Genomic DNA, 115,343 nt, shown 5'->3' with positions numbered 1-115,343 from the left:
ACCTGAAGAATGGAGACGGAGGCCGGACCTATATGCAGGCTTGCGTTCAATAATAGCGAATGTATTAACGAGTTTTAGGAACCCGAGCGAAGGAGCCCGTAAATGCGGGCTCTTTGTGCTATTAGGAAGAAATCTGGAAGAATAGTAACGGCATTGACACTTTTTTTGCATGAATGTTGTGCCATAATAGAAGTTATGGACAACAGGGTGAAGATTTTTACGCAGGGTGGTGTTACCGACATGAAGAAGAAGATCCCCGGTTACATCGGTTTATGTTTGCTTATATTAGCTATTCTGGCCGGATGTACGGAGACACAACCTTCTGAACAGCCAATGGTCAAGGAGGCCGATACCTCCAATACCATTACCGTGGCTGTCGATGGAAGTACTTTTTTGCCTGATGCAACGAAGTCCATCAAGAGGGATTTTAGTGAAGGATTGACGCTCAAGAAGGCCCTACTGAACAGCGGACTGGTCGATTTTACAGCCGACGGCAAACGGATTCAATCCGTAGGGGAAGTTTCACTCGATTCCTCGCTTATTTGGGCAGTCAAACTAAACGGCAAGGATATTGATCCGGAAAATTGGGACAAGGAGCTTCATGCCAAAGATGAAGTGATCATATACGTAAAAGCCGCCGACAGTACAGGAGAAGGTGTTGCCTATCAGACAACCCTGCTCAAGATCAGCGGCGGCAATATTATGCCAAATCTCAATCGTCAATATGCGGGCGTATATATCCAGGAATGCACGGTTCGTGATGTACTCAAGTCCAGCGGTATTGTAAGAATGTCGGAAAATAACAAATACGTCGTTTCAGTTGAAAATGTTGTTCCACGAATGAATCAGCGCTGGGTAATCATGGTGAACGACAAGGAACTGATGGAGAACGGTTTGGATATGAAGTTAAATCCTCGTGATGCGGTTAAGCTACAGTTAACGGCATCTTAAACATACTAAAAGCCCGATCTTCTTGGCAGAGGACGGGCTTTTTTCATACCATTGCTGTTCCCGGCAGGAGTCGGAACTGCCGGATTCATGGCTTAGATGCGGCAGATTTCATTGGGACACAGTTCACAATGGCAGATACCTTGAAGCATCTTGAGGTCTTTGATGACAATCATGCCGTTGTCATATTCAATGGCATCCTTTTTGCGCAGATCGCTTAACATGCGATTTACACTTTCCCGGGTCGCACCAATCATATTGGACAGGTCGGTGTGGGTGATTTTTTTGTGAATGATTACATGCTCGCCGTGGGGCTCGCCATAGGAATTCGACAAACGAATCAGGGTGGAGCATAGCGCACCTGGTTTGCCGTATAACATCAGGTCCCGGAATTTGGTCTGGGTTAAGCGGTGGTGAATGCCCATCCATTTCATAAAGTCAATGGCGAAATCGCAATGCTGGCAGATCAGCATCTCCAGATCTTTGTGCTCCAGAACACCAATTTCACTGTCTTCAAGCACTTCTGCCGAGAACGTATGCTTGGAGCCGAAGAATGGGTCGGCCTGACCAATCATATCACCGGACTGATACATGTACATGATGAGCTCCTTGCCTTCATCCGTTGATTTGGTGATCTGGGCACGGCCCCTTTTCATATAATAAAGTTTGTCGGACACATCTCCTTCCCAATACAGGTGGGTCCCTTCAGGATAAGTACGATCCTTCATGGTAACGAGCAGATGGTTGAAATTCACTTCCGAGAAACAGTTTGTATTGCCGCGTTTTTCCATTACACTCAGTTGTTCTCTCATAGTCTATCTCCCCTTTGTGTCCATCGGAGGGGGCTACATCATGTCATTCCCGCCCCGTGGTTCGCCGCAACCGTTGCCGTCCTGATCAGGGTCATCTCGGCCGGGGAGGACGGTACAAATTGCGGTGGTTCAATTTTTAAGTTCAGTATATACCTAATCTTACCGTTTGAGGGGCATGGGAAGGGGACAAAAATGACGAAATTCCAAACATTGTGATTAAATTCACTTTGGTTGGGGAAGGATGCATTTGACAGCCCTATATTTTAAATAGGAAGTGAAAATGAGCTGTGAAGAAACCACAAAAAACTTAAATTAAATTTGTTATACTTTGTGAAAATAATCACATAATTATGCTTTTCGACATGTTACGATGTGTACGTAAAGAAGAGAGACAAACCAAAACCAATACCAACCTTTAGGAGGATGAGGGAGATGGCTGTAAAGAACGAAGTCGCCCCAGCAAAAGAACCGACAGCAGGTCAGTATATTCAAACGTTGATTGACAAAGCGAATAAAGCACACGCAGCATTCATGTCCATGGATCAGAAACAGATTGACCGTATCGTGCAAGCCATGGCACTGGCAGGTCTGGACAAACACATGATGCTCGCCAAGATGGCAGTGGAAGAAACCGGCCGCGGTGTGTATGAAGATAAAATCACCAAAAATATATTTGCAACAGAATATGTGTACCACAGCATCAAATACGACAAAACCGTAGGCGTCATTGAAGATAACGAATACGAAAGCTTCCAGAAAATAGCGGAGCCTGTCGGCATCATCATGGGGATTACACCGGTAACCAACCCGACATCCACAACGATGTTTAAGGCATTGATTTCCATCAAAACGCGTAATCCGATTATCTTTGGCTTCCACCCGTCAGCACAGAATTGCAGCCGAGAAGCCGCCAAAATTCTGCTCGAAGCAGCCGTGAAGCATGGTGCTCCGGCCGACTGTATTCAATGGATTGATGATCCTTCCATGGATCGCACGAACGCGCTGATGAATCATAACGATGTAGCACTCATTTTGGCGACAGGTGGATCAGGCATGGTACGTGCAGCGTACAGCTGTGGAAAACCGGCACTCGGCGTGGGACCAGGGAACGTACCTTGCTTTATCGAAAAAAGTGCGGATATCAATCAGGCGGTCACGGATCTGATCTTGTCCAAATCTTTCGACAACGGCATGATCTGTGCTTCCGAGCAGGCAGTCATCATTGAAGAGCCGATCTTCGATCAGGTGAAAAAGAAAATGATTGCAAACGGCTGTTATTTCGTCAACAAGGATGAGGCTGCGAAACTGACAGCAGGGGCCATCAATGCCGAGAAATGTGCGGTTAACCCGGCCATCGTTGGTCAATCTGCGTCCACCATCGCTCAAATGTGCGGGATTGAAGTTCCGGCTGGCACCAAAATCCTTGTAGCGGAAATTGAAGGTGTTGGAACCAAGTTCCCGCTGTCTGCCGAGAAATTAAGTCCGGTACTCGCTTGTTACAAAGTAAAAACAGCTGCTGAAGGCATTGAGCGTGCAGCAGAAGTCGTTGCTTTTGGCGGCATGGGTCACTCCTCAGTTATCCACTCAAATAACGAAGAAGTCATAGGCAAATTCGCGGATCGTCTCCAAACAGGACGGATTATTGTGAACTCACCATCCACACACGGTGCCATTGGGGATATTTACAATACCAACATGCCGTCACTGACGCTGGGATGCGGTTCGTATGGACGTAACTCGACCTCTTCGAATGTAACTGCCGTGAACTTAATCAACGTGAAAAGGGTGGCTCGCCGTACCGTGAATATGCAATGGTTCAAAGTGCCAAACAAAGTGTACTTCGAAAAAGGAGCAACGCAGTATCTGGCCAAAATGCCTGATATTACTCGCGTAGCGATTGTGACGGATGCGATGATGGTCAAACTGGGCTATGTGGAAAAAGTAGAGCATTATCTGCGTCAACGTCAAATGCCGGTTGCGATCGAAGTGTTCTCGGATGTTGAGCCCGATCCATCGACAACGACGGTGGACCGTGGTACGGAAATGATGCATCGCTTCCAGCCGGACTGCATTATCGCCCTTGGTGGTGGATCGCCAATGGATGCCGCCAAAGCCATGTGGTTGTTCTACGAATATCCGGATACAGACTTTAACGATCTGAAGCAAAAATTCATGGATATCCGCAAACGGATCTACAAATATCCACGCCTTGGATCCAAAGCCAAATTCGTCGCCATTCCGACAACGTCGGGTACAGGTTCGGAAGTCACATCGTTTGCCGTAATCACAGACAAAAATCTGGGTAATACCAAATACCCGCTCGCAGACTACGAGCTTACTCCAGACGTAGCGATTGTAGATCCTGAATTTGTTTATTCACTGCCTAGAACAGCTGTAGCCGATACAGGTATGGACGTACTGACTCATGCCATCGAAGCCTACGTGTCTGTCATGGCGAATGATTATACAGATGGCCTGGCGATCAAAGCCATTCAGCTGGTATTCCAATACTTGGAGCAATCCGCGCTGCAAGGTGACAAACTGGCACGTGAGAAAATGCATAACGCATCAACGATTGCCGGTATGGCTTTTGCGAATGCATTCCTGGGGATCAACCACAGCTTGGCGCACAAATGGGGCGGTCAGTATCACACAGCACATGGACGTACCAATGCAATCCTGATGCCGCACGTCATTCGTTACAACGCGAAAAAACCGACCAAGTTTGCTTCGTTCCCGAAATATTCGCACTTTGTAGCAGATGAGCGGTATGCCGAAATCGCCCGCATTCTGGGATTGCCTGCACGTACCACGGAAGAAGGGGTGAACAGCCTCATCAATGCGATTCGCAAACTGAACAAAACACTGGGCATAGAGGAATCGTTCCAGGAAATCGGATTCGATGCAAAAGACTTTGAAGCTCACGTGGATTATCTGGCCGATCGTGCATTCGAAGACCAATGTACAACAGCTAATCCGAAACTGCCGCTGGTGACTGAACTGGCTGACGTTTACCGGAATGCGTTCTACGGACGTTTTGAATAAACAATAGTCCAAAATAGAAAACAATTAGTTTGAGGTTAAGGCAATAGGTTCAGGGTTCCCCGAAAGGGGAGCCCCAATTGCCGTCTTTGGTCGATGACGGAATCCTTTGGGGATCCGTTGAATTTAACAATTTACACGACAACGGAGGGGCGGAAATAACCTGTAAAAGCGAAGCGTTCGCGTTTATCCCCGGATTTTTCCCTTTGAAAAGGGAACGAAAAAATCTGGAGATAACAGCGATTGGAAGGTTGTTCTGCCACGCAGTGATCCGGTGTAAACTTTTACCTTCACCATGATCCAGCAACGGTGGAGTGAGGTAGTTCACTGACTTTGTGATAAAAATCACAGATGATGAAACACGGAAGACGTATACTGAAAATGTAAGAAAAACATCCATCCCGCGGTTCCGGTTCCCAAGTAGAGAGAACGTGTTCCGGCTAATATGTGAAAATGTTCACATTTAATCGCGGCTCTGGGCACAGATGTGACGATTGATGAACCCTGTCATGTGTCCGGAAATCCAAATTTTGTGGAGGGATTACTATGTCGGTGATCGAAAAAGATGTCAAACAACAAACAGGCTGGAGAAACTTTACGAAAGGCACATGGACCAAATCCGTGGATGTGAATGATTTTCTGGCACATAATTTATCTCCTTATTACGGGGATGAAGCATTTCTTGCAGGGGCAACGCAGAATACAAAAGACCTGTGGGATATCGTATCTGATCTGACCAAAAAAGAACGGGACAACGGCGGCGTACTGGATGTAGACGTAAACACCCCGGGTACGATCGTATCTCACCAACCAGGGTATCTGGATCAAACTAAAGAACAGATCGTCGGTGTGCAAACCGATGCTCCATTCAAACGCTCCATTCAGCCAACAGGCGGAATTCGCATGATGATTGATGCATGTCAAGCATACGGCTTCGAAATGCCTCAAGAAGTCATTGATATATTTACCAATATTCGCAAAACACATAATCAGGGTGTATTTGATGCTTATACATCCGAAATGCGTGCAGCACGTAAAGCGGGCATCATTACCGGTCTGCCGGATGCTTACGGCCGTGGCCGGATCATCGGTGATTATCGCCGGGTTGCACTCTATGGTGTGGATTTTCTGATTCGCGCCAAAAAAGGCGAACTGAACGCACTCGAAGTGGATGTGATTGATGAAGACGTAATCCGTCTGCGTGAAGAGTTATCCGAACAGATTCGGGCTCTGCAGGAATTGAAGCAGCTGGGCGAAATGCACGGTTTTGATATATCCCTGCCGGCTACAACAGCGAAAGAAGCATTCCAGTGGTTGTACTTTGGATATCTCGCTGCAATCAAAGAACAAAACGGCGCTGCAATGTCCCTTGGACGTGTATCTTCGTTCCTGGATATCTACATTGAACGTGATTTACAGGAAGGTAATCTGACAGAGGAACAGGCACAGGAACTGGTTGACCACTTTGTCATGAAACTGCGGATCGTCAAATTCCTGCGTACACCGGACTATAACGAGCTCTTCAGTGGCGACCCAACGTGGGTAACCGAGTCCATTGGCGGGATGTCCGTGAACGGAGAAACGCGTGTAACGAAAAACAGCTTCCGTTTCCTGCACACGCTGCACAATCTGGGGCCAGCACCGGAACCAAACTTGACCGTACTCTGGTCCACCAAACTTCCGGAGGCATTCAAAGAGTATTGCAGCAAAGTTTCGATTGAAACCAGCTCCATCCAGTATGAAAACGATGATCTGATGCGTCCGATCTACGGCGACGATTACGGTATTGCCTGCTGTGTATCGGCCATGAAGATTGGTAAACAAATGCAGTTCTTCGGCGCCCGTGCGAATCTGGCGAAAGCTCTGCTGTATGCGATCAACGGTGGTCGTGACGAGAAATCCGGAGCACAGGTCGGACCGGAGTATCCGCCAATTACAGGGGAAGTGCTGGATTACAATGAGGTCATGAAACGGTTCAAACCGATGATGGAATGGCTGGCTAAACTGTACATGAACACCCTTAACGTCATTCACTACATGCATGACAAATACAGTTACGAGCGCATTGAAATGGCTCTGCATGACCGTGATATCGTACGTACCATGGCCTGTGGTATTGCCGGCCTGTCCGTTGCAGCCGACTCCCTGAGTGCAATTAAATATGCCAAAGTTAAACCGATTCGCAACGAGCAAGGAATCGCCGTTGATTTTGAAATCGAAGGAGAATTCCCTTGTTACGGTAACAATGAAGACAGTGTCGACAGCATCGCGGTTGAACTGGTGGAAAGCTTCATGGGCATGATTCGCAAACATAAAGCGTACCGCAATGCCATTCCAACGCAATCCGTTTTGACCATTACTTCCAATGTGGTATATGGCAAAAAAACCGGTACTACACCGGATGGACGTAAAGCAGGCGAGCCGTTTGCTCCAGGAGCGAATCCTATGCACGGCCGTGACAAAAAAGGTGCACTGGCATCCTTGGGCTCTGTAGCCAAATTGCCTTACGAACATAGTCTTGACGGGATCTCCAACACGTTCTCGATTGTACCTAAAGCGCTCGGAAAAGAGTCCGATACCCGCAAATCCAATCTGGTTGCCATGATGGACGGTTATTTCGGTCAAGGTGCTCACCATCTGAACGTGAACGTGTTTGATCGTCAGCAGCTGATTGATGCCATGGAGCATCCGGAAAACTATCCGCAATTGACAGTACGTGTATCGGGCTATGCCGTCAACTTCATCAAATTGACGCGTGAACAACAGCTCGACGTCATCAACCGTACTTTCCACGGTTCGATGTAATAGGAAAGGATGGAGTTGTGGCCATATCGAAGTCGCTTTCATAGGGCTTCGTGAGGCCAGGGCTTTGGATAGAAGTGACAACATAAACGCACAGCGGATGCGGATACAGAAAGGAAGAGGCAGCATGGTAAACGGACATATTCATTCACTCGAAACTTTCGGGACGGTTGACGGCCCAGGCATCCGCTTCGTGCTTTTTATGCAGGGATGTCACCTGAAGTGCCAATATTGCCACAACCCGGATACATGGGCGCTTGATGGAGGCCGGGATATGAGCGTGGAAGAAGTTCTCGCGGAAATTGAACCATACTTGACCTACTATCGCAGCTCAGGAGGTGGACTTACCGTATCTGGAGGGGAACCGACGTTGCAGGCTCACTTTGTGGCCCAGGTTTTCAAAGAAGTAAAGCGGCGGTGGGGGCTGCATACGACCTTGGACAGCAACGGTTACAATGAACCGGATCGTATTGTTGACCTTTTGGATCATACCGATCTTGTGATGCTGGACCTGAAGCATATTGATGATGCAAAACATATCAAGCTTACCGGGAAATCAAATGAAAGAACGCTCCGTATGGCTCGCTGGTTATCGGATCATGGTCGGAAAATGTGGATCCGTCACGTCTACGTGCCCGGCATTCATAACGACGAGCAAGATCTTCTTAATCTGGGGCGTTACATCGGCACGTTAAACGGAGTCGAAAAGTTCGAAATTCTGCCTTATCACCAAATGGGGATCTACAAATGGCAGGCTCTAGGCAAGGTATATCCACTTGACGGAGTACCTTCTCCGACCGAAGAAGAAGTGGAACGGGCGTATCGCCTGATTGAACAGGGTCGGAAGGAAACAGCTGGTACAGTTTGTTCCAAATAGATGATCCAGTTCAATGGGGCCACTTAATCAACAGACTTATATATATTGATCCATCAGCCAAGCAGTCTTTGCGACCCGTGTCGCAGAGGCTGTTTTTATTGCATTTTACATGAAGATAACGATGAAGGCCTGTTCAGTGAAGGATTTTATCCCCTCATTGATGAATTGTCATCCTTACGATGGGAGCTTCGGCTTTTTATAATCAGAGTGTAAAACCAAATGCGCAATATGCTGAGGAGGGTCAACGACAATGAAAAAAAGAATGATAATGCTGCTCTCACTACTGCTTGTAACGTCCTGGACGCTGGCTGCATGTTCGGGCTCAGGGAACGAAAGTCCACAAGGGGCTGCAGGCTCAGACACAGAGACCAGTAAGGAACCGGTCGAAATGCTGCTGCGCCACACCCAGGTAGGTGCGGATAAACAGAAAAGGCTGGCCATTCTGCAGGACGTCGTCGACAAGGTGGAGGGTGAAGTACCCAATCTGACCTTTACTCTGGACGGAGTGGAATCCGATGTGAACCGCAAAGAGAAGCTTCGCGGAGAGATGGCTGCCGGCAATCCGCCGGATATATTCGAACTCTTCGGCAGTCCGGATTCCAAGGTATATGCCAAGGAAGGCATGCTGCTGGATCTGACACCGATTCTGCAAGAATTGGGTATCCAGGATCAGTTTACATCACTTGAACCGTTCACGTATGAAGGCAAAGTATATGGATTGCCGATTGGTGGCTCGGGCGAAGGTTTTTTCTACAACAAAGAATATTTCGCACAAAAGGGCTGGCAAGCGCCAACGACCATGGCTGAACTTGATAACATGCTGGCCGAGATCAAAGCGGATGGCAAAGTACCACTTGCATCGGCTTCCAAGGCAGGCTGGGTTCCGCTGATGCTAACGAACCATCTGTGGTCCCGCTATGCCGGACCGGAGATTACGGCGAAGTTTGCAACAGGTGAAGCCAAGTGGACCGATCCTGGTGTAGTTCAAGGCTTTGCGAAGCATAAGGAATGGGTCGATAAGGGCTATTTCAAAAAAGGCGAGCTTGGATTCGAATACGCAGAGTATACAACTCAATTTACGAGTGGTGAAGCTATCCTGATGTATGACGGCACATGGAAATCATCTGTATTCAAAGAAGGTCAGAGCGGGGAATCGCTCATCGGCAAGGTTGGATTTTTCAATATGCCGCCGGTAGAGAACGGAGTAGGGGACCAAACTTCCCTCATGCGTGACGTTAACAATGGGTACGGCTTCTCGGCATCGGTAGCGGACGATCCACAGAAGCTGGAGGCGGTAAAAGCTTTCATCAAAAATTTCTACAATGAAGACATGCAGGTGCGTGGACTTGTGGAGGATGGTGTACTTCCTGCCATGAAGCTGGATGAGAAGGTATTAACCGATAGCATCACCGATGAACTGATGAAAGAAATCGTTGCTGTCCTGAATGCATCCAAAACGTCATTCCCGGCATTTGATGCCCTTGTGCAGGCAGATGTAACTACCGAAATCAGCAATCTGCAGATCCAAAAACTGATTGGTGGACAGACCACGCCGGAGAAGATGGCGGAGGAGCTGCAAAAAATCCAGGAGGAAGCCAATGCTTCCGTGGAATGATTGAATGCATGAAGGCCATAGCTGCAACTGAAGTCACTGAAGGAGGCTGAACATGAATACTTCACTCCGCAGCCCGCTCATTTATGCTCTGTTTGTATTGCCTGCACTGATCCTGTTTGTCATGTTTTTTCTGTATCCGATCGGCAGCTCCCTATACTATAGTCTGACCAGCTGGAATGGCGTTTCGACAGACCCACGATTTGTGGGTTTGTCGAACTACGCCAAGGCTCTGACCGATGAACGGTTTTGGATTTCCACACGGAATAACGGGTTTTTTATCGGATTTTCCGTATTCATTCAGGTTCCGCTGATTGTGTTGTTCTCGCTCTTTATTGCCAACGTTAAGCGATTAAAGGGGTTATACAAAACGGCTGTTTTTTTACCTTCCATCATGTCAACGGCTGTAATCGGAATTTTGTGGGGATTTATTTATGAACCCAACATCGGACTGTTAAATCAGCTGCTTGATATGTTTGGCATCCAACCGGTGTACTGGCTCTCGGATAATCGCTTTGCGATGCTGTCCATCCTTGTAACAAACGCCTGGCAGTGGACAGGTTTTTACATTGTCATGGTGCTGGCGGCCATTCTTGCCATTCCCCGTGACTTGGATGAAGCTGCGGCAATTGATGGGGCTACGGCAGTACAGCGCGCAACCCGAATCACATTGCCATTGATCAGGCCCATTATTTCGGTTGTCATTATGCTGTCCATTGCCGGAGCGATGAAGGCAGCGGATATTGTACTTGTTATGACCAAAGGCGGTCCCGCCGGGTCCACTGAGGTTCTCGCCACGTATATGATCAAATACGCGATCACCAATTTTAAATACGGTTATGGCAATACAGTTGCGGTCCTGATCTTTGCTCTGACACTTGTGCTGACGGCCGTATATCAGCTGTTGGTAGCAAGGCGCAACGAAAGGGTGGAGTATTGATGGCGAAGAGCATAAGAGGCACCATTCCCCATGTGATGTTGATGCTGTATTTGATCGCAATTTTGTTTCCATTTCTGTTTGTCATATTCTCTTCATTTAAACAGGATAACAATGAGATCGCTCTCCATCCATTCGGTTTGCCAACGACTTGGGTATTCAGCAATTACGTGGAAGCCTGGGTCAACGCCAAAATCGGTACGTATTTCTGGAACAGCCTGTACATCTCAGTCCTGTCTTCGGCAGGTACCATTATACTGGGCGCCATGTTTGCCTTTGCCGTAACCCGGATGAGACACCGCAAATGGAGCCTGTTTCTGTACAGTCTCATTCTGGCAGGTATGCTCATTCCGAATAATGCGCTGATGCTGCCCATTTATTTGCTCGTTCGCAAGCTGGGCATATTGGACACACATCTGGCTTTGATTGTTCCTTATGTAGCAAATGCGATTCCATTCACGATCATTATTCTGGCTGCTTTTATGAGATCACTCCCCGGAGAAATTGAGGAAGCAGCGGTCATGGATGGCTTGAGGGCCCCAGGGATCTTTGCTAAAATAGTGATACCTCTTACGGTTCCAGCCATCGTTACGGTATTTATCGTGAATTTCCTCGGCAACTGGAACGAATTTTTGCTCGCCAACTATTTCCTATCTACAGATAAGCTGCGTACCCTGCCTGTGGGCATGGTCCAGTTTCGAGATCAGTACCAGATGAACTATGCCCAGATGTCCGCAGGAATTGTATACAGCGTTGTACCTGTTGTTGTCATATACGCCATACTGCAGGAGAAAATTATTGAAGGTGTGACCGCAGGCGGTGTCAAGGGTTGATGAACGAGGCGGTTGATGGGGAGAACGGATATGAACTTGCGCATGAAGCTGGCTATGGCATTTCTTCTGCTGATTATTGTACCGATGTGTGCACTTGGCATTGGCATGTTTCTGGTCACGTCACATACGATTGAGAAAAAATACAACCAGCAGGCCGAATACGCCCTCCAGGCCATTAGCTACAATATCGAGAATGTTTTTCAGCAGATTAACAGTGTCACCGATAACGGAATTGCCACTTCAGTATTCCAAATGGCACTTAACGCCAAAGACCCGACCAAGCAGGACCTTGGAACCGGCAATCAATTGTCGCTTAATGCCAGCCAGCGCAATTTCCGTTCTCTTCTATATAATTATCCGTTTATTAGCTATGCCTTTTTGTATGATTTGCGTTCGTCAGAGAACAATCAGATCGTCTCTATATTCACCAAAGAAAATTTTGAAGCCCTTCCTTTTCAGCAATTCAAGGTACATCCCTTATTTCAGGAAATTCAGCAGCTCAACGGTATGCCCAAATGGCTTGCTCCACATGAATATCCCGAACTTACGGGTGTTGATCCTGTTTTTACTCAGATCAGGCTGGTCAAGGAACTCAGTTACTTTCAAAATATCGGGATTCTTGTGGTTCAGATCAAAAAAGGAGAGATTGACCGGATCTTCCGGCATCTGCAGATTAGCGACTCCGCACAGAGTACATCCTTTCTATTAACCAATGAAGAAGGTTTAGTTGTCTATGATCCTTCCGGGCGATACAGCGGAGAGAAGATGGAGAACCTGGGAGTAAACGCTAGGAGTTACGGGCCCGGCTTCAGCAGTATCCGAACCGTATTTGATGGCACGGAGAGTATCCTGTCCCAGTATCATCTGAAAAACTATGGCTGGAACTTGGTCAGCGTAACTTCTTGGGAAGCGCTGTCAGCAGAGACCAATGTATTTGCTGGCTGGTCGGTGATCATTATTCTGATCTGTCTTCTTGCCGCGATGGTCTTCAATCTGTTTTTCATGAACAGTATTACGGGCAATATTGCCGTACTGGTGCGCTTCATGCGGCGAGTGGAGGATGGAGACTTCAACGCAAGGGTAGAGGGAAAAGGTTTCGATGAGATGCAGCTTCTTGCCCATGGATTTAATGAACTGCTGGACCGGATTGGCAGCCTGTTTCGCCGTGTAAGGGCAGAGCAGCAGCAGAAGGCCAAGGCTGAGCTGCGTGTGCTGCAGGCTCAGATCAAACCACACTTCCTGTTCAACACACTGGAATCGATTAACGGCCTCGCCATGCGGGGAGAAGGTCGGAAAGTCAGTGAAATGGTAACCCGTCTGGGCAATATTCTTCGCATCAGCATTCAGGACCAGGAGGAAATTCCACTGGGTGAGGAAGTAAGGCATCTGCAGAGCTACCTAGAAATTCAACAATACAGATTCAGTGATCTGTTTACGTATGAAATTAATATTCCTATTCATCTATACTCATCCTCAGTACTTAAACTGACCTTGCAGCCTCTCATCGAAAATAGCATTCAGCATGGATTCGAAGGCATTGAGTACAAGGGTATAATTCGCATCAGTGCATTTGAGGACCACAATAATCTGGTATTGCGAGTGGAGGATAACGGACTTGGCATTCCCCAGGAAATAATGGGGAGATTTGAATACATGGCAGAGGACCCGCCGGATCATATGCAGGGACAAGAAGGAGAGCAGCAGCTATCTTCTATGACTGAGCGCCGAGGGCTGGGTTTACGAAGTGTGGCGGACAGGATACGAATTCGGTACGGGGCTGGCTATGGCATATTTATATGTTCAGCTTCAGGTCACGGGACAGTCATTCAATGCATAATTCCACGATATGAGCAGGAGGATGCCCTAGATGAATCTGACCGCAATGCTTGTTGATGATGAACTGCCGATTTTGGAAAATTTGAGTTTGATCTTACCGTGGGAGGATATGGGAATTGAAATTACCGGCACGGCCAGAAGCGGGGTGGAAGCCTTGGATAAGGTGGCTGAATGTCATCCGGACATTATGCTGTGTGATATTCGCATGCCAACCATGGATGGCTTGGAGCTCATTCGTATACTGCGGGAAAGAGGGGAGTCATGCGAAATTATTTTGCTCACCGGATATCAGCAGTTTGAATATGCCCGAACCGCCATCCGTTACAATGTTCATGAATACATATGTAAACCGATTGATTATTTGAGTTTGGAAAACAAGCTGCGCGAGTTAACCGAACAGATCCACAAGAAGCGTATGGCAAGTGAGTCTGAACGTCATCGCAATGTAGAGATGGAAAACTGGATTAGACAGAAACAGGTGACCGATCTGCTGGCTGGTGAGAAGAAGATGTCAATGGGTTATCCAGCGCAAGCTCCGGAACAGCTGGCGTCTTCTGTTCGTTATATTCTGATCCTGGTGGATGTGGAGGGTTACTTCCGTTATTCCATCGGCTGGTCGAGTGACCAGCATCAGCAATGGCATGATGAGATCCTTTCCAGCCTGAGAGTCTTAACGGAAGAAATGGAAGGAAGCATGATTATATCCGTCCGCAAGGGGGAATGGGGCGTTTTACTGGAGGCTTCAGGTGGATGGGAGTTCCAGTCAGATGAAATAGCTCAGCGTATCCTGTTAAAGCTTGATGCCATGTTTGCTGCGGACTCAGCAATGAAGGTAAGGATCGTTCAGGACGCTACGCCTGTATGTCTGGATCAGCAGATCGCCGAGCGATACCGACACTGTCAGCGCATGTTAATGAATCCATCCGATAACAGAGATGATATTAGGTCTGTGACAACGTCAGTTTCATCGCGATTACAGCCCAACGAAGCAACCAAAAAAGCAGCATGGATTACCAGAGAGGAACTGGAACTGTTCACGCGCTGGATCCGTCAGGGCAACAAGCAGGAATTAGTTCATCTGCTGCATTCGCTTAAACAACGATTGAGCCAATTGGAAGTTTCGTCTGACAGCATAGGCGAAAGTAATATTCGTTTTTTGCTGGTACACATGCTGCGTGAACTGCGCGAAGTTGATGCGATTGCTGAACAGGAAGAAAAACAGTTCTGGGATGCACTTCAGATGGCTGCTTCCATGAAAGAACTGGTCGAACTTACGGAAGCGATTGCCCATGCTTGGCATAGTAAGCAAGGTGCATCCAGACCTTCGGTCTCTGAATTGGTAAAGTCTGCATGTGAGTATATGGACACACGTTTGGAACAGGATCTTGGCATTGATGAGGTTGCGGATTGGCTGGGAATCAGTTCGAGTTATTTTTGCCAGCTGTTCAAAAGCCATGTAGGGGTTACGTTTGTTGAATATATGACTCATAAACGGATGGAAAGTGCTGCATTATTGTTGAGTACAACGGAGTGGAGCATTACAGCAATCGGGGAAGCCACCGGCTACAAAGAACGGCGTTATTTCTCCAAAGTGTTCCATAAACATTTCCACATGAAGCCATCGGAATACAGGCAAAGCAAACGAACTGGCACTTGATTTGAGGAGGGAATGCGTACATGAAATCGGTACAATTGACGCTGGAACAGAAGGTAGGCCAGCTGTTTATGTGCGGCTTCCATGGACAGGAAGCGGATGCACAGATCACCCGATTAATTCAGGACTACCATGTTGGAGGCGTCATTTATTTCAGACGTAATGTGCAGAGTGTGGAACAATTGACCCGTTTGTCTGCAGAACTGCAAAGGATGGCCGCGGAAACCTGTGAGTTGCCGCTTGTGATCTCGGTGGATCAGGAGGGCGGCATGGTTGCAAGAATTGATAAGGACGGGGTTACAAGGGTGCCTGGAAACATGGCTTTAGGGGCAACAGGCAACCCGGACTACACCTATCAATGTGCACGGATTCTAGGTGCTGAGCTGAAAAAGATTGGAATTGATATGAACCTTGCGCCAGTCGTTGATGTGAATAATAACGTTCTCAATCCGGTCATTGGAGTGCGATCCTATGGGGAAAATGCCGAGAGAGTGGCAGCTCACGGTGTGGCAGCCATTACGGGTTACCAGTCCCGTGGCATAGCAGCAACAGCGAAGCATTTTCCAGGGCATGGAGATACCGCTGTGGATTCTCATCTGGGAATGGTAACTGTTCCACATGAACGGGAAAGGCTGCAGCAGGTGGAACTGCTGCCTTTTCGCCAGGCCATTGAGGCAGGTGTGGATGCGATTATGACAGCACATGTCATTTTCCCGGCAATCGAACCTGAGCCCATTCCCGCCACGTTATCACGTAAAGTGTTACATGGATTATTACGCGAAGAAATGGGATTCGAAGGAATAATCATTACGGATTGTCTGGAAATGCATGCGATCTCCAAACCATATGGGGTAGCAAAGGCAGCTGTTCTTGCTGTGGAGGCAGGGGCAGATTTAATCCTGGTCAGTCATACCCTTGAGGAACAGATTGCTGCTATAGAGGCAGTAGTTGAAGCGGTTCGTCATGGGCGAATTGACGAGCAGGTCATAGACCAAGCGTTGGAGCGTGTCATGAACTGGAAGCAAAAACGCTGTGGTCATCGACCGAGTGAACGATCAGATATGCCACATTTGTCTCCATCGGCCCCGGGTGATGCATTGTTACATGAAATCGCATGCCAGAGCATTACCGTGGTGCACAATGACGGCTTGCTCCCATTAAAATCCGAACAAGGCGTATTGGTTGTATGGCCCGAAGTTGTGCAGCGAACAGAGGTGGATGAACCGTGGTCCCATTCGGATTCGCTCGGTAGGGTACTCAGTCAATCCAGAGCTCATGTCCGAGAGCATAAAATGACGACGCAACCGTCTTATGAAGAGGCAGACCTAATTCTGCAAAATGTGCTAGAGGGAGAGCAGGTCATCGTATGCACCTATACCTCAACAGGTTACCTTCCCAAGGGTCAGCGCCACCTGGTTGAGCGGCTGAGCGAGAAACATTCATTGATTGTCATTGCGCTGCGCAATCCCTATGATCTGCTGGAAATTCCCCGGCCAGGAGCCTATGTATGTACATACGAAAATACGCCTGCTGTGGTACGTTCATTATCCCTTGCCATTACGGGAGAGCTGGATCCGAGTGGAAGCCTGCCAGTCCGATTGAGTCAATAGTAATGAATTGGCAACCTTTTTGCTATGTGGTGATTAATATCCATATAGTGGAAAGGTTTTTTCGTTGAAAACGGGGGGGGGAATCTATGAATGAGTCCTGTAATGATAACTAACTATTTTCATAGTGTTTTCGTTCTATTAAAACTTTACATTTCTTATCAAATATTTTTAGCAACTTTTCCCGGTTACAAGCGTCTAATAGTATGACTTTTTGAGGGGGATATTTATAAAATGGGAGCAGAAGGAGCCAAAGAAAAAGAATGAATCTGAAGAAGAAATTGTCCATACTTACCGCTTTAGCTGTTTTTCAAGCGTTTGCAGTCATTCCTGCGAATGCACAGGCAGCCGATCAGAGCGATTCGACACCAGTGAATACAGCCAAAGTTAAATCCGTTGAGGTTGTGAAAAAAGAACAAACCATCGCGGAATCGGAAGTGAAGAATCAATCTGGTACGCAGTCATCCGATGACGAAACAACCGAGGTAACGAACCCGGAATCAACGGAATCAACAGGAACAGATGTTGCTCCGGTTGATCCTGCAACGGAACCTGCTGAGCCTGAAGATGAAGAAGGTACAGAAGAAGAGACGCCAGCACCTACACCTGTAGAGGTTGAGCAACCTTCCACCAGTGGTCAAGCCGTAACGGGAACGAACGGTGGAGACCTGACACTGTACATGAACAGCAATAAAATGGTGCAGGATGGAAAAACGTATCTTGCCGGACAGCCGATGGCTGTCAAGAACGGTGTATCTTATGTAGCGATCCGCGCATTGGTTGACCGGGTTGGCTATGAAGTTAAATACGATAACACCACCAAGGAAACGATCATTATTAGTGGCGAAGATGAGCTGCGTTTCAAAACCAACAGCAAAATCTACACTGTTAATGGTGAAGAAAGAACGATGAAGGGCGCTGCTTATCAACAAAAGAATACGTTCATGGTGCCGCTGACTTCGATTACTCAGGCATTGAACATTACTTATAAAGTAAACCAATCCGCCAAAACGGTTGTACTGAACCTGAATACCAAGCCGGTAGCCAGCTTCACGGTACAAAAAGAAATTTTTGCCGGAGATACCGTGACTTACATGACCAATTACAGTTCCCCTAAAGGACTGGAGATCGTGGACGAGCGCTGGACTGGCCGTCAGGATTCGTTCGACCAACCAGGTACATATACGGTAACGTATGCTGTGCAGGATTCAAGTGGTCAATGGAGTGATCCGTACTCTGTAACGATTCAGGTCCAAAAACCGAATCTGCCTCCTGTAGCGATGTTTACTACAGATAAAGAAGAATACAAAATGGGTGAAAAGATCACTTACATTGATCAAAGCACCGACGATGTGAAAATCGACAAAACAGAGTGGGATAATAACGCCCTGGCATTCTTTGTCCCTGGACCAAAGACGATCACGATTACCGTTACAGACGAACAAGGTCTGAGTAACAGCTATTCCAAAATCATCAACATCACGGGTGAAACGCTGTACACCCTTTCTGATTTTAATCAGTTGTTCACACCAGTAGGTGACAAATTCACCTTTAATGGTGGAGAAGTCCCTGCCATGGAGAAAGTGCCGTACACTTACTACGATGAACAAAGCAATCTTATTCGCAGTAACAGTCCGGAAACCGTGAATACAGAAGGCATTGTCTACAAAGAGTCTTCCATTGGACAGACCCGTTTCATGATTCACCACGTGAATAACACGGGCAAAAGAGTAAAAATGTATGTTATTGCAACAAATAACAACCCATACACGGCAGTATTCGAGCAACAGAATATGGGCTTCGCGGGGCCTACTCCATATGCTACCGTAGCCGGTAAATTGTCTATTGATAAATGGTTCAAGTCGATTCAGACCGGAGCCGATCAAAAGAAAGTGTATATTGAACCTGGAGAAAGCAAACTGATTTTGACTGAACTAAATGCAATTCCGATGAAGGAAGGTCAAGTCATTTCCCTGTACTCCGACGTATTCAGTGATTACAGACTGGATTACAACATTATCATGATTGAAGAAAATAAAGATCCGATGGAAGTTTGGTCCACGCTGCCTGTATTGGATCGGGATGGTGTTCATAACCGGGGTACATACCCGAATGCAACACGTGTCATTACGTATAATCAAGAAGTAGGCTCGAAGCCTTCCCGCCTTCCGCTTGGTGATAACGCAAGTGATCCAAACCTGGTCGGAACTGACCCTATGGCATACACAGATGCTTCCAACGCGGGTAACTTCGGTGTACTCTACAAAATCACATTGACTAATGTGGCTCCACGTACTCTGATCTCGTTCAACCCACGTGGTGGTAAATACTCGGGTGTGGCACTCGTTAATGGTCAGGTTGTTCAGATTGCGACTGGAAAATCGCTGAGTGCGCCGAATGAACAAGGTGTACTCTATCGCACAGGGTCGTATGGTGAAAGTGTAACCATTCTGTTCTCTGCTGCACCAGGAAGCAATCTTCCTGTCAACCTGCTGTTTACACCGCTTCCGGCTGAGAAGTAATCACGTCCAGGCAACAAGGAACGGACGGTTTGGAGTGAAAGCTTATATCTTATATACCCGGTCACCCCAAAAGTCGCCCGAAGAAATGATCTTCTGAACCGTCAGAGAAGGACTCCATGTGAATGGGGTCCTTTTTCATGATCCTGGCGATGATCGTGCGCCAGCCTCTTCGTTGACTCTAATCGGGATTTGAGGCATTATTAGATGTAGAATAACAAGCATAAGTTACAGCATTTTGCATCATTCGATTCCACAGGTTAAGTGGATGGAAGATTTAGACGTAGAACCATTTCGATCTGGTTCTTGCTAATTTGGATTCGCTCTTTGGATTTATGCTAAATGCTCGTATGACAGGAGGTGCTTTAAGTCATGCTATCGACAGAACAGATTATTAATACCATGTCCTCACAGGGACTTCGCATTACGGATCAGCGGAAGACACTGGCCCGGTTATTTGCTGAATCCCCTGGGTATCTTGCACCCAAGGACGTCTATGAATATATGGGTAAGACTTACAGCGGACTGAGTTTTGACACGGTGTACCGGAATTTGCGTGTGATGCAGGAATTGGGTGTGCTGGAGCAGGTTATCTTCGAAGATGGTGTAAAATTCAGAGCGCATTGCAGTGAAGATCATCATCACCATCATATGATCTGTCTGAATTGCCAGAAGACCTATCCGATCGTTTTTTGTCCGATGCAGCTGGCAGATGCCCCAGAGCAGTTTCAGGTAGTAGACCATAAATTTGAAGTTTTCGGGTACTGCAAAGATTGTGCTGAACATGCTCCGGCGAAAGTGTCATCCGGACATCAGCATACTCACGGGAAACATTGAGCATGAAGTTATCCAGCAGACTGGCTCAGGCACCCATTCGGGTATACCGGAACTATATTTCTCCCTTGAAACCACCTACGTGTCGCTTTTATCCGACTTGTTCGGCTTACGCGATGGAAGCGATCGAGGTCCATGGAGCTTTCAAGGGATCACTGCTGGCCGCCAAGCGAATTGCCAAATGCCATCCGTTTCATCCAGGAGGCGTTGATTTGGTTCCGCCCAAGGCAGAGAAATCGGTCATGGTATCCGATTAGTGGTAGAGCTGCAATCTTCTCACGACATGAGTGAATGAAAAGGTACCTAGGTAGCTGCCGACTTGACAAAGAGGGCAGCATTTCAGTATATTTTTCGTATAATGATTTCCAGTGAAGGGATAAGTACAGACACACCCCCAGTGCAGAGAGCCGGATAAGCTGAGAACCGGTCTGGGAGGAGGATGGAATATGGTCCCGGAGGAACCTCTTCCGAGCGTGCAGGCGTTGAATACAGACGCTGTCGTAAGGCTGAGGCGTGATCCAGCGTTAATGGGCGGTCGAAGGACCGGCAGAGCCTGTGGTTTGCAAAAAGCACGGGGAATTTGGGTGGTAACACGTGAGATCAACTCTCGTCCCATAGGGGCGGGAGTTTTTTGTGTTCTTTTTTAAAGAACGCGCAAAGAAGCAGGACAACTGAAGGAGGAGAAGTCATTCATGACGGACCAAAAGACATTTTATCTGACAACGCCGATTTATTATCCGAGTGACAAATTGCATATTGGGCATGCGTATACAACGGTTGCCGGTGATGCCATGGCTCGTTACAAACGTCTGCGCGGTTATGCGGTGCGTTACCTGACGGGAACAGATGAGCACGGACAGAAAATTGAGCGCAAGGCGCAGGAAAAAGGACAGACGCCACAGGCATTTGTAGACGATATCGTTGTCGGCATCAAGGAACTGTGGAACAAGCTGGACATCTCCAATGACGACTTCATTCGTACAACAGAAGAGCGCCACAAAACGGTCGTACAGGATATTTTCGATCGCTTGCTCAAGCAGGGAGATATCTACAAGGGCGAATACGAAGGCTGGTACAGTATCCCGGATGAGACCTATTATACAGAAACTCAACTGGTTGATGTGGAGAAGAACGAAAAAGGCGAGATTGTTGCTGCCAAAAGTCCGGATAGTGGGCATCCGGTAGAGCTTGTCAAGGAAGAATCCTATTTCTTCCGCATGAGCAAATATGCAGACCGTTTGCTGAAATACTATGAAGAAAATCCTGGTTTCATTCAGCCGGAATCACGCAAGAATGAGATGATCAACAATTTCATTAAGCCGGGTCTGGAAGATTTGGCCGTATCGCGGACCACTTTTGAGTGGGGTGTTAAGGTTAAAGGCGATCCGAAGCACGTTGTATACGTCTGGATTGATGCGTTATCCAACTATATTACAGCTTTGGGTTATGGTTCATCCGATTCGTCGCTATATGACAAGTTCTGGCCTGCGGATGTTCATCTGGTGGGCAAGGAAATCGTTCGTTTCCATACGATCTACTGGCCGATCATGCTCATGGCGCTTGACCTTCCTTTGCCGAAAAAAGTATTTGCACATGGCTGGTTATTGATGAAAGATGGCAAAATGTCCAAATCGAAAGGAAACGTGGTTGATCCGGTGACCCTGATTGACCGTTATGGCCTCGATGCACTGCGTTATTATCTGCTGCGCGAAGTTCCATTCGGTTCCGATGGTACGTTCACTCCTGAGAGCTTTGTAGAACGCGTGAATTCGGATCTGGCCAACGACCTGGGGAACTTGCTCAATCGCACCGTGGCCATGGTGGATAAGTATTTCGAAGGCAAGGCACCAGCGTTTACTTCAGGTGTAACTGAATTTGATGCTTCGCTGGAAGAAGCCGGACTTGCAGCTGTGGACAAAGTCGAACAGGCGATGGAAAATCTGCAATTTTCCGTAGCCCTGACTGCGATCAGCCAGTTTGTTAGCCGCAGTAACAAATATATCGACGAGACACAGCCTTGGGCTTTGGCTCGCGATGAAGCGAAACGGGATGAGCTGGCTTCCGTCATGTCCCACCTGATTGAAAGTCTGCGTATTGCTTCCATCCTGCTGCAGCCGTTCCTGACCCGTGCTCCGCACAAAATCTGGGAACAGCTTGGGATTCAGGAAGGCGAATTTACGGCATGGGATACTGCGAAGCAGTGGGGTGTCATTCCAGCTGGCAACGCCTTGCAAAAGGGAGACCCAATCTTCCCGCGTCTGGATTCGGAGCAGGAGGTTGCGTATATTGCTGAAGCGATGACAGGAGGCAAAAAAGCGGAACCACAAGCTGAGGCCACTCAGGCTAATGCAGGAGTTTCTGCCCAAGCATCCGAACCGGTGACAGCACCTGAAGGCAAGGAAGAGATCGGCATAGACGATTTTGCCAAAGTGGAACTGCGTGTAGCACAGGTTATCGCCTGTGAACCGGTCAAAAAAGCGGATAAATTGCTCAAATTACAGCTGGATCTGGGTTATGAGCAGCGTCAGGTTGTATCGGGGATTGCCAAATTCTATTCCCCGGAAGAGATGGTTGGACGCAAAGTGATTTGTGTAACGAATCTCAAACCCGTGAAATTGCGTGGCGAGTTGTCCCAAGGCATGATTTTGGCGGCTTCTCATGGGGATCAATTGACACTGGCTGCGGTACCGGACAATATGCCTAATGGTGCACAAGTAAAATAAGTCAGTCTAATATCAGACATCTGATAGATTAGAAGGTGGCCCGATTGAATCGGGTCACTTTTTTATTTTCTTATGGATAAGCGTGCTAATAACGTGAGAAAACAAGCATATACTGTTATGAACTCTGCGCCATGGGGGAGAATGAATAGTGTTGAACCGCTTGACAACCGCGTTCAGGTTACCTATAATTCTTTCAGTAATATTTACGATTAAGAGATGCGGAGTGAAGCAATAGTGAAACGGTATAATGAAACCAATCAAACCAACGGTACTGGGATACAACATACAGGCAGAAGAAGCAGAATCAAGTGGTTATGGAGCAGCATGCTGATTCTCAGCTTGTTGGTATTGTCTGCGTGCGGACAAAGTAATTCGGAAAGTGCGAAGATTGTGGAAGGCAAAGTGAACGTAGTCACAAGCTTCTATCCTGTCTATGCATTTACCACTGCCATTGGTGGCGAAGATGCGAACGTTATTAATTTGCTGCCAACCGGTGTCGAACCCCATGACTGGACTCCTAAGAGCCAGGATATTGTCAACACCTCCAAAGCCCAATTGTTTCTGTACAATGGTGCTGGCCTTGAAGGATGGGTGCCTAACTTTCTCAAGTCCCTTAACAGTGATACACAAGTGAAGTCTGTTGCTGTTAGTGATGGGGTAAGTCTCCTGACCGCTGAAGGCGATGATGGACATAATCACGGCGAAGAGCATGAAGATGAGCACGCGGAAGAGGAAGCAGGCACAGAAGATGTGGCAGATCATCATGTTGACCCTCACACGTGGGTTAGTCCCAAGTCGGCATTGGTTATGGCAGAAAATATTAAAAACAGTCTCGTTGAAGTAGACCCTGATCACCAAGAGGGTTACGAGCAGCGTTACGAGGAACTTCGTACCAAACTTGAAACACTGGATCAGCACTTTACGGACGAATTGTCCAAGGTCTCCAACAAGGAAATCGTTGTATCCCATCAAGCTTTTGGATATCTCGCCCGTGATTATGGTTTAACCCAGCACGCCATTATGGGACTTTCCCCGGATGCAGAACCTACAGGTCAGGACATTGTGAATTTGTCCAAGCTCGTGAAGGAAGAGGGCATCAAATACATTTTCTTTGAAGAGCTGGTATCAGACAAGCTGGCCAAAACATTGGCAGGGGAAGCAGGCGTGGAAACAATGGTACTGAATCCGGTTGAAGGATTAACCAAGGAGCAGGCAGCAAATGGGGATGATTATTTCACCCTGATGGAGAAAAATTTGCAAAATCTGCTGATCGCATTAAAATAAGATAGACTGAAGGATTCACTCTGCAATCCTTATATATAATGAAGGGCGGCTTTGCCATGCAGCAAATCATGCCACTATGTCATGATCCAATCATAGAGATTGAGAAATTATCCTTCTCTTACGGTGACCAGCGGGTGATCGAAAATCTTGATTTTATGGTCAAGGAACGGGATTTTGTCGGAATTATCGGTTCAAACGGGGCTGGAAAAACGACATTGCTGCGCATGCTGGTTGGACTTTTGCCTCCAGCGCAGGGAGATATCAAATTGTTCGGACAGTCGATTCGCAGATTCAAGGATTGGGAACGAATCGGGTATGTCCCGCAAAAAAATGCGTTTAATCCATTGTTCCCTGCAACCGTACGTGAAGTGGTCATGTCAGGCTTGTATAACAACAAGAATATGTTCCGCCGAATGACACGCAAATCTCAGCAGCAGTGCACAGATGCGCTTGAGGTCATGCGTATTGTGGATCTGGCGAACAAACGGATTGGACAATTGTCCGGGGGGCAGCAGCAGCGTGTATTTTTGGCACGTGCGCTCATTAATCACCCGGATTTGTTGATTTTGGATGAACCAACGGTGGGGATTGATGCCGAGTCTCAAGCGAGTTTCTTTGAACTCATCACCCACATGCATGAACACCACCGGATGACATTTCTGATGGTTTCGCATGATATGGACCGGATGGAAAATTATCTTGGTTCAGAAGCGGCTGTCACCAACGGTAAAATTAACTTTCATGTTCGTCATTCACATGAGGTGGAGGATTGTGCCGAGACCAATTTGCAGCATACTACTGCCCAGGTACGATAAGGATATTGTACAACTAGATTAGACGAGGCTGAAGGAGTCGTGTGTTTTGGAGATTTTGATGAGTGATTTTTTTCAGCGGGCACTGGCAGGGGGATTGCTGATCGGGATTACAGCTCCGCTAATTGGACTGTTTCTGGTGCTGCGGCGGTTATCCATGATCGGGGACACCCTATCGCATGTGACCATTGCCGGGGTAGCTCTCGGTTTTTTAATTGAGGTTTATCCGATTGCGGTGGGTCTTATCTTTGCCGTGCTCGCATCCTTTGCGATAGAAAAGCTTCGCAAAGCATATAAAACGTATGCAGAGTTATCGATTGCGATTATTATGTCCGGTGGTGTTGCACTGGCTTCGTTGTTCTTCACACTGGGCAAAGGATATAATACCGATGTAATGAGTTACCTGTTCGGCAGTATTTACACACTCGACTCTACAGATTTGAAGCTGGTTGGTGTGGTGACGTTGATTGTCGTTGTCGTCGTAGCGCTGTTACATAAGGAGTTTTTCCTGCTCAGTTTTGAGGAAGATGCGGCGGCAGTTACGGGGCTGCCCGTACGATTGCTCAACATGCTGATTACGGTGATGACGGCTCTGGTCATAAGTACAGCGATTAAAATCGTGGGTGCACTGCTGGTGTCGGCACTCTTAACCATTCCAGTAGCGGTAAGCCTGTTAATGGCACGCAGTTTCAAATCGGCTATTATTCTGTCTGTAGTCATCGGGGAGATTGCAGTAGTGATTGGTTTGGTGGTTGCAGGGATATGGAATTTGGCTCCAGGAGCAACGATTGTTCTATTGCTTATCATGATGCTGATCCTTACGATGATTGGAAAAAAAGGGTTCCGAGCCTAAAAGTATACGCGTGCAAGTGAGCCCAGGAAGGGAGACAACCGCTTCATGCCTGATGTTAATGTGTGGCTGGCTTTTGTCGCAGGATTGGCTTCATTTATATCACCGTGCTGTCTTCCGCTCTATCCTTCATATCTGTCCTACATTACGGGAATGACAGTACAAAGGTTAAAAGACGATCGCAACCAGCGTGAAGTCCGGTTGAAGACGTTAACGCACACGCTGGCGTTTATTTTGGGCTTCTCGGCGGTATTTTATTCGCTGGGACTGGGGGCAGGATTGTTCGGGCGCTTTTTTAACGATAATCGTGATTTGATTCGTCAGCTCTCGGCTATTTTAATTATGTTGATGGGCTTGTTCCTGTTAGGGGTGTTCAAGCCACAGTTTCTGATGAAAGAACGCAAGCTGGATATGAAATGGAAACCAGCGGGGTACCTGGGTTCGTTTATTTTTGGGATAGGCTTCTCGGCTGGATGGTCACCGTGTATTGGCCCCATTCTGACTGCAATTATCGCGATGGCGGCGAGTGAACCGACAACCTGGTTGGCGTTAATTACTGGCTATACCGCTGGCTTTGCATTACCTTTTTTCATTCTTGCTTTCTTCATTGGGTCCACTCGCTGGATCTTACGATATTCCAATGTCATGATGAAAGCTGGGGGAGCACTGATGCTGTTTCTGGGTGTGCTGCTGTTTACGGATCAAATGACTAAAATCACCATATGGCTGCAGCAGATTACACCGGATTGGATGATTATCTAGCGTAGAAGTAAAAGCAGGCTACATGAAGGCCAGAGAATATTCTGACCCATGTGACCTGCTTTTTTGATCGCTACTTTTGGTGAAATCGATATGTTGTCAGTGCTTAGGTGAAATAATCAATATTGGCTAACGGAAAATGTTCGAAAATTCGCTCTGTGATGAACTCTCTAAGCGCGTCCTGCTGGTCATCCTTATACACATATTTATATTGACCCCAGCGACCCCATTTCATTTTCCTTTTCTCGATGTCCATTTCGAGTTTGGTTTTGGGGTACCGTTTCTCAATCGTAGCTTTTGCCGTTTTGGTAAAACGATGCTGAATCATTTCAAAAGTAAGATCCTTCGTCGCGTCTTCCGGTAGGGTATCGGCAAGCTTCTGCAGAAGCTCGGCGTATCCTTCCTGCCAACCGTCATACCACATGATCGGAGCGATAATAAACCCTAACGGATACCCGGCATGTGCTATTTTGCCTGCAGCTTCAATTCGTTCTTCAAACCTTGAAGTGGCAGGTTCGAAGTTCTTGATGACATAATCCGAATTGACGCTGAACCGGATGCGGGTATGACCGTTATGTTTGATGTTTAATAATGGATCCACATGATGATATTTAGTCACAAAGCGCAAACGTCCGTATTCCTCATTCGCCATAAACCGGATCAGATCACTCAAATTTTCGGTTATATGCTCGAGTCCTACCGGATCGGAAGTACAGGCTGCTTCAAATCGGGTAATCTCAGGCGCACGTTCATCAATATACCCTTTGGCTGCCTGAATGATCTCCTCAGTGTTTACATATACCCTGACATAAGGCTTGGCTCCGAGCGTGGTTTGAAGATAGCAATAATGGCAATGACCCATGCATCCTGTGGAGATCGGGATGGCGTATTCGGCTGAAGGTTTCGACTGATCGAATTTGAGTGTTTTACGTACACCAACAACCAGGGTACGCTTCGCCATGCGGTATTTTTCTTGTTCCGTTTCACCAGGAAGATTGGTAATCCGGTTATGGGAAGTTGTCATCTGATACGGAATATCTTTGGATGTGACCCATTCCATGATCCGTTTTCCCTTCTCATATTCCAGCGCACCGGGTTCAAAATAGACCAAATCGGGAATAAAGGGTTTAGTACCTTTTGCTTTGCGAACCGGGGGCTGAGCTACGCTTGTACTCACGAAATCACTCCTTTCAATACGAAACCTTGCTTAGTTTGCCTCACATGGGCTTAAGTCACGCTTGGCAATACTTGCGTTCAGAGACAGGAGCATTGATGTGTTATAACGTACATAGCGATGGATGCGTACAAGACTTGCCAATGCGTATTGATAACATGTATCATTATAAGATAGGGACCAGGCAAGAATATTGCTGGTCAGAGAGAAGAGAGGGAAGCAGATGCCAACGCCCAGTATGGAAGATTATTTGGAGCGTATATACAAATTGATTGATGAAAAGGGCTATGCTCGTGTGTCAGATATAGCTGAAGGATTGGAAGTGCATCCTTCATCGGTGACCAAGATGATCCAAAAGCTGGACAAAGACGAGTACCTGATTTACGAAAAGTACCGTGGGTTGGTGCTTACTCCAAAAGGGAAAAAGATGGGAAAACGTTTGATGGAGCGCCATCATCTGCTTGAACAATTTTTGACAACCATTGGTGTTCAGGAGGAGAATATTTACAAGGATGTGGAAGGCATTGAGCATCATCTGAGTTGGGACTCCATTACCTGCATCGAGTCTCTTGTGGAATATTTCCGTCAGGATGAAAATCGGTTGCGTGATCTTCAAAATATCCAGGAACTCATGAGTAACACCGAATCCTGAGGCAGCACAGGACTTTTGCTTTAGTCCTGTTGTGCAGCTGAAAATAAAAAAACAGAGGGTGTATCTTTGTCGTTTGTAAATGACAGAGAATCACTCTCTGTTTTTTTGTTGTCCATAATTTGGCGATTTATCGCAACTAACTTATCGTTTGGAGCGTCTATTAAACTAGCAGAATTTGCCGAGAATTTTATGATGATGGAGGATTGCACTGATGAAGTTTCGTAACGGATTGATCCTGCTGCTCATTTTCATCCTAGGCTTACAAACAGCTGGATTGAGTGCGCAGGCTGCTTCACCAAAAGAAATTGTTATTAATCTGGATGGTCAACGATTGGAATCCGATGTCTCGCCTTACATTTTGCCCAAAGTGAATGTGACGATGGTCCCGCTGCGTGTGATTAGTGAAGGGTTGGGTGCCTCCGTGCTTTGGTCACAGGCCTCGAGAACCGTAACGATCAAGAACTCCGATTCGGTCATCACCATGACCAGTGGACGCCAGCAAGCAACGGTTGATGGTGCGCTGGTTGACCTGGATGCAACGGTTGAATTGAAAAAAGGCCGTGTTATGGTACCCATTCGATTCGTCAGTGAGAACCTTGGCATTAAAGTGAATTGGGATCAGGCAGCACAGACCATTAATCTGACAACAGGGACAACCCCAACACCTGATCCGGCTACACCAGCAGAACCGGGCGGCACAGGCAGTACTCCAAGCACGGATGACATGCGTGGTGCATGGATCTCAACGGTGAATGGCGATTGGCCCTCCTCCAGTGCGAAAGGGAATGTGGAGAAGCAGAAGTTGGAGTACACCCAGCAGCTGGATACACTTCAAAGCATGGGAATCAATGCCGTATTTGTTCAGGTTCGGGCCAATGCGGATGCCATCTATCCCTCGGGTCTGGTACCATGGAATAGTGTACTAACAGGAAACCAGGGCAAAGATCCGGGGTATGATCCACTTGCCTTCATGATTGAGGAAGCTCACAAACGCGGACTGGAATTCCATGCTTGGTTTAATCCGTTCCGCGCTACCAATTCGGCAAGTACAACGGGGCTGGCAGCCAACCATGTTTCCAAACAGCACCCGGACTGGATTGTGAATGCATCCGGCAAACTTTACATTAATCCCGGAGTCCCGGAAGCCAGACAGCATATTATTGACACGATCATGGAAGTGGTCAATGAATATGACATTGATGGCGTTCATCTGGACGATTACTTCTATCCGTCCAACGTAACGTTTAACGATGACACCGCCTTTAAAGCCTATAACACATTGAATACCAAAGACCGTGCCGAGTGGAGACGGGATAACATCAATCAGTTTGTTAAACAGCTTGGAGAGAGCATTCACCAAGTGAAATCTGACGTGGAATATGGTATCAGTCCTTTTGGTGTGTGGCGCAACAAATCTGTGGATATCACAGGTTCCGATACGAAAGCAGGAGTCACCGCTTATGACAGCATGAATGCGGATGTGAGAACATGGATCAAGCAGGAATGGATTGACTATGTTGCACCGCAAGTCTACTGGAGCATGACGTTAAGTGCTGCCCGCTATGACAAAGTGGTGGACTGGTGGGCAAATGAGGTCGCTAATACGGATGTGAAGTTGTACATTGGGCATTCACCTTATAAGCTCGGTACACCTGAAGTCGGCTGGCAGACATCTCAGGAAATTATCGATCAGCTCGTATACAATGAGAAGTATGATACGATAAAAGGAGATATATTCTTTAGTTCGCAATATTTGACGAAGAATCCGCTGGGTTTGATCGCCAAACTAAAAACCTATTATGGACTTTAAAACATTTTAACGTAATATGACCAACCCTTGTTCTCATAGAGTGTCAGTAGTAATGGACTGCCTGGAGAACGGGGGTTTTTATTATGCTAATCAATGGGGTGTTTGAGGGCGGGGGCGTAAAAGGGATTTCGCTTGCGGGTGCAGTCCAGAGTGCTCAGGATTATGGCGCTCAGTTTAACCGTGTTGCTGGGACATCTTCCGGATCGATCGTGGCTGCGTTGATCGCTGCCGGTTATCGTGCGGAAGAGATGAAATCCATCATTGAGCAAACGCCATTTGCCTCTTTATTGCGCCGTTCACCCATATTTGATACACGCTGGATCGGACCAGCTGCAAGGTTGTTTTTGAAAAAGGGATTATATTCGGGCGAAGCACTTGAATCCTGGATTGGCAAAATGCTCAAACAAAAAGGAATTCGGACATTTGCAGACCTGCCACAAGGTAAGCTTCTGATTACCGCTTCAGACATCTCTAATGGGACCATCCTGGTGCTGCCTGATGATATACGTCGGTTTGGCATTGATCCTGACAAGTTCGAAGTGGCCAAGGCCGTACGGATGAGCTGCAGTATTCCGTATTTTTTCGATCCCGTGGTCATCCGAAGGTCACCCGTGATGTCCAAAGGCATGCGTTTTCCGGATCAGTTTGTGTATATAGTGGACGGAGGATTGCTTAGTAACTTCCCCTTATGGCTGTTTGACGGTGAACGTACGGCGCGCGGTGGAGACATTATTCCCGTGGTTGGCTTTAAAATGGTTGGCAAAACAGAAGGGGAGCCGAGCAGGATCAAAGGCCCGCTAAGCATGCTTCAGGCGCTGGTTGAAACGATGCTTACGGCCCATGATGAGCGGTATATAGAACAGATTAATCGTTTTCGAACAGTTAAAATACCAACCTTGGGCATTAAACCAACACAGTTTAATCTGTCCGTGCAGGAAAGTACGGCATTATATTTATCGGGTGTTGCCGCAGGGGCGGAGTTCTTCAGTCACTGGAACACAAAGCTTTATGATGAACAGCTGGAGAAACAAAAAAGAGAGCAGCGGGAGAAGCTGACACAAACACCGCCGCTAACGCCCGTATAAAAACAAAAGCACTGCTTCGTTGTTAAGAAGCAGTGCTTTTTGCAATTCCATATTCCATATCGAAACTAGTGAAACTTCGGAATATCTTCGTCGCTTTTTCCTTTATTTCCTTGAATGACATGAAAGGGATAATCTTTGCGTTTTTTGGAGGAACCGCTGCTCTTTCTTGCTCCGGTTCCGGATTGGGCTTTCACTTTGGCCATTGTACGTGCCGAAGGTTTAATCTTTGGCTTGGTTTTGCGTGCCCAACGCCGTGGCGGATATTTATATAGCAGGAATATAGCTCCAAGAACAACAACAGGAATAACTAAACCGAATAAACCCTTACTTCCCAGGGAGCTTATTATTCCAAAGGCAGCAAGAGCAATGGCTGCCCAAAAAACAATAGTCATGACCGCCTGCTTGTTCATATCAATCACCCTTTCACAGGATCGAGTGTGGCAACGGGTACTTCCGACGTAGCTGATACATTAGCAAGCTGGGCATCCAGTTCACGCATACGGTTAAACGAAGCGATGGATACTTCCACCTGTTCGTTGGTTGGCTCTTTGGTAGTGAGCAATTGCAGCCAAAGTCCGGGATATCCGAGATAACGCAGTACAGGAATGTCACGTACCGAGTTGGTCATCTTTAATAGTTCGAAGGAAATTCCCAGAACTACAGGCAGCAGCAGCAAGCGCTGTCCCATCCGTTCCCAAAGGTTGTCGTAGGTGAAAAGGGAGTACAGGAATACACCGATGATCACCGTCAGCATAATAAAGCTGCTTCCACAGCGGTAATGGAGTCGACTGTATTTCTGAACATTTTCAGGTGTAAGCTCTTCGCCGGCTTCATGAGCACTGATTACCTTATGTTCTGCTCCATGGTATTGGAACAGACGTTTGATCATCGGCGTCTGTGAAATCAGCCACAGATAGGCAAGCAGCAGAATCAGCTTGATGCCGCCTTCCAGTAAATTATGCAAAAACTGATTGTCGAATGCATTTTTGAACAAGAAATTCTCAATGACAACAGGGAGCAGCGTAAGCACAATTTTACCAAAAAGGAATGAAAGGATGGCTACGGCGGTGACACCAATAATCATGCTAAGGCTCCAGCCGGAACCTTCTTTTTCTTTTTGTTTCGCTTTCTCTTCAGGTTCGAGTTCATCATCAGCATAAGCGTCAGCAGAATAATTGAGATGTTTGCTTCCTTTGACACTTGAATCTATAATGCTGACAATCCCGCGCAGTAACGGAATCCGCCGCAATTTCATGACCCAGGTCTTGTCTTGCTTGGGAACTTCCAGATACGTAATTTCGCCGTCTTTTCTTCGAACAGCCGTAACGTTGACGTGTTTACCGCCAAACATTACGCCTTCAATGACAGCTTGCCCCCCGTAGCTGACAGGCTTGGATTGTTGAGGCAAATTATTCACCTTCCTATTCTGTTCTATACCCTCTGGTTCAAAGGTAGTTTGATATCCCTATTGTATCGAATTTTGAGACCAATTTCTAGTTTGAGGGACAATCCAGGGATGTTGTTGTTAAGTTTGTCCTGTTCTGAACATACTACCCGGTAGAGAATGAATGAAATCCGGTTTTAAAGCGACACAGCAGACTTAGAGCAAAGGAGAATATAGATGGCAGAATATACAGACAGACACGCATCTCATAAGGATACAAAACATGGGGATGTGAAGGATAATACGAATCGGGGCAGACGCTCAAAACAGCGCCAGGGGCAGCATTATTATACCAAACCGTTTCCCTTTGCAGTAGAGCTCGGATTTTTTGCGGGTTTCATCTGGGGGGGAGTGCATTGGCTAAACTACCTGCTGCACTTCAGCAGTGTGCCGTTGGGATTTTTGGCAGAGCCCTTTTACAAACATGATTATATATATACCGCTGCTGGGCACCTGACAGGCTGGCTGTTTTTTATCGTGTTTTCCATTGTGGCCGCATTGATTTATACATTTACCCTGAGAAAATGGAAAGGTCCCTTACCCGGCATTGGCTACGGGATCGTTTGGTGGCTGATCATCTTTGTTCTGGTAGGTCCTAAACTGGAGATGGTGAAACCTATAGGCAGTCTGACATGGGATTCAATCATTACGGAATTTTGTTTCTTTCTGCTGTGGGGACTGTTCATCGGCTATACCGTAGCCATGGAGTTCACGGACGAACGGAAACGCGAGCCCCAGAAAGCGGGAGCATAGCCGCAAAAAAGCTTCTCAATCCGGCAATGGCTGTGTTAAAATAGCAGATGGTTATTTGCAGAAAGGATGGAGCAGCTATGAAACGGATTGTTGTGATCAATGGCCCGAACCTGAACATGCTCGGCGTACGTGAGCCCGGCATCTATGGAACGCTTAGTCTGAAGGATATTGAGGACAAAATTCGCAGACAGGCAGAGGAGCTGGGCGTCTCCATCGCTTTTTATCAATCCAATCACGAAGGGGACATCATCGATCGTATTCACGCCGCGATGGGCGATGCGGACGGAATCATGCTGAACGCCGGAGCGCTAACCCATTACAGCTATGCTGTACGTGATGCCATCAATGCAGTGAAAGTACCCACTGTGGAAGTTCATCTATCCAACATTCATGCACGCGAAGCTTTCAGACATCATTCAGTAATTGCTGCAGAAACAATCGGGCAGATTGCCGGATTTGGCGAAGTAAGCTATGAACTGGGACTGCTGGCTCTCGTGCGTCATCTGGACAAACAAACCTGAGCCGGGGACCCGGGAATGTGAGAGAAAGAAGGGTTACCGATGGAAAACAAACGAGTAAATAAGTTGCGTGAGGCCATGCGTGAGCGCGAACTCTCAGCAATGCTGATTACGAACCCCATTAACCGTCGTTATATGACGGGCTTTACAGGCTCAGCGGGATATGTATTGATTACGGAACAGGAAGCATACTTGCTGACCGATTTCCGTTATATGACACAGGCACCGCAGCAAGCTAAAGGATTTACTGTAGTAGAGCATGGAGCGAAACCGATGGAATCGGTGCGAGAACTGCTTGCATCAGCGAGCATCAAAGAGGTTGGCTTCGAGCAGGATACGGTTACGTTTGGCACACACTCGTCTTATGCTGAAGCACTTCAGTCCATTGAACTGAAAGCAGTATCCGGAATTGTGGAACAACTTCGTATCTTCAAGGACGAGGATGAAATCGCTGTAATGCAAAGAGCCGCTGATCTGGCGGATGCTACGTTTAGCCACGTTTTACAGTTTGCCAAACCGGGCATGACTGAGCGTGAAGTGGATCTGGAAATGGAGTTTTTCATGCGCAAGCATGGGGCGACATCATCTTCCTTTGACACCATCGTAGCTTCGGGTGAACGTTCCGCGATGCCACACGGCGTTGCGAGCAGCAAGGTGATTGGACAAAATGAGTTAATTACATTTGACTTTGGTGCTTTGCTTGACGGATACTGTTCAGATCTGACACGCACCATCGCAACGGGTACACCTGTACCAGAGCTGCGTAAAATTTATGATATTGTACTGGAAGCCCAGTTACATACGCTTGAGAACCTGAAACCGGGCATGACCGGACGGGAAGCAGATGCACTGGCACGTGATATCATTGCAGGATACGGATATGGAGATCAATTCGGACACAGCACGGGCCACGGCTTGGGTATGGAAGTCCATGAAGCTCCACGTTTGTCCAAGCTCAGTGACGATGTATTAAAACCGGGCATGGTGGTAACTGTTGAACCGGGGATTTACATCGACGGACTTGGCGGCGTACGGATCGAGGATGACGTGGTTATCACGGAAACAGGCATTCATATCTTAACGAAGTCGGACAAGAAGTTTACCGTCATCGGCTAACATTCTAGCCACTAGCGATATAAGACGATTTTTATTTTATAGGTACAGGTTATTCCTGATTGTTCTGGACCATTGCAAAAGTAGTGAAGGGGCGGAATCGATTCTGAAGAAGCAAAGCGCTCGCCTTTGTCTCCTCATTTTCAACCATACCAAGGTATAATCGGCAAAATGAGGAGACAACAGCGATCGGAAGAACGATCCGAACCCGTAACGGTCACGTAGCACATGGTCATCAATTCAGAAATGAACCCGCCTATAATTTAACCCATCGTCTTATATCGCCTACTTTTCAACCATATCAGGAGGGATTTTTCGTGATTTCAGTAAACGATTTTAAAACAGGCTTGACCGTACAAGTGGATGGAGACATCTTCACAGTACTTGACTTCCAACACGTTAAACCAGGTAAAGGCGCTGCCTTCGTACGTTCCAAATTGAAAAACCTGCGTAACGGTAACACCGTTGAGCGTACATTCCGTGCAGGTGAAACGATCGGACGTGCCATCATCGAAAACCGTGGCGTATCTTACCTGTATGCAAGTGGTGCAGAGCACACATTCATGGATAACGAAACATATGACCAGTTCACGCTGACAAGTGACCAACTGGAATGGGAATTGAACTTCCTGAAAGAAAACATGAACGTAAAAATCGTTAGCTACCAGGGTGAAATCCTCGGTATCGACCTGCCAACAAGCGTAGAGTTGAAAGTTATCGAGACTGAGCCAAGTGTTAAAGGTAATACAGCTCAAGGTGCTACCAAAAACGCTAAAGTGGAAACTGGCCTGAACGTACAAGTGCCATTGTTTATCAACGAAGGCGACGTGCTGTTGATCGATACACGTGAAGGTAAATACTCTTCCCGCGCGTAACTTTCACAGGGTGTAAGTTAAATACACAATGATTTCAACCCTTTGCCAACCATTTGGCAGAGGGTTTTTTCGAAAAAAGATTAGCCTATCGCACGCTTTCGTAATATACTGGGTTAAAGTCATTTTTCGGAGAGAATAATGGCGATGGACATAATTATGCATACTGCACAAGGTAGGGAGTGGATTTGCGTTGTCATTGTACGTCATGAAGTTTGGGGGCAGCTCGGTCGGAGATACGGAACGCATGAAGCGTGTAGCCGGACGTGTTGTAGAAAAAGCTGATGAAGGACATCAGTGTGTAGTTGTGGTTTCGGCGATGGGAGACACCACAGATGATCTGATTGACCAGGCGAAACTGTTGAATAGTGAACTGCCTGCACGCGAAATGGATATGCTGTTAACCACAGGAGAACAGATCTCGATTTCGTTATTATCCATGGCCATTCAGGCATTGGGCCGTAAAGCGATTTCGTTCACCGGATGGCAAGCGGGATTCCGTACCGAACCCGTACACGGAAAAGCTCGTATTAACGATATCCATCCGGAACGTGTGAATGAAGCGCTCGCTGAAGGAAATATTGTTATTGTTGCAGGCTTCCAGGGCATGACGGAAGATGGAGAGATTACAACCCTTGGTCGTGGTGGATCTGATACAACGGCTGTAGCACTGGCAGCAGCCATTAAGGCCGATGCGTGTGAGATCTATACGGATGTAGATGGAATCTATTCTACAGACCCGAGGATTGTAAAAGTGGCGCGCAAACTCAAGGAAATTTCCTATGACGAAATGTTGGAGCTTGCAAATCTCGGAGCTGCGGTACTGCATCCGCGTGCGGTGGAGTACGCGAAGCATTCCGGTGTACCTTTAATTGTAAGATCCAGCTTTAACCATAATGAAGGAACGGTTGTGAAGGAGGAAGCAGCAATGGAACAAGGCGTCGTGGTGAGCGGAATTGCCTATGACAAAAACGTGGCTCGTATCAGTATTTTGGGAGTTCCGGATGTACCGGGAGTTCTTGCCGAGGTATTTGGTGCGCTGGCATCTGAACAGATCGATGTCGACATTATCGTGCAAAGTGGTGTTATGGACGGTAAAGCAGATTTTTCATTCTCGGTTGCACTGTCTGATCGCGAGAACGCGCTGCGTGTCCTTGAAGGCCTCCACAGCCGTTTGCCATACCGTGAAGTCACGTCTGAAGAAAATCTGGTCAAAGTATCTATCGTTGGCGCAGGCATGGTCAGCCATCCGGGCGTTGCAGCTAAAATGTTCCAGGTGATCTCCTCTGAAGGCGTGAGCATCAAAATGGTTAGCACGTCCGAAATTAAGGTATCCTGTGTCATTGATGGTGATAAACTTCATGAGGTAATTAAGGCACTGCATACAGCGTACGATCTTGACACGGCAGAACAGGCCGTTGTTGGTGGTCCGCAAGTTCGCAGATAATCTGTCTGAATAGGAAATGAACTTTAAGGTGTTCTGCATCGCCACCAGGCGGCAGAACACCTTTTTTCTACGGATCACAGCAATTTGGACAGCTTCTCCCCTTCCATGCCCCGAAGCAATTCCATACGATAACCTTCTCTCATCTCCGGTACGCAGTCCAGCAAGTTTAATTGCGAACAGTAGGTGACATCATGCATCCTGCCCATTTTTTCAAGTCGCCTTGCGCCTGTGGATACCCGGACAAGATCCGGCAGCGTGTCTTCACATTGAGCAGCCGCCTGATGAAGCACCCTGCCCAGATCGTTTAGCCTGATCGGGAAAAGGGACTGCCGATACAGCTCTTCAATAATACATCCTGCACACAGGCCATCCTCCAGTGCGAATTCATCCTGATCCCCTGCGCATAACAATAGAACGTCTCTTCGGAGCAGACAGAGAGCAGCGGCGACAGCCTGCACGTTCAGAAACGAGCCCGCCAGCACATGTTTAGCCCTGGCAGCTTTGATCAAAGCGCGCGTCCCATCGGTTGTGGTCAGTATAACGGTTTTGCCTGCAATGTCCTGCGTCATATATTCATAGGGGGAATTGCCCGCCTCGAACCCAGCGATTTTTTTGTTGAAACGCTCCCCACCACGAATTGAATCCTTTACTGTCATCTGTTTGGCTTGAGGAACGGTCTCCACAGCGATGACAGCCGCGGCATCGTATGCCAGAGCTGTAACAATGGTACTTGTTGTACGCAGCACGTCAATCACTACGGCACTTCGACCTGCGATATCGATTCGTCGAACTTCATTCACATTTCCTACCACATCGACTTGCACTCCCCACAACTCCTCTCTTCATTTGGGGATAGGTGGTTCTGTCTTCCTTCCGGAATGGATTTCACCTGTCTGCAAGCACTATATGCACAATGATATAGACGGGTGCCTAGAAGAGGCATGGGTCTATGATTTTTGACTCTCACCCCTGTTCTGAAGAAATGCTAGATTTCAGCGTCATAAATTGAATGTACAGGCATAAACTTGAGATAGGAACAAGCACCAGATACGCGGCAAATATGATTTCAAGGGTTGGAGGGGCCTATTCATGAAGGTGAACTGGAAGGATCTCTTTCCGGAACCGATTCGAACCATTCTGGGAAGGATGCCGCCCGCTTTATTGGAGCAAGTGGAGGAAGTACGTATCCGTGAAGGAAGGCCGCTCGAGATCAATGCAGGGAACTCCTATCACTTCCTTACCCCACAGGGCAGCCCGACAGCTAAGCCTGAAGAAGCCTACATACCTTTAAAAGAGGTGACACACAGGCTTCTGGATCTGATCAGCAACCATTCGCTCTATACATTGGAAGAGGAGCTGCGCAAAGGATTCATCACGATTCCGGGAGGGCACCGAATTGGATTGGCTGGCAGAACCGTACTTAGCGGCGGCCGGGTGGAGTATCTGCGTGATATTAATGGTTTCAACGTCAGGGTTGCTCGGGAGGTACATGGAGTAGCCGATCGAATCCTGCCTCATCTTCTTGATATGAAGAGCGGACAGGTGTTCCATACCTTGATACTTTCACCTCCCCAGCAAGGGAAAACGACGCTGCTTCGCGATCTGGCCAGGCAGATTAGCAGTGGAACCAAACTTACAGGTGTGAGTGAGCTGGTTCAGGGGCTCAGACCCCGTCTCAAGGTTGGCATTGTGGATGAGCGATCCGAGATCGCCGGAAGTTATAAAGGTGTACCCGGCTTTGACATAGGTCCTCGAACGGACGTTATGGACGGTTGTCCAAAGGCCGAAGGCATGATGATGATGCTTCGTTCCATGTCTCCGGATGTGCTGATTGTGGACGAGATCGGTCGCCCGGAAGATGCTGAAGCCGTAATGGAAGCTCTTCATTCCGGTGTTTCGGTTATTGCAACCGCGCACGGCCGAGACCTCGCCGAGCTGTCATCCAGACCGGCTTTGCGTACCCTGATCGCCGCGCAGATGTTCCAGCGTTATGTTCAGCTGCAACGGACGAGCCAAGGCATGAGCTTCAGACTTGCAGATGGTAAAATGCGAGGTCTTCAGCATTCGGGGGCAGGAGGTGAGGCATTTGGTTAACATGCTCGGTGCCGTAATTATCCTGCTTGCCAGTACACTCGCCGGCTTCTACCGTGCGAAGCAGTATGCGCTCAGGCCTAAGCAGCTGCGAGAATTGATTGCAGCTCTGCAGCGATTGATGACTGAAATCAACTACGGACTAACCCCGCTTCCCGATGCGATGGGGAAAATGGGCGCACAAACCAGAGAACCCGTCAAAACGCTGTTTCTCCATGCAGCCAGACAGATGGAGCCTCCGCTGGGTCATACTGCACGAGAGAGTCTACAGTCCGGAATTGAACAAGCATGGGGAAAATCAGCCATGAAAGCGGATGAGAGGGAAGTTATGCTGCAATTAAGCTACAGTCTTGGCACCAGCGACCGTCAGGATCAGACCAAACACATTTCGCTAGCCATTCAACAACTTATGCATGAGGAATCCCGTGCTCAGGCCGACCAAATGAAATACGAACGGATGAGCCGAAGTCTCGGGATGCTTGTCGGAGCGTTAATCGTCATTCTGATCTTTTGAAATTGCCGGGATAGCGAGGTGCCAAGGTCATGAATTTAGAAGTGAACGCAATTTTCCAAATTGCGGGCATCGGAATCATCATCGCGATGATTCATACGGTGCTGAAACAAATGGGAAAGGAAGATATGGCGCACTGGGTGACCGTAATCGGATTTGTCGTTGTATTGTTCATGGTTGTTCGCATGCTGGACAGCCTGCTGCAAGAGATCAAATCGATATTTCTGTTTCAATGAAAACGGTCATGAAGCCGGGATGGTGGTGACCTGTGGAAATTATCCAAGTCGTGGGTCTGGCCCTGATAGCAACAGTTCTTATTCTCATCGTTAAAGAACAGAAGCCAATGTTTGCTTTTCTGATTGCAGCTGCTACGGGCATTGTCATTTTCATGCTGCTCATTGGCAAGATTGGCGCAGTGATTGAGGTGCTGAAGCGGCTGGCCGAAAAATCAGGTATGGAAAACATCTATTTGAAAACCGTACTGAAGATCATTGGCATAGCCTATATTGCCGAATTTGGTGCACAGATTGTCAGGGATGCCGGCCAGGAGAGCATTGCTTCCAAAATCGAGCTCGCCGGCAAGGTGCTGATCCTCGTACTCGCTATTCCGATCATCAGCATTATTATTGAAACCGTCATGAAGCTGATGCCGGTCTAGGAAGGAGGCGAGCGGAAGCGAATGAACATCTTGCAAGACAAGCCGCGATGGCCCCTTACAATCGTGCTGGTGCTGTGTTTTCTGTTTGCCATTATGGGACAGGTTGCAGCAAGCTCGCCTTCAGATGAATGGATGCAGCAGCAGGCTGACCAGCTCCCCAAGGATCAGGTGGAGAAATATTGGGACCAGCTCATGCAGCAATACGGAGGTTTTTTTCCAGACGGGAAGACTCCTTCTTTCATGGATATGCTTATTCCCGGTAATGAGGGATTTAGCCTGAAATCGGTGTTTGTTGCCATCGGGACCTTCATGCTGCATGAGATTTTATATAACGGCAAACTCTTGGTCACGATTGTGATGCTGAGTGTGCTGAGCATGATTTTAGAGACCTTGCAGACGGCATTTGAGAAAAACAATATTAGTAAAATCGCCTATTCCATTTGTTACATGGTCATTATCGTCATTGCAATTAATAGCTTCAGTGTGGCCATTGGATATGCCAAGGATGCCATCGAAGGCATGGTTAACTTCATGATGGCTATGGTGCCTTTGCTTTTCACGCTGCTGGCCTCCATGGGCAATGTCATCACCGTCTCTGTCACGCATCCGCTGATCATTTTCATGATCCATCTGGTCAGCACTTTGATTCACATCGTGGTGTTTCCGCTATTGTTCTTCTCGGCTGTACTGCACCTTGTCAGTTCGATATCAGACAAGTACAAGCTGACCCAGCTCGCTGATCTGCTGCGCAACATTAGCATTGCCTTGCTTGGCATTCTGCTGACCATGTTTCTGGGCGTTATTTCCGTGCAGGGTGCATCAAGCTCCGTTGCAGATGGTGTAAGCCTCAAAGCAGCCAAGTATATTGCAGGCAATTTTGTCCCGATTGTGGGAAGAACATTCGCGGATGCAACCGACACGGTCATTACCGCTTCAATGCTGGTTAAAAATGCCATTGGACTAACAGGTGTCATCATCATCTTGTTTTTATGCGCGTTTCCGGCACTTAAAATATTGACACTTGCCCTCATTTACAACATTACCGGAGCGATTATGCAGCCGCTCGGAGATACGCCGATCGTTGGGTGCCTGCAGGCTATCGGAAAATCAATGATCTATGTATTCGCAGCTTTGGCGGCCGTAGGCTTGATGTTTTTTCTGGCCATAACGATCCTGCTTACGGCGGGGAATCTGACAATCATGATGAGGTGAGCGGGTGACACAGGAAAGGAGCTGGAAGGATGGGGTGGCTGAGCAGCTGGCTCCGGGAATTGATCATGATCGTTCTGCTGGCAACATTTGTGGATATGCTGTTGCCCAACCGCTCCATGGAGCGTTACGTCAAGCTTGTGCTGAGCCTCCTTATCCTCCTCACGCTCCTGTCTCCCATCACCAAGCTGCTGCGGAGTGATCCGGTGGGTGAACTGAAGCGGGCCATGACAGCGATGGATTTGCCATCTGATGGGAATGTCACACTGGAACAGATTCTGGCACAAGGCAGGCAGTTGCAATCGAATGAGCAGGAACAATCGCTGCAGTGGACAGCACGAGAACTGGCGAATGTGATGAAGGGGCAGATCGAGGAAACGACGGGAGAGCGTGTTCAATCCGTTGAAGTCCAGTTGGTCATGTCAAACCTTCAAACCAGCACAGAAGCTTCTTCTGCGGCGGACCTGCCTGTGATTGAAAGAGTCATGGTGGAAATGGCCTCACCTGGAAGTATCAAGCAGAATGATTCTGAACAGCAAGATGAGGCGGTAAACTCCAGTCCGATGTTCGAGTCTGAAAATGGTACTGGACCTAATGCACCCTCAACCTCCCCGAAGCCAATCGAGATTGGACAGGTACAGGTGCCTGAAGTACAGATTGAGGTGGGAAAAGAGAGGGATAACCCAAATGCAGCGAATGAAGGTTCTCCCGATCAGGATGAAGCGAAGGGAGCAGAATCCGAGCCTGTTAACGGTACTTCCGGAGGCAGTCACCAAGAAGAGCAGAGTTCATCTCGCTCGGAGCGGGCCGTTCAAATTATTACACTGCTGACCGAAAAGTGGGATATCGATGCGACCAAGGTACAGGTAATGGAACAGAAAAACGCTGAGGCACTATAAACAAGGAGGGTATCCGATGAGGCAATGGCTAAAAAAGATTGAAGCCCTGCTCGGCGGAGGAGAAGGCGGAGCCAGGCGAAGCCAGACGTTCCGCTGGCTTATCATTCTGGGCTTGATCGGGGTAGGAATTATGCTGTTCAACTCGTTCGTCAATGTTAAAAAAATTGATTCCGAGAACATCGGCCGGGAACCTCCAGATCCGGTAGCATCCATGGCATCTTTACCAAGTGATACGGCAGATCAGAATCCATTTCAGGCCATAGAATTTGCATTTGAAGACAAGATCAAAGGTGTGCTTGAAAACATCGTTGGTGTAGGGACTGTGGATGTCATGGTCACCGTGGATTCAACCGAGGAACTGGTTGTACAACGCAATGTAAAAGATTCACAGCAACTTACTGAGGAGACCGATGCCAACGGGGGTAAACGGCACATGACCCAATACACCCGGGATGGCGAGATCATTACTTATGAAAGCTCAGGGGATCAGACACCGATTGTTACGAAAAAACTCAAACCACAGATCAGGGGGGTGCTCGTTGTTGCCAAAGGCGCCGAAAACAAGGTTGTAAAAGATCTGATTACAGATGCCGTAGAAAAAGGACTGAATGTCGCAGCTTACCGAATATCGGTTGTTCCGCGTAAACAGGACTAGTCAAGATCGATCATTTGCATGGCCCGATTATCATATGAATCAAGCTAATTTTGAGGAGGAAATTCTTATGAATAACAAACGCCAAACGGTATGGCTCGTTTCCATGCTGAGTCTGATGGTCATTTTATCCGCTTACTATCTGTTCACTGAGGATTCTGGTCCGGTTAATGCACCAGTTGCCGAGAGTCAGCAGGTGGATGGCATGAAGGAGGGGGAAGTGAAAGAGACAGCCGGCATCCTTGATCCTACAGAAGGTCTGGTTGTAAACGAAGTTGTTAATGGCGGCGAAGTAACAGGTACAGATGCTTCCGAGCAGCCAGCTTCCGAGCCGACTGAAGATCCAGCGGCCACAGAAGGGCAGGAAGCTGCTGAAACGGAGCAAGCTCCTGCATCTGAGCCGGGGGCTAGCGAGCCAGAAGCAAATCAAGAAACGGATAAAGGGACAACTACAGCGCCTGACGCTGCTGGCAGCGAAACAGAGGGAATTGCAACCAAAACGGATGAAGAAGTATTGAAAGAAATGGAAGAACAAAATACAGCAGCATCCGCCAGCAGCCAGTTCCAGAACTATCAATGGCAGCGTGAAGAGAGCAACAATCGCAAGTATGAGGAGCTTATGACGATCGCTGGCGATCTGAGCAAAACGCCAGAGGAAAATGCCAAAGCGACTGAAGAGCTCCGTACACTGGAGGAAAAAGAAGCCAAAATCAACGGCATTGAAGAAACGTTGTCCCAACAGTTTGCCAACGCGATCGTACAAGAAGATGCCGACAAGTATAAAGTGGTCGTGCTTAGTGATAAACTGGATGTAAAGCAGGCGGTCTCTATCGTGGATCTGGTCATGAAAGAGCTTGCCGTAACGCAAAACAAAATCAGCGTGCAGTACGTAACGGAACAGTAATCCAATCCATGGAGAAGTGCCCCGGGAGCTTGTTAAAGTCTCGGGCTCTTTCCATTTTTAATGATTATGATATAATACATAAAGCCATATGACCGTCCTAGTGAGACTGGCATGATGCCGAAGGAGTGAATAATGGAAATGTTTAAATTGAGTGAGATCAAAGAACTGATCAAACTGGTGGATGAAAGTTCCGTTCAGGAGTTGGAAATTGAAAATGAAGGATCACGTTTGTCGATCCGCAAACCGGGTAAAACCGAGTACGTTCAGGCAGCTGCGGTTCAACCGCAAGTGATTGCTGCTCCTCAGGTACAACAACCTGCTGCAGTGGCAACAGAAGCAGCTCCGCAAGTTGATACTACAAGCCATTTACATAAAATTGTATCTCCGATGGTGGGTACTTTTTACAGAGCTTCCTCACCGGAAGCGGGTCCTTTTGTAAGCGTTGGTGATAAAGTTGTTGATAAAACAACGGTATGTATCATTGAAGCGATGAAGCTGATGAACGAGCTTGATGCTGACATCAAGGGAGAAATCGTTGAAGTGCTGGTTGAGAACGGACAGCTGGTCGAATATGGACAGCCCCTGTTCCTGGTTAAACCGGAATAACGGTAAATCGCCGGAGAGCGGCAACCGCATGAGCTTCGAAGGAGGACAATAACGAAATGAAATTTCAAAAAATACTAATTGCGAACCGTGGCGAGATTGCGGTACGTATTATTCGTGCCTGTCGTGAGCTCGGTATTTCGACAGTAGCGGTCTATTCGGAAGCGGACAAGGACTCTCTGCATGTACGTCTTGCAGACGAGGCTTATTGTATTGGACCTACACTGTCCAAGGACAGCTATCTGAATTTCACAAACCTGATGAGTGTAGCGACATTGACGGAATGTGATGCAATACACCCTGGATATGGATTCCTTGCGGAGAATGCCGATTTTGCGGAAATTTGTGATTCCTGCAATATTACCTTTATCGGTCCTTCCCCTGAAGCGATAACCAAAATGGGTGACAAGGCTGTCGCCAAGCAAACGATGAAAGATGCAGGCGTTCCGGTCATTCCGGGATCTGACGGTCTCGTCGAAAGCATGGAAGAAGCGATTATGATTGGCCGAGATATCGGCTATCCTGTTATTATCAAAGCTACCGCAGGTGGCGGAGGTAAAGGGATCCGTATTGCCGAAGATGAAGAAGCGCTGATCAAACAGATTACGGCTGCCCAGCAGGAAGCACAAAAGGCTTTTGGCAATGGCGGAGTCTATCTCGAGAAATTCCTCACCGGCATGAAACACGTGGAAATTCAGATCATTGCGGACAAGCATGGGAATGCAGTGCATCTTGGCGAGCGTGATTGTTCTGTTCAACGCCGTCGTCAGAAGCTGGTGGAAGAAGCTCCTTGTCCTGTTATTAATGAAGAAGTACGAACACTGATGGGTGAGGCCGCAGTACGGGCAGCACTCGCTGTAAACTACTCGGGAGCAGGTACACTTGAATTTTTGCTCAGTCCTACGGGTGAGTTTTATTTCATGGAAATGAATACGCGTATTCAAGTGGAACATCCGGTTACGGAAATGGTTACAGGTGTGGATCTGATTCGTGAAATGATTTCGGTTGCTGAGGGTAATCCATTGTCATTCCGTCAGGAAGACGTTGTTATCAACGGCTGGTCGATCGAATGCCGTATCAATGCCGAAGATCCGGAACGCAATTTCATGCCTTCACCAGGTAAGATTGGTTTCTATCTTGCACCAGGTGGTCCAGGTGTGCGCGTGGATAGTGCAGCGTATCCGGGCTATACGATCTCTCCATTTTACGACTCCATGATTGCAAAATTGATTGTATGGGGTGCGAACAGGGAAGAGGCTATCGCCAAGATGAAACGTGCACTCGGTGAGTTCGCCATTGAAGGCATCTCCACTACGATTCCGTTCCATCAGAAATTGCTGGAACATCCAACGTTTATTCGGGGTGATTTTGATATTAAATTCCTCGAGGAAAACGAGATTTAACAGGCATATTGGGCTTGTTTGTCATAAACTAGCCCAAATGATATAGTATGTAATAATAAGAGCGCATGTCTCCTGCAAGGGATAAGCCCGCATATTTGTGGTGAAGTTTGCAGGAGTTCCGGTAAAACCGGACCGGCAGGGTGCCTAGAGGCCATCAAGCCCGTAGGACAGCGCCCTGACGGATGGCCGCAAACTTATTACGCGAAAGGTGTGTTGAACAGTTATGAGTACACTGCCGACAGAATTTGAACGAACGGATATCGGTGAAATCCAGATCGCACCTGAAGTTATCGAAGTGATCGCTGGACTGGCTACGGTTGAGGTAAAAGGAGTAGCTGGCATGAGCGGCGGTTTCGCTGGTGGATTTGCTGAATTGCTTGGCCGCAAAAACCTCTCCAAAGGCGTAAAAGTGGAAGTGGGTCAACGTGAGGCTGCAGTGGATGTATCGGTTATTATCGAGTATGGTTATCGTCTTCCACAAGTGGCAACTGAAATTCAACAAAATGTTAAACGTTCCATTGAGAATATGACTGGATTGAATGTGAACGAGGTTAATGTGCATATTCATGACGTTCAGTTCAAGAGCACCGAGAAAGTCGAAGAGATTGACCTGAACAGTCAGCGTGTAAAATAAAAGAAGACAGATTCCCCCGGCACGGCTGCCGGGGGTTATCCCGTCTTGGACAGGTCTTCATGGTGATCTTTTCCATGGGGGCTGTTGATTTTATGCATTGTACTGGTTAAGAGCAATGTTAGTGAGCAAGGGAGGCTGTGCAGTTCGTGGCGAAAATACTGGATCGGCTTCTGTTGTTTATATACAGCATAAGCGTTGGAGCAATATCGGCAGTTGTCATTCTACTCATTAGTGGAGTACTGCCTTACGAATTGAATTACCAGCAGGAACAGAACGTCATTGTTGCGGCCGTTGTTGCAGCTGCGATTTTGTTTATCCTGAGTTTGCGCTTTTTTTACATCTCGGTACGGCGTGGACGTGCTTCGTTGCCATCTGTAGATCAGCGTACGGAATACGGTGATGTGCAGATCTCAATGGAGACGATTGAAAATCTCTGTCTGAAAGCGACTTCCCGCTTCCGGGGAGTACGTGATGTCAAGGCACGTATTCGTGTGGTTGAATCGGGATTGGAGATCATGATCCGTGCAGTGGTGGATGGCGAGACGCCCATTCCAACGCTGACATCGGATTTGCAAAAGGCGATACATGATCATGTACATGAGATTACGGGAATTCCGGTGTCTTTTGTTACCGTGTATATTGCCAATGTTACCCAGTCGCCTAACTACAAGAGTCGAGTGGAATGAGGTGAGTTTCACTGATGCTGTGGAGAGAGATTTGGGATAGTCACAGAGGCCGGATAACCGGAATTGTGGGCGGCATCTTTTTTGGATTTCTTTATTTGTTTACCGGGTTTTGGGATATGTTGTTCTTTGCACTCTTGGTGTTCATCGGTTATACGTTAGGCAGACGAAGCGATTCGAAGCTGGGCTCTTTCATTCCCTGGAGGGAATGGGGACAATGGCTTGGGGAGCGCTGGCGTCCGTTTAAGTGAGCCACCTGAACCCTGCAATATGTTTCTTCCGAAAATAGAGCTTAGTTTAATATGCCCGTTTTTTGGAGGAAACGTACTGCAGGTTTTTTTGTGAAAAGGGATAACAATAACAATACCGTGAGGGCCACTCCAACATACGTCAGAAGTGTGATGCGCGATGGTTCTTTTATTTTAAAATAAGCATGATGACGCTCCAAAGAGCGCTGCAGGAGGCAGGACATGAAAAGACGTTTGGCAAGGGAAATTGCAGTACAAAGTCTGTATCAGATGGAAATGAATGAAGTGGGTGCAGCAGAAGCGGTTAATATGCTGATTAATGAAGCTGCAGACGAAAATGAAACTGAAGTTGTTATTCACGATGCAGATGTGATGCGCAGCTATGTAACAGAAATTGTGCAAGGAGCATGGAATCACAAGGAAGCTATTGATGGATTGCTTGTGGACTATCTCAAAGGCTGGCAGATCAGCCGTCTGTCTCGTGTAGACCGCCAGATTTTGCGGCTCGCAACCTATGAAATGGTCTTCCGTGATGATGTTCCGGCCAAAGTAGCGGTCAATGAAGCGATCGAACTTTCCAAACATTTTGGAACAGATGAATCCGGGAAGTTTGTCAACGGTGTTCTTGGACGCATGATCCAGGAAGTTAGCACCATCAAGGAAAAATTGTCCTAAACTTGCGATTACTTATTAAATGTTCACATAAGGGAGAGAGAGTACAATGACAGCATCTATTATTAACGGTAAAGAAGTGTCCCAGGAGATCCGTGCAGGCATAACTGAAGAAGTAAAGCAGCTTAGCGAACAGGGGGTTGTGCCTGGTCTGGCTGTTGTGCTCGTCGGGGAAGATCCGGCATCCCAGGTATATGTGCGGAATAAGGAAAAAGCTTGCCACGATCTCGGGTTCTACTCCGAGGTACATCGTCTGGATGCAAATACATCCCAAGAGGATTTGCTTGCTCTGGTGGACAAGCTGAACAATCAAAAATCGATCAACGGTATTCTGGTTCAGCTTCCATTACCGAAGCATATTGAGGAGAAAGCCGTTATTGATGCCATTGCGGTTGAAAAAGACGTTGACGGTTTCCATCCGGTCAATGTTGGTAATCTTGTGATTGGTGATGACAGCTTGCTGCCATGTACTCCTGCTGGAGTGATTGAACTGATCAAGCGGACAGGTCTGGAAATGTCGGGCAAGCATGCTGTAGTCATCGGACGCAGCAATATTGTCGGAAAACCGGTATCCTTGCTGCTTCAACGGGAGAATGCAACAGTTACAATGTGTCATTCCCGCACGGCTAACATGAAAGAAATTACACGTCAAGCGGACATTTTGGTAGTGGCGATCGGTCGTGCAAACTTCGTGGATGCTGATTATGTAAAACCAGGTGCTGTGGTCATCGATGTTGGCATGAACCGTTTGGACAATGGCAAATTGGCTGGAGATGTGGATTTCGAGAGTGTGAAGGAAGTCTCAGGTCCAATTACTCCGGTTCCAGGCGGCGTAGGTCCGATGACAATCACCATGCTGATGCAAAATACACTGATCGCTGCCAAACGCGCTCACGGATTGGCCTAGGTTAAACCAGTGGCAGAGCGGCAGATCTACTCCATCAAAGACCTGAATCGGTATATCCGGATGAAACTGGAATCCGATCAGGTCCTGTCGGACGTCTGGCTGCGTGGAGAGATTTCCAATTTCACACATCACTCCAGCGGCCATATGTATTTTACATTGAAGGACAAGGACAGCCGAATTAAGGCGATTATGTTCGCGTCCCACAATCAGCGACTGCCCTTTGTGCCAAAAGAGGGTGCAAGGGTTGTTGCTCGTGGCAATGTCTCGGTGTATGAGCGGGACGGTCAATATCAATTCTACGCCACTCATATGCAGCCTGACGGTATTGGAAGCCTTTATCTGGCCTATGAGCAGCTGAAGAATAAGCTTGAGGAAGAGGGGCTTTTCTCTTCGTCCAGAAAACGGGCTATTCCTCGGTATCCCAGAACGATTGGTGTTGTTACCTCACCTACGGGAGCTGCAGTCCGGGATATCATGATTACATTGCAACGCCGGTTTCCTTCTGCCAAAGTGCTTCTGTATCCCGTATTGGTGCAGGGCAAGGGCGCTGCTCCTTCGATTGTAAAAGCTATTCGCAATCTGAATCTTCTTGGTGAAGCTGATGTGCTGATCGTGGGTCGAGGCGGGGGCTCACTTGAGGAGTTATGGGCTTTCAATGAAGAGATGGTCGCAAGAGCCATCGTAGGTTCAGACATTCCTGTTATTTCTGCAGTAGGACACGAAACGGATTTTACCATTGCAGATTTTGCAGCAGATCTGCGGGCTGCGACGCCTACAGCAGCTGCTGAACTGGCCGTACCCAATCGTGCCGAGTTGTTGGACCAAATTGCGCAAAGGCAGCGCCAGCTCCAGCATAGTCTTCGTCAACGTGCTGTCCATAACCGTGAGCGCCTTGCCAGATTACAACGTTCGCCGGTACTTGTTCATCCAAGGCGGACATTGATGCAGCACACCGAGCGATTGGATATGATGCATCAGCGTCTTTTGAGGACTGTGGATACACGAATGAAATGGACTGCAGAAAAACAGGAGCGTCTCCGTGCAGCCCTGCAGCGATTCAATCCACGGGAACAAGTCAATACAGCACAACGTGAAAATGCGGCAGCACGCCGTCAGCTGGAACTTGCGATGAGGTCTATAGTCAGATCAAAGCAGCAGCAATGGAAATCTACCGTACGCCATCTCGATGCACTTAGCCCGCTAAAAGTCATGTCACGCGGATATAGTCTGGTGTATGACGAACAGGAGCAGAGGCTAATTAAATCGTTGAAGGAAGTACAGCCCGGAGATTCTATCAAAATCAAATTAACAGACGGACAGCTGGACTGTCAGGTTTGGGGAATGAAGGAGGACGACAACATCCATGGCGAATGAACCGGAACTGAATTTTGAAGAGGCAATGGCGGCACTTGAGGATATCGTGGCTCAGCTGGAGCATGGAGATGTTCCGTTGGAGCAGGCGATTGATCTGTTTCAGCGAGGCATGAAACTTTCACAGCTGTGCGGACTCAAGCTGGAACAAGTGGAACGTAAAATTGAGATGATCGTAGAAGAAGATGGGGAACTTCGCAAGAAGCCGTTCGGAGCTTCCGAAGTTGAGAGCGGTGAAATCAATGAGTAGTCGTCTTTCCTTTGAACAGTATCTTCAAAATACAACGGATCAGGTAACGGAAGCATTAAAGGAAATTATTCCAGTTCACTGGGATGTACCTCAGTCCCTGCGTGACGCGATGCAGTATTCACTCATGGCCGGAGGCAAACGCCTTCGTCCTCTTCTGGTCGTTGCTGCGGCGGAAGCCCTCGGTGCGCAGCGTACAGCTGCGTTTCCGGTAGCCTGCGCCGTGGAAATGGTACACACCTATTCTCTTATCCACGATGACCTGCCTGCAATGGATAATGATGACTACCGTCGGGGAAAATTAACGAATCACAAGGTTTATGGTGAAGCAACGGCTATTCTTGCTGGAGATGCCTTGTTAACGCATGCCTTCTATAGTGTTGTGCAGGCTGGTCGCAAGAGTGGTGTGCCGGCAGAAGCATTGCTTTCCATTGTTGAAGATCTTTCCGAGCTGGCTGGGGCCCGAGGCATGGTAGGCGGACAAGTGGCCGATATGGAAGGCGAGCAGGGAATGACGGATATCGAACAACTGCAATACATTCATTTGCATAAAACGGGTGACCTGATCGTGTTTTCCTTACTGGCGGGTGCCCGCATCGGTGGTGCAACTAAGGGGCAATTAGAAGCTCTGCGTGTGTTCGGACGTGATCTTGGTCTTGCATTCCAGATTCAGGATGATATCCTCGATCTCACTGGGGATGAACAGAAAATGGGCAAGAAAACCCAAAGTGATGTGAATCAGCAAAAGGTGACTTATCCATTCTTTATTGGCATGGAAGCTTCATTGGAGCAGGTGAGACTCCTGACACAATCAGCAAAAGACGCACTTGGCAGAGCGGAGTTGAAAGATTCATCACGCTTGATGGAAATTGCTGATTATTTAATGAACAGAGATCACTAGGCATTTGTCATGAAACTCTTTTGTTGCTGATTCGTAAGATTCAGATCGGTGTAATTATATTAATGTGCTTTTTGCATTCGGTTTGTTCCTTTGACATTACGGATACATAATGATGGGTCAATCCATTTGCCTTGCTGGCGAAAATGCTCGTAAACTGGAGTATGGTGCCGCAAATTATGATTCCTGTTCTTTTATGTTATAATGATTTAATGTCATTTAATAAAATATGTAATAAAAAGCATTACCCAAACAATCAAACAATCTAGGAAAGCGGGGAGATTCTCGTGCTGCTTCCACAAATTAAACAACCAAGTGATCTAAAATCGTTGTCCCAGGATGATCTTGTTTTATTGTCCGCGGAGATTCGGCAGTTTCTGATAGAGAAATTGTCCGTGACCGGGGGGCATCTGGCACCGAATTTAGGCGTGGTTGAGCTCACGGTAGCCCTGCACTACTGCTATAACAGTCCGGCAGACAAAATGATTTTCGATGTAGGGCATCAGGCGTATGTGCATAAAATTCTTACCGGACGCATGGACCGTTTCGATACGTTGCGTCAGCACAATGGATTGTGCGGATTTGTCAAACGTAATGAAAGCGAACATGATGTATGGGAAGCTGGTCACAGCAGTACTTCATTGTCTGCAGCCATGGGAATGGCGCTTGCGCGTGATCTCAAGGGTGAAGAGAATCAGGTCATCGCCATGATTGGGGATGGGGCACTTACAGGTGGTATGGCCTTCGAGGCACTCAATCACATTGGTCATGAGCAGAAAAAGCTGATGGTCATTCTTAATGATAACGAAATGTCCATTGCTCCCAATGTTGGGGCAATGCATAAATATTTAAGCAAAATCCGTTCCGATCGTCATTATCTAAAAGCCAAGGATGATGTGGAAGGAATGCTCAAAAAGATTCCTGCCATTGGAGACCGTCTGGCCAAATCGGCAAGCTGGATTAAGGATAGCGTCAAATATATGATGGTTCCGGGCGTCTTGTTTGAAGAGCTGGGCTTCACTTATTTGGGACCCATAGATGGACATGATATTCCCAAATTGATTGAAACCTTTAAACAGGCAGATAACGTTGAAGGTCCTGTCCTCGTCCATGTTCTTACAACCAAGGGGAAAGGATACCAGCCTGCTGAGGCAGACTCACACAAATGGCATGGTATCTCGCCGTACAAAATTGAATCGGGTCAGGTTCTTAAGGCAGTAGGCAAACCAATGTATACTGAAATATTCGGGCAAACACTGGTTGAACTTGCCAAGGAAGATCAGCGAATTGTGGCTGTGACACCTGCCATGCCGACGGGCTCAGGACTTATTCCGTTCAGCAAGGAATTCCCGGATCGCATGATTGACGTGGGGATTGCTGAACAGCACGCTGCAACCATGTGTGCAGCACTTGCCATGGAAGGATTGAAGCCGATCTTTGCTGTATATTCGACGTTTATGCAGCGTGCTTATGATCAGATCGTACATGATATTTGTCGCCATAACGCCAATGTGATTTTTGCCATCGACCGTGCGGGCTTTGTAGGACCTGATGGTGAGACACACCAAGGGGTTTATGATGTGGCCTTTATGAGACATATTCCTAACATTGTACTCATGATGCCAAAAGATGAGAATGAACTGCGCCACATGATGAAGACGGCGCTTGATTATAATGAAGGACCCATTGCTTACCGGTACCCTCGGAACAATGTAGTTGGTGTTTCGCTGGATGAACAGCTTGTTCCGATTCCGATTGGCACCTGGGAACAGTTGCGACCATCTGAAGGCTACGCCATCATTGCTTCAGGTTCCATGGTGCAAGTTGCTGAGGAAGCAGCTGAAACCGTCAAAAAGGAAGGCATCACAGCTGGAGTTATCAACGCGCGCTTCCTCAAACCACTGGACGAACAAATGCTTCGTGATCTGGCGGTTCGTGGCACTAAACTGATTGTGCTTGAAGAAGCTTCGCAAGCGGGCAGCATGGGTAGCGCTGTTCTTGAATTTTACGCTGAGCAGGGTCTCTATGATGTACATGTTCAGCTTATGGGCATCCCGGATCGCTTCATTGAACACGGCAGCATCAACGAACAACGTGCTGAGGTTGGACTTACTGTGGAAAATGTGTGTGTGCAGTTGCGCAGTTTGGCAGCTCAATCCTCTTATGGTATGTCCAGAACCCGTTTTCCTTCTTAATTGAAAAGAAAACATGGGTGTATCATCAAAATAAAATGAATTAACGATATGATAGGAGAAAGACATGTCACTCCCGAAAGAACGAATCGATGTTCTGCTGGTCGAGCAGGGTTATTATGAGAGTCGTGAGAAGGCAAAAGCGGCAATCATGGCTGGACTGGTGTATGCCAACAATGAACGAATCGAAAAGGCAGGCATGAAAATACCGCGGGAAGCTGAACTGAAAGTCAAAGGCTCGGTGCATCCGTATGTAGGCCGAGGCGGATTGAAACTTGAAAAAGCCATTCGACACTTCGGTCTCGACATGAATGGTCTGGTCATGCTCGATATCGGCTCGTCAACTGGTGGATTTACGGATTGCGCATTGCAGCATGGAGCCTCTCATGTATATGCGATTGATGTAGGTTATAATCAGTTGGACTGGTCCCTACGCAACGATGACCGGGTTACCGTGATGGAAAGAACCAATTTTCGTTATGTAACTCCTGAAGACCTAATTGGGCCTGTACCGAACTTTGCCAGCATAGATGTATCCTTTATATCTCTGCGCATTATTTTGCCTCCGCTGCTTGCTCTTATGAAGCAGCCGGCAGACATTGTTGCTTTGATCAAACCTCAATTTGAGGCAGGACGCGAAAAGGTGGGCAAGTCGGGAGTCGTGCGGGATCCAAAAGTACACAAGGAAGTGCTGGAAACCATGCTCCATTTTGCGAATGAGCTTGGGCTAAGTCTTCAGGGCTTAACCTTTTCCCCAATCACAGGTGGAGAAGGCAATATCGAATTTCTCGCTCATTGGCGTCTGGAAGAACCGGGCGCATCACAACAAGAGAAGGATCTGGCTTCACTTGATGCATTGGCGCATCAAGTTGCAATGGAAGCTGCTCATACTTTTACGGGAAACTCATCATAGGATGGGTTTCTTTTCGCTGGAAAGGTGATCCTAATAACAGGAGATTGACTGCTGGACCTCGAATAAGTCTTCGAGGTGAACGATGATGAATGGGCAATCTGACACGATCGTTATTGGTGTACTTGCTGTCATTTTAATCATATGGCTGTTTTACGGCTTACGGAAATGGCTCAATCGACCGTTACCTGTAAGTTTGTCAGGGATTCAACTGAATTCCGATATTCAGCATTCCCCGGTTGTTGATCTGCTTGAAGCAGAAGGGTATGAAGTCATCGGAGGCAAAATGAAAATACCGCTCGCCTTTGAAGTCAATGAGTCTGTTTTTTACAGTCGGCTGTTCGTTGATTATGTGGCTGAGCGTGATGAGGTCAGGTATCTGGTAAAGACCTCCCGGCGCAGACAGCCAGTGGAATTTACAGGTCCGGCAATAAGAGATCGTTTTTTATATTATTTATTACTGTATCCAGGCTGTGAAGGCCTATTGTATGTTGATACGGAAGAATCCAGCGTTAATGTCATCCGATTGATGGATTATGAGGAAGATGTATACGATGGTGATGATTTGGACTGAAAGATCAGTGGCAACTATTTGAACTGGAGGCATGTATGAAAGGACAACGACACATTAAGATACGTGAAATTATTAGTCAGAATGAAATAGAAACCCAGGATGATTTGGTTGAAGCGCTACGTCAAGCCGGTTTTCAGGTGACTCAGGCCACGGTATCCCGTGATATTAAAGAATTGTTATTAATTAAAATACCGATGGATGATGGACGGTATAAGTATTCCTTGCCAACAGACCAGCGGTATAATCCGATCCAGAAGCTGAAGCGGGCATTGGTTGATAATTTTCTCCACATAGACCATACCAACAATCTGGTTGTGATGAAATGTCTGCCTGGAACGGCAAATTCCATCGCGGCATTGCTCGATAATATCGAATGGACGGAAGTCATGGGTACAATCTGTGGTGACGATACGATTCTCATCATCTGTCGTACTGAAGATAACAGCGTCACGGTTATTGAGCGAATTATGGGTTACATTTCCTGAAAATACGATTCAAAACATAATTGCTGAGTTTGTCATCCGGAGGTGCTTTGGCTGATGTTAGTTACATTATCGATTCGTAATCTGGCTGTTGTAGAAGAAGTGGATGTTGTATTCCACGCAGGGTTTCATGTGTTGTCTGGAGAAACAGGTGCAGGTAAATCGATCATTATCGATGCGCTCGGTTTAATCGCAGGTGGTCGGAGTTCGGCTGATCTGATTCGTTACGGTTGTGACAAGGCCGAAATGGAAGCTCTTTTTGAGATGGAGCAGGGTCATCCGGTATGGGAAACCCTTGAAAAGCTCGGTATCCAATGCGAACCTGAGGAACACCTCGTCATTAGACGTGAACTGAATACCCAGGGCAAAAGTACATCCCGCATTAACGGGCAGTTGGTCAATCTGACGATGCTGCGTGAAGTGGGGGAAAAACTGATTAATATCCATGGTCAGCATGAGCATCAAAGTTTACTTCGAGCTGAGAGCCATCTGGGGTTATTGGACACATACGGTGCTGCAGTCATTGGTCCAGTGAAATCGGAATATCAGGAACGGTATAGTCGGTTTATTACTGCTGAAAAAGAACTGCGTGCCCTTCAGGAGTCGAGTCAGCGTGCGTATCAACTGCTGGACATGTACCGTTTTCAACTGGAGGAAATCGCAGCAGCCGGACTGACCCATGGGGAAGATGAATTACTCAGTGAAGAACGGGTCAAACTATCCCATAGTGAGAAAATGATGGACAGTGTTGCCGGTGCATATGATCTACTTAGTGGTCAACGCGGACTCGAGGCGGTTAGTATTGCCCTGTCACGTATTGAAGATATCTCCGGTTATGACAGTAAAGGACTTCAGCCTATAGTGGAGCAGCTGCAGTCCGCGTTTTATCAATTAGAGGATGCTACATTCCAACTGAGGGATTATCGTGAGAAAATTGAGTTTAACCCCGGCAGACTGGAGGAAGTGGAGCAGCGCTTAAACTTAATCTCTGGACTGAGACGGAAGTATGGGGACAGTGTTGAACTCATTCTCAATTATTATGAGCAAATCAGCCATGAAACCGACCAGCTGGAAAACAAGGATGAGCGGTTGGAGAAACTGCGTGCAGAGCGCGACAAGCTGCTGGTTCTGGTGATGGATGCTGCAGAGGATCTGAGCCGTGTACGCAAACAGTGTGCGGATGAACTCGCTGCACAGGTGGAGAGTGAGCTGAAGGATTTACAGATGGAGCGTACAACGCTGCGTGTGCAGATTACGCCGTCAGAAGATCCCAAGGGGATTGAATGGAACGGCCGCAGGCTTCGCCTAAGTCGCCAGGGAGCGGATAATGCGGAGTTTCTCATATCGCCGAATCCGGGCGAACCATTGCGTCCGCTTGGTAAAATTGCATCGGGCGGTGAGCTGTCCCGTATGATGCTTGCCATGAAGAGCATTTTCGCACGTCATGACCGAATTCCTGTGTTAATTTTTGACGAGGTGGATACCGGAGTAAGCGGAAGAGCGGCTCAATCCATTGCGGAAAAGTTGTTCCGGTTATCCTCTACCTGTCAGGTATTTTCGATAACACACTTGCCACAAGTGGCCTGTATGGCAGACCACCAGTATCTCATCGAAAAACATGTTGTTGACGGGCGTACAATGACGCAGGTGGAATCGCTGTCAAACGAGGGCAGGGTGAAGGAATTGGCACGTATGCTGGGTGGTGTTGAAATTACAGAAAAAACGCTGCATCACGCACAGGAAATGCTGAATTTGGCGGAAGCCAAAAAAGGGGGAAACGAGCGGCCGGCGTAATGATTGACAGTAATAAAAGCCTGGGGGCAAGGTTATCTTATAGGTACGCAATTGGCGACCACCTTTCGTCAAGCGAAAGAAGCAAAGGGAGTGTGACAGCCATTGAATTCCCCCCTCAGGAAGAAATTGCTAGGTCTTTTATTTGCCTTCTTTCTATGTGTGATCAGCCAGGCGATTCAGCCTGTGCAGAGTTATGCCTCATTGCCTGACGAATTACAGGTATTTGCAGGTAGGCAAGCTGATGTACGACTCGCTGTACCGGCAGCTTCAAGTGCCGTTGTAGACAGACCCGATATCGTTGGTTTGGATGGGCAGGAGCACGCTGTACATGTCACGAAGCAGCAACCGTTGCATTTACATCCCCAGCAGACGGGGCAAGCAAAATTAACGTTGAAGTTGTGGGGCAAAATTCCGGTCAAAACGGTGAATGTGAACGTCATTCCGGATTTGCGAGTTGTACCCGGGGGTCAAACCATTGGCGTAAAAGTGAAGTCAGCTGGCATATTGGTTGTAGGTCATCACTTGGTACATGCTGAAGGAGATCAGAGGGTCTCCCCAGGAGAAGCCGCAGGAATTAAACTTGGTGATCTGATTACCCATATGAATGGTAAACGTCTTGATGGCGTTGCAGGTGTTGCAGAAGCCGTGGAGCAAGCGGGAAAAAGCAAAAAAGGTATCGATGTTGTATTGAAACGCGGGAAGGAAACGGTTAAGACGCAATTAAAGCCAGCATATGATGCCGAAGATCAAGCCTGGAGGCTTGGATTGTACATTCGTGATTCTGCCGCTGGAGTAGGTACATTGACGTTCTATGCGCCTGATCAGGGCGTATACGGTGCACTGGGACATGTAATTACAGATATGAATACTCAAACGTCCATTGTTGTCGGCAGTGGTCAAATTGTTCAGTCGAATGTCACGTCCATTTCCAAAAGTGAATCCGGCGATCCGGGTGAGAAGCGCGCCCATTTTCTTAAGGAAAGCAAAATTTTAGGCAATATTGAGCGTAATACGGCTTTTGGCATATTCGGTAAGATGTCTGACAATCCGGATCACAGTTTATACACCAAAGGAATTCCTGTCGCTTTCTCACATGAAGTGAAGGAAGGGCCGGCCGAAATTTTGACTGTTGTGGATGGACAGCAGGTTGAGCGTTTCTCTATAGACATTGTACATGTGGCCGATCAATCGGAACCTGCAACCAAAGGTCTGGTCCTTCGGATTACCGATCCGAAGCTGCTTGATAAGACTGGGGGCATTGTACAGGGAATGAGCGGGAGCCCAATCGTGCAAAACGGCAAGCTGATTGGTGCAGTGACACATGTGTTTGTGAATGATCCGAAATCGGGTTATGGATGTTTCATTGAGTGGATGTTACAGGATGCCGGAGTCATGATCAAAAAGGAAAAAGCAAAAAATCTTAAGGCCGGTTAAACCGCCTTAAGATTTTTTTGTCGAATGGGATAGATTATTATCACATAATGAAATAAATTATTTATTATATAGCAACGCGAAAAAAAAATAAAGAAAAATAATTTTCGACAGAAGGAATTTCCTCTCCTGTGTCGAAAATTTAACCTGTAAGGAAATGTACGAAACCGTGGTTAAACCAAAGGAGGATACCGTTTTGCAAAAAATTGAGGTATTGCTGGCTGATGATAATCGTGAATTTACGAATTTGCTTGCCGAATATATATCCGAACAGGAAGATATGGAAGTTACCGGAATTGCCTACAACGGTGAAGAAGTGCTGCAGTTGTTGGAGCAAAGCCGTGATGTGCCGGATGTATTGATTCTGGATATTATTATGCCTCACCTGGATGGATTGGGTGTGTTGGAACGTCTCCGCAATTTGAACCTAAATCCACAACCGAAAGTGATCATGCTTACGGCATTCGGTCAAGAGAATATCACACAGCGTGCCGTGCAACTCGGAGCTTCTTATTACATCCTCAAACCATTTGACATGGAAGTGCTCGCTAACCGGGTACGCCAGCTTGTTGGATCCCAGACAACTGTCTCTTCAGGCTCCAGCAGCAGCTCATCCATGTTTATGAACAAATCCAATGTGGTGCCTATGGGCAAACACAAAAATCTGGATGCCAGCATCACGTCCATCATACATGAAATCGGCGTTCCTGCGCATATTAAAGGATATCAGTATTTGCGCGAAGCGATTACAATGGTATATAACAATATCGAAATTTTGGGTGCGATCACCAAAACGCTGTATCTTGCCATTGCCGAAAAATTCAAAACGACGCCGTCCCGCGTCGAACGTGCCATCCGTCATGCGATTGAAGTGGCTTGGACACGCGGTAACATCGACAGCATCAGCCACCTGTTTGGCTACACGATCAACATCAGCAAGTCGAAACCAACGAACTCCGAGTTTATCGCAATGGTTGCAGACAAGCTGAGAATTGAGCATAAGGTCTCCTGAAAGGGTCAGGAGTAATTAAGCTAGTACGAAAGCAATAGCAACATTAAATGCCGCTATTTATGAGGTCTGTTTGGACCAATAAATAGCGGCATTTATTTTAGGCTACCTATAGAATGACATGTAGAATTCATCACATTTTACAAAAGTTCATGAACCATTAATTACTCAAACTAAAAAGCTTTTTCATATTTTACCTGCAGTTAACGCTTTTTGAGTTGGAAAATGGTACGATGTGACCACTGACAAAGCATAATTATAGGTATAAAGGATGGAATTTTGAATGAAAAGCAAAGCTTCCCCCACTACATACAAAAATGACCTGTTTTATTTTATCAGGTATTTCCATAAATCCTTTCAAAAATCGCATCAGCATTACAGGCAATTCAGCGGACTGCAGGAAATTATACGCAGCAAATTGCTGACTACCTATTTTCAGCCTATCTTAAATTTACAGGATGGGAACTGTCGGGGTTACGAAATCCTGAATCGTCCACCGGTTTCCCCACTTTTTCCGAACACGGAATCTTTTTATGAATTTATCGGTGACACAGATCAAGTCTTTGCTTTTGAGCGTTTTTGTCGCGAAGTTTCGATTGAACGCTTTAAATTATTATTGTCGAAAGAGAACTATCCCGAAAATACAGTGATTTTTCTCAACATCCATCCTCAAGTTTTGGCGGACTCGACTTATCGTAACGGAGAAACCATTACACTTCTGAACAGCTATGGTATGTCACCTGAACAGGTTATCTTTGAGTTAACTGAAAAGCAGGCTGTACATGACTATGTGGAATTTGAACGCATACTCTCGAATTACCGATCACAAGGTTTTCGCATAGCAATCGACGATGCTGGCTCCGGCTACAGTAGTCTTAAGGCAATTGTAAGTTTAAAGCCGGATTTCATAAAATTGGACAGGACGCTCATAAACCATGTGGATACACGGCCGGAGCAGCAGCACATTGTACGTATTCTCAAACAGTATGCAGCAGACTCGGCTACACACATTATAGCTGAAGGGATCGAGCGTGACGAAGAAATCCATTATCTGCGAAATGCAGGTATCGAATATGGGCAGGGGTATGCACTTGGGAGGCCTGACGTTGAACTGAAGCGTCCTGCCTTGCCTCTCTAGACCGTTTAGTTATTTAGAAATGGTGGTTAGCAAATTGTGTGACAATGGACATAGGGGGAGAACGATATTTTTACGCAAATAGGTGAAATAGCTGAAACTATTCCTGTAGTTACACCTGGCACGAAGTGCGATATCGTCTATAAGATTTTTAATCCAATCCCAATCTGGAAGGCTTGGCTGTTGTCGGAGAAGAGAGTGTTTCACTAATGATGCGAGCGCGTTTCTTTCAGCAGATCGGTACACAATATGGCTATAATTTATATATGGGTCGTCCGGTTGAGCTCGTAATGAATGTTCGTGCGCTGGTTGTGGATTATTCGGAACTCATAACGGATGTAAGTGTGCAAGCGATGAACCGAGCGGAAGAAGAATTATATGATCTTGTGCTGATTACCTCAGAAAACCATTTGGTTGGAGCTGTAAGTATTCGCCGTTTACTTCTTGCGGTTGCTGACGTTCGGGCCGAGATGGCCATATTCATGAACCCGTTAACAGGACTTCCAGGTAATCGGATCATCGATGATCGACTGCATCAGTCCCTCCAACTCGATCAGTTCAGCGTGCTGTATATTGATTTGGACTATTTCAAATCCTACAACGACAGCTGCGGGTTCAAGATGGGCGATCAGCTTATCCAGGCAACGGCGAACCTTCTGCGTCAGTATTTTGTTTTTCCGGAAGGCTTCCTGGGTCATATTGGTGGTGATGATTACATTGCCATTTTGAATCATCATAATTTCAGGCAGATAAGTGAAGAGGTAATTGCAGGATTTGAGAAGATTAAGAGAACGTTTTACGATCAGAAAGATTTGGACAACCAATACGTATTGGGGGAAGGCCGATCTGGACTGAACCGACCCATCCCACTGGTCTCGGTATCCATAGCAGTGGTCACTAATGTCAGACAGAAGTATGAAAGTATTGATCAGATTGTAAGTGAAGCTACCCGAATTAAGAAAGTGTGTAAATCCATTGCTGGCAGCATTATTTGTGGAAATGAGGATACAGTTTGAGTTTGTCCGAACATTTTTTCTATTGATAATGAAAATTATTATCATTTATAATGGGGGGAATCAGTTAGAAGCTGCACTCGAAAGGTAAGATTGGGGAGAATGTGATGCAATCAAATGAACAGATACAACTTTGGAATCAGGCTGCGGTCAAAATATTGGACGTTCGCCGGGTTGTTCTGGAGGCAGGGGAGCGAATTCAAGCCTATTATCTACCGGCCAACAGCTTTATGTATGTTTTACAGGGGAGCGCTTTCGTTGAAATGGATGGACAAAAGCATGAAGCAAAGCGTTTTCATTTGCAGCATGGAAGTAAGGGGTCAAGACTCGATATTGAAGCTAGAGATGAATTCGAATATGTTTTGTTATTTTACCGAGCATTTCTTGCCTTTCCGAAACCCCGTAACATATGGCGACTGGAACAAACTTCACTTGCACCGTTTGCTCTTCAATATACGTTTATACCGGACAGTCCACTTGTATTGCTGCGTTATATACATGAAATGGAGAAGGCTTGGATTCAAGCAAACCATATGGACCAGCTTCAAGTGAAAAGCCTGTTTTATCAATTTGTCCATGAACTCATGTTTCAACTGGCAGAGCAAGAAATTCGTACAGCTCGTCCAGACCCTGTGAAACAGGTACTTCGTTACATACATGCTCATTATAGGGAGCACATGACCCTGGATATTCTTGCAGAACAGTTCAATTTCAGCTCCCGTCATTTATCAATGCAATTTAAACAAAAGACAGGCTCCAGCCCGATTGACTATTTAATTCAAATCAGGCTGGCCGAGGCCCGAAAGTTGCTCATACAATCTGATGCAACCTTGGGAGAAATTGCTGCGGAAGTCGGTTATTCAGATGTCTACTACTTCAGTCGCATATTTAAAAAACATACGGGTTTGTCCCCGACTCATTATCAAAAAGAGATACGAGGACAGGGATCGGCAGAGGATCGTCCATTAAAAGTCTCTGAATTGTCCATTGGCGGAAGATCGAAGCGGAGATATATTGATTATGAGAATCATTATCAATATATAGACGGAGGGTCTACATCAATGAAAAAAAGAAAAGTTAGCTCCAACATGATATTTATTGCTTTGTTAAGCCTGACCATGCTGTTATCCGCATGTGGCGCAGGGTCAGGAACAACGCCAGCTACCAGCGAAGGCATGGGTATCCGTTCTAATACCAGCAGTACGTCGGTATCTTCATCCTCGGAAGCAGGCAGCCAATCGAACCAAGACAATGAAACGCGAACGATTTCTACTGTAAAAGGAGATGTCGTTGTCCCGACAAATCCCAAACGAGTTGTTGTGCTCTATCTTCAGGGAGATGTTGTTGCTCTCGGTATTAAACCGATCGGCACCTCGGAAGTATTTGATGGAGCAGCATACAAAAATGAGCTTGAAGGTGTAAATTCACTGGGAAGCTGGTTTGAACCAAATGCGGAGGCTGTCATTGATCTGGACCCTGATCTGATTATTGTTCCTTCGGAAGCAACGTATACGCTATTAAAAGATATTGCACCCACTGTTTACATTCCCTACGAAAAAATGACTACTGAAGAAAGACTTCGGAATATCGCAGATATTTTCGGCAAAGAGCAGGAAGCTGAGAAGTTAATTACCGAGCTGAACAGTAAAGTTGAAATAGGCAAGCAAAAACTTGCTGATGCAGGCATACTGGACAAAACGGTTTCCATCGTTGAAGGTGGTCTGAAAGAAATGTCCGTTGCGGAAAGCAAGCAATATGGCCGAGGTTCTCAGGTGATTTATGAGTACTTGGGCATGAAAGCACCAGATATGGTTCAGCAAAAAATGGATACGGTAACCGAAGCTGCAGGCTCAACGGTATCCATGGAAGTTCTTCCCGAGTATTTAGGGGACTATGTGTTCCGTTCTGTGTATGAAGGAGCAGACAATCTGTCGGATAATCCGGTATGGAGCAGCGTACCCGCGGTAAAAGAAGGACGTTTAATCGAAATTGACTTTGATTTCTTCTATTATTCGGATGTATACTCCATCAATAAACAGCTTGATTTTGTTGTGGAACATTTATTAAATACAGTTAATGCCAAATAGTTTTTTTTGGATTGATCGTTGTTTTGTACAAAAATTGTTTTGTTTTTATCCATTGTAATTTGATAAGATTCCCATTAAACTAAGAATTAAGTGATAATGAGAATCGGTATCAAATACTCGATGTTCTGGATCGAATTAACGGAGGTAACTTTAAAATGGACCAGCAGTTGGAACTATATGATGTAACCATTATCGGCGGAGGCCCTGCCGGGATGTACTCAGCCTTTTATAGCGGTATGCGGGATATGAAAACCAAGTTGATTGAAGCCCGTGACAGACTGGGCGGTCGCATGCTCTTTTATCCGGAGAAAATGATCTGGGACGTTGGTGGGGTGACGCCGATCTTGTGCGAAAATCTGATCAAACAGTTGGAAGAGCAGGCGAGAACTTTTGAACCTACGATTATCTTTGAACAGCAGATTGAAGGCTTCGAACGTCAACCTGACGGTACGATTATTCTGACTTCTGCTACAGGTGAGAAACATTGGACACGAACAGTGATTATGGCCATTGGTTACGGAATATACAAGATGGCTAAGTTGGAACTTGAAGGAGCTGACCGTTACGAGGTAACGAATTTGCACTACACGGTTCAGGAATTGGAGCCTTTCCGAGGCAAACGTGTGCTTATCTCTGGTGGAGGCGATTCAGCAGTAGACTGGGCCAACGAGCTTGAAGCTCTCGCAGAACAAGTCACGGTTGTCCATCGACGTGATCGTTTCGGCGGACTGGAACGCAATGTCATCCGCATGAGAGAGTCCTCTGTGGATGTTCGAACGCCTTATGCGGTGGATACGTTACACAGTGTTAGTGGTGAGGTTATTGAGCATGTGACGATTTCCCATGTGGAAACAGGTGAAAGTGAAATGCTTGAGGTCGATGCGATTATCGTCAACCATGGCATGAAGAGTGACTTTGGCCCGATTCGTGATTGGGGATTGGATCTTGGAGAATGGCATGTGACCACAACAGAGAAGCTGCAAACGAATATTCCTGGTGTATTCGCTGCAGGGGACTTTGTGGACTATGGCAGCAAGCTGTATCTCATTGCAGGGACATTTACGGATGCTGCCCTTGCGGTGAACAGTGCAAAACTGTACATGGATCCTGAGGCGGATAAAGTAGCCTATGTATCTTCGCATAACAGCCGATTCAAAGAGAAAAATAAAGCCCTCGGTGTTGTAGAATAGTAAAAATTTTCACTCAATTTTAAAGAAAGTTCAGCAGCTTCTGGCGCGTACAGAAGCTGCTTTTTTATTTTTCCTTGTGTATGAACTTTGTGTAAATGTGCAACATAAGATTGGGAAGAAATTGACATGAGCAATCAACTGTCTATAATAGAGCCTGTAAAATGGAAAAATCAATATTTATTAAACAGATCAGAGTGGGAGCATGATGAGATATGAAAAAAGCGATTCAGCGTGCATCTGCATCGACCGCGCGATGGGTCAAGCGTTTCAAGATAAAACGTATCAAATACGCAGCAATCTATCTTGCTGTGGCTGGTGCTTTGCATCGATTGCTGGTTGAAGGCCGCCGGGAGCGATCCGCAGCCAAACGTTTGCAACAGGATCTTCCTGTTACAGAGCTTGGTCAGATGGACCTGAAGCCTGGAGATATCGTCTATACACCAAGCTCGGAGTCAACCTACTATGCAGGACATATGGGGATTATCGGGCTCGACGGCAAAGTGTATCATGTGCATCCTTATGGACCTGTATTTGCCGATTCATTGGAGTGGTATCTTACCCGTTTCTACGAAGGGGACCGCTTCATTGTATTTCGTTCCCGTTTGAATCAAGCTGGACAACGGGCGGCTGAATGGGTGCAGGAACACTACAAGCAAGTGAAGTTTTATCGTTTGCAAACCAATCTGCGAAGCATTGAACGAAACTATTGCTCCAAATTTGTATATCAGGCTTATCAATTCACCTCCGGGCTGGATCTGTGGAGTCGCAGGTTTAGCAGGTTTAATCAGGGATACATCTATCCGTTTCGAATTGAGCGCTCACCCGCGCTTGAAGTGCTGGGTACTTTCTATAAATGAAAATTATCACCGACATCATCACTATTCTTCGTAAGAAGAGTAGCTTTGTCGGTTTTTTTAATATGTACAATGATTAAAGACAGGAAAAAGGATCAAAACGTCGAATAGATGTATGAGATAGGCGTGCACAACTGGGATGTGTATACATAATTTTTACAAAGTCAGTTTTAGACTCAGAGAGAGAATGAGAATGGCTCAAAATAGGTTATAGAGAGAGTTGAGAGTAAGATGAAATGGCTGAGCTTCTTGCGCGGTTACAAACGGAAACAAAACGTAGTGAAGCTATCAGACTACACGCCTAAAAAGGAAAGGAGGCACTACTGCTCCCTTTGCAAGAAACAGGTAAAATCCGTCGTGCATTATGCGGCTCCGCAGGGAAATGTTGCAGGTGTATGCAGTTCTTGTAAGCTTCTGGCGGATGAACGAGGAATGTTCCCCATTTAATAGGAAGAATTGCGCTCAGGAAATAACATTGCTTTGATTTATGCGCGTTTTTGTAGTACATTAGCAAATGTATTCGAAGGAGGATTCTAATGTACTCAGGTAGACAAGACGATACTTTATACATCATGACCTACACCTTAAATAGCGGTATCAAGGGTACGGTTCCACTGTCTAATAAGCAGATTATTGAGTGGCTGGATTGCTACAGAAATGAGAAGCGCTTCGTGACCGAGATTGGGAAAGAGTTCTTTGGATTGAATGCAGGCCTCGTGGCAGACTTCAAAGTTCAAAATCATTTATCCGATTATCAACAGACCATCATGCCCACACAGCAGCAGGATAATCTGGAACGCTTGTCCAGTGCATATAAATCAACCGAGCTATTGATGAAAATTGATTGCAAATGCGGCACGGCATATGTAACGGAATCTCCATATAAGCGGACCAAATGGTATTGCACGAAGTGTAAAGAGATTGTATTTCTGGATGCAAAAAAAGGAATGGTAGAAACGTCACGCGGTGACGCTTACTACATGACCAACAAATATTTTGTTTCCCGAGACTAGTGGGGAGACTACGAATTAGAGCATCGCTAATAAGCGGTGCTTTTTTGTTATAAATTGAAACAACGAATAGATCGTGGGGAAACGTAAAGCAAAAAAAGCCCTTCAGGGCTTTTTTAGATTACGCAGGATTCTGCCTCACAGCGCCTGCCAAATGTATAATGAAAGCTGAATCAGCATTCTACTTTGTGAGGAGGTATGAAACAGCAGCGGCAGCGTGGCTCATAGGCTTCTGAATCGCCGATCATGACAACAGGGCCAAGGGTAACGGGCTCTCCGTTCACAATACGCTGGGTAAAGGCCGCATCCGGGCTTCCGCAAACCGCACAAAACGCGGAGAGCTTCTCGATGTCATCTGCCATGGCGAGCAGACCGCCAACATATCCGAATTCCTTGCCTCGGTAATCCATATTCAGTCCATCCACAATTACGTGTTTACCACAGTAGGCAAGCTCGGAGACCAGATCCATAATGGCACTGCTGAAAAATTGAACCTCATCAAAGGCAACTACATCAGCATCTTTGGTCTGAGCAAGAATCATGTCCACGGATTCCGGAGTCAACTGCCGGGGAATGGAATGGGCGGGAAGTCGATATCCAATTCGGCTGACAATCTCGTCCTGGGCAAACCGATCATCTTCGGCTGGTTTGTAAGCAACGACCTTTTTACGGCCAAATTGAATCAATTTCTGACAACGGCGAATGAGTTCACCGGATTTTTCACTGAACATGGGTCCAGTAATTACGGTAATACGTCCTGTTTGCACGGTGCTGCTACTCCTCTCACATACGGTTTCAACAAAAAAAGCGACCATTACAGAGTACCACAAAAACTTCGGTCAGAGCTAGAACTAATCCAAGCTGCTTTGTGTTACTATATGGATTATTACGCTGTCGGTAACGGCAGTTGTTAAGCAGTAGTATTTGAAAAGAGGTGTTTTACGAGTGAGTGAAGTGATAAATGAATTGCAGCAGCGATATGAGAAGTTAAAAGGACAGGCTGTACTTGATGAGGATGCGGAGGCGTTGATTGCCGATCTGTTTGGTGAAGTAGAGCGACTGCAGGCCAGTAATCTAACTTTGCGCAAAACGATTTTGAAGTCTTCTTCCAAAGAATCTCGCATGTCAACGAAGCTGAGGGATGCATTATACGAATAACCCGGACACTACTCCGGGTTCTCTTCTGTCTGCAATTTGCGAGGAAATAGAATACCTGCTGTAATTCTGGCAATCATGGCAAAGGTAAGGCCAATGCCTGCGAACATGTAGATCACGGTAAATGCTTTACCGAATCCGGTAGAAGGCACAAATTCAGGATGACCTACGGTGGTCAGGGTAACGGCACAAAAGTAGAGTGCATCAATCCAGTGCAGTCCTTCAACACGGGTATAAAATAATGTTCCGGAGAGCAGCGTTGCTGCAGTTAAGGTAAACAGTGCGAGAAACTTGGGGTCCTTGAACGCGTGAAAAATGCCTTTGAGCAATCTTTGGAGCGTAATGAGAAACGATACCATGATGAACCATCCTGTCTGTTTTAATGTCAGAGTTTCGCATAATTTGTTTTTAGCAACGTACTGTATTATGCAGAAAATATCAACATAATAAATAAGCATTATACTTGATCCTGCATGAATGATAAAGGTTAGGGGAAACGGCAAAAAGCCCGGACTCAGGAAGGCTTGCCGGGTGTATCTGCCTGTTCGGTTGCACTTTTGGAACGGAAACGTGGACCCACATAATTGCGTTTACGGTCCCGGAAGAGAATCCAGCCGCCGAGGAAGCTCATGCCTGCTGCAAACAGGAGAAGTCCGCCTCCAAAGGAAAGCCACTGAAAGCCGGGAGAAATCTGCTCGTTCCCGTGCTCGGCATAAAATAAGAAAAGGGCGTCTTTCATCATCAAAAACCCCTTCATGGCCATTAAACCGGGAATAACCAGTACCATAATCGCCAAAAACCGTGCAAAGACCAGTCTAGTATTCATCACCATTGAACCCCTTCTGCCAAATATCGACGTAAAATAAAGGTTGCGCTTACAGGTCATGCCTGATTCCATCATAGCTTGCTTTCTGTGCGCTGTCCATGTGTCATTGGACAAACTTTGAGTTGACTGTCCAAGGGGAGTACAATGGAATATAGAATTGTTATGCAAAAGAGAAATCATTTTGATCATCATCGTTCCATTCATAACGAAATCATATTGATAGAGGAGAACATAAAAGATGCCAATTACATGTGATGTTGCCATTCTCGGAGGAGGGACCGGGGGTTACGTTGCCGCAATTCGTGCTGCCCAGTTGGGTAAGCAGGTCGTCATTATCGAGAAGGACAAGCTTGGAGGAACCTGTCTGCATCGCGGTTGTATCCCCAGCAAGGCGCTGCTGAGAAGTGCAGAGGTTTACGCTGAGATTCAAGAGAGCGAAACCTACGGAATCGAGACGGCTGGCGCAACGCTGGTATTCCCCAAAGTGCAGGCACGCAAGGATGCCATTGTGGAGCAGCTGCATCAGGGTGTTCAATATTTGATGAAAAAAAATAAGATTCAGGTCGTACATGCCAAAGGCCGTGTAATCGGACCATCCATTTTCTCACCTCAGAGCGGAGCAGTAGCTGTAGAGTTTGAAGATGGCGAGATGGATACGGTGGTGCCAACCAATCTCATCATTGCTACCGGGTCACGTCCGCGTGTACTGCCTGGCCTCGAGCCCGATGGCCGCTACATTATGAGCAGTGACGAGGCTCTGCGAATGGATGAACTGCCTTCATCACTCATCATTGTGGGTGGGGGCGTGATTGGATTGGAATGGGCATCCATGCTGAATGACTTCGGTGTTGAAGTAACAGTTGTCGAAGCCGCCGATCATGTATTACCTGCAGAAGATGAAGACGTGGCGCGGGAAATGCAGCGTTTGCTGGGAAAACGTGGAGTCCGCTTCCTGACGAAGGCTAAGATCATGCCAGAGTCATATCAAGCAGGAGATGAAGGTATTCGGATTGATGTTCAAATCAGTAATGATCAGCAGGAGACGCTCAGTGCGGACAAGATGCTGGTATCGGTTGGCCGGCAGGCGAATGTCGAAAACATTGGACTGGAAAACACGGATATCAAACTGGATCGTGGCTTCATCGCGGTTAATAAATATTTGCAGACTGGTGAAGGACACATTTATGCCATTGGAGATTGTATTGGTGGATTGCAGCTAGCACATGCTGCGAGTCATGAAGGCATTCTGGCCGTCAATCATCTGGCAGGTGAGACCGTTCATGCAGTCGAATCCCATCGAATTCCGCGTTGTGTATACACACGTCCCGAAGCAGCGAGTATCGGATATACGGAGCGTGAAGCGAAAGAGCGCGGCCACGAAATCAAGACTGGCAAGTTTCCGTTTCAGGCGATTGGTAAATCGTTGGTTCATGGAAACCGGGACGGTTTTGTGAAGGTAATCGCAGATGCCAAGACGAATGATATATTGGGTGTACATATGATTGGTACCCATGTGACGGAATTGATTGCAGAGGCTTCTCTGGCACAAATGCTGGATGCTACGCCTTGGGAAGTGGGGCAGACGATCCATCCTCACCCTTCCTTGTCCGAAATTATGGGTGAAGCGATGCTGGCTGTAGATGGAAAGGCCATTGGAATGTAGGTCTGGACAGGCTGATGAGAAAGGTCCTTTCCTTTTTTGGGCAAAAGGGATTATAATAAGGTTAAGCCAAGTCTTAGTACCAGGTTATAAGATCGGGTTGTAAGACGGGCATAGGCTCTGATTAAAAGGAGGTACCTCATATGAGTTCACAAGGTACTGCAGATGCGGTCCACCGGCATGAACAGCTGGGACTAAGCGATGGAGAAGTATTGGACATGTACAAATACATGCTGCTTGCGCGCAAGTTCGATGAACGTTGCTTGCTCTTGCAGCGGGCCGGCAAAATTAACTTCCACGTATCCGGTGTAGGACAGGAAGCGGCACAAGTGGGTGCTGCGTTTGGACTGGACCGGGATCACGATTATTATTTACCTTATTACCGCGATTACGGCTTCGTATTGGCTGTAGGCATGACGCCTCGTGAGCTAATGCTCTCCGCCTTCGCCAAGGCGGAAGATCCGAATAGCGGCGGCCGGCAAATGCCGGGACACTTTGGGCACAAAAAACTGCGGATTGTTACGGGTTCCAGCCCGGTTACAACTCAAGTTCCACACGCTGTCGGTTTTGCACTGGCGGCCAAAATGAAGAAAAAGGAATTTGTTTCATTTGTCACGTTTGGCGAAGGTTCGAGCAACCAGGGGGATTTCCACGAAGGCGCCAATTTCGCAGGAGTACACAAGCTGCCTGTCATTATTATGTGTGAGAACAACCAGTATGCCATCTCGGTTCCGGTCCATAAGCAGCTTAGCGGTAAAATATCGGATCGTGCATTAGGCTACGGCTTCCCCGGACTTCGAGTTGACGGCAATGATGCACTTGAAGTGTATGCTGCTGTCAAGGAGGCACGCCGCCGTGCAATTGCCGGTGAAGGCCCTACCCTGATTGAAGCGATGATGTACCGTTTGTCTCCTCACTCCACTTCTGACAATGATCTGGCTTACCGGACCAAGGAAGAGGTTGACGAGAACTGGAAGAAGGACGGCGTTCTTCGCATGAAAAATTACTTGATCGATTGCGGCATCTGGGACGAAGCCCGGGATGCGGATCTGGCTTCCCAGCTTGCGCTGGAAATGAAAGAAGCGACTGAATATGCAGACAACGCGCCATATCCGAAACCTGAGGACACTCTGACGCACGTTTATGCGGACAGCGAAGAAGGGGGACGGTAATCATGGCGGTTATGGAATATATTGATGCGATCCGTCTAGCGATGAAAGAAGAGATGGAGAGAGACGAGAATGTCTTTGTACTGGGGGAAGACGTCGGTGTAAAAGGCGGCGTGTTTACCACAACCAAAGGTTTGCAAGAGCAATTCGGCGAGATGCGTGTGATGGATACACCTTTGTCCGAATCGGCCATTGCCGGGGTAGCTATTGGGGCAGCCATGTATGGCATGAAGCCGATTGCGGAGATGCAGTATTCAGACTTTATGCTGCCGGCAACGAACCAGATTATCAGTGAAGCGGCCAAAATCCGTTATCGTTCCAACAATGACTGGAGTTGTCCGATTGTCATCCGTGCGCCAATTGGCGGAGGCATTTTCGGAGGATTGTACCATTCGCAATGTCCGGAATCCATTTTCTTCGGTACACCTGGGCTGAAAATCATTGCACCATATTCGGCATACGATGCCAAGGGACTGCTTAAGGCAGCCGTTCGTGATCCGGATCCGGTACTCTTCTTCGAGAACAAAAAGTGCTACAAGCTGATTAAGGAGGATGTACCCGAGGACGATTACATCGTTCCGATTGGCAAAGCAAACGTGCTTCGTGAAGGTGCGGATATTACGGTGATCGGTTACAGCCAGCCGCTGCATTTTGTCATGCAGGCTGCGGAGGAACTGGAGCGCGAAGAGGGCATTACTTCCCACGTCCTGGATCTGCGCACACTGCAGCCGCTTGACCGAGAAGCAATTATTGCTTCCGCGCGTCAGACAGGCAAGGTACTCATCGTTCATGAAGACAACAAAACAGGTGGTGTCGGCGCCGAAGTTGCGGCTATTATCAGTGAGGAATGCCTGTTCGACCTGGATGCGCCAATCCAGCGTCTCTGCGGACCGGACGTACCTGCAATGCCAATCAGCCCAACGCTGGAGAAATTCTACATGCTGAGCAAGGATAAAGCGAAGGAAGCCATGCGCGCACTTGCAGAGTATTAATTCAGTTTGGTGCCATTAAGTTTCGACAACCTATTCGAAAAAAGGTTAAATGCAAAGTTTGGAGTGATATAACAAATGGCTGAACGTATGAAATGGATCGAGGTCATTATGCCGCAGTTGGCAGAATCGCTGGTCTCGGCTACCATTGGTAAATGGTTAAAAAAACCGGGCGACCGGGTTGAACAATACGAGCCGATCTGTGAAGTGATCACCGATAAAGTCAATGCAGAAATTCCGTCGACCGTTGATGGAATCATGGGTGACCTTCTGGTGGAAGAAGGTACGACCATTGCTGTTGGCGAAGCCATCTGCCGCATGCAGGTAGCTGCTGCCAATGATGAACAAGTGGAAGAGCAAGTGACGCAAGTCTCTGAGCAGAACAGTGTACAGCAAGGAGCGGTGACTCCTGTAGGCCATGACCCCAATCAGCCTATGCGTAATCGGTACTCTCCTGCAGTACAGTCACTTGCAGCAGAGCACGGTCTGAACTTGCAGAGCATTCAAGGCACAGGAGCAGGCGGACGCATCACACGCAAGGATGTACTGGCTGTTATCGCTCAAGGAGGCCATACGGGTTCGCCGTCTGCACAGTCTTCCTCTGCAGCTGCGGCATCCGCTTCACCGTTTAATGGACTGAACAAAAGTGGTGGAGAAACGGGAATGTCCGCAAGAGAAGCTGTTTCTGCAGCGGATGCAGGCGTTCCCGTGAGACATTCAGGGATTCATCTGACCGAATCTCCGAAAATCCCGCAGATTGAAGTGGAAGGTGGCGGGCAGGGAAGATCGGAATATTTTATCGATGTTACCCCTGTGCGTAATGCGATCGCCCGGAATATGCGTCAAAGTGTATCGGAAATTCCTCATGCATGGACCATGATCGAAGTGGATGTAACCAATCTCGTGATGCTGCGCAACAAGCTCAAGGATGAGTTCAAGCGTAAGGAAGGCATTAATCTGACTTATCTCTCCTTCATGATGAAGGGTGTCGTTAATGCCATTAAGGATTACCCGATCATGAACTCGGTTTGGGCTGTCGACAAAATTATCGTTAAACGGGATATTAACCTGTCTATGGCGGTAGGTACAGAGGACTCTGTTTTGACGCCAGTTATCAAGCATGCCGATCAGCGCAATATCGCAGGTTTGGCCCGTGAAATAGAGGACCTGGCTCGCAAAACCCGTGAAGGTACGCTGAAGCTGGATCATATGCAGGGTGGAACGTTTACGGTCAATAATACCGGATCGTTTGGTTCGATCCTGTCGCAACCGATTATCAACTATCCTCAGGCGGCAATCCTTACATTTGAATCCATCGTCAAGAAGCCTGTAGTCATTAACGATATGATTGCTGTTCGTTCGATGGCCAATCTGTGCCTGTCTCTGGATCATCGTATTCTGGATGGAGTCATCTGTGGCCGGTTCCTTCAGCGTGTCAAGGAAAATCTTGAAGGATACAATATGGAAACCAAGGTGTATTAATGAAATAGGTGCCTCAAGGGAAAGTGTATGTGCCGATGGCCGTGCACTTTTCCCGCTGTCTGCGGTTAAACGCTCGGATAATATATGGACAATGAAGCAGAAGGGTGTGGGGAAATCATGAACAAGCCGCTGGATGTTACATACATACCGATGCTTGATTATGAACAAGCTTGGAACCGCCAAAAAGCAATTGTACAGCAACTGGACGAAGGTGAGGGTGTGGAGCAGATGCTTCTGCTGCAGCATCCACCGACGTACACGATCGGATCACAAAACCATCCTGAGCATCTGCTTCTCAGCCAGGACGAACTGGATGCAAAGGGCATCACTTTGTTTCAAATTGACCGTGGCGGTGATATTACTTATCATGGTCCAGGCCAGCTTGTTGGTTATCCGCTGCTGGTTCTCGGTCGCGATGAGGCGCTCGATCTACACGGATATTTGCGCAGACTGGAACAGGTAATCATTGATTATCTGGCAGATGAGGGGATTGAAGCAGGCAGGAAAGAAGCTTACACCGGTGTGTGGGTTGGCGATATGAAAATCGCCGCGATCGGGGTGAAGTTCAACCGCTGTAAACATCGGCGGGGCTTCGTCACGAGTCATGGATTTGCTTTTAACATTACCTCAGGCATTCAGCATGAAGGCTTTCAGGGGATTGTTCCTTGTGGTATCGAGCAGTATGGTGTGACCTCTCTGGAGGACATCACTGGTAGAACCTACACCGTAGAGCAAGTTGCACAGCAAATTGTTCCGTACTTCGGCCGTATTTTTCCATATGAGATCACCTGGATAACGGAAAAAGAAGCCATTGCCCGTCTCTAGATCAGACAGTCAAAGGCTTCAAATTCTATCCAAACAGTAGAGGTTCAAGCGCAATGAAAAGGGTGGACCCGATCATGGCGATCAGCATCAGATAGATCACGATTTTGAACCATTTCTTTTTTTGCATGAAGAGAGAACTCCTTTCAACAAATGAAAAGTAAACAAGCATATTAATTGTATTGTACCGTATCCACGAGAGGGAGGAAAGTCCTATGATTAAGCAGCAGCGTGTCGTAGATCAGTTTATGGAACTGGTGCAGATCGATAGTGAAACGAAGAATGAACAAAACATTTCTAGCATATTGAAGGAACAATTTATCCAGCTGGGTCTTAGCGTATATGAGGATGACACCATGGAGAAAACCGGGCATGGCGCAGGAAACCTGGTTGTTACCTGGGAAGCGGATGGTGCATCGGAGGCTGCGCCGATCTTTTTTACATGCCACATGGATACGGTAACCCCTGGACAGGGGATTAAACCAGAGCTCGGAGAAGACGGCTGGATTCGCAGTGATGGAACGACAATCCTGGGTGCAGATGACAAGGCAGGGATTGCTGCACTGCTTGAAGCCATTCGTGCTATCCAAGAGAATAAGATTCCACATGGAAAAATCCAGTTCGTCATTACCGTCGGTGAAGAATCCGGTCTGGTAGGCGCTCGCGCGATGAATCCAAAAGATATTGAGGCTGAGTTCGGTTATGCTCTCGATTCCAATGGTGCGGTGGGTACAATTTGTGTGGCTGCCCCGGCGAGAGCCGAGATCCAGATGAACATCTATGGAAAATCCGCACATGCGGGGGTTAACCCCGAAGACGGCATCAGTGCCATTCAAGTGGCGGCCAAGGCTATCGCAGCGATGACGTTGGGACGGATTGATGATGAGACCACAGCGAATATTGGCAAGTTTCAGGGCGGATCCGCTCTGAACGTCGTTTGTGATTTTGTGCAGATTGAAGCAGAAGCACGAAGTATTGTTCAGGAGAAAGTGGAAAAGCAAATCGCCCAAATGCGTGAAGCCCTGGAAACAACCTGCCGCAAATACGGTGCAACGGCTGAATTCCGCAGTGAGATCCTGTATCCGGCGTTTGGATTCCATGATGAGCATGAGGTTGTCCAGCTTGCACAGCGTGCCATTCGCAGCCTGGGTCTGGAGACAAGTACTTTTGCTTCGGGTGGAGGCAGTGATGCCAACATCTTTAACGGTTTCAACATTCCGACCGTGAATCTGGCCGTAGGATATGAAGATATTCATACTACAAAAGAACGCATTCGTGCTGATGATATCGTAAAACTGTCCCAGGTTGTTGTAGCCATCATTCAGGAAACAGCTTCGGGCAACAAATAATATGATATAAGGGTACATGCTGCATAGTATGCACCTCTTAGGCAAAAGTCCGAACCCGGTTTGTATCGGATTCGGACTTTTTGCAAATTCATGTTATATTTCATGGGAGATGTGGGTGTAAACAGAAATTATTTACGTCCAGCAATCAAATCGCTTAGTTTGGCATCAGGACCCCACTCACGCAACCACTGTTTCAATATAAGCTGAACTTGACGGGCTTGTCCGACTACATGTACCGATTGCGGCGTCACATAACTGTTCATTGAATATCCCCCTGATTGCTTTTATATTTTTTTGAATACGCTATAGGCTCACGATATGCCAAAAAACAGAGGTTTATACGTGCGATATATAAAAAATCCAAAAGAACTGGAGTTGAACATTATGAATTCAACCAACCAAAATCGCTCAGAGCACCCGTCTAATCCCAAGCTGGATGAAGTAACGGTCTCCACCCAGCCGATTTTCGAGGGTAAAGTCATTTCTCTTCAGGTTGATACTGTCAAGCTGCCCAATGGACAAACGGCAACGCGTGAAATTATCCGTCACCCTGGGGCCGTAGCTGTACTTGCCCTGAACGAAGATCGTATGCTGGTGGTGGATCAGTATCGTCAGGCGATGGGGCGTACCGAAGTGGAGATACCGGCAGGTAAACTCGACCCGGGGGAAGAACCGGAGATTGCAGCAGCACGCGAATTACGCGAAGAAACTGGTTATGTAGCCAAGTCGCTGCGTCATCTGCGTTCGTTTTATACATCGCCGGGGTTTGCGGACGAGATCATTCACTTGTATATCGCCGAGGAGTTAGAAGCTGGAGACATGGCACTGGATGAAGATGAATTTCTTGAAGTATCTGAAATTACGCTTGAAGAAGCCTATCAGCTCATGGATCAGAACCGGATCAGTGATGCCAAAACGATGATGGCCGTATATGCATGGGATCTCTACAGAACGACAGGGCGGTTTTAACGATGGTGGATCAGCAGGCAACGTCCGCTTCATGGGAGTCTTGTTATGCAGACCTGCATATTCACATTGGTCGTACGTCCCGCGGTGAAGCCGTTAAAATCAGCGGCAGTCGGGATCTGACCTTTGAGAATATTGCTCGTGAGGCGTCAGATCGCAAAGGGATTCATCTGCTTGGTGTCATAGACTGCCATTCTCCGGTTGTTCAGATGGATATCGAGCAGTTACTGGAGAACGGTACGATGTCCGAACTGGAGGATGGAGGCATTGCTTACCAGGACACGACGATTCTGCTTGGTACGGAGTTGGAACTGCGCGAACCGGAGATGCGGGAATATCACATGCTGGCCTATTTCCGTGATTTGAAAACGATGAAGTCTTTTACGGAATGGATGAAGCGTTATATGAAAAATGTGAATCTCAGCTCACAACGGGTGTATGTATCTTCACTTGAGATGCAGGCTGAGATTAAGGCCCGTGGTGGACTCATTGTGCCGGCACATGCTTTTACACCTCACAAAGGCATATACGGCAGCACATCTCCACGTATGGCAGATGTGTTGGATACAACTCTGATCGATGCCGTGGAGCTGGGATTAAGCTCTGATTCATCCATGGCCAGCTATATTCAGGAGCTAGATCAGCTTCCTTTTCTGACCAATTCGGATGCTCATTCCCTTGGCAAAATCGGGCGGGAATATAATGAGCTGCAATTGGCCCATCCATCTTTTGACGAATTCAGCATGGCACTGAAGGGGGAAGGAGGAAGAAAAATCACGGCCAATTACGGTTTGAACCCGAGACTTGGCAAATACCACCGCACGTATTGTGCAGCCTGTGGCAGCATCATGGATGAACAGTCGATGTCGGCGGAACGATGCCCTTATTGCGGCAGTATGAAGCTTGTGCAGGGCGTACTGGACCGGATACTGGCCATTGCAGATCGGGAAAGTCCACATGTTCCTGAATACAGACCACCCTATCACTATCAGGTGCCACTCGAGTTTATCCCGGGACTGGGCAAGGCCAAACTGCGCCAGCTGCTGGAACACTTCGGCACGGAAATGAACGTGCTTCATCGTACAAGTGAAGAAGAGCTTGCAGGAGTAGTTGGCCCCGTACTGGCAAGTCTTATCGTTGCTGCACGAAACGGGCGACTGGAGATGTCATCCGGAGGCGGGGGAACCTATGGCAAAGTTTCCGGAAAAGGCACAGAGTAACACAGGCAGACTGGAAGTACAGGAGAGGATCTGGACAAGGAGTCATACGCACGAACTCCGGTTCATAGAATGACTGTGTGGATTTCTTAGGAATCCTGCAGCATGATAACCGGAAAGGGGACTCGTACCTGTATGCGTTCTTCCTACTTCACGTTCAAAGGTCAAACCTCGCTATATGTATTTGTGGCTGTCTTGTTTCTGGTCGGTGTCATTTTTGGCGCATTGATGGTTAATGCCCTGTCTCTTGAACAACGTCAGGATCTGGAGGGATATCTGGGGAATTTTTTCATGACAGTCCAGCATAATGGCCAGGTGATCGAATCCGGAACCTATTGGGATATTGCGATACTTCATCTGAAATGGGTGGGTCTTATCTGGATTTTGGGCCTATCCGTCATCGGATTGCCGGGTATACTGGTTCTGGATTTTCTTAAAGGTGTGCTGATTGGATTTACCGTTGGATATCTCGTTGGACAGTATTCCTGGAAAGGGCTGCTGTTTGCCCTGGTATCCGTTGCACCGCATAATTTATTCGTTATCCCGGTACTGCTGATCTGCAGTGTGTCGGCCATGACCTTTTCCTTATATATCATTCGGAATCGTGTTCTCATGCAGCGGACGCCAGGTGGACAAAGGCCATTTGCTTCTTATGTTCTGCTAACTCTGGTTATGGCTGGACTGCTGTTAGGTGTCGCGTCTTTTGAAACCTGGGTAACACCTGCAATGATGCGCTGGGTCACGCCAATGCTGCTGCCCGCTTAGCACACACTGGATAGTGTAAAATGTTGACTTTAATTACGCACTCCCCCTATAATGAAAGAAGTGGGTTAAGTTGCAGTGTGCAGTGATTTCCTAGGGGGAGGGAGAAAATGGAAGCACGGATCGATAAAATTAAGCAGCAACTACAGTCCCAAGGTTATAAATTAACGCCCCAGCGGGAAGCCACCGTAAGAGTACTTCTTGAGAATGAAGAAGATCATCTGAGCGCGGAAGACGTATTCATGCTCGTTAAAGAAAAAGCTCCCGAAATCGGTCTGGCAACCGTGTACCGTACCCTCGAACTGCTGAGTGAGCTGCATGTTGTAGAGAAAATCAACTTCGGCGACGGTGTAGCGCGTTATGATCTGCGCGGAGATACATCCAAGCATCACCATCATCACTTAATCTGCGTTCAATGCGGAAGTATGGATGAAATACGTGAAGACTGGCTTGGACCGCTTGAAGAGCGTCTGGAGCGGGAATTTAACTTTTCGGTAGTAGATCACCGTCTGGATTTTCATGGGATTTGTTACCGTTGCAAAGCTAAAAATGACCAGAAGCCCAAAGATGAAGAATAACATAGCATATCTTCAAGCTCTCACCGGCGGTTTTGACGGGAGAGCTTTTTTGGTCCAGCATGTGATGTGAGGTTATCCCCGATGTCATATTCCTGTGTTTGTCATCATACCCTGAATCTAGATGAATCGGATTCAGACCAGGAGGGGGACAACCCATGATTATTTCACTGCGACGAGGACTTCGTTTTATACGATTTATAATATTATTTGCAGGATTGGTTTATCTGTTCTATCATGTTCTGGATTTGTTTAATGGTTGGATCTCACCTGTGGACCAGTATCAGATGCCGACAGGAAATGCGGTTAAAGTATTTCAGGAGACGGATTGGCCAGGCAATGGTGAAGCACGTCCTACGCTGGCGGAGAGACTCCGTTTATTTTATTGGTATGGGGAGTAGCCCGGACAGCCAGGGATGCAAATACGGAAGCAGATTGCCAGCTCGGCAATTCTGCCAGATGAGGAGCGTTGTGCATGAAACAGACGATACACGCCTATGCCTTATACTTGGAAGAAGATAAAGGGATGTCAAGCAGCACGCTGGAGTCGTATCTTCGGGACGTGGACAAGTTCATCGAATTTGCAGATAAGGAGTACGGTATCCGTGAGGCGGAGCAGGTACGTCGTACTCATGTCATCCTGTTTATTGGCAAGCTCAAGCAGGCAGGTCGTGCCAATGCAACCATTGCTCGCAGCGTTGTATCCCTGCGTTCCTACTTTCATTTCTTGATGCGCCGGGGTGAGATTCTGCAGGATCCAACGTTTGACGTCGAGGCACCCAAGGCAGACAAAACGCCGCCACAGGTGTTAACCGTGGAAGAGATTGAACTGCTTCTGGCTTCGCCTGATACTCATTCAGCCCAAGGGGTGCGTGATCGCGCCATGCTTGAGCTTTTGTATGCTACCGGTATTCGAGTTTCGGAACTGATTGCGCTGGATATTCGGGATGTGCAACCGGGCATGCGGTTTATTCGCTGCGGTGGGGCAGGCAAGGAACGCATTCTGCCGATCGGTGCGCCAGCCGCACACTGGGCAAGTGTGTATGTTAACGACTTTCGCAGCCAGCTGCTCAAAGCAGACTCGGACGAGCAGGCGCTCTTCGTCAATGTGTCCGGCAGGCGTTTAACCCGCCAGGGCTTCTGGAAGCTGCTCAAAAAAGCGGCGGTGGATGCAGGAATCTCGGAAGAGATTACGCCGCACACGCTGCGTCATTCCTTTGCTGCCCATCTTATTGCAAGCGGGGCAGATACACGGGCGGTGCAGGACATGCTCGGTCATGTGGAGCAGCCTGGACAACAGTATGGGCACCATGGTCGCAAAACGATGAAAGAAATCTACGAATCCCATCATCCGCGAGCGAAATAGTTTGCTGAAACGATAAAAATTCATTAAAAGATGCGGAACATACAGCCGATTTAGGATAAAATAAACTGTACACATTTAAACGCCGTTATACATAAGCGATGCATCAGTAGAGTGATTCAATTGTGAGATGCATCTTGCTGATACAGACGGAACGTTTCAACTCAAGGGGGAACATCGAAATGACAGCATTAAATCAACAGATGATTCAGGAAGCTGCATCTTACATTCAAAGTAAAAGCTCCATCAAGCCAGAAGTCGGTTTGATTTTGGGTTCGGGCCTGGGTATTCTGGCCGACCTGATTGAAGATGGCGTCAGCATTGCCTATCAGGATATTCCTCACTTCCCGGTCTCCACAGTAGAGGGACATGAAGGGGAATTACTGGTGGGAACCATCAAAGGTCGTCCGGTCGTTATGATGAAAGGCCGTTTCCATATGTACGAAGGGTATGGACCGGAACTTACAGCATTTCCTGTACGTGTCATGAAAGAACTGGGCGTGTCCTCTTTGCTCGTAACGAACGCAGCAGGTGGAGTGAACACTTCGTATGAGCCAGGCGATCTGATGCTGATCTCCGATCATTTGAATATGACAGGCAAAAATCCGTTGATCGGGCCTAACGATCCGGCTATGGGCGTACGCTTCCCTGATCTGTCTGAAGCCTACAGCCGCCGTCTGCGTGCGCTGGCGAAGGATACAGCAGCTTCACAAGGATTTAACGTGCGTGAAGGTGTATATGCAGGCTTGCTGGGTCCCAATTACGAGACACCGGCAGAGATCGTGATGCTGCGTACATTAGGGGCAGATGCGGTGGGCATGTCTACGGTATCCGAAGTGATCGTGGCATGCCATGCAGGTCTGGAAGTGCTCGGTATTTCCTGTATCAGCAATATGGCAGCCGGTATCCTCGATCAGCCGTTGTCCCATGACGAAGTCATGGAAACGACAGAACGTGTGCGTGAATCGTTCCTTGCGCTTGTTTTGGCCGTAATTCCACAAATGTAAATGTAAGCTTCAATAAATCAAGACAACCTTCTTGAGATTCTCCGGGATCATTCAAAGAGGGTGTCTTTTTTTTTTATAACAGAAAAGGGGATTTCAGATAACAATGAAGTTGTAGTATGGAGCTTATCCAAAAAAAGAATAAATTGTATTCAAAACGGATTATACATCTTGTGAGGAGGTTTGACTTGAAAATAGATCGTTTCTTAGGTGTAATACACATCGGAATTGTGTTGCTAATTTATTTTTATAAAAACAATATTGCATTTTTGGCTGGCAGCTTGATCATCGTTTTGATCATGACCTACCAAACCTATACATCTCCAACGAAGTGGAATATCCGTTTTTTTATTTCATTGACTTCGTTTCTTATCTTTTGGAATATCTATTCATGGGATTGAGAAGGAAGTATGGGTCCCGCGTTTCGCTGGCATAGTACGGTAGATTGGCATGTTCTCCCTTTAACAGGAGGGCATGTTTTTTTGTTTATCTGTTCGGATTACAGAAAAATTCGGGAAATCATTCTTTGTATGGAATAATTTGCTGAAAACGCGCCGACAATGATTAGCAGTACATGCATGGAGCATGCAGTAAGCAAGTCATTTGAGGAGGTTAACCCTAGTGAAGAAACGAATAATGGCATCGTTCATGACCCTATGTATTCTGCTGCCCCTAATGGCATCAACAGCGCTGGCTGAAGAAACACCCAAAGCAGCAGGTGCGACAGATTTGGCCCCGTCAGCACGTTCTGCCATTTTGATGGATGCAGATACGGGAACGGTAATATTTGAAAAAAACAGTCATGATCAGCTGCCTCCGGCGAGCATTACGAAGATTATGACCATGCTGCTGACGATCGAAGCCATTGATTCCGGCAAGCTGAAGCTCACGGATAAGGTCAGAACAAGTGAATACGCTGCATCCATGGGCGGCTCACAGATTTTTCTGGAGCCTGGTGAAGAGATGACCGTGGATGACATGTTAAAAGGAATCGCCATGGCTTCCGGCAATGATGCCTCAGTCGCAATGGCCGAGAAAATTGCGGGATCGGAAGAAGCTTTTGTACAGCTTATGAATGAGCGTGCCAAAGAGCTGGGCATGAAGGATACCCATTTTGCCAACTGTAACGGACTGCCTGTGGAGAATCACTATTCCTCCGCACATGACATTGCCCTGATGAGCCGTGAATTGCTAAAGCACTCGGGCATAACGAAATATACGGGAGCTTATCAGGATTATCTTCGTAAAGACACGGAGAAGCCATTCTGGCTGGTGAATACCAATAAATTGGTTCGCTTTTATTCCGGCGCAGACGGGTTGAAAACGGGATACACTTCCGAGGCCAAATTCTGTCTCTCGGCTACTGCGATGAAGGACGGACTGCGTACCGTTGCTGTGGTGCTCGGGGAACCGAACACCAAAACTCGGAATGCCGAAGTGTCTTCGATGTTTGATTATGCATTCGGACAATACACCATGAAACCTTTGTACAAAGCAGGGGATCAGCTCGGAAGTCTGAAGATCGAAAAAGGGGAAGTCGCTGAATTACCGCTGACGGCTACACAAAATTATAGTGTACTGATGCGTAAAGGGGCCAAGTCGGATGAGTTCCGCCATGAGCTGTTAATGGCAAAAGAAGTGAAAGCACCGATCAAAGCTGGTCAAAGTATAGGTAAGCTTGTAGTGTATCAAGGCAACGAGGTTATCAAGGAATTCGATATTCAGGCTCCTCAGGATGTGAATAAGGCAGGCTGGTGGAAACTGTTCAAACGGACGACTTCCAATCTGTTTGATTAACGCTGTATTTACGCGTTTTGCATACATTCTTTGAACGTATTTTGTAGTTAAATAGGGGTTTTCTTCTAGTTTTGTCGGGGGGCAGGAAAAGCCATCGGAAACGTAGAAATCCTTGTTCAAGACTGGGAGGAGAGTGAGCAAACGTGAACTTGCATGTGGAAATGGAGCATCACCGCGGGATTCTGATTGTGCGATTATCCGGGGAGCTGGATCACCATACAGCCGATATGGTACGAATGCAAATGGATGAGGCCATCCAGCGCAGACAGTGTGAACATTTGGTACTTAGCCTGAAAGATCTGCAATTCATGGACAGTTCAGGTCTGGGTGTCATTTTGGGCAGATACAAACTCATTAAAAATAAAGGCGGCAAGATGGTTGTATGTGATGTCAATCCGCCGGTGTATCGTTTGCTGGAAATGTCGGGTTTGTTCAAGATCATGCCGATTTACGAAAATGAGGGAACAGCTCTCTCGGGTCTGGAGGTCGTCTCATGAATGAAGGAACGGGAACAAATTTCATGAATCTGCAATTTGCGGCCAAGTCGGAGAACGAATCGTTTGCACGGGTGACGGTTGCGGCTTTTATCTCCCAGCTTGATCCTACGATGGACGAGCTTAGTGATCTGAAGACGGTTGTCTCGGAAGCGGTGACGAATAGCATCATTCACGGGTATAACAACAATCCCGAGGGTGTCGTATCCATTCAGGCGCAAATTCGCGAAGACATGATTACGATTATTGTGGAAGATCGCGGAGAAGGAATTGAAGATCTCGAACTGGCCAAACAGCCGCTATATACGTCCAAACCCGAACTTGAGCGGTCGGGCATGGGCTTCACCATTATGGAAAACTTCATGGATGAATTCGAAGTCAGCAGTGAGCCCGGCAGAGGCACCTCCATCAAGATGAAGAAGAGGATTGAATCCAAGAAAGCAATGTATAATTAGGGGTTGGTCTTATGGATGCTGAAGTGAAACAGTCTTCACAGACCTATTTGGACGATGCCGAGGTCAAACGGCTGATTGCGCTCAGTCAGTCGGGTGACCATGTCGCACGGGATACGCTGGTGAACTGCAACATCAGACTTGTCTGGTCCGTTGTCCAGCGGTTTATGAACAGGGGGTACGAACCAGAAGATCTGTTCCAGATTGGTTGTATCGGTCTGCTTAAATCGGTGGATAAATTCGATCTCAGTTATGATGTGAAATTCTCCACCTATGCGGTCCCTATGATCATCGGAGAAATTCAGCGTTTCCTGCGGGATGACGGAACCCTCAAGGTGAGTCGTTCCCTTAAGGAAATGGCGAATAAAGTCCGCAAAAAAAGGGACGAACTGTCCAAACACCTGGATCGTCTGCCAACGATCAAGGAAGTGGCTGAACAGCTGGGGGTGACCCCGGAGGAAGTTGTATTTGCACAGGAAGCGAATAAACCGCCGACGTCCATTCATGAGACAGTGTTTGAGAATGACGGGGATCCGATTACGTTGATGGACCAGATTGCCGACGAATCCCAGGAACGGTGGTTTGACAAGCTGGCACTGAATGAAGCAATTGGTGGTCTTAGTGAGCGGGAACGACTGATCGTCTACCTTCGGTATTACCGGGATCAGACGCAGTCGGAGGTTGCTACCAGGCTGGGCATTTCTCAGGTTCAAGTTTCACGGCTGGAGAAAAAAATACTTCAATCCATTCGCGATCAAATCGCGCAATAGATGTTGGATTGCAAGCTGCAGCATTGGTGCTGTATCACCAATATACGACAACTAACAACCTTTTATCGCGTTAATCACGCGAAAAAGGTTGTTTTTGTTTGGTACGAATAGACCCTGAACGATTGAACTGCATAATCAAGATCATTCCAATAATACATGCCGTACCCATCCATTGATAGAAACCAAACGGTTCATGGAGCCAAATCACGGTTGTTCCAACGGCGGCCAAGGGCTCTGCGCTCCCCAGTAGGCTGGTCTCCTTGGGTGTAAGACTTTTTAAACTGGCAATATAGAACCAGAAAGCAATCATGGTTCCAAAAATGATCGTAAATATTAAATAGCTGTAGGTTTCGAGCGTTATGCCGGCGAAGTCAGCCTTCCATGGCGGGTGGATAAAACTCAATCCCAGACCACCGATAATCATGGCCCAGCCAACCACAACAAGTGAGTCAAATTTTTTAATCAGTTGTACGGCATAAAGAGTATAAAATGCAGCTGAAACGCCGGATAACAGACCCCATATCACTGCAAGCCAGGAGACAGATAACCGGGTAACTGAGCCGTTAGTCAACAAGAGAAAACAGCCCCCGAGAGCCAGAACGGCGCATGCAAGATCCTTGCGGGTGAGAGCGGACTGCTTACGCAGCACAATGTAAATCATGATCATGACTGGCGAGAGGTATTGCAGGAGTGTAGCAACCGCAGAATTGCCATGTTTAATGGATGCCATGTACGTGTACTGGACGGCAAGCATACCTACTAATCCGAATAGGATCAGTTGTGCAGCTGTTTTTTTATTTCTCCATACATCAATAATCTGAGATCGTTCGCGTGTACAGGATTGAATAACCAGAAGCAGCATACCAGCACTCAGCAATCGTACGGTTACATACCAGTTGACTTCAATTCCATCCAGTTGAAACAGTTTTTGCGATACGGTACCTCCAATGCCCCAACAGATTGCTCCGGTCAGAACGAGTAGAATACCTGATATCTTGGATCTTGCTATGGTTGTCACTCTTGATCGCCTCACCTTAAATATAAGAATAGTGCTATATTAAGGAGAAATGCGGTACATTAATATCAATATCACACATAAAAATATAAATATATTGAGATGAGGTACTATGCAGAAGAATGGATTTATCATCGATCAAAATTTGAAGGAAATGACCGAGCACCGCACCAACACCTTATCCGTAGCCTGTTATGAAACAACCATTGCACAAAATGTCCATGGACACATCCCCCTGCACTGGCATGATGAATTGCAGGTTGTTGCGATTCTTCAGGGTACGGCGTTGTTCCATATCAACGATCAGAAAATGGTCATACCAAAAGGAGACGGAATATTTATCAACAGTGGGACGATGCATATGGCAGAAGATCATAGTGAGAATGAAAACTGTATTTATCTCTGTCTGAATATGTCCCCGCATGTTCTGCTGCCTTCAGATTTGTACGTGAAGTATGTGCATCCTTATGTAACGGCCACCAATCTGCCTTTTCTGTATATAGAAGGGGCTGTTTCCTGGGGAGAGTAAATTCTGGGTGCCATCGGTCTCATTAGAAAGGAACTTGTGGAACAGGCTCCTTATTACGAAGTGAATGTTGCTTCGGCGCTGCTGAACATGTGGAAACTTCTGATTACAAACGGATACTCTTTGGAACATGATCCATCGGAGATGAACCGAAACAAGCGAATGAAGGACATGCTGCAATGGATTCATCTGAATTATTCGGATCCCATCAAGTTAGAGGATATTGCAAGGACCGGGCAGTTAAGTCGATCGGAGACGTGCCGGTATTTCAAGCAAATGCTGAGAACCACTCCGATGCAGTATGTTATGGATTACCGTATCCAAAAAAGTATTGAGCTTTTGCAGCTCTCCGAGCGTAACATCACCGAAATTGCGTACGACGTCGGTTTTAACAGCACGAGCTATTACATTAATCAATTTCGTAAAACCATGAATGTGACCCCTTTACAATTCAGAAGGAAGGTCACCCAGAAGAAACAAGTAGAACCAAATGTTTAAGAACGTTTTACCAAGTCACCAAGTCAGGTCGCCGCATGGCGGCTTTTTTTGTTTTGATAATATCACCATTTGAACTGGAAGTCCCAAAAAAGGAGGGTTATAGCACTTTGAAAGAGTTGTTCACATTCGAAATTGGACGTTTCAATATTTTTGGTACAATTAAAGTGAGAAATCAGTACGAACTTTTAAAATCAATGTAAGGACATGGAGGAAATATGTATACTTCATTAAAATCAATGGATTGGTCTAAGTTAAAATTTAATAACTACTATTGGCTGGCAGTTGGCGAGTATGATGTTTACATTAAGGGTGAAAGCAGTGAACCAGCAAATAAATATTTGGGAATGGCTAAGTATGTTATTGCTGAAATAGAAGAAGTTTCGCAGAAAGCAATCGAGTTTTTGGAAACTTTCTTGAAGCTGGAAGGAGAGTGGGAAATCCATACCTTGGATTTCGGATGTTGCCATAGTAAGGTAAACCACGATTTCGAGTTGACCTTTAGTTTTGAAGATAGAATCGACAAACATAAATACGTGTATACATATTACGTTGTCAGTTTTGATATCCAGAAATTTGGTGATCGGTCCTTATTCAAACCGCAAAGACTGGAAGTCGGTTTTTGTTAATTAAAATTTGATTACGCTTTTGTTATACATATGTAAACTTCATCATGAACACCCGGGAGGTGCCTTGGAAGAAAAATACCTGAATTACAACGTACTGTTCAAAACGAAATTCTGAAAAAAATCTTCTGACTGAAATGGAGTTTCAGGATATTGATGTCACAGACAAAGTCATGGCCCGAGTCCGTAAGCTGGGACTTCCCATCGTTTCCTTAATCCTGCTGCGGTGCAAAACGATGATTTCGTTCTGCACCCTTTTTCCTGTATGAGTTAATAGTTAGATATCAGTATTATGTTAAATAAAAGTAAGTGTCTTTCCCAGTGAAATCAAGTGATTTTGATCAGCCCATAAGATGAAATATGAATACGGATTTCCTTGAATCACAACAGGAGCAGGATATTTTACAATAAGTGCCGCCTGATTTCTCATTTCCACCGGTTGGTCTTCCGAAGGAAATATAAAACAGGCTTCTTGTGCTTGAATAAAAGCAGGGAAAATTCGGGGGGTTGCCCCATAGGGTTTCAACATATGAAAAGCTTCCGCTCTGCATACCTCGTGAATTCCTTCCTCAGAAGAGATCGCGGAGATCTGGAAAAATCCGTCCGCTCCTTCGAATCGTTCTTCGGTAACTTTGTGCCAGCTTCGCGGATAATAGAAAGATACCTTGTATACCTGATTGAAATATAATCCATACGGATGAACATCATGCACTCGTGGTGACCATCTAAGAGCTGTAATCCACCTTGCTTCAACAATTTTGATCGGATTATTAGGGTTTCTTATATCAATAATCCACATTTCGGTTGCTTGTTCTTGATTATTGCACCCTGATAAGTAAGCGATTCGGTTCCCATCCGGCGACCAACTTAAAGGGGTAGAGAAGCAGGTGGAGACCGCCCATGTTTTTTGTTGCCCTCCAACTCGGCTGTCGGTCTGGATTAAAGAAACATATTGATTATCCACGAGGTCGGTGGCACTGTATGCGATGAGTGAAGAGTCCGGGGACCATTCGGGGTAATAGTTTTTCGCCTGAGGGCCACCATTAAGTTGGTAGCTCGCTCCTGTTGTCAGGTGCACCGTAGTGATCAACGAAATGCTGGCTCCCGGGGATATATATAGGGCAAACTCTCCGTTAGGTGATATTCTGACATTGTGGAGAGGACCCTCCGTATTTTGAGTTAATTGCTGTTTGTTCATGCCATCTCGGTTAATTTTATATAGTTGGGTATTGCCTGCTTCATCCGGAGCTGCAAACAGGAGAGCCTCTCCTGAAGGAAACCACTGGACATCGGTGGCTCCTTGTTGAACGATTGAACCGCTGGCATGGGAGTTGATATTGTAGATCACAATTCGTCCGTTTTTTACATAACTCAAGTATAGACTATCCGGCGACCAGCTCAGTAAAGTATAAGGGTCAATTTGATCAATTTGTGCCCATGCCCTGCTGTTTAGATTGAATACATACACGATATTTTTCTTGCCGATAAAGGCGATGTACCGGACATCTGGCGACCAATATGGAATTGAAAATTCCTCACCAAGATCTTGGGTCAGCTTAATCGTCTGACCTGTTAAAGGTTGATAAAGCCAAATATCGTAGGAACCACCCCCCACATTTGAAGTAAAAAGGATCGATTCACGATAAGCAAAATTCATATTTGATGCCGCCCTTCAGGTTTGATTTCACTACAATGTATTCAAGAAAAGGAGATAGGCGAATTATTCGTAAAATTCCTATCAGAAAGTATTTATTCTGCCGATAATGAAGGAGCATATATTTTTTTACTTCAGGAGGAATCGTCAATGAAAAAAACAGTCATCTTGCTAACCAGTCTGGTGCTAATGCTTGGTACCGCCGCAGGCACAACCTCAGCCAAACCGGGAAACACTCCAGCCGGACAATCAGGTAAAGAGGTATCGTCAAAAGCACCCAAAGACAAAGACACTCAAATTGAAGAGAAACAGACCGAGAAAGTCGAGTCTGCTGACACGGTCAGCACTGAAGAAGACAAAGTTAAGGATCCCTCAACATCGGAGACAGAGAATACAACCAACAATACAACCGAACCAGCCGAACCAACCGAATCCAAGAAAAAAGGCTCCAAAGGATACAAAGGTTTGCTAAATGCCATTCAACATGTGGAAGATAAACCGGCAGGTGCTGTACTAGCCGATATTTTGCTTACAAAATATGCGACTGAGCTGACGGACGAACAAATCAAAGAACTTGAAGCCATCATTGAAAAGGACAAGGCGTTGGAAACTGCAGCAGAAATGCTCGAAAAAAACGGTAGTGTGACTGACGCGGTGTATTTGCAGGAAGAGGCCATTAAAGCCAATTTTAAAAACCTGGACCTGTACAAAACAATGGGAAAACTCAATGAAAAGGCGGGTAAAAAGAATGGGGTGAAGCTGTATGTGAACGGGGAAGCTTCTGACTCCGAACCTTTTGTCAAAAAGGGCAACACGTTTGTTCCTTTTCGCGCCATAGCTGAGTCTTTGAAAGCCGAAGTGGCATGGAATCCCGAAGAACGCTCCATCATTGTTACGAAGGATGGGGTGAGCATTAAACTTGTGGTTGACAGTAAGACTGCAACAGTTAATGGCAAAAACGTCTCTTTGGATGCGCCAGCCACTATTACAAAAGGCAGTACTTATGTACCCGTACGTTTCATAAGTGAGGCATTGGATGCAACCGTGCAATGGGAAGAAGAAAGTAAAACCGTCGTTGTTTATGAAGAAGAATAATATTGGATGATTGTATTAAAATTCGACCAGAGAATCATATTTCATATATTCTTTAAGAAGCCTCCATTTTGGGGGCTTTTCGTTTATCAGGTTAGCCAGAAACTTCTGGTTGGCCTTTTTTTATGGTCGTTTTACGATGGGGGAGCCGGAAGAGCTTGGCGGCTTACCCTAGGATAACAGCGACCGATGACCGATCCATCCCGGAGCGCCCACAGGGTTTCCAACCTTTTTCCAACCCGAATGTAATAAATTTGCACATTCTTCAAATACTAACCTAAATTACGCAGTAAAGGAGTGTTTCGGATGTCTCTGACACCCACTCCAACGGTCTACATTCGTCTGCGCAGCCGTATTCGTATCCAGAGGGGCAGAGAGGTGAAGCTTGGTGATATCGCCCACGTGTTAACCTCTCCGGAAGACGGGGAAAGAAGGCTGCTTGAACTTGAACTGCTGCGCCCGGGACCGGAGGACGGCAATCTGATCCTGATTGATATTTTGCAGATCATACCTCAAATTCGGCGCATGTTGCCAGAGGTTACAGTTGAACTAATCGGTTCGGGCCATACGCTGGTTGAGGTGGTTGCAGGGAGTGGCAAACCTTCCAAATCCCTGTTCATCCTGGTCTGGTTGCTGCTCTTCTTTGGCTCAGCACTGACCATCATGAATTTTCATGCAGACGTAAACATGCAGGAAGTACAGATCCGCATTGTGGAGATGATTACGGGTCGCCGGGATGAGCATCCCTATTTGTTTCAGGTGGCGTACTCCATCGGGATCGGATTCGGTATGGCCGTATTTTTTAATCATTTATTTAAGAAAAAGTGGAATGAAGAACCCACTCCGCTTGAAGTGGAAATGTTCTTATACCAGCAAAATGTAGACAAGTTTGTCGTCATTGAAGAAACCGAACGAATGCACGAGCAGGAACGCGGGGAGATGAATGCCGATGAGCGTTCTTAACGGAGCAATTAGCATCGTACTCGGCATTGCAGGAGGAATTGCCGTAGGAAGCGGCGTGATCGCCCTCATTCTCGTGCTTGATATGATTCCCCGACTGGCGCAGCTAACGCGGTCCTATGACAAAACACATTGGTATGAAGGAGCATTGATCGGAGGGTCACTGGTCGGGACCATTGCCGATTTCTGGCACTGGAAAGTGCATGGAATATGGTTGCTTAGTCCAATCATCGGATTGTTTTGCGGGGTGTTCATCGGTTTGCTCGCTGCGGCACTGACGGAAGTACTGAATGTGCTGCCTGTACTGGCAAAACGATTGGGTATGAAATCGTATTTATTCGGACTGCTGCTAGCCATGATTCTGGGTAAAATGACAGGTTCCCTGTTCGACTTTTTTGTATATCAACGTTAGAACAAGGAAGCGAAGGAGGATGGAAAATGGATGTAAGATCAGACAATGCCGGGCACGATTCAGGTGAAGAAGTACCTGAAGAGCTGATGCACAAATCACCTTACGAAATTCAAAAGGAAGAGGAACAGCGGGCGTACGAAAAAAAGAAACAGGATGAGATGTCAGACAGCGTGGAGGAATCCGTACAATACTGGCAGGATAACGATGATATCTCACCTCGCATGACCGAAAACAAATATACGCTGAAACAGGTTCTGGGGCTTGGGGAGTCTTTTGACGTTAGTATGAGGGAAATGGTTCTGGGGGGCAAGCACGTCGGATTGCTGCTTTTAACCGGGTTTGCCAAGGACGGAATTTTGCTGGAAGTGTTAAAAAGGCTAACCTACCTTTCACCGGATCAGGTAACCGGACATGCGCTCAAGTCGTATTTTGAATGCTACATCCCTCATATTCAGGTGGAGAGAGTCGATAAGATGAGCGCAGTCATTAACAAAGTCCTTACGGGAATGAGTGCCATGTTTGTCGAAGGGGATCGCTCCGTATTGATCATGGATACACGGAGTTATCCGGTACGTTCTCCGGAAGAGCCTTCCCTGGAGAGAGTGGTGCGGGGCTCAAGAGATGGCTTCACGGAAACCCTTCTGACAAACGTTACTTTGGTACGCCGGAGAATACGGGACCCTGGATTAAAGTTCGAGATCATGCAGGTGGGCCGAAGAACCCAAACGGATGTCTGTGTGGTATATATCGATGATATTGTGGATAAGGTACAGGTGGATTCGGTTCGTGAAAAAATTAAACGGGTGGATATCGATGGAATACCCGCAGCGGACAAACAGCTGGAGGAAGCAATTATCAATAAAGGGTGGAATCCATTTCCGCTAGTTCGGTATTCGGAACGACCGGATGTGACGGCCTCTCATCTGCTTGAAGGAAGGGTTGTCATATTTGTCGACACTTCGCCAAGTGTAATGATTTTGCCTACAACCTTTTTTGACCTCTGTGAACATGCCGAAGAAAACAGACAGACTGCTTTTATGGGAACGTACCTGCGGTGGGTCCGCTTTGCGGGTATTTTAATCTCCCTGTTTTTGCTGCCACTATGGATGTTGATGGTGATTGATCCTGCGCTCAAACCGATGGGACTGGATTTTATAGGTCCACAAGAGAATGTGAAGCTGCCCATCATTTTGCAGTTTCTTTTAATTGAGCTTGGGGTTGATTTGCTGCGGATGGCAGCAGTTCATACCCCTACACCTCTGGCATCGGCCATGGGTTTGATTGCGGCAATTCTCGTCGGGGATATCGCCGTTAAGACGGGATATTTTGTGAATGAAGTCGTTCTCTACATGGCTATTGCGGCGATCGGTATGTTCGCCACGCCGAGTTATGAGCTTGGGCTTGCGAATCGGCTTGTGAGGCTGGCCCTGCTGATCGCCGTTGCCATTTTCAAGGTACCCGGATTTGTGGTCGGTACAACCTTGCTTATTTTGGCGCTCACCATACACCGGTCCTACAATTCATCTTACCTGTGGCCGTTCATACCGTTTAATGCAAAGGCTTTGGGGAACTTTTTGTTCCGGCTGCCACTGCTGGAAAGTAAAAAACGTCCATCGTTCAACAAGACACGCGACAACACAAAAATGCCTGACGATCCGGACGGTGAAAAGCGAAAAAGTAAAAAACACAAATGATCTGCCTAAAAATCCATTCTTCTCCCTGTCTAATTTGATATACTGGTGTAAAATCATTGGAGTAGAAACTATTCCAGTATATAAAAAGTGAGGAATGCTGATTATGTATTTACATGGTACAAGTAAAATAAATGCTCAAGGCCATCTGGAAATTGGCGGAGTAGATACAACCGAACTTAAAGAACAATTTGGAACACCACTGTACGTTGTGGACGAGCAATTGGTTCGCGACCGCTGCAGAGAATACATGGATGCGTTCCGTGCTTCCGGACTGGGTTTCCAGGTTGCTTATGCAAGTAAAGCGTTCTGCGTTATGGCGATGTGTGCTCTTGCTGCGGAAGAAGGACTCTCCCTGGATGTTGTATCCGACGGTGAATTGTTCACAGCTCTGCAAGCTGGATTCCCTGCTGAACGTATTCATTTCCACGGCAACAACAAAACACTGGAAGAGATCGAAATGGCACTTGATGCCGAGATCGGTTGCTTCGTTGTGGATAACTTCAATGAACTGCATTTGTTGCAGGCTGTAGCCGCAGAGAAAAATCGTCAGGTGAACATCTTGCTTCGTGTGACGCCTGGTGTTGAAGCACATACGCATGAATACATCTCTACTGGTCAGACAGATTCCAAATTCGGATTTGATATCGGTAACGGAACAGCGTTTGAAGCGATCGAGCTGGCTTCCAAGCAGTCCAACCTGGTTTTGTTGGGTGTCCATTCCCATATCGGTTCTCAAATCTTTGAGGTGGAAGGTTTCCAGATGGCGATTCAGCGCGTAGCTGAATTTGCTTCGAGTGTATACGAGCGTCTTAAAGTAGCGTTCAAAGTGGTTAACCTCGGGGGCGGGTTCGGTATCCGTTATACCGAAGGAGATACTCCGCTTGAAGTATCACAATACGTAAAAGCCATTACGGATGCAGTCAAAAATCATTTCGCCCAAATCGGTTACGATGTGCCCGAAATCTGGGTAGAGCCAGGCCGCAGTATTGTTGGTGAAGCAGGTACGACTCTGTACACTGTAGGTACCAGCAAAGATATCCCTGGTGTACGGAAATATGTTGCTGTTGATGGCGGAATGACAGATAACCCGCGTCCGGCATTGTATGAATCCAAATATGAAGCTGTACTTGCCAATCGTGCGAATGAGTCTGCTCAGGAGACCGTATCGGTTGCCGGCAAATGCTGCGAGAGCGGTGATATGCTGATCTGGGATCTGGACCTGCCTAAAGTTCAGAGCGGTGATTTGCTTGCCGTAGCCTGCACGGGTGCATACAACTACTCCATGGCGAGCAACTATAACCGGATTCGTCGTCCGGCGGTCGTGTTTGTTAAAGACGGCCAAGGTGATGTTGTTGTACGTCGCGAAACGTATCAGGATATCATCCAGAATGACCTCGTGCCTGAGCGTATTGCCAAGCAGCCAGTAACCCGTTAATTCATTGATTAATAATTTGAAGAAGACAAAAAGGACATTCCTCTTTGTCTTCTTTTTTGGTTTTAAGGGCATTTTCTCAAAAAATCTGCTGATTATTTTGCGATCAATCCCATTTCGGTGTACACTAAGAAAAGTGCTATAAAGCTTGGCTCATGCCATGCGTTCTGGCACCATTAACGATGGTCAATACGAAAGGAGTCATTTACATATGGCGAAACAAGCGAAAATCAAAATGGCAAACGGCGGAGAAGTTCTGATCGACCTGTTCGATCAAGAAGCTCCAAACACAGTGGCAAACTTTGAGAAACTGGCAAACTCCGGTTTCTACAACGGACTTGTATTCCACCGCGTTATCCCGGGCTTCGTAGCTCAAGGCGGTTGCCCTAACGGTTCCGGTGCAGGTGGCCCAGGCTACACGATCAACTGTGAGATCAACCCGAACAAACATGAGCGCGGAACGTTGGCTATGGCGCATGCAGGACGTAACACAGGCGGAAGCCAGTTCTACATTTGCTACCAACCACAGCCGCATCTGGATGGACAACATACCGTATTTGGTAAAGTAACCAAAGGTATGGAGTTCGTAGATGCTTTCGAAGGTCGCGACAAAATGGAAACTGTTGAAGTCGTAGAAGTTTAATCGTTATCTTTGCATAACAAGAAAGAGCCGTTTCGTTTTGAACGAAGCGGTTTTTTTGCATTCTCTAGCTTATTAAAAGTTAGTATGTGACAAAAAGAAACAAAAAACAATTGATTTTTTGGCGTTAAAGTGCTAACATCCAATTAATAACGCAACGATCCTTCAGGGCAGGGTGCAATTCCCTACCGGCGGTGATGCATAGTGTAAGGATATCAATCCAGCATCTGGTGCAAAGTCCGTGACCTGTCTGCCTGTGGCAGATGGCTGATCTGGTGTAATTCCAGAACCGACAGTATAGTCTGGATGGGAGAAGGAGAGGGTGCAGCCCTAATGGACTGCATTCCGCAGATGTGTTGCTGCACCAGAAGTCTATTTCTGTGCAGGGAGAGTCGGTTATCCCGACATTTTCCGTACATATGCCACATCATAGAAGCTCTTTACCTGTAAATGAAGTTCATTAAGGTATGTGTCTGCTTTCACTTGCCTGAAATGGAGTTTTGGGCAAAGTGCTGTTGGCAATCGTATCAACGACATCCTGCTGGTGACACATGTCTCTCATCATCCCCATCGAACGATTGTTCGGGTGGGGATTTTTTATTATGGATATGGTACAACCGCCTCTCTGCTGGAAGGGAGGTCTCTAACTTAAGATACTAACCGTGGGGTGAACGGACTTGGAAATGATCAATGATGAATTTTATATGGGGCTTGCGTTGGATATGGCAGAACGGGCACAAGGACAAACAGGAATTAATCCTGTCGTTGGTTGTGTAGTTGTAAAAGAAGGCAGGGTCGTGGGTCTGGGGAGTCACCTCAAACGGGGTACAGGCCACGCAGAGGTACATGCACTGAATATGGCAGGCAATGATGCCGAGGGCAGTACAGTTTATGTAACTCTGGAACCTTGCAGTCATTATGGCAAAACGCCGCCGTGCAGCGAACGTCTGATTCACGAAAAAGTGAAGCGAGTCGTGGTGTGCTGTGAAGACCCTAATCCGCAGGTATCCGGCAGAGGGATCAGCATGTTGCGTCAACAAGGCATTGAAGTCGAAGTCGGTGTTTTGCGCGAACGCGGAAGACGTATGAACGAGAAATTCATTAAATACATTACCACGGGTCTACCGTTTGTTACCTTAAAAACAGCATCTACACTGGATGGCAAAATTGCCACCCGCAGTGGAGACAGCAAATGGATCTCCAACGAACCAGCTCGCGAAATCGTGCATGCGCTGCGTCATCGTCATCAGGGCATTATGGTTGGCGTGGATACAGTTATTGCAGATAACCCAGAGCTCACCACCCGTCTTCAAGTGGAAGGGATCAGCCCTGTACGAATCGTTGTGGATTCCAAGCTGCGCCTTCCTGTAGGGTCGAAAATGGTCAAGGACGGACTTGCACCAACGTGGGTGCTTACGACGGATGAGGCAAGCGCTGAGGCGGCCGAGCGTCTGGAAGCCTACGGCGTGGAAATTATACGTTGTGGTCCAGGACCAAGAGTGGATTTGCTGAGTGCGCTCAGCAAGCTGGGCGATCGAGAGATTGGTTCCATCCTGCTTGAAGGCGGCGGCACATTGAACGGTGCGATGCTGGAAGCGAAATTGGTGGATCGGCTGCTGATGTTTATCGCTCCCAAAATTGTGGGCGGGTACGATACACCGGGCAGCTTCCGATTCGAAGGTGTGGAACGCATGAGTCAAGCCATCCAATTGAATCAGCTGGAAATCGAGCAAGTTGGAGATAATATCAGTATTGGTGGAATTCCTGTCTGGCCTGAATAACGGAAATAAATTTGCAAGATAGAGACAAGCATAAGGAGGCGGCAGCATGTTTACCGGTTTGGTGGAAGAAGTCGGTCAGATTCGGCGTATTGGTCGAAAAGGCGAAGCAATGGTCCTGAACATCGGAGCTTCCGCCATCATGGATGATTTGAAGATAGGCGACAGCGTATCTGTGAACGGAGTATGCCTAACAGCAACGACTTTGGAAGGTGGAGGATTCACCGCCGATGTCATGCCTGAAACCTATCGGCATACTAATCTCAGCCAGCTGCAATCCGGGAGCAAAGTGAATCTGGAACGGGCGATGCAGTCAGGAGGCCGTTTTGGCGGACACATTGTGCAAGGGCATGTGGATGGCACGGGAGTGATCGGCAGTATCACACGTGACCAGAACGCTGTTGTATTTGAGATTAAACCGGACGACCATCAGTTGTTTAAATACTTGATTCCCAGAGGATCGGTAACACTGGATGGTATTAGCTTAACTGTGGTGCAGACGACACAAACTTCGTTTACCGTTTCGATTATTCCTCATACCATTGGGGAGACTGTTCTTCAAGTGAAAAAGCCGGGCGATACCATTAATATTGAATGTGATATTTTGGGGAAATATGTGGACCATCTGCTCCAGTACGGCAAAGGTCATCCGGAAACCGGTGGAGGCAAACCGAAAAGCATTAGTGAGGAATTTCTGGCCAACCACGGCTTTGCATAAATGAAGGTATACATTTTATAGAGAGACTGGAGGGGAACTTATGTCAGATCAATCCATACTTGATCCCATAGAGGAAGCCATTTACGATTTGATGCGCGGGAAACCCGTTATCGTTGTGGATGATGAGGACCGGGAGAATGAAGGGGACTTTATTGCACTGGCCGAGAAGGCTACGCCTGAAGTGATCAACTTCATGATTACCGAGGGCAGAGGTCTGGTGTGTGTTCCCATTACACAGCAGCGTGCTGATGAGCTCAATCTGAAACCGATGGTACAGCAAAATACAGACTTCCATGGGACGGCGTTTACGGTTTCCGTGGATCACAAGGACACCACAACAGGCATTTCTGCACATGAACGCTCCATTACGGTGAAGGGTCTAATTGATCCGGAAGCCAAAAGCAGTGATTTCCGCAAGCCGGGTCACATGTTCCCGCTAATTGCAAAAGACGGCGGGGTGCTCCGTCGTGCCGGACATACGGAAGCAGCGGTCGATCTCGCCATTATGTGCGGTTCCTATCCCGCAGGCGTGATCTGTGAGGTTATCAAGGAAGACGGAACTATGGCCAGACTTCCCGATTTGCAGGAGATTGCCCGCAAGCATGACCTGAAGCTGATTAGCATACAGGACATGATTCGTTACCGTAATGAGAAGGAGCAGCTGGTTCAACGTGAAGTAGCTGTTCGCATGCCGACGGATTTTGGTGAATTTCAGGCTGTTGCGTACACGAATGCAGTAGACAACAAAGAGCATGTGGCGTTGGTCAAAGGTGAAATTGATTCTTCCAAACCTGTGTTGGTTCGCGTTCACTCCGAATGTCTCACGGGCGATGTATTCCATTCTCACCGCTGCGATTGTGGGCCGCAATTTGATGCAGCACTCAAACAGATCCATGAGGAAGGCAATGGTGTTCTGCTCTATATGAGACAGGAAGGCCGCGGCATCGGACTGATCAACAAACTCAAAGCTTATAAGCTGCAGGAAGAGGGTCTGGATACTGTGGATGCTAACCTGAAACTGGGGTTTGCTGCTGATCTGCGGGATTACGGCATAGGTGCACAGATTCTGAAGGATCTCGGCGTTCGCCAAATTCGTCTGTTAACGAATAATCCCCGCAAAATCAAAGGCCTTGAAGGTTATGGTCTTGAAGTGGTGGAGCGTGTTCCCATCCAGATGGAAGAGAACGAGGATAATACGCTTTACCTGCATACCAAGCAGGCGAAGCTGGGGCATATGTTGAAGTTCGATGATATCGAACAGAACGAAGAGAAAAACTAATCTTTTTCTCATGTAATTTATGGAAAAATAAATGCTCACAAATCGGTTAATTACATTACATTATACATTAGAGGAGATGACTTAAATGCCGAACTTTTTTGAAGGACATTTGGTATCGGAAGGTTTAAAATATGGAGTGGTTGTAGGACGGTTTAACGAATTCATCACAAGCAAATTGCTGAGCGGGGCCTTGGATGCTTTCAAACGTCATGGAGTACAGGACAGTGAAGTGGATGTGGCTTGGGTTCCAGGAGCATTCGAAATCCCTTTGATCGCGCAGAAAATGGCGGAGAGCGGCAAATATGACGCTGTCATTACACTGGGAACCGTTATTCGTGGTTCAACTACTCATTATGATTATGTGTGCAACGAAATGGCAAAAGGTGTTGCTGCGATTAACCTGAAAACGGGAGTACCGACGATCTTTGGTCTGGTTACAACAGAGAATATCGAACAGGCGATTGAACGTGCTGGTACGAAGGCTGGCAACAAAGGTTGGGATGCTGCCACGGCGGCAATTGAAATGGCGAACTTGACGAAACAGCTAAAATAGTGCTTATTTAATGTAGTGCCCTGCTTTGCGCAGACGAAATCGGGAGACCGGATTCGGCGGCTTAGCGGGGTTTTGTATTTTTCTGGCGGGAGGATTCGTCTAGTGACGGTAGTTACATATAAACTGGAAACTTTTGAAGGGCCTTTGGATCTGCTGCTTCATCTGATCGATAAGGCAGAAATTCATATCCAGGATATTCCTATCAGCGATATTACCGATCAATATATGGCGTATCTGCATTCGATGCAGGAACTGGAGCTGGATATTACAAGCGAATTTTTGGTAATGGCAGCAACGCTTCTGTCCATCAAGAGCAAACTTTTACTGCCCAAACCACCGGTGATTGAAGACTTTGAGGATTATGATTATATGGAAGAAGAAGATTATGATCCACGTGCGGAGCTGATTGCACGTCTGATAGAATATCGCAAATATAAGGGGATTGCCCGTCATCTGCATGAGCGGGAATGGGAACGGAGCCTTATTTTCTCCAAAGAGCCGGAGGATCTGAGACCGTATATGCCTGTCGAGACCCAAACGAATCCGGTAGAGGGTTTGCATACTTCGGATCTGATTGCCGCTTTTCAGAAGGCACTGCGCAAGGCTGAGAAGCGTACGACGGTTACTCGCATCCAGCGGGATGAGATCTCGGTGAAAGATCGTATACGCGATGTAGTTGGGGCTTTGGAGAGTATGGGGCCTGGAGGAAGGTTGTTGTTTTCCAAACTGCTGGATGATCAGATTTATCGGCATGAGATTGTTGTAACTTTTCTGGCAGTACTGGAGCTGATGAAGATGAAACAGATCGTCTGTTATCAGGAGCGGATGTTTGAGGATATCGTTATGGAGTGGAGAGGGGAAGCAAGGAATCATGGATTTTCCGAAATTGAAGTCGATTATTGAGGGGCTGCTCTTTTTGTCCGGAGAGGAAGGTCTAAGCATTAAACAAATTGCCGAGATCGTGGATCAGCGGGTAGAACTGGTATCAGATGCAGTGGAGGAAATGATCGCTGACTTCGTGAACCAGGGGAGAGGTGTTCAAATCCTCAAAATTGCGGGAGTGGTCCAATTAGGGACATTACCTGAGCATGCTGCGTATTTTGAAAAACTGGCATACTCCCCTGCACGGACCTCGTTATCTCAGGCTGCACTTGAGACACTGGCCATCGTTGCTTATCGTCAGCCTATTACACGTGTAGAGATCGAGGAGATTCGCGGTGTAAAATCCGAACGGGCCATCCATACACTGGTCAACAAGGATTTGATCGAGGAAGTAGGACGAGCCGAGGCAATTGGACGACCTATTCTGTATGGAACAACCAAGTCGTTTCTGGATTATTTCGGTTTATCTTCAATTAAAGATCTTCCGGAACCAGGCTTGTTTGAGGATTCGGAGAATCTGGAAGAAGAGACTCAGATGCTGTTTAACAAGCTGGACGGTCAACAGTTGGATTCGGGAAGCACCGACCAGAACGATGTTGATGATGAACATGGTGAGAACAACCATGCGGTTTATGATGAGAATCTGGACTCATAAAATGGGATGGCAACCATTGAACACTGAAAAACTGGTACCTTTATAAGGGAACCGGTTTTTTTTGTATCCTTGTATCTTGAATAACCTGGAAAATGGGTCTTCGAGAATGGAATTTTCAGGTCACCCGTGAATTATTTCCTATATAGAGTGCCATACTAGACTTGTAAAGAATCGAGGGCTTGGAGGTAAGGCCTGTGTGGATTTGGCTTGGAGGGATCGGCTTGTTTGCCGCACTGCTGCTTGCCGCTGTTCTCATCTCGAATGTTCATGTGCATTTTACGTTCCGTAAACATAAAAGCGATGATTACGCCCGGATCAACGTTCGTCTCCTCTATGGAATTGTTCGAATTAACTATGAAATACCCAGCATCGTCTTTCGGAACATGAAAGAAGGTTTTCTGGTGAAAACTGAACAGCATGTGAATCATACGCATAGAGGAGCAGAGGGGCAAGAGCGTATCAACAAACGTAAAGTCCAAAAGTGGGCAAAAGAAGTAAAGATCATGATGAGGGCTACGGATGCGCTCAAAATTTGGATTGAACAAACGCTAAGCCGTGTACATATGACCCAGTTGTCCTGGTCCACACGAATAGGCATCGGAGATGCAGCTTATACAGCGATTCTCACAGGCTGGGTATGGAGTATCAAGTCCATTATTATCGGATTTTTGTCGTATCAGATCCGATTTAAACGTACACCCGTGCTTGAAGTAATTCCTGTTTGGGAAGATGAGATGGAGTTTCAAACGGAGCTGGATTGCAGATTGAAGATTCGTATTACGGCGGTTATGTTGGCAGGGTTGAGGCTAATGACACGGGTTCTGGAAGTAGAAGGTGGATGGCGGATGTGGCTGAGAATTTTACGGGAACAACGGCGGAGACATAAACAAAAACTAAAGGGACAACACGGATGATGTGGAAAGGTCAGTAATCATACTGTAATTTGGTTACTGTTGTGCTGATTAAGCAAGTAGATTTGCAATCATGAGTACTGGGTGCTGTTTCCTTCGTTGTTCTGCTCTCGGACTTACATAGTCTGTGCAGGTTTGGGGATGATATGGTTAGATCAAACCTAGTTCAAATTGAAACTGGAGGGAATTCAAATGTCAGATCATCCAATTCAAGGCTTAATGGAAACCGCAATGGAGAATATCAAGGCCATGGTGGATGTTAATACCATTGTTGGCGATCCGGTTGAAACACCTGATGGAACCGTCATTCTGCCCATCAGTAAAGTAGGGTTCGGATTTGCAGCTGGAGGCAGTGATTTCCATGTGAATGAAGGAAAAAGCAAAGAGGGTAGTTCCGGGTCCGTTACAGGAGCAAAAACAGAAAGTTCTCATTCCGCAAACGTTGCTTCTCCTTTTGGTGGGGGCAGTGGCGGTGGTGTATCCATTCGTCCAATTGCTTTCCTTGTCGTTGGAAAACAAGGCGTGCATATCGTACCACTGGATAACTCCACTCATCTGTTTGAGAAACTCATTGATTCCACACCTTATGTTCTTGATCGAATTCAGGGCATGTTCCAGCGTAATGCTACACAATCGAATGGGACCGAAGCGCAACATACTCCGGACCATACCACTTACAGCTAAAGTGAGTTTAACCTGGATCCCTTATCACAGCACGTTTGTGAAAGGGATTTTTGCTGTTTTTGACAGATGGACATACTTTAGGTTGTCCGAACATAAGCTAGTACAAGATTCCAAGTGACCCGGAGGAATGAAGCGATGCGAATGTTAACCAAAGTAATGATTTGTTTGCTTGTACCCCTGCTTCTTCTGCCTTCCTTGCAGGTTGTAGAAGCCAGAGGAACGATCCCTGGACCATCAACTCATGCACAAAGTGCTGCTCTCATTGATGTGACATCTGGACGAATCCTGTACAGCAAAGACGGGGATAAGGAACTGCGTATTGCCAGTTTGACCAAGATCATGACGGCAATTGTAGCGATTGAACAAGGAAAACTTGACGACAAAGTGAAAGTAACTTCATCAGCGTTTGCCAAGGAAGGATCATCCCTGTACCTCAGATTGGGTGAAGAGATGACCCTGGAAAACATGTTATACGGGTTAATGCTGAGATCAGGAAACGATGCTGCCTCGGCCATTGCCGAGCATGTTGGTGGATCGGAAGAAGGGTTCGTACTGTTGATGAACAAAAAGGCTGAGGAAATCGGACTTACCCATTCGCATTTTATGAATCCGCATGGTCTCGATGCAGAGGGTCACTATTCCACGGCCAACGACCTGGCTCGTTTGACAGCTTATGCGCTGCACAATCCGGTGTTTAAACGCATCGTTGCTACAGAAAACAAATCAGCTCCAAATCCGAATGAGAGTTGGGAGTACACCTGGCACAACAAAAATAAGATGCTGCGTTTGTATGAGGGAGCGGACGGGGTGAAGACCGGATATACCAAAAAGGCATTCAGGTGCCTGGTTAGTTCCGCTACCCGCAATGGACAACAGCTAGCTGCCGTTACATTGAATGATGGTAACGATTGGAATGATCATGCACGCATGCTTGATTTTGGCTTTGAGAATTTTCCTTTGGTGGAGGTTGCGAAGAAGGAGCAGCCTGTGGCTAACACGGACGTGGTGACGGGAAGAGGGTTTACTTATCCACTTACGGAAAGTGAGAAGGCTTCCGTGACCAAAAAGCTGGTGTTGACGAGCAATCGAAACGAGGTTGGAAGCGATACGAAAGCCGAGCAAATGGATCCTTCCTTTGGCTTGGCTGGGCGTATTGATATGCAGCTCGAAGGTCAATTCATTGGCTCCATTCCGGTATACCGCAAAGGGAGCTATATCCCTCCTGAGCCGAAGACAGAAGACGCTGCCATTGGTGGTATTGGTGAAATTTCAACATGGGCAGCAGCATGGCGCGAGGTTTTAGGTCATTTGTTATCTCCATAATCATCAGGGGGCATGGTATATCATCATCTTGTAACTTGATGGCAAGCCGTGCTTCCGGAGGAGGTTTGACGTCATGATTAACGTAATCTGGCTTATGATGATCGTTGTCGGGTTTGGATTCGCAGCTGCAAAGGGCAATATTGAAGTCGTAACCCAGGCTGCTTTTGACGGGGCAGCGACAGGGGTAACGGTATGCTTCGGACTGATCAGTGTGCTTGTGTTTTGGATGGGGATGATGAAAATGGCTGAGGATGCTGGGCTGCTAGGCAAAATAGCAAAACTGCTGGGTCCGGTGGTTGCCTTTTTGTTTCCTGATGTGCCTCGGAATCATCCGGCCATGGGTTATATCCTGTCCAACATGAGTGCAAATCTGCTTGGTCTCGGCAATGCGGCCACTCCCATGGGAATCAAGGCGATGCAGCAGCTGCAGGAGCTTAACCCGGATAAACAAACTGCATCTCCTGCGATGTGCACGCTTCTCGCTCTAAATACAGCAAGTATAACCATCATTCCGACAACTCTCATCGCCATTCGTTTGAACTACCATTCTGCCAACGCGACGGAGATTGTCGGCACAACGCTTATGGCGACGATTATCGCCACACTCGCTGCAATTATGGCTGACCGTTGGTACAGGAACAGGACTTTAAATAGACCGCCACGTGTTGTGAAAAGCGGTAATCCCAGCATGAAAGGATGAGTCCATCGTGTTAACCTTCATCAACTGGATCTCTGTCTGGGCCATTCCGGTTATTATCGCGTTCGTTCCATTATATGCGTTTACCAAAAAAGTCCCGGTCTACGAATCCTTTGTTGACGGAGCGAAAGATGGATTCTCCACGGCGATCAGCATTATTCCTCATCTGGTAGGCATGATGGTTGCGATCAGTGTTTTCCGAGCTTCAGGTGCATTGGATTATGTGATCAGTTTGTTTGCTCCACTGGTATCCTGGATGGGAGTTCCAGGAGAAGTGCTGCCGCTCGGCATTTTACGTCCGTTAACCGGGACGGGCTCGCTTGCTTTTACAACCGATCTGATCAAAACATACGGTCCGGACTCCATGATTGGACGTATGGCTTCCACGATTCAGGGCAGTACGGACACGACCTTATATGTCCTAACCGTATATTTTGGTGCAGTTGGCATACGAAATGGTCGTTATGCACTCAAGGTGGGTCTGTTTTCCGATCTGGTCGGTTTTGTTGCTGCACTGGCCATTTGTTTGATTGTTTTTGGTTAAAACATAACGATTCTCCTTCCGATATACTAGATATGCTAGAATGATATCGGAGGAGGAGAGTGAGAAATGCAGAATAGATTGAAACAAGTGCTCCGCTTGGGCATGTCAGGTTTGATTGCTGTTTCTTTGCTTGCTGGACAGGCGGGGATGGCGGCCGCTCAAGCGGTCAATACAATTCATTTTACAGGTTATTTTGATAAGCAGCTGCGTGCACAACTGGCGGACACAGCCGATTCATTTCCTGTTGTAAACGTTCGTCTGGTCAAGCAGGATGAACCGGATATGGTTTACTATGATGTGGGAACCTCGATATTGATCTCCAAGGATGAAGTCCTTACCAACTATCATGTCGTTCAGGAGTTTGCTGAATTGCCGGAAGGTGATGAAGGAACGTTAACCGTAGCGAGCCCAGGTCATTTGGATCGCCCCATCAAGGCGAAAATAATCAAGACCGACCCAGTAACCGATATGGCTTTACTGAAGCTGGACAAGGAAATGGATGCGGAGCCGGTCACTTTCGCAACGGCAAGGGATAACCAGATCGTTTATACGATCGGATTCCCCAAAAATCCTGCCGGGGATCTCGTGCTGCTTGACGAAGAATTTCCTTCAACATACAATACCATTGCCAAAAGCAGGGTTTATAGCACCCAAGCTTCCGATGTCCCGGGCAAAAAAGGTATTGGCAGTATTGTAAAAGCTATGGCACAAGGCAATTCGGGCGGCCCTGTTCTGGACCAGAATAATCGGGTCATTGGAATGATGACCTTTGTATATGGTGGGAAGACATATTATATTACGTCAAAAACACTGCAATCTTTTATTAAAGACACCAAAGTACCTGCCAAAAAACAGATTGCTGTCGCAGGCAAAGTAACCAGTTAACCTGCTTCATTCTAATGAAGTGAGTTACATATCCACAAATCGGAATAACCAGCTCATCTTCGTTGTTTCCTGTCAGATGCAGGAAGCAGGGAGATGGGCTTTTTTTACTCGAATGGACACAAGAGTGCAGCTGAAAATGGGTATTCTCGCCTCCTGTTTACATTTTCCTTGGATTATCCTTGTGATTTCCCGGCTTGATGGGTATCATTAGTGTGAGGTGACATGACAAACATGGAAAGATTACAAAAAATTATCGCACAGGCAGGCATTGCTTCTCGCCGCAAGAGCGAAGAACTGATCCTGTCCGGCAAAGTGGAAGTTAACGGGGAGGTCGTAACCGAACTGGGTACAAAAGCGAACCCCGAAGAGGATATGATTACGGTTAATGGAAAACCCATTCGCAGTGAAAAGAAAGTGTACTTGATGTTGAACAAACCCAAAGGGGTTATCACAAGCGCATCTGACCCGGAAGGTCGGAAAATTGTATCCGACTATCTTAAAGGTGTCAAAGAACGTGTGTACCCAGTGGGACGACTGGATTACGACACAGAGGGACTGCTCATTTTGACCAATGATGGCGAGTTCGCCCACTTGCTGACGCATCCGAAGCACCATGTACCCAAAACGTATCTGGCAACAGTCAAAGGCGTTCCACATGGTACCGCTCTGGAGAAACTAAAGACAGGCATTATGCTTGACGATGGTATGACCGCTCCGGCCGAGGTGGAGTACAAGGATGTGGACACAGCTAACAATGAGGCTGTTATTTCCATTACCATTTACGAAGGTCGTAACCGTCAGGTAAGACGGATGTTCGAGGCGATTAACCACCCGGTAACCCGTTTGAAACGGATCTCGTTTGGTGGCATTTTGCTGCAAAACCTGAAACGGGGACTGACTCGCAACCTGACCAAAGAGGAAGTCAACAACCTGATTACACTCGCAAAATCGGAACCCGCCAAAAAAATGAAAAAAAGGTAATGTGAGGACACATAATTTTCATAAAACCGCCGCAGTTTTGTGACGAAATTCGCTATAATTGTTCATAGGATGTTCACAGTTGGGAGAGATCATGAACAATTACGAGTCAGTCACTGCAAAGGGGAGCAGCACATGGGGAAATCAAGAAGAACGGTGCAAATCGTTATTTTGTTATTGATCCTGGTGTTGGGCGGATATGCGATCACCACATCGGTATCCGGCTCGAACGGCAAGCCGAAAGAAGGGGACAAGGCTCCTTCTTTTGAATTGCTGGGCCTGGATGGTCAAGTTCATACGTCAGAAGAGTACAAAGGCAAGGCTTTGGTAATCAATTTTTGGGGCACATGGTGCGAACCTTGTGTGAAAGAGATGCCTGCACTTCAAGCTCAAGCGGACAAGTGGAAAGATCAGGGTGTTCAATTTATTGGCATCAATGCCGGAGAAGATCAAATGACCGTGGATAACTTTGTTCGACAGGTGGGCGTCAATTTTCCAATTATGCTGGACCGGGACAAAACTTCTATTCGGGATTACGGTATCTCTCCGATGCCTACAACATTCTTCGTTTCCAATACTGGCAAAATCTCTACCATTCATATCGGCCAACTTGATTTGGACACGCTTGACGCTCAAATTTCACAACTGGCGAAGCAGCCCTGACAGGAGGTCTAGTCGTGTTCCAAAATACCAAATGTGAATGTGGACATCAGAACCCGGTCGGTACCGTACTGTGTGAAGCATGCGGTAAGCCGCTGCAAGAAGATCTGGCTGAATCGAAAGAAGTTCTGGAAATGCGCTATGATGGCATGGCTCGTCGTTCGCAGCGCAGCAACCCGAATATCATTGACCGTGTGTGGAACTTTTTTTCATCCGTCAAGATCGCAGTTTATCTGATCGTCTTTACCCTTGTAGGGTCCATGTTGGGAACCGTTTACCCTCAAGAGAGTACGTTTCTGAACATTGATCCATCTGTGTATTACAAAGAAACCTATGGCCAGTTGGGCCATATCTATTACCTCCTGGGTCTGTCCCATACATACGAATCCTGGTGGTTCATCCTATTGCTTGTCATGATCGGGGCTTCACTCGTCATATGCAGTCTGGACCGGGTACTCCCGCTCTACAAGGCACTCAACAAGCAAAAAATCCGCAAACATATGCAGTTTCTAACGAGGCAGCGTCTGGTGTACCAAGGTCCGATTGAAGAGGGCCCAGAAGAATGGATTACGAAAGCGGTTACGCCGCTTAAGAAGAAAGGATACCGTGTGCACACAGAGGGAAATGCGCTGCTGGCCGAAAAGCAGAGGTTTGCCCGCTGGGGGCCTTACGTTATCCACATTGGTCTGATTGTATTTCTTCTGGCTGTTTTGGCCCGCGGGCTTCCCGGCCTGAATTTGGACGAACATGTTGCCTTTCCTGAAGGCGAGATTAAAAAAATCCCAAATACCTCTATGTATTTGAAAAACGAACAGTTTAATGTTGAATTTTACAGCGAGGAAGAAGTTCCCGAACAGTTTCGCAATTTGAATAAAATTGTTCCCAAACTGTTTGAAACCAAAGTTGTGTTATATGAATGCACCGCCGATTGCTCTGATCTGTCAAAGAAACCCCTATTGAACGAGGTTGCCAGACATGACGTTAGGGTGAATCATCCATTGAATTATAATGGCTTGAAAGCGTATCAGTTTGATTATGATCTGACGCCCACGATCCGTTCGGTAACGCCTGACCTGGTAAACGCCAAAACGGGGGAGAAGTACGGTGCAATCCGGATTGATATGGTGGATACACAACGAACCTTTGAGGCTGGGCCATATCGTCTGACTGTGAAAGACAAATTTATGGATTTTGGACTCGATGATAACGGTCAACCCAAATCCTTATCGCCTTCACCCAATGCACCAGCCTTTTTATTTGTGATTAAGGGACCAGAGCTGCCTGAGGAAGGTATTCAATATTTATATTTTGCAAAACAGGTGGATAAGCAGCGTTTTCAACAGGATGCAATTAACCAACAGCTTGTAGGGGGAGAGATTCCTTTGCAGCTCGAAGTCGATAGCATGGATAAAGTCGATATCATACAATCCGTAAGTTATCTGAATATTCGTGTAGATAAGGCAATGCCGTTTGTCTGGGTTGGAGCCGGAATTGTCATGTTGGGTCTGGTCATGGGTTTTTACTGGCATCACCGCCGCATTTGGATCCGCATTGACGATGGGCAGCTTACGCTGGGAGGACACACCAACAAAAACTGGTTTGGCTTCAGGCGTGAAGTATCAGGCGTGTTAAAACAGATGCATGTGGAAGTGGATGAGAAGTCGTTGGATAACGGGGGGAACCAAGCATGAGTTTATTGGATTTCAGCAGCGACGCATTTATCGTTTCTTTTTTTCTGTATTGTGCTGCATTTTTGTTATATGCCGTTGCTGTTATGGGCAAGAAGTGGAGTAATCGAGATCCTCAGGTTCATGTAGACAGATGGGGAAAAAGGGCCTTTATTGCGTCGATCGTTGCACTGGCCGCACATCTTGTGTTCTTTTTTACACGCTGGGCAGGAGCAGGCCATATCCCGGTCAGTAACATGTATGAATTTATGACTTTTTTATCCATGATGATCATGGTCGCATTCATAGTGGTATATGCCATCTACCGCAAGTCATTGCTTGGATTATTTGCCTTGCCACTTACGATCATTATTATGGCATATGCAGCTGTATTTCCGCAGGAGGTACAACCGTTAATACCGGCATTGCAGTCGATCTGGCTCAAAATCCATGTCACGCTCGCTGCGCTTGGTGAAGCATTCTTCGCAGTTGGTTTTGCAGCAGGCTTCATGTATTTGCTCCGTACAGTCGATTTCAGTGGCAAAGACAAATCATCCAGACGTCAGCGCGGCTGGGTGGAGTTCACATTGATTACAATTGTCGTTGTAGTCGGGTTTATTGGAACGGTTTTCGCCTTCCGGGCTTCCGGGTACGAGACGGTTTTTGTCCAGAAAACGGCCAGCATTGACACAGAGGTACAGGAAGATAGTACAATAGAGAAAGTGATTTATCGCATGCCTCCTATTTTTGCGCCTTATAATAGCGAAGTGGAGAGCATAACACCGTTTCTTGGGATGAAGGAACCTCTGCTTGAGACGCCATCCTGGATGAACGGAGTTAACGCCGGGCGCAAATTGAATACGGTGGTCTGGTCATTGATTGTAGGTTTGATTCTCTACGGAATAGTACGATTAATTGTGAGAAGACCGCTTGGACAAGCACTACAACCTATGCTGGACGGCATTGATGCCGATGATCTGGATGAAATCAGTTATCGTGCGATTGCCATCGGGTTCCCGATATTTACGTTAGGGGCATTAATTTTTGCCATGATCTGGGCTCAGATTGCCTGGAGCCGCTTCTGGGGATGGGACCCCAAAGAAGTGTGGGCTTTGATTACATGGCTGTATTATAGTGTGTACCTGCATTTGCGTTTATCCCGAGGATGGCAGGGCCGGAAATCTGCCTGGCTTGCTGTGCTTGGGTTCCTGGTCGTCATGTTTACACTTGTTGGTGTGAATCTGATTATTGCCGGACTGCATTCATACGCAGGAGCTGATTAGGAAAGGCAGTTTGGCTGAAGTATGGGAGAAAATCCATGAAACAATGCGCGGCCCCTGCGTTAAAAGCGGGCATTCAAATATTGTTCGCCAGATCGAACATAATAGAAGTGATTGGAGTTATTGCAAAGGGGCTGGAGTGGAATGGCAGAACATGAGAACCGGATACTGGTCGTCGATGATGAGGAAAGAATCCGCAGGCTTTTGAAGATGTATCTTGAAAAAGAAGGTTATGAAATTGATGAAGCGGAAGACGGGGAGACAGCACTGCGAAAAGCAACAGCTGGAGACTATGGCCTGATTTTGCTTGATGTAATGTTGCCGGGTATGGATGGTGTAGAAGTGTGTACCCGATTGCGTCAAGTAAAATCGACCCCGGTATTGATGCTGACAGCAAAAGGTGAAGAGATCAACCGTGTTCAGGGATTTGAAGTTGGGGCAGATGATTACGTCGTGAAGCCTTTCAGTCCGCGTGAAGTGATTTACCGCGTAAAAGCTATTCTGCGTCGTTCTTCTGCGACTGCATATCTGTCCAAAGAAAGTAATTCAAGCAACAATATCGTATTCCCTCACCTTGTTATTGAGCATGACGCTCACCGGGTAACGGCGGGTGGGGAAGAGATCAGTCTTACCCCAAAAGAATATGAGTTGTTACATTACCTGGCGACCTCTCCAGACAAAGTGTTTTCCAGAGAGGAATTGCTCAAGGATGTATGGAACTACGAGTTTTTCGGTGATCTCCGTACCGTGGATACGCACGTCAAGCGTCTTCGTGAAAAGTTGAACAAGGTGTCGCCAGAATCGGCGGCTATGATTACGACAGTGTGGGGTGTGGGTTATAAACTGGAAGTACCGAAATAGCTTTAATTTCTGGAGATCACTGGTCGGGAAGTTATGGATAACCATTATATGCCTTGTGGGCTGTGTGCTCATCGCGCTGGGTCTTTTTTTGCTTCCGTATATTGATACCAATTTTGCAGAGTCCGAGTCGAGAGATATTAAGCGATTGTTCACGTATGTCTGTATCATCGGTTTCAGTTTGACGACATTTTTCGCCCTGTTTTTGTTCACGAAAATCACTCAACCGATGCAACAGCTGATTCAGGCTGCCAATGCGATCCGCAAAGGGAATTACGGGACAAGGCTCTCTCTTGTGACAAGCGATGAGATTGGTGAACTGGCTAACACATTTAATCATATGGCTGTTCAGCTGGAGGATAACATTCGGAGCCTGAACCACGAGAAGGAACACTTGGCTAGTGTACTTCGGAGTATGACGGACGCCGTGGTTACCTTCGATGGTGAGGGCAAAGTGATTCTGACCAACCCGCCAGGGGAAAAGATCATGCAGGCTTGGTGTGACTTGGATTGGGCACAGGATGTAGAGGGACAGGAAGTGAACAACAAGGGAGAAAACTCTTCCCGAGATGTTCCAGAACCTCTGGTTCCCTTGTTTAAACTGGTTATGGAGCATGGCGGCGATCAGAGCTCGAATGTACATGTTCAGCAGGGGGTATGGTCGGTCCAGATGACCCCTCTATATGCGGACAGTGTTGTTCGTGGTGCGGTTGCCGTCCTGCGTGATGTGACAGAAGAGGTTCGTTTGGAAAAAATGCGCCGTGATTTTGTCGCCAATGTATCTCATGAGATACGAACGCCTTTATCCATGATGCAAGGTTACAGCGAAGCTCTTCTCGATGGCATGGCAGCCTCTCCTGAGGAGAGTGAAGAGTTGATTCAGGTTATCCATGATGAGTCACTGCGCATGGGCAGATTGGTCAAGGATCTGCTGGATCTTGCCCGAATGGAAGCTGGACATACAGACATGGCAATGAAGGAAGTAGATCTGGTGGAACTGCTGGAGCGGGTATATCGGAAATTCTCTGTACGTTCGAAAGAACAGGATATACGACTTCATTTTGAATGCAACTTGCCTAGCATTGTACTTCAACAAGCAGATGAGGATCGGCTCGAGCAGGTATTTACCAATCTACTCGATAATGCTTTTCGTCATACGCCTCCCGACAAAAATGTTATAATTGCCGCAAAGCTGCTTGATGATCATCGAACGTCGATAGCCAAAGTGTCAATCAAGGATGAAGGTGCGGGTATTCCTACTTCCGATCTGCCATTTATTTTTGAGAGATTCTACAAAGCGGATAAGGCACGTGTTCGCGGAGAGAGTGTGGGTACTGGACTAGGTCTGGCCATCGTAAAAAATATCGTTGACGCCCATCATGGTATCATTCAGGTGAACAGTACGCTTGGGGAAGGGACAGAGTTTATTTTACAATTTCCGGTGAATTCCTCGAAATAGCCTGATTTCATACAAAAAGCGCAGAAACACCCTCCTCTGGAGGGTGTTTTTTTGTTGAAGTATTCCGTTTAATCTTGTTCAACGTGGAACAAAAGAATGAGTTATTTTGATAACAAAAATAGTGTCCAAGATAATTTTCCCTCCAATATCACATAAGCTTGAAAAACAAGGAAGTCAAAGGAGGATTGGATGACGCATGTCCGATAGGCGTAAACGGGTAAACATTAAAGCATTTTTGGAAGGTAGATCGTTCA

The 115,343-nt window shown here is 47.0% G+C and carries 114 protein-coding genes, 1 pseudogene and 1 riboswitch (2 of these 116 only partly in view); of the genes and pseudogenes, 103 read left to right on the top strand and 12 right to left on the bottom strand.

Going from position 1 to position 115,343, the window contains the following annotated elements; genetic code table 11:
• Both AB3N00_RS16075 and AB3N00_RS16070 read left to right on the top strand, forming a co-directional pair.
• A protein-coding gene (locus tag AB3N00_RS16075) for a hypothetical protein (RefSeq protein WP_413035502.1) crosses the window boundary here: on the top strand, positions 1–53 show its end. 676 nt of this gene lie to the left of the window's left edge; 53 of the gene's 729 nt are visible here — the last part of the coding sequence; the start codon falls outside the window, past its left edge; the stop codon is at positions 51–53.
• 187 nt (positions 54–240) lie between these two features.
• Complete coding sequence (locus AB3N00_RS16070) at positions 241–951, top strand: hypothetical protein (protein ID WP_413035501.1); 711 nt, start codon at positions 241–243, stop codon at positions 949–951.
• A gap of 92 nt (positions 952–1,043) precedes the next feature.
• Here the strand turns inward: AB3N00_RS16070 and AB3N00_RS16065 are convergent, their stop codons facing one another.
• Positions 1,044–1,760 (bottom strand): Crp/Fnr family transcriptional regulator, encoded by a 717-nt coding sequence (locus AB3N00_RS16065; RefSeq protein WP_175395628.1) that lies wholly within the window; start codon positions 1,758–1,760, stop codon positions 1,044–1,046.
• 432 nt (positions 1,761–2,192) lie between these two features.
• Here AB3N00_RS16065 and adhE point away from each other — a divergent pair, with 432 nt between their 5' ends.
• From adhE to AB3N00_RS15980, 17 genes are all read left to right on the top strand, one after another.
• Entirely contained in the window at positions 2,193–4,805 is a 2,613-nt protein-coding gene (gene adhE, locus AB3N00_RS16060; RefSeq protein ID WP_413035500.1) for a bifunctional acetaldehyde-CoA/alcohol dehydrogenase, read from the top strand.
• A gap of 543 nt (positions 4,806–5,348) precedes the next feature.
• Positions 5,349–7,607: a formate C-acetyltransferase gene (pflB, locus tag AB3N00_RS16055; protein WP_413035499.1), complete on the top strand. Its 2,259-nt coding sequence runs from the start codon at positions 5,349–5,351 to the stop codon at positions 7,605–7,607.
• A gap of 124 nt (positions 7,608–7,731) precedes the next feature.
• Positions 7,732–8,481: a pyruvate formate-lyase-activating protein gene (gene pflA / locus AB3N00_RS16050; protein ID WP_413035498.1), complete on the top strand. Its 750-nt coding sequence runs from the start codon at positions 7,732–7,734 to the stop codon at positions 8,479–8,481.
• A gap of 250 nt (positions 8,482–8,731) precedes the next feature.
• Positions 8,732–10,096 (top strand): ABC transporter substrate-binding protein, encoded by a 1,365-nt coding sequence (locus tag AB3N00_RS16045; RefSeq protein WP_413035497.1) that lies wholly within the window; start codon positions 8,732–8,734, stop codon positions 10,094–10,096.
• Positions 10,097–10,148: 52 nt separating this feature from the next.
• The gene (locus AB3N00_RS16040; RefSeq protein WP_413035496.1) at positions 10,149–11,033 is read left to right on the top strand and encodes a carbohydrate ABC transporter permease; all 885 of its coding nucleotides are present in this window, start codon (positions 10,149–10,151) and stop codon (positions 11,031–11,033) included.
• On the top strand, positions 11,033–11,863 hold the full coding sequence (locus tag AB3N00_RS16035; protein ID WP_175395622.1) for a carbohydrate ABC transporter permease: 831 nt from the start codon (positions 11,033–11,035) through the stop codon (positions 11,861–11,863). Before AB3N00_RS16040 ends, AB3N00_RS16035 begins: the two co-directional genes overlap by 1 nt.
• A 30-nt stretch (positions 11,864–11,893) precedes the next feature.
• A complete protein-coding gene (locus AB3N00_RS16030; RefSeq protein WP_413035495.1) occupies positions 11,894–13,756 on the top strand; it encodes a cache domain-containing sensor histidine kinase in 1,863 nt (620 codons plus the stop codon).
• Positions 13,731–15,356: a response regulator transcription factor gene (locus tag AB3N00_RS16025; RefSeq protein WP_413035494.1), complete on the top strand. Its 1,626-nt coding sequence runs from the start codon at positions 13,731–13,733 to the stop codon at positions 15,354–15,356. The genes AB3N00_RS16030 and AB3N00_RS16025 overlap by 26 nt, the downstream gene beginning before the upstream one ends.
• A gap of 20 nt (positions 15,357–15,376) precedes the next feature.
• Entirely contained in the window at positions 15,377–16,963 is a 1,587-nt protein-coding gene (gene nagZ, locus AB3N00_RS16020) for a beta-N-acetylhexosaminidase (RefSeq protein WP_413035493.1), read from the top strand.
• A 260-nt stretch (positions 16,964–17,223) separates the two neighbouring features.
• Positions 17,224–19,482, top strand: a complete 2,259-nt coding sequence (locus AB3N00_RS16015; RefSeq protein WP_413035492.1) for a stalk domain-containing protein — start codon at positions 17,224–17,226, stop codon at positions 19,480–19,482.
• 369 nt (positions 19,483–19,851) lie between these two features.
• Positions 19,852–20,316, top strand: coding sequence for a Fur family transcriptional regulator (locus AB3N00_RS16010; protein ID WP_413035491.1), 465 nt, complete (start codon positions 19,852–19,854; stop codon positions 20,314–20,316).
• A 2-nt stretch (positions 20,317–20,318) separates the two neighbouring features.
• Positions 20,319–20,570, top strand: coding sequence for a membrane protein insertion efficiency factor YidD (gene yidD / locus AB3N00_RS16005; RefSeq protein WP_413035490.1), 252 nt, complete (start codon positions 20,319–20,321; stop codon positions 20,568–20,570).
• Positions 20,571–20,984: 414 nt separating this feature from the next.
• Complete coding sequence (gene metG / locus AB3N00_RS16000; protein ID WP_413036053.1) at positions 20,985–23,036, top strand: methionine--tRNA ligase; 2,052 nt, start codon at positions 20,985–20,987, stop codon at positions 23,034–23,036.
• Positions 23,037–23,360: 324 nt separating this feature from the next.
• Positions 23,361–24,320 carry a metal ABC transporter solute-binding protein, Zn/Mn family gene (locus AB3N00_RS15995; RefSeq protein ID WP_413036052.1) on the top strand — a complete coding sequence of 320 codons (960 nt, stop codon included), beginning with the start codon at positions 23,361–23,363 and terminating at the stop codon, positions 24,318–24,320.
• Between the two features lie 38 nt (positions 24,321–24,358).
• Positions 24,359–25,135, top strand: coding sequence for a metal ABC transporter ATP-binding protein (locus AB3N00_RS15990; RefSeq protein ID WP_413035489.1), 777 nt, complete (start codon positions 24,359–24,361; stop codon positions 25,133–25,135).
• Positions 25,136–25,181: 46 nt separating this feature from the next.
• The gene (locus AB3N00_RS15985; protein ID WP_175395612.1) at positions 25,182–25,985 is read left to right on the top strand and encodes a metal ABC transporter permease; all 804 of its coding nucleotides are present in this window, start codon (positions 25,182–25,184) and stop codon (positions 25,983–25,985) included.
• Between the two features lie 45 nt (positions 25,986–26,030).
• On the top strand, positions 26,031–26,744 hold the full coding sequence (locus AB3N00_RS15980) for a cytochrome c biogenesis CcdA family protein (RefSeq protein WP_413035488.1): 714 nt from the start codon (positions 26,031–26,033) through the stop codon (positions 26,742–26,744).
• A 103-nt stretch (positions 26,745–26,847) separates the two neighbouring features.
• Here the strand turns inward: AB3N00_RS15980 and splB are convergent, their stop codons facing one another.
• Positions 26,848–27,918, bottom strand: a complete 1,071-nt coding sequence (gene splB, locus AB3N00_RS15975) for a spore photoproduct lyase (RefSeq protein WP_413035487.1) — start codon at positions 27,916–27,918, stop codon at positions 26,848–26,850.
• A 220-nt stretch (positions 27,919–28,138) separates the two neighbouring features.
• Here splB and mntR point away from each other — a divergent pair, with 220 nt between their 5' ends.
• The 3 genes from mntR (at position 28,139) to AB3N00_RS15960 (ending at position 31,462) form a co-directional block, all read left to right on the top strand.
• On the top strand, positions 28,139–28,567 hold the full coding sequence (mntR, locus tag AB3N00_RS15970; RefSeq protein ID WP_175395609.1) for a transcriptional regulator MntR: 429 nt from the start codon (positions 28,139–28,141) through the stop codon (positions 28,565–28,567).
• Positions 28,568–28,778: 211 nt separating this feature from the next.
• Positions 28,779–30,377, top strand: a complete 1,599-nt coding sequence (locus tag AB3N00_RS15965; protein ID WP_413035486.1) for a family 10 glycosylhydrolase — start codon at positions 28,779–28,781, stop codon at positions 30,375–30,377.
• An 83-nt stretch (positions 30,378–30,460) separates the two neighbouring features.
• Positions 30,461–31,462: a patatin-like phospholipase family protein gene (locus tag AB3N00_RS15960; protein WP_413035485.1), complete on the top strand. Its 1,002-nt coding sequence runs from the start codon at positions 30,461–30,463 to the stop codon at positions 31,460–31,462.
• 65 nt (positions 31,463–31,527) lie between these two features.
• On the opposite strand, the gene AB3N00_RS15955 is transcribed toward AB3N00_RS15960, so the two are convergent.
• On the bottom strand, positions 31,528–31,872 hold the full coding sequence (locus tag AB3N00_RS15955) for a hypothetical protein (protein ID WP_175395606.1): 345 nt from the start codon (positions 31,870–31,872) through the stop codon (positions 31,528–31,530).
• Between the two features lie 5 nt (positions 31,873–31,877).
• Positions 31,878–32,870, bottom strand: coding sequence for a DUF1385 domain-containing protein (locus AB3N00_RS15950; protein ID WP_413035484.1), 993 nt, complete (start codon positions 32,868–32,870; stop codon positions 31,878–31,880).
• Positions 32,871–33,083: 213 nt separating this feature from the next.
• On the opposite strand from AB3N00_RS15950, the gene AB3N00_RS15945 reads away from it, so the two are divergent.
• From AB3N00_RS15945 to AB3N00_RS15925, 5 genes are all read left to right on the top strand, one after another.
• On the top strand, positions 33,084–33,659 hold the full coding sequence (locus tag AB3N00_RS15945; protein ID WP_413035483.1) for a YqhR family membrane protein: 576 nt from the start codon (positions 33,084–33,086) through the stop codon (positions 33,657–33,659).
• A 77-nt stretch (positions 33,660–33,736) separates the two neighbouring features.
• Entirely contained in the window at positions 33,737–34,180 is a 444-nt protein-coding gene (aroQ, locus tag AB3N00_RS15940) for a type II 3-dehydroquinate dehydratase (RefSeq protein ID WP_076291868.1), read from the top strand.
• 39 nt (positions 34,181–34,219) lie between these two features.
• Positions 34,220–35,293: a M24 family metallopeptidase gene (locus AB3N00_RS15935; RefSeq protein ID WP_413035482.1), complete on the top strand. Its 1,074-nt coding sequence runs from the start codon at positions 34,220–34,222 to the stop codon at positions 35,291–35,293.
• A gap of 314 nt (positions 35,294–35,607) precedes the next feature.
• Entirely contained in the window at positions 35,608–36,165 is a 558-nt protein-coding gene (efp, locus tag AB3N00_RS15930) for an elongation factor P (RefSeq protein WP_413035481.1), read from the top strand.
• Positions 36,166–36,355: 190 nt separating this feature from the next.
• Complete coding sequence (locus AB3N00_RS15925; RefSeq protein ID WP_413035480.1) at positions 36,356–37,609, top strand: aspartate kinase; 1,254 nt, start codon at positions 36,356–36,358, stop codon at positions 37,607–37,609.
• A 74-nt stretch (positions 37,610–37,683) separates the two neighbouring features.
• Here the strand turns inward: AB3N00_RS15925 and AB3N00_RS15920 are convergent, their stop codons facing one another.
• Positions 37,684–38,433, bottom strand: a complete 750-nt coding sequence (locus AB3N00_RS15920) for a 2-phosphosulfolactate phosphatase (RefSeq protein WP_413035479.1) — start codon at positions 38,431–38,433, stop codon at positions 37,684–37,686.
• 265 nt (positions 38,434–38,698) lie between these two features.
• On the opposite strand from AB3N00_RS15920, the gene spoIIIAA reads away from it, so the two are divergent.
• From spoIIIAA to AB3N00_RS15765, 31 genes are all read left to right on the top strand, one after another.
• Entirely contained in the window at positions 38,699–39,703 is a 1,005-nt protein-coding gene (spoIIIAA, locus tag AB3N00_RS15915) for a stage III sporulation protein AA (RefSeq protein ID WP_413035478.1), read from the top strand.
• Positions 39,696–40,214 carry a stage III sporulation protein SpoIIIAB gene (gene spoIIIAB, locus AB3N00_RS15910; RefSeq protein WP_175395599.1) on the top strand — a complete coding sequence of 173 codons (519 nt, stop codon included), beginning with the start codon at positions 39,696–39,698 and terminating at the stop codon, positions 40,212–40,214. Before spoIIIAA ends, spoIIIAB begins: the two co-directional genes overlap by 8 nt.
• Before the next feature lie 29 nt (positions 40,215–40,243).
• The gene (spoIIIAC, locus tag AB3N00_RS15905) at positions 40,244–40,447 is read left to right on the top strand and encodes a stage III sporulation protein AC (protein ID WP_017687585.1); all 204 of its coding nucleotides are present in this window, start codon (positions 40,244–40,246) and stop codon (positions 40,445–40,447) included.
• Between the two features lie 32 nt (positions 40,448–40,479).
• Entirely contained in the window at positions 40,480–40,869 is a 390-nt protein-coding gene (gene spoIIIAD / locus AB3N00_RS15900) for a stage III sporulation protein AD (protein ID WP_413035477.1), read from the top strand.
• A gap of 93 nt (positions 40,870–40,962) precedes the next feature.
• The gene (gene spoIIIAE, locus AB3N00_RS15895) at positions 40,963–42,081 is read left to right on the top strand and encodes a stage III sporulation protein AE (protein WP_413036051.1); all 1,119 of its coding nucleotides are present in this window, start codon (positions 40,963–40,965) and stop codon (positions 42,079–42,081) included.
• Between the two features lie 29 nt (positions 42,082–42,110).
• Positions 42,111–42,977 carry a stage III sporulation protein AF gene (gene spoIIIAF, locus AB3N00_RS15890; RefSeq protein WP_413035476.1) on the top strand — a complete coding sequence of 289 codons (867 nt, stop codon included), beginning with the start codon at positions 42,111–42,113 and terminating at the stop codon, positions 42,975–42,977.
• A gap of 16 nt (positions 42,978–42,993) precedes the next feature.
• The gene (gene spoIIIAG, locus AB3N00_RS15885) at positions 42,994–43,632 is read left to right on the top strand and encodes a stage III sporulation protein AG (protein WP_413035475.1); all 639 of its coding nucleotides are present in this window, start codon (positions 42,994–42,996) and stop codon (positions 43,630–43,632) included.
• A 67-nt stretch (positions 43,633–43,699) separates the two neighbouring features.
• On the top strand, positions 43,700–44,533 hold the full coding sequence (locus AB3N00_RS15880) for a SpoIIIAH-like family protein (RefSeq protein ID WP_413035474.1): 834 nt from the start codon (positions 43,700–43,702) through the stop codon (positions 44,531–44,533).
• Between the two features lie 138 nt (positions 44,534–44,671).
• Positions 44,672–45,139 carry an acetyl-CoA carboxylase biotin carboxyl carrier protein gene (gene accB / locus AB3N00_RS15875; protein WP_413035473.1) on the top strand — a complete coding sequence of 156 codons (468 nt, stop codon included), beginning with the start codon at positions 44,672–44,674 and terminating at the stop codon, positions 45,137–45,139.
• Positions 45,140–45,195: 56 nt separating this feature from the next.
• Entirely contained in the window at positions 45,196–46,539 is a 1,344-nt protein-coding gene (gene accC / locus AB3N00_RS15870; RefSeq protein ID WP_413035472.1) for an acetyl-CoA carboxylase biotin carboxylase subunit, read from the top strand.
• Positions 46,540–46,762: 223 nt separating this feature from the next.
• Positions 46,763–47,173, top strand: a complete 411-nt coding sequence (locus tag AB3N00_RS15865) for an Asp23/Gls24 family envelope stress response protein (protein WP_024630996.1) — start codon at positions 46,763–46,765, stop codon at positions 47,171–47,173.
• 146 nt (positions 47,174–47,319) lie between these two features.
• Positions 47,320–47,859: an alkaline shock response membrane anchor protein AmaP gene (gene amaP, locus AB3N00_RS15860; protein WP_413035471.1), complete on the top strand. Its 540-nt coding sequence runs from the start codon at positions 47,320–47,322 to the stop codon at positions 47,857–47,859.
• A gap of 14 nt (positions 47,860–47,873) precedes the next feature.
• Complete coding sequence (locus AB3N00_RS15855) at positions 47,874–48,107, top strand: DUF2273 domain-containing protein (protein ID WP_175395592.1); 234 nt, start codon at positions 47,874–47,876, stop codon at positions 48,105–48,107.
• A gap of 219 nt (positions 48,108–48,326) precedes the next feature.
• Positions 48,327–48,779 carry a transcription antitermination factor NusB gene (nusB, locus tag AB3N00_RS15850; RefSeq protein WP_413035470.1) on the top strand — a complete coding sequence of 151 codons (453 nt, stop codon included), beginning with the start codon at positions 48,327–48,329 and terminating at the stop codon, positions 48,777–48,779.
• A gap of 46 nt (positions 48,780–48,825) precedes the next feature.
• On the top strand, positions 48,826–49,683 hold the full coding sequence (folD, locus tag AB3N00_RS15845) for a bifunctional methylenetetrahydrofolate dehydrogenase/methenyltetrahydrofolate cyclohydrolase FolD (RefSeq protein WP_413035469.1): 858 nt from the start codon (positions 48,826–48,828) through the stop codon (positions 49,681–49,683).
• Positions 49,684–49,692: 9 nt separating this feature from the next.
• The gene (xseA, locus tag AB3N00_RS15840) at positions 49,693–51,057 is read left to right on the top strand and encodes an exodeoxyribonuclease VII large subunit (RefSeq protein ID WP_413035468.1); all 1,365 of its coding nucleotides are present in this window, start codon (positions 49,693–49,695) and stop codon (positions 51,055–51,057) included.
• Positions 51,047–51,304, top strand: a complete 258-nt coding sequence (gene xseB, locus AB3N00_RS15835; RefSeq protein ID WP_413035467.1) for an exodeoxyribonuclease VII small subunit — start codon at positions 51,047–51,049, stop codon at positions 51,302–51,304. Before xseA ends, xseB begins: the two co-directional genes overlap by 11 nt.
• Positions 51,297–52,202, top strand: coding sequence for a polyprenyl synthetase family protein (locus AB3N00_RS15830; RefSeq protein ID WP_413036050.1), 906 nt, complete (start codon positions 51,297–51,299; stop codon positions 52,200–52,202). The genes xseB and AB3N00_RS15830 overlap by 8 nt, the downstream gene beginning before the upstream one ends.
• Positions 52,203–52,486: 284 nt before the next feature.
• Positions 52,487–54,394: a 1-deoxy-D-xylulose-5-phosphate synthase gene (gene dxs / locus AB3N00_RS15825; RefSeq protein WP_413035466.1), complete on the top strand. Its 1,908-nt coding sequence runs from the start codon at positions 52,487–52,489 to the stop codon at positions 54,392–54,394.
• Positions 54,395–54,458: 64 nt separating this feature from the next.
• Positions 54,459–55,304, top strand: coding sequence for a TlyA family RNA methyltransferase (locus AB3N00_RS15820; protein ID WP_413035465.1), 846 nt, complete (start codon positions 54,459–54,461; stop codon positions 55,302–55,304).
• A gap of 85 nt (positions 55,305–55,389) precedes the next feature.
• Positions 55,390–55,875 carry a hypothetical protein gene (locus AB3N00_RS15815; RefSeq protein WP_413035464.1) on the top strand — a complete coding sequence of 162 codons (486 nt, stop codon included), beginning with the start codon at positions 55,390–55,392 and terminating at the stop codon, positions 55,873–55,875.
• Positions 55,876–55,910: 35 nt separating this feature from the next.
• Complete coding sequence (gene ahrC / locus AB3N00_RS15810; RefSeq protein WP_175395584.1) at positions 55,911–56,360, top strand: transcriptional regulator AhrC/ArgR; 450 nt, start codon at positions 55,911–55,913, stop codon at positions 56,358–56,360.
• Positions 56,361–56,414: 54 nt separating this feature from the next.
• A complete protein-coding gene (recN, locus tag AB3N00_RS15805; RefSeq protein ID WP_413035463.1) occupies positions 56,415–58,151 on the top strand; it encodes a DNA repair protein RecN in 1,737 nt (578 codons plus the stop codon).
• 102 nt (positions 58,152–58,253) lie between these two features.
• Positions 58,254–59,585: a SpoIVB peptidase gene (gene spoIVB, locus AB3N00_RS15800; protein WP_413035462.1), complete on the top strand. Its 1,332-nt coding sequence runs from the start codon at positions 58,254–58,256 to the stop codon at positions 59,583–59,585.
• A 193-nt stretch (positions 59,586–59,778) separates the two neighbouring features.
• Positions 59,779–60,594, top strand: coding sequence for a sporulation transcription factor Spo0A (gene spo0A, locus AB3N00_RS15795; RefSeq protein WP_413035461.1), 816 nt, complete (start codon positions 59,779–59,781; stop codon positions 60,592–60,594).
• 280 nt (positions 60,595–60,874) lie between these two features.
• Positions 60,875–61,729: an EAL domain-containing protein gene (locus AB3N00_RS15790; RefSeq protein WP_413035460.1), complete on the top strand. Its 855-nt coding sequence runs from the start codon at positions 60,875–60,877 to the stop codon at positions 61,727–61,729.
• Between the two features lie 206 nt (positions 61,730–61,935).
• Positions 61,936–62,742: a GGDEF domain-containing protein gene (locus AB3N00_RS15785; RefSeq protein ID WP_413035459.1), complete on the top strand. Its 807-nt coding sequence runs from the start codon at positions 61,936–61,938 to the stop codon at positions 62,740–62,742.
• Between the two features lie 104 nt (positions 62,743–62,846).
• Positions 62,847–64,826, top strand: coding sequence for a helix-turn-helix domain-containing protein (locus AB3N00_RS15780; RefSeq protein WP_413035458.1), 1,980 nt, complete (start codon positions 62,847–62,849; stop codon positions 64,824–64,826).
• Positions 64,827–64,981: 155 nt separating this feature from the next.
• The gene (locus AB3N00_RS15775; RefSeq protein WP_413035457.1) at positions 64,982–66,016 is read left to right on the top strand and encodes an NAD(P)/FAD-dependent oxidoreductase; all 1,035 of its coding nucleotides are present in this window, start codon (positions 64,982–64,984) and stop codon (positions 66,014–66,016) included.
• A gap of 212 nt (positions 66,017–66,228) precedes the next feature.
• Complete coding sequence (locus AB3N00_RS15770) at positions 66,229–66,873, top strand: hypothetical protein (RefSeq protein WP_413035456.1); 645 nt, start codon at positions 66,229–66,231, stop codon at positions 66,871–66,873.
• A gap of 533 nt (positions 66,874–67,406) precedes the next feature.
• The gene (locus AB3N00_RS15765; protein WP_017687614.1) at positions 67,407–67,883 is read left to right on the top strand and encodes a hypothetical protein; all 477 of its coding nucleotides are present in this window, start codon (positions 67,407–67,409) and stop codon (positions 67,881–67,883) included.
• A 170-nt stretch (positions 67,884–68,053) separates the two neighbouring features.
• Here AB3N00_RS15765 and AB3N00_RS15760 read toward each other — a convergent pair whose 3' ends face one another.
• Positions 68,054–68,647, bottom strand: coding sequence for a thymidine kinase (locus AB3N00_RS15760; protein WP_413035455.1), 594 nt, complete (start codon positions 68,645–68,647; stop codon positions 68,054–68,056).
• A gap of 178 nt (positions 68,648–68,825) precedes the next feature.
• Between AB3N00_RS15760 and AB3N00_RS15755 the strand changes: the two genes are divergently transcribed.
• Entirely contained in the window at positions 68,826–69,038 is a 213-nt protein-coding gene (locus tag AB3N00_RS15755; RefSeq protein ID WP_413035454.1) for a hypothetical protein, read from the top strand.
• Positions 69,039–69,046: 8 nt separating this feature from the next.
• On the opposite strand, the gene AB3N00_RS15750 is transcribed toward AB3N00_RS15755, so the two are convergent.
• The gene (locus tag AB3N00_RS15750; protein WP_413035453.1) at positions 69,047–69,394 is read right to left on the bottom strand and encodes a potassium channel family protein; all 348 of its coding nucleotides are present in this window, start codon (positions 69,392–69,394) and stop codon (positions 69,047–69,049) included.
• 155 nt (positions 69,395–69,549) lie between these two features.
• Positions 69,550–69,867 carry a DUF2627 domain-containing protein gene (locus tag AB3N00_RS15745; RefSeq protein WP_413035452.1) on the bottom strand — a complete coding sequence of 106 codons (318 nt, stop codon included), beginning with the start codon at positions 69,865–69,867 and terminating at the stop codon, positions 69,550–69,552.
• Positions 69,868–70,099: 232 nt separating this feature from the next.
• Here AB3N00_RS15745 and lpdA point away from each other — a divergent pair, with 232 nt between their 5' ends.
• The 5 genes from lpdA to lipB all read left to right on the top strand — a co-directional run bounded on the left by lpdA (position 70,100) and on the right by lipB (position 75,986).
• Complete coding sequence (gene lpdA, locus AB3N00_RS15740; RefSeq protein ID WP_413035451.1) at positions 70,100–71,524, top strand: dihydrolipoyl dehydrogenase; 1,425 nt, start codon at positions 70,100–70,102, stop codon at positions 71,522–71,524.
• 140 nt (positions 71,525–71,664) lie between these two features.
• Positions 71,665–72,693, top strand: coding sequence for a thiamine pyrophosphate-dependent dehydrogenase E1 component subunit alpha (locus AB3N00_RS15735; RefSeq protein ID WP_413035450.1), 1,029 nt, complete (start codon positions 71,665–71,667; stop codon positions 72,691–72,693).
• Between the two features lie 2 nt (positions 72,694–72,695).
• Positions 72,696–73,682 carry an alpha-ketoacid dehydrogenase subunit beta gene (locus AB3N00_RS15730; RefSeq protein ID WP_175395573.1) on the top strand — a complete coding sequence of 329 codons (987 nt, stop codon included), beginning with the start codon at positions 72,696–72,698 and terminating at the stop codon, positions 73,680–73,682.
• A 75-nt stretch (positions 73,683–73,757) separates the two neighbouring features.
• Positions 73,758–75,161 carry a dihydrolipoamide acetyltransferase family protein gene (locus AB3N00_RS15725; protein WP_413035449.1) on the top strand — a complete coding sequence of 468 codons (1,404 nt, stop codon included), beginning with the start codon at positions 73,758–73,760 and terminating at the stop codon, positions 75,159–75,161.
• 117 nt (positions 75,162–75,278) lie between these two features.
• A complete protein-coding gene (gene lipB, locus AB3N00_RS15720; protein WP_413035448.1) occupies positions 75,279–75,986 on the top strand; it encodes a lipoyl(octanoyl) transferase LipB in 708 nt (235 codons plus the stop codon).
• 25 nt (positions 75,987–76,011) lie between these two features.
• On the opposite strand, the gene prli42 is transcribed toward lipB, so the two are convergent.
• Complete coding sequence (gene prli42, locus AB3N00_RS15715) at positions 76,012–76,113, bottom strand: stressosome-associated protein Prli42 (RefSeq protein ID WP_095290480.1); 102 nt, start codon at positions 76,111–76,113, stop codon at positions 76,012–76,014.
• 85 nt (positions 76,114–76,198) lie between these two features.
• Between prli42 and AB3N00_RS15710 the strand changes: the two genes are divergently transcribed.
• On the top strand, positions 76,199–77,332 hold the full coding sequence (locus tag AB3N00_RS15710; RefSeq protein ID WP_413035447.1) for a M20/M25/M40 family metallo-hydrolase: 1,134 nt from the start codon (positions 76,199–76,201) through the stop codon (positions 77,330–77,332).
• Positions 77,333–77,460: 128 nt separating this feature from the next.
• Here the strand turns inward: AB3N00_RS15710 and AB3N00_RS15705 are convergent, their stop codons facing one another.
• On the bottom strand, positions 77,461–77,595 hold the full coding sequence (locus tag AB3N00_RS15705; RefSeq protein WP_175395570.1) for a Z-ring formation inhibitor MciZ: 135 nt from the start codon (positions 77,593–77,595) through the stop codon (positions 77,461–77,463).
• Positions 77,596–77,716: 121 nt separating this feature from the next.
• Here AB3N00_RS15705 and AB3N00_RS15700 point away from each other — a divergent pair, with 121 nt between their 5' ends.
• From AB3N00_RS15700 to sigF, 11 genes are all read left to right on the top strand, one after another.
• Positions 77,717–78,301, top strand: coding sequence for an NUDIX domain-containing protein (locus AB3N00_RS15700; protein WP_413035446.1), 585 nt, complete (start codon positions 77,717–77,719; stop codon positions 78,299–78,301).
• A 2-nt stretch (positions 78,302–78,303) separates the two neighbouring features.
• Entirely contained in the window at positions 78,304–79,518 is a 1,215-nt protein-coding gene (locus tag AB3N00_RS15695; RefSeq protein ID WP_413035445.1) for an endonuclease Q family protein, read from the top strand.
• Between the two features lie 132 nt (positions 79,519–79,650).
• On the top strand, positions 79,651–80,280 hold the full coding sequence (gene spoIIM / locus AB3N00_RS15690) for a stage II sporulation protein M (RefSeq protein WP_413036049.1): 630 nt from the start codon (positions 79,651–79,653) through the stop codon (positions 80,278–80,280).
• A gap of 107 nt (positions 80,281–80,387) precedes the next feature.
• Positions 80,388–80,855, top strand: coding sequence for a Fur family transcriptional regulator (locus AB3N00_RS15685; RefSeq protein WP_024630961.1), 468 nt, complete (start codon positions 80,388–80,390; stop codon positions 80,853–80,855).
• A gap of 155 nt (positions 80,856–81,010) precedes the next feature.
• On the top strand, positions 81,011–81,253 hold the full coding sequence (locus tag AB3N00_RS15680) for a DUF4227 family protein (protein WP_175395567.1): 243 nt from the start codon (positions 81,011–81,013) through the stop codon (positions 81,251–81,253).
• Positions 81,254–81,327: 74 nt separating this feature from the next.
• Positions 81,328–82,218, top strand: a complete 891-nt coding sequence (locus AB3N00_RS15675) for a tyrosine recombinase (protein ID WP_413035444.1) — start codon at positions 81,328–81,330, stop codon at positions 82,216–82,218.
• Positions 82,219–82,397: 179 nt separating this feature from the next.
• Entirely contained in the window at positions 82,398–83,222 is an 825-nt protein-coding gene (locus AB3N00_RS15670; protein ID WP_413035443.1) for a purine-nucleoside phosphorylase, read from the top strand.
• Between the two features lie 672 nt (positions 83,223–83,894).
• Positions 83,895–85,016, top strand: coding sequence for a D-alanyl-D-alanine carboxypeptidase family protein (locus AB3N00_RS15665; RefSeq protein ID WP_413036048.1), 1,122 nt, complete (start codon positions 83,895–83,897; stop codon positions 85,014–85,016).
• Positions 85,017–85,159: 143 nt separating this feature from the next.
• Positions 85,160–85,513 carry an anti-sigma F factor antagonist gene (spoIIAA, locus tag AB3N00_RS15660; protein ID WP_036663380.1) on the top strand — a complete coding sequence of 118 codons (354 nt, stop codon included), beginning with the start codon at positions 85,160–85,162 and terminating at the stop codon, positions 85,511–85,513.
• Positions 85,510–85,965 (top strand): anti-sigma F factor, encoded by a 456-nt coding sequence (gene spoIIAB / locus AB3N00_RS15655; protein WP_347384270.1) that lies wholly within the window; start codon positions 85,510–85,512, stop codon positions 85,963–85,965. Before spoIIAA ends, spoIIAB begins: the two co-directional genes overlap by 4 nt.
• 11 nt (positions 85,966–85,976) lie before the next feature.
• Entirely contained in the window at positions 85,977–86,732 is a 756-nt protein-coding gene (gene sigF, locus AB3N00_RS15650) for an RNA polymerase sporulation sigma factor SigF (protein WP_095290500.1), read from the top strand.
• 70 nt (positions 86,733–86,802) lie between these two features.
• Here sigF and AB3N00_RS15645 read toward each other — a convergent pair whose 3' ends face one another.
• Positions 86,803–87,741, bottom strand: a complete 939-nt coding sequence (locus AB3N00_RS15645) for an EamA family transporter (RefSeq protein WP_413036047.1) — start codon at positions 87,739–87,741, stop codon at positions 86,803–86,805.
• 118 nt (positions 87,742–87,859) lie between these two features.
• Here AB3N00_RS15645 and AB3N00_RS15640 point away from each other — a divergent pair.
• Positions 87,860–88,771: pseudogene (locus tag AB3N00_RS15640) on the top strand (AraC family transcriptional regulator).
• A gap of 236 nt (positions 88,772–89,007) precedes the next feature.
• Positions 89,008–89,397 (top strand): hypothetical protein, encoded by a 390-nt coding sequence (locus AB3N00_RS15635; RefSeq protein WP_413035442.1) that lies wholly within the window; start codon positions 89,008–89,010, stop codon positions 89,395–89,397.
• 292 nt (positions 89,398–89,689) lie between these two features.
• Here AB3N00_RS15635 and AB3N00_RS15630 read toward each other — a convergent pair whose 3' ends face one another.
• Complete coding sequence (locus AB3N00_RS15630; protein ID WP_413035441.1) at positions 89,690–91,051, bottom strand: TolB family protein; 1,362 nt, start codon at positions 91,049–91,051, stop codon at positions 89,690–89,692.
• 147 nt (positions 91,052–91,198) lie between these two features.
• Here AB3N00_RS15630 and AB3N00_RS15625 point away from each other — a divergent pair, with 147 nt between their 5' ends.
• From AB3N00_RS15625 to AB3N00_RS15505, 25 genes are all read left to right on the top strand, one after another.
• The gene (locus tag AB3N00_RS15625; protein ID WP_413035440.1) at positions 91,199–92,143 is read left to right on the top strand and encodes a copper amine oxidase N-terminal domain-containing protein; all 945 of its coding nucleotides are present in this window, start codon (positions 91,199–91,201) and stop codon (positions 92,141–92,143) included.
• Between the two features lie 303 nt (positions 92,144–92,446).
• Positions 92,447–93,103: a stage V sporulation protein AA gene (locus AB3N00_RS15620; protein ID WP_413035439.1), complete on the top strand. Its 657-nt coding sequence runs from the start codon at positions 92,447–92,449 to the stop codon at positions 93,101–93,103.
• Positions 93,084–93,512: a stage V sporulation protein AB gene (locus tag AB3N00_RS15615; RefSeq protein ID WP_413035438.1), complete on the top strand. Its 429-nt coding sequence runs from the start codon at positions 93,084–93,086 to the stop codon at positions 93,510–93,512. Before AB3N00_RS15620 ends, AB3N00_RS15615 begins: the two co-directional genes overlap by 20 nt.
• Positions 93,513–93,598: 86 nt before the next feature.
• Positions 93,599–95,206, top strand: a complete 1,608-nt coding sequence (locus tag AB3N00_RS15610) for a spore germination protein (RefSeq protein WP_413036046.1) — start codon at positions 93,599–93,601, stop codon at positions 95,204–95,206.
• Positions 95,207–95,309: 103 nt separating this feature from the next.
• Entirely contained in the window at positions 95,310–96,641 is a 1,332-nt protein-coding gene (lysA, locus tag AB3N00_RS15605; protein WP_413035437.1) for a diaminopimelate decarboxylase, read from the top strand.
• Between the two features lie 208 nt (positions 96,642–96,849).
• The gene (locus tag AB3N00_RS15600) at positions 96,850–97,281 is read left to right on the top strand and encodes a peptidylprolyl isomerase (protein ID WP_175395555.1); all 432 of its coding nucleotides are present in this window, start codon (positions 96,850–96,852) and stop codon (positions 97,279–97,281) included.
• Positions 97,282–97,435: 154 nt separating this feature from the next.
• Positions 97,436–97,600, top strand: a riboswitch (FMN riboswitch).
• Between the two features lie 355 nt (positions 97,601–97,955).
• Positions 97,956–99,059, top strand: a complete 1,104-nt coding sequence (gene ribD / locus AB3N00_RS15595) for a bifunctional diaminohydroxyphosphoribosylaminopyrimidine deaminase/5-amino-6-(5-phosphoribosylamino)uracil reductase RibD (RefSeq protein WP_413035436.1) — start codon at positions 97,956–97,958, stop codon at positions 99,057–99,059.
• A gap of 46 nt (positions 99,060–99,105) precedes the next feature.
• Positions 99,106–99,774, top strand: coding sequence for a riboflavin synthase (gene ribE, locus AB3N00_RS15590; protein ID WP_413035435.1), 669 nt, complete (start codon positions 99,106–99,108; stop codon positions 99,772–99,774).
• Positions 99,775–99,814: 40 nt separating this feature from the next.
• Entirely contained in the window at positions 99,815–101,053 is a 1,239-nt protein-coding gene (locus tag AB3N00_RS15585) for a bifunctional 3,4-dihydroxy-2-butanone-4-phosphate synthase/GTP cyclohydrolase II (RefSeq protein WP_413035434.1), read from the top strand.
• Between the two features lie 85 nt (positions 101,054–101,138).
• Positions 101,139–101,606 (top strand): 6,7-dimethyl-8-ribityllumazine synthase, encoded by a 468-nt coding sequence (ribE, locus tag AB3N00_RS15580; protein ID WP_095290516.1) that lies wholly within the window; start codon positions 101,139–101,141, stop codon positions 101,604–101,606.
• A gap of 102 nt (positions 101,607–101,708) precedes the next feature.
• Positions 101,709–102,509, top strand: coding sequence for a segregation and condensation protein A (locus AB3N00_RS15575; protein ID WP_413035433.1), 801 nt, complete (start codon positions 101,709–101,711; stop codon positions 102,507–102,509).
• Positions 102,478–103,143, top strand: coding sequence for an SMC-Scp complex subunit ScpB (scpB, locus tag AB3N00_RS15570; protein WP_413035432.1), 666 nt, complete (start codon positions 102,478–102,480; stop codon positions 103,141–103,143). The genes AB3N00_RS15575 and scpB overlap by 32 nt, the downstream gene beginning before the upstream one ends.
• A gap of 194 nt (positions 103,144–103,337) precedes the next feature.
• Positions 103,338–104,057, top strand: a complete 720-nt coding sequence (locus AB3N00_RS15565; protein WP_413035431.1) for a DUF2953 domain-containing protein — start codon at positions 103,338–103,340, stop codon at positions 104,055–104,057.
• A gap of 189 nt (positions 104,058–104,246) precedes the next feature.
• Entirely contained in the window at positions 104,247–104,738 is a 492-nt protein-coding gene (gene ytfJ, locus AB3N00_RS15560; protein WP_413035430.1) for a GerW family sporulation protein, read from the top strand.
• Between the two features lie 135 nt (positions 104,739–104,873).
• Positions 104,874–106,061 carry a D-alanyl-D-alanine carboxypeptidase family protein gene (locus AB3N00_RS15555; protein WP_413035429.1) on the top strand — a complete coding sequence of 396 codons (1,188 nt, stop codon included), beginning with the start codon at positions 104,874–104,876 and terminating at the stop codon, positions 106,059–106,061.
• Positions 106,062–106,134: 73 nt separating this feature from the next.
• Positions 106,135–106,761, top strand: coding sequence for a nucleoside recognition domain-containing protein (locus AB3N00_RS15550; protein ID WP_175395548.1), 627 nt, complete (start codon positions 106,135–106,137; stop codon positions 106,759–106,761).
• 7 nt (positions 106,762–106,768) lie between these two features.
• On the top strand, positions 106,769–107,302 hold the full coding sequence (locus AB3N00_RS15545) for a spore maturation protein (protein ID WP_175395547.1): 534 nt from the start codon (positions 106,769–106,771) through the stop codon (positions 107,300–107,302).
• Between the two features lie 66 nt (positions 107,303–107,368).
• Positions 107,369–108,187 (top strand): S1 family peptidase, encoded by an 819-nt coding sequence (locus AB3N00_RS15540; protein WP_413035428.1) that lies wholly within the window; start codon positions 107,369–107,371, stop codon positions 108,185–108,187.
• A 231-nt stretch (positions 108,188–108,418) separates the two neighbouring features.
• Positions 108,419–109,168: a pseudouridine synthase gene (locus AB3N00_RS15535; protein WP_095290531.1), complete on the top strand. Its 750-nt coding sequence runs from the start codon at positions 108,419–108,421 to the stop codon at positions 109,166–109,168.
• 132 nt (positions 109,169–109,300) lie between these two features.
• Positions 109,301–109,828, top strand: a complete 528-nt coding sequence (locus AB3N00_RS15530; protein WP_413035427.1) for a redoxin domain-containing protein — start codon at positions 109,301–109,303, stop codon at positions 109,826–109,828.
• A 14-nt stretch (positions 109,829–109,842) separates the two neighbouring features.
• Positions 109,843–111,516 (top strand): cytochrome c biogenesis protein ResB, encoded by a 1,674-nt coding sequence (locus AB3N00_RS15525; RefSeq protein ID WP_413035426.1) that lies wholly within the window; start codon positions 109,843–109,845, stop codon positions 111,514–111,516.
• Positions 111,513–112,775 (top strand): cytochrome c biogenesis protein CcsA, encoded by a 1,263-nt coding sequence (gene ccsA / locus AB3N00_RS15520; RefSeq protein WP_413035425.1) that lies wholly within the window; start codon positions 111,513–111,515, stop codon positions 112,773–112,775. The genes AB3N00_RS15525 and ccsA overlap by 4 nt, the downstream gene beginning before the upstream one ends.
• A 141-nt stretch (positions 112,776–112,916) precedes the next feature.
• Positions 112,917–113,633, top strand: a complete 717-nt coding sequence (locus AB3N00_RS15515; protein ID WP_017687664.1) for a response regulator transcription factor — start codon at positions 112,917–112,919, stop codon at positions 113,631–113,633.
• On the top strand, positions 113,602–115,089 hold the full coding sequence (locus AB3N00_RS15510) for an ATP-binding protein (protein WP_413035424.1): 1,488 nt from the start codon (positions 113,602–113,604) through the stop codon (positions 115,087–115,089). Before AB3N00_RS15515 ends, AB3N00_RS15510 begins: the two co-directional genes overlap by 32 nt.
• A 196-nt stretch (positions 115,090–115,285) precedes the next feature.
• On the top strand, positions 115,286–115,343 hold the 5' end (the start) of the coding sequence (locus AB3N00_RS15505) for a BclA C-terminal domain-containing protein (RefSeq protein WP_413035423.1). The gene runs 3,161 nt beyond the window's last position; the window shows 58 of its 3,219 coding nt (coding positions 1–58); it begins with the start codon at positions 115,286–115,288; its stop codon lies beyond the right edge, outside the window.

Source organism: Paenibacillus xylanilyticus, assembly GCF_047246825.1.
Classification (GTDB): domain Bacteria; phylum Bacillota; class Bacilli; order Paenibacillales; family Paenibacillaceae; genus Paenibacillus; species Paenibacillus xylanilyticus_B.
The sequence above is the reverse complement of the archived record's forward strand: the minus strand, read 5'-3'. Positions and strand labels throughout refer to the sequence as shown.

Excerpts from the sequence above, each read along its gene's own strand:
- AB3N00_RS16070 (WP_413035501.1), top strand. The coding sequence starts at position 241 with ATGAAGAAGAAGATCCCCGGTTACATCGGTTTATGTTTGCTTATATTA.
- AB3N00_RS16065 (WP_175395628.1), bottom strand. The coding sequence starts at position 1,760 with ATGAGAGAACAACTGAGTGTAATGGAAAAACGCGGCAATACAAACTGT.
- adhE (WP_413035500.1), top strand. The coding sequence starts at position 2,193 with ATGGCTGTAAAGAACGAAGTCGCCCCAGCAAAAGAACCGACAGCAGGT.
- pflB (WP_413035499.1), top strand. The coding sequence starts at position 5,349 with ATGTCGGTGATCGAAAAAGATGTCAAACAACAAACAGGCTGGAGAAAC.
- pflA (WP_413035498.1), top strand. The coding sequence starts at position 7,732 with ATGGTAAACGGACATATTCATTCACTCGAAACTTTCGGGACGGTTGAC.
- AB3N00_RS16045 (WP_413035497.1), top strand. The coding sequence starts at position 8,732 with ATGAAAAAAAGAATGATAATGCTGCTCTCACTACTGCTTGTAACGTCC.
- AB3N00_RS16040 (WP_413035496.1), top strand. The coding sequence starts at position 10,149 with ATGAATACTTCACTCCGCAGCCCGCTCATTTATGCTCTGTTTGTATTG.
- AB3N00_RS16035 (WP_175395622.1), top strand. The coding sequence starts at position 11,033 with ATGGCGAAGAGCATAAGAGGCACCATTCCCCATGTGATGTTGATGCTG.
- AB3N00_RS16030 (WP_413035495.1), top strand. The coding sequence starts at position 11,894 with ATGAACTTGCGCATGAAGCTGGCTATGGCATTTCTTCTGCTGATTATT.
- AB3N00_RS16025 (WP_413035494.1), top strand. The coding sequence starts at position 13,731 with ATGAATCTGACCGCAATGCTTGTTGATGATGAACTGCCGATTTTGGAA.
- nagZ (WP_413035493.1), top strand. The coding sequence starts at position 15,377 with ATGAAATCGGTACAATTGACGCTGGAACAGAAGGTAGGCCAGCTGTTT.
- AB3N00_RS16015 (WP_413035492.1), top strand. The coding sequence starts at position 17,224 with ATGAATCTGAAGAAGAAATTGTCCATACTTACCGCTTTAGCTGTTTTT.
- AB3N00_RS16010 (WP_413035491.1), top strand. The coding sequence starts at position 19,852 with ATGCTATCGACAGAACAGATTATTAATACCATGTCCTCACAGGGACTT.
- yidD (WP_413035490.1), top strand. The coding sequence starts at position 20,319 with ATGAAGTTATCCAGCAGACTGGCTCAGGCACCCATTCGGGTATACCGG.
- AB3N00_RS15995 (WP_413036052.1), top strand. The coding sequence starts at position 23,361 with ATGCTGATTCTCAGCTTGTTGGTATTGTCTGCGTGCGGACAAAGTAAT.
- AB3N00_RS15990 (WP_413035489.1), top strand. The coding sequence starts at position 24,359 with ATGAAGGGCGGCTTTGCCATGCAGCAAATCATGCCACTATGTCATGAT.
- AB3N00_RS15980 (WP_413035488.1), top strand. The coding sequence starts at position 26,031 with ATGCCTGATGTTAATGTGTGGCTGGCTTTTGTCGCAGGATTGGCTTCA.
- mntR (WP_175395609.1), top strand. The coding sequence starts at position 28,139 with ATGCCAACGCCCAGTATGGAAGATTATTTGGAGCGTATATACAAATTG.
- AB3N00_RS15965 (WP_413035486.1), top strand. The coding sequence starts at position 28,779 with ATGAAGTTTCGTAACGGATTGATCCTGCTGCTCATTTTCATCCTAGGC.
- AB3N00_RS15960 (WP_413035485.1), top strand. The coding sequence starts at position 30,461 with ATGCTAATCAATGGGGTGTTTGAGGGCGGGGGCGTAAAAGGGATTTCG.
- AB3N00_RS15955 (WP_175395606.1), bottom strand. The coding sequence starts at position 31,872 with ATGAACAAGCAGGCGGTCATGACTATTGTTTTTTGGGCAGCCATTGCT.
- AB3N00_RS15945 (WP_413035483.1), top strand. The coding sequence starts at position 33,084 with ATGGCAGAATATACAGACAGACACGCATCTCATAAGGATACAAAACAT.
- aroQ (WP_076291868.1), top strand. The coding sequence starts at position 33,737 with ATGAAACGGATTGTTGTGATCAATGGCCCGAACCTGAACATGCTCGGC.
- AB3N00_RS15935 (WP_413035482.1), top strand. The coding sequence starts at position 34,220 with ATGGAAAACAAACGAGTAAATAAGTTGCGTGAGGCCATGCGTGAGCGC.
- spoIIIAA (WP_413035478.1), top strand. The coding sequence starts at position 38,699 with ATGAAGGTGAACTGGAAGGATCTCTTTCCGGAACCGATTCGAACCATT.
- spoIIIAC (WP_017687585.1), top strand. The coding sequence starts at position 40,244 with ATGAATTTAGAAGTGAACGCAATTTTCCAAATTGCGGGCATCGGAATC.
- spoIIIAE (WP_413036051.1), top strand. The coding sequence starts at position 40,963 with ATGGGACAGGTTGCAGCAAGCTCGCCTTCAGATGAATGGATGCAGCAG.
- spoIIIAF (WP_413035476.1), top strand. The coding sequence starts at position 42,111 with ATGGGGTGGCTGAGCAGCTGGCTCCGGGAATTGATCATGATCGTTCTG.
- spoIIIAG (WP_413035475.1), top strand. The coding sequence starts at position 42,994 with ATGAGGCAATGGCTAAAAAAGATTGAAGCCCTGCTCGGCGGAGGAGAA.
- AB3N00_RS15880 (WP_413035474.1), top strand. The coding sequence starts at position 43,700 with ATGAATAACAAACGCCAAACGGTATGGCTCGTTTCCATGCTGAGTCTG.
- accB (WP_413035473.1), top strand. The coding sequence starts at position 44,672 with ATGTTTAAATTGAGTGAGATCAAAGAACTGATCAAACTGGTGGATGAA.
- accC (WP_413035472.1), top strand. The coding sequence starts at position 45,196 with ATGAAATTTCAAAAAATACTAATTGCGAACCGTGGCGAGATTGCGGTA.
- AB3N00_RS15865 (WP_024630996.1), top strand. The coding sequence starts at position 46,763 with ATGAGTACACTGCCGACAGAATTTGAACGAACGGATATCGGTGAAATC.
- AB3N00_RS15855 (WP_175395592.1), top strand. The coding sequence starts at position 47,874 with ATGCTGTGGAGAGAGATTTGGGATAGTCACAGAGGCCGGATAACCGGA.
- nusB (WP_413035470.1), top strand. The coding sequence starts at position 48,327 with ATGAAAAGACGTTTGGCAAGGGAAATTGCAGTACAAAGTCTGTATCAG.
- folD (WP_413035469.1), top strand. The coding sequence starts at position 48,826 with ATGACAGCATCTATTATTAACGGTAAAGAAGTGTCCCAGGAGATCCGT.
- xseB (WP_413035467.1), top strand. The coding sequence starts at position 51,047 with ATGGCGAATGAACCGGAACTGAATTTTGAAGAGGCAATGGCGGCACTT.
- AB3N00_RS15830 (WP_413036050.1), top strand. The coding sequence starts at position 51,297 with ATGAGTAGTCGTCTTTCCTTTGAACAGTATCTTCAAAATACAACGGAT.
- AB3N00_RS15820 (WP_413035465.1), top strand. The coding sequence starts at position 54,459 with ATGTCACTCCCGAAAGAACGAATCGATGTTCTGCTGGTCGAGCAGGGT.
- AB3N00_RS15815 (WP_413035464.1), top strand. The coding sequence starts at position 55,390 with ATGAATGGGCAATCTGACACGATCGTTATTGGTGTACTTGCTGTCATT.
- ahrC (WP_175395584.1), top strand. The coding sequence starts at position 55,911 with ATGAAAGGACAACGACACATTAAGATACGTGAAATTATTAGTCAGAAT.
- recN (WP_413035463.1), top strand. The coding sequence starts at position 56,415 with ATGTTAGTTACATTATCGATTCGTAATCTGGCTGTTGTAGAAGAAGTG.
- AB3N00_RS15790 (WP_413035460.1), top strand. The coding sequence starts at position 60,875 with ATGAAAAGCAAAGCTTCCCCCACTACATACAAAAATGACCTGTTTTAT.
- AB3N00_RS15785 (WP_413035459.1), top strand. The coding sequence starts at position 61,936 with ATGATGCGAGCGCGTTTCTTTCAGCAGATCGGTACACAATATGGCTAT.
- AB3N00_RS15780 (WP_413035458.1), top strand. The coding sequence starts at position 62,847 with ATGCAATCAAATGAACAGATACAACTTTGGAATCAGGCTGCGGTCAAA.
- AB3N00_RS15775 (WP_413035457.1), top strand. The coding sequence starts at position 64,982 with ATGGACCAGCAGTTGGAACTATATGATGTAACCATTATCGGCGGAGGC.
- AB3N00_RS15770 (WP_413035456.1), top strand. The coding sequence starts at position 66,229 with ATGAAAAAAGCGATTCAGCGTGCATCTGCATCGACCGCGCGATGGGTC.
- AB3N00_RS15765 (WP_017687614.1), top strand. The coding sequence starts at position 67,407 with ATGTACTCAGGTAGACAAGACGATACTTTATACATCATGACCTACACC.
- AB3N00_RS15750 (WP_413035453.1), bottom strand. The coding sequence starts at position 69,394 with ATGGTATCGTTTCTCATTACGCTCCAAAGATTGCTCAAAGGCATTTTT.
- AB3N00_RS15745 (WP_413035452.1), bottom strand. The coding sequence starts at position 69,867 with ATGGTGATGAATACTAGACTGGTCTTTGCACGGTTTTTGGCGATTATG.
- lpdA (WP_413035451.1), top strand. The coding sequence starts at position 70,100 with ATGCCAATTACATGTGATGTTGCCATTCTCGGAGGAGGGACCGGGGGT.
- AB3N00_RS15735 (WP_413035450.1), top strand. The coding sequence starts at position 71,665 with ATGAGTTCACAAGGTACTGCAGATGCGGTCCACCGGCATGAACAGCTG.
- AB3N00_RS15730 (WP_175395573.1), top strand. The coding sequence starts at position 72,696 with ATGGCGGTTATGGAATATATTGATGCGATCCGTCTAGCGATGAAAGAA.
- AB3N00_RS15725 (WP_413035449.1), top strand. The coding sequence starts at position 73,758 with ATGGCTGAACGTATGAAATGGATCGAGGTCATTATGCCGCAGTTGGCA.
- lipB (WP_413035448.1), top strand. The coding sequence starts at position 75,279 with ATGAACAAGCCGCTGGATGTTACATACATACCGATGCTTGATTATGAA.
- prli42 (WP_095290480.1), bottom strand. The coding sequence starts at position 76,113 with ATGCAAAAAAAGAAATGGTTCAAAATCGTGATCTATCTGATGCTGATC.
- AB3N00_RS15710 (WP_413035447.1), top strand. The coding sequence starts at position 76,199 with ATGATTAAGCAGCAGCGTGTCGTAGATCAGTTTATGGAACTGGTGCAG.
- AB3N00_RS15705 (WP_175395570.1), bottom strand. The coding sequence starts at position 77,595 with ATGAACAGTTATGTGACGCCGCAATCGGTACATGTAGTCGGACAAGCC.
- AB3N00_RS15700 (WP_413035446.1), top strand. The coding sequence starts at position 77,717 with ATGAATTCAACCAACCAAAATCGCTCAGAGCACCCGTCTAATCCCAAG.
- AB3N00_RS15695 (WP_413035445.1), top strand. The coding sequence starts at position 78,304 with ATGGTGGATCAGCAGGCAACGTCCGCTTCATGGGAGTCTTGTTATGCA.
- spoIIM (WP_413036049.1), top strand. The coding sequence starts at position 79,651 with ATGCGTTCTTCCTACTTCACGTTCAAAGGTCAAACCTCGCTATATGTA.
- AB3N00_RS15685 (WP_024630961.1), top strand. The coding sequence starts at position 80,388 with ATGGAAGCACGGATCGATAAAATTAAGCAGCAACTACAGTCCCAAGGT.
- AB3N00_RS15680 (WP_175395567.1), top strand. The coding sequence starts at position 81,011 with ATGATTATTTCACTGCGACGAGGACTTCGTTTTATACGATTTATAATA.
- AB3N00_RS15675 (WP_413035444.1), top strand. The coding sequence starts at position 81,328 with ATGAAACAGACGATACACGCCTATGCCTTATACTTGGAAGAAGATAAA.
- AB3N00_RS15670 (WP_413035443.1), top strand. The coding sequence starts at position 82,398 with ATGACAGCATTAAATCAACAGATGATTCAGGAAGCTGCATCTTACATT.
- AB3N00_RS15665 (WP_413036048.1), top strand. The coding sequence starts at position 83,895 with ATGGCATCAACAGCGCTGGCTGAAGAAACACCCAAAGCAGCAGGTGCG.
- spoIIAB (WP_347384270.1), top strand. The coding sequence starts at position 85,510 with ATGAATGAAGGAACGGGAACAAATTTCATGAATCTGCAATTTGCGGCC.
- sigF (WP_095290500.1), top strand. The coding sequence starts at position 85,977 with ATGGATGCTGAAGTGAAACAGTCTTCACAGACCTATTTGGACGATGCC.
- AB3N00_RS15635 (WP_413035442.1), top strand. The coding sequence starts at position 89,008 with ATGGATTGGTCTAAGTTAAAATTTAATAACTACTATTGGCTGGCAGTT.
- AB3N00_RS15630 (WP_413035441.1), bottom strand. The coding sequence starts at position 91,051 with ATGAATTTTGCTTATCGTGAATCGATCCTTTTTACTTCAAATGTGGGG.
- AB3N00_RS15625 (WP_413035440.1), top strand. The coding sequence starts at position 91,199 with ATGAAAAAAACAGTCATCTTGCTAACCAGTCTGGTGCTAATGCTTGGT.
- AB3N00_RS15620 (WP_413035439.1), top strand. The coding sequence starts at position 92,447 with ATGTCTCTGACACCCACTCCAACGGTCTACATTCGTCTGCGCAGCCGT.
- AB3N00_RS15615 (WP_413035438.1), top strand. The coding sequence starts at position 93,084 with ATGCCGATGAGCGTTCTTAACGGAGCAATTAGCATCGTACTCGGCATT.
- AB3N00_RS15610 (WP_413036046.1), top strand. The coding sequence starts at position 93,599 with ATGCACAAATCACCTTACGAAATTCAAAAGGAAGAGGAACAGCGGGCG.
- lysA (WP_413035437.1), top strand. The coding sequence starts at position 95,310 with ATGTATTTACATGGTACAAGTAAAATAAATGCTCAAGGCCATCTGGAA.
- AB3N00_RS15600 (WP_175395555.1), top strand. The coding sequence starts at position 96,850 with ATGGCGAAACAAGCGAAAATCAAAATGGCAAACGGCGGAGAAGTTCTG.
- ribE (WP_413035435.1), top strand. The coding sequence starts at position 99,106 with ATGTTTACCGGTTTGGTGGAAGAAGTCGGTCAGATTCGGCGTATTGGT.
- AB3N00_RS15585 (WP_413035434.1), top strand. The coding sequence starts at position 99,815 with ATGTCAGATCAATCCATACTTGATCCCATAGAGGAAGCCATTTACGAT.
- ribE (WP_095290516.1), top strand. The coding sequence starts at position 101,139 with ATGCCGAACTTTTTTGAAGGACATTTGGTATCGGAAGGTTTAAAATAT.
- scpB (WP_413035432.1), top strand. The coding sequence starts at position 102,478 with ATGGATTTTCCGAAATTGAAGTCGATTATTGAGGGGCTGCTCTTTTTG.
- ytfJ (WP_413035430.1), top strand. The coding sequence starts at position 104,247 with ATGTCAGATCATCCAATTCAAGGCTTAATGGAAACCGCAATGGAGAAT.
- AB3N00_RS15555 (WP_413035429.1), top strand. The coding sequence starts at position 104,874 with ATGCGAATGTTAACCAAAGTAATGATTTGTTTGCTTGTACCCCTGCTT.
- AB3N00_RS15550 (WP_175395548.1), top strand. The coding sequence starts at position 106,135 with ATGATTAACGTAATCTGGCTTATGATGATCGTTGTCGGGTTTGGATTC.
- AB3N00_RS15540 (WP_413035428.1), top strand. The coding sequence starts at position 107,369 with ATGCAGAATAGATTGAAACAAGTGCTCCGCTTGGGCATGTCAGGTTTG.
- AB3N00_RS15535 (WP_095290531.1), top strand. The coding sequence starts at position 108,419 with ATGGAAAGATTACAAAAAATTATCGCACAGGCAGGCATTGCTTCTCGC.
- AB3N00_RS15530 (WP_413035427.1), top strand. The coding sequence starts at position 109,301 with ATGGGGAAATCAAGAAGAACGGTGCAAATCGTTATTTTGTTATTGATC.
- ccsA (WP_413035425.1), top strand. The coding sequence starts at position 111,513 with ATGAGTTTATTGGATTTCAGCAGCGACGCATTTATCGTTTCTTTTTTT.
- AB3N00_RS15515 (WP_017687664.1), top strand. The coding sequence starts at position 112,917 with ATGGCAGAACATGAGAACCGGATACTGGTCGTCGATGATGAGGAAAGA.